92 protein-coding genes (2 of these 92 only partly in view) are annotated in these 115,343 nt (G+C 66.2%); 49 read left to right on the forward strand and 43 right to left on the reverse strand.

Annotated features, from left to right (window positions below; all coding sequences use genetic code 11):
* Positions 1–260: the 3' portion of a TetR/AcrR family transcriptional regulator gene (locus ACIBCN_RS26950; protein WP_396994458.1), read on the forward strand. The gene continues 301 nt to the left of window position 1, outside the view; the window shows 260 of its 561 coding nt (coding positions 302–561); its start codon lies beyond the left edge, outside the window; it ends in the stop codon at positions 258–260.
* Between the two features lie 7 nt (positions 261–267).
* Here ACIBCN_RS26950 and ACIBCN_RS26955 read toward each other — a convergent pair whose 3' ends face one another.
* Positions 268–891, reverse strand: coding sequence for a TetR/AcrR family transcriptional regulator (locus tag ACIBCN_RS26955; RefSeq protein WP_396994459.1), 624 nt, complete (start codon positions 889–891; stop codon positions 268–270).
* Between the two features lie 103 nt (positions 892–994).
* Here ACIBCN_RS26955 and ACIBCN_RS26960 point away from each other — a divergent pair, with 103 nt between their 5' ends.
* Both ACIBCN_RS26960 and ACIBCN_RS26965 read left to right on the forward strand, forming a co-directional pair.
* Positions 995–3,112 (forward strand): HelD family protein, encoded by a 2,118-nt coding sequence (locus ACIBCN_RS26960; RefSeq protein WP_396994460.1) that lies wholly within the window; start codon positions 995–997, stop codon positions 3,110–3,112.
* Positions 3,113–3,346: 234 nt separating this feature from the next.
* Positions 3,347–5,017: a bifunctional 3'-5' exonuclease/DNA polymerase gene (locus ACIBCN_RS26965; protein WP_396994461.1), complete on the forward strand. Its 1,671-nt coding sequence runs from the start codon at positions 3,347–3,349 to the stop codon at positions 5,015–5,017.
* A gap of 66 nt (positions 5,018–5,083) precedes the next feature.
* On the opposite strand, the gene ACIBCN_RS26970 is transcribed toward ACIBCN_RS26965, so the two are convergent.
* From ACIBCN_RS26970 to ACIBCN_RS26985, 4 genes are all read right to left on the reverse strand, one after another.
* Positions 5,084–6,607, reverse strand: coding sequence for an FAD-dependent monooxygenase (locus ACIBCN_RS26970; protein ID WP_396994462.1), 1,524 nt, complete (start codon positions 6,605–6,607; stop codon positions 5,084–5,086).
* A gap of 156 nt (positions 6,608–6,763) precedes the next feature.
* Positions 6,764–7,429 carry a hypothetical protein gene (locus ACIBCN_RS26975; RefSeq protein ID WP_396994463.1) on the reverse strand — a complete coding sequence of 222 codons (666 nt, stop codon included), beginning with the start codon at positions 7,427–7,429 and terminating at the stop codon, positions 6,764–6,766.
* An 87-nt stretch (positions 7,430–7,516) separates the two neighbouring features.
* Positions 7,517–8,476, reverse strand: a complete 960-nt coding sequence (locus ACIBCN_RS26980) for an alpha/beta hydrolase family protein (RefSeq protein WP_396994464.1) — start codon at positions 8,474–8,476, stop codon at positions 7,517–7,519.
* Between the two features lie 114 nt (positions 8,477–8,590).
* Positions 8,591–9,835, reverse strand: a complete 1,245-nt coding sequence (locus ACIBCN_RS26985; protein ID WP_396994465.1) for an FAD-dependent oxidoreductase — start codon at positions 9,833–9,835, stop codon at positions 8,591–8,593.
* Between the two features lie 230 nt (positions 9,836–10,065).
* Here ACIBCN_RS26985 and ACIBCN_RS26990 point away from each other — a divergent pair, with 230 nt between their 5' ends.
* Entirely contained in the window at positions 10,066–10,554 is a 489-nt protein-coding gene (locus ACIBCN_RS26990; protein WP_396994795.1) for a hypothetical protein, read from the forward strand.
* Between the two features lie 75 nt (positions 10,555–10,629).
* On the opposite strand, the gene ACIBCN_RS26995 is transcribed toward ACIBCN_RS26990, so the two are convergent.
* The 3 genes from ACIBCN_RS26995 to ACIBCN_RS27005 all read right to left on the reverse strand — a co-directional run bounded on the left by ACIBCN_RS26995 (position 10,630) and on the right by ACIBCN_RS27005 (position 18,107).
* The gene (locus ACIBCN_RS26995) at positions 10,630–11,412 is read right to left on the reverse strand and encodes an SMP-30/gluconolactonase/LRE family protein (RefSeq protein WP_396994466.1); all 783 of its coding nucleotides are present in this window, start codon (positions 11,410–11,412) and stop codon (positions 10,630–10,632) included.
* A 327-nt stretch (positions 11,413–11,739) separates the two neighbouring features.
* Positions 11,740–12,471 (reverse strand): DUF2071 domain-containing protein, encoded by a 732-nt coding sequence (locus ACIBCN_RS27000; RefSeq protein WP_396994467.1) that lies wholly within the window; start codon positions 12,469–12,471, stop codon positions 11,740–11,742.
* A gap of 185 nt (positions 12,472–12,656) precedes the next feature.
* Positions 12,657–18,107 carry a carboxyl transferase domain-containing protein gene (locus tag ACIBCN_RS27005; RefSeq protein WP_396994468.1) on the reverse strand — a complete coding sequence of 1,817 codons (5,451 nt, stop codon included), beginning with the start codon at positions 18,105–18,107 and terminating at the stop codon, positions 12,657–12,659.
* A gap of 321 nt (positions 18,108–18,428) precedes the next feature.
* Between ACIBCN_RS27005 and ACIBCN_RS27010 the strand changes: the two genes are divergently transcribed.
* Positions 18,429–18,872: a protealysin inhibitor emfourin gene (locus ACIBCN_RS27010; protein WP_396994469.1), complete on the forward strand. Its 444-nt coding sequence runs from the start codon at positions 18,429–18,431 to the stop codon at positions 18,870–18,872.
* A 25-nt stretch (positions 18,873–18,897) separates the two neighbouring features.
* On the opposite strand, the gene ACIBCN_RS27015 is transcribed toward ACIBCN_RS27010, so the two are convergent.
* Positions 18,898–19,710, reverse strand: a complete 813-nt coding sequence (locus ACIBCN_RS27015; protein WP_396994796.1) for a hydrolase — start codon at positions 19,708–19,710, stop codon at positions 18,898–18,900.
* A gap of 226 nt (positions 19,711–19,936) precedes the next feature.
* Between ACIBCN_RS27015 and ACIBCN_RS27020 the strand changes: the two genes are divergently transcribed.
* The 3 genes from ACIBCN_RS27020 (at position 19,937) to ACIBCN_RS27030 (ending at position 22,323) form a co-directional block, all read left to right on the forward strand.
* Positions 19,937–20,341 (forward strand): DUF6299 family protein, encoded by a 405-nt coding sequence (locus tag ACIBCN_RS27020; RefSeq protein ID WP_396994470.1) that lies wholly within the window; start codon positions 19,937–19,939, stop codon positions 20,339–20,341.
* A gap of 220 nt (positions 20,342–20,561) precedes the next feature.
* A complete protein-coding gene (locus ACIBCN_RS27025) occupies positions 20,562–21,707 on the forward strand; it encodes a serine hydrolase domain-containing protein (protein ID WP_396994471.1) in 1,146 nt (381 codons plus the stop codon).
* Between the two features lie 286 nt (positions 21,708–21,993).
* Complete coding sequence (locus ACIBCN_RS27030) at positions 21,994–22,323, forward strand: SDR family NAD(P)-dependent oxidoreductase (protein ID WP_396994472.1); 330 nt, start codon at positions 21,994–21,996, stop codon at positions 22,321–22,323.
* A gap of 74 nt (positions 22,324–22,397) precedes the next feature.
* Here ACIBCN_RS27030 and ACIBCN_RS27035 read toward each other — a convergent pair whose 3' ends face one another.
* A complete protein-coding gene (locus ACIBCN_RS27035; RefSeq protein ID WP_396994473.1) occupies positions 22,398–22,565 on the reverse strand; it encodes a hypothetical protein in 168 nt (55 codons plus the stop codon).
* Between the two features lie 67 nt (positions 22,566–22,632).
* Here ACIBCN_RS27035 and ACIBCN_RS27040 point away from each other — a divergent pair, with 67 nt between their 5' ends.
* Positions 22,633–23,286 (forward strand): maleylpyruvate isomerase N-terminal domain-containing protein, encoded by a 654-nt coding sequence (locus ACIBCN_RS27040; RefSeq protein WP_396994474.1) that lies wholly within the window; start codon positions 22,633–22,635, stop codon positions 23,284–23,286.
* A gap of 23 nt (positions 23,287–23,309) precedes the next feature.
* On the opposite strand, the gene ACIBCN_RS27045 is transcribed toward ACIBCN_RS27040, so the two are convergent.
* A complete protein-coding gene (locus tag ACIBCN_RS27045) occupies positions 23,310–26,051 on the reverse strand; it encodes a M56 family metallopeptidase (RefSeq protein WP_396994475.1) in 2,742 nt (913 codons plus the stop codon).
* Positions 26,052–26,191: 140 nt separating this feature from the next.
* Entirely contained in the window at positions 26,192–26,692 is a 501-nt protein-coding gene (locus tag ACIBCN_RS27050) for a hypothetical protein (RefSeq protein ID WP_396994476.1), read from the reverse strand.
* Positions 26,693–27,114: 422 nt separating this feature from the next.
* Here ACIBCN_RS27050 and ACIBCN_RS27055 point away from each other — a divergent pair, with 422 nt between their 5' ends.
* The 3 genes from ACIBCN_RS27055 (at position 27,115) to ACIBCN_RS27065 (ending at position 30,492) form a co-directional block, all read left to right on the forward strand.
* Positions 27,115–29,079, forward strand: a complete 1,965-nt coding sequence (locus tag ACIBCN_RS27055; protein WP_396994477.1) for a cutinase family protein — start codon at positions 27,115–27,117, stop codon at positions 29,077–29,079.
* Between the two features lie 57 nt (positions 29,080–29,136).
* Positions 29,137–29,781: a class I SAM-dependent methyltransferase gene (locus tag ACIBCN_RS27060; RefSeq protein ID WP_396994478.1), complete on the forward strand. Its 645-nt coding sequence runs from the start codon at positions 29,137–29,139 to the stop codon at positions 29,779–29,781.
* Positions 29,782–29,874: 93 nt separating this feature from the next.
* A complete protein-coding gene (locus ACIBCN_RS27065; RefSeq protein WP_396994479.1) occupies positions 29,875–30,492 on the forward strand; it encodes a DJ-1/PfpI family protein in 618 nt (205 codons plus the stop codon).
* 53 nt (positions 30,493–30,545) lie between these two features.
* Here the strand turns inward: ACIBCN_RS27065 and ACIBCN_RS27070 are convergent, their stop codons facing one another.
* On the reverse strand, positions 30,546–31,550 hold the full coding sequence (locus ACIBCN_RS27070; protein ID WP_396994480.1) for an alpha/beta hydrolase: 1,005 nt from the start codon (positions 31,548–31,550) through the stop codon (positions 30,546–30,548).
* A 341-nt stretch (positions 31,551–31,891) separates the two neighbouring features.
* Here ACIBCN_RS27070 and ACIBCN_RS27075 point away from each other — a divergent pair, with 341 nt between their 5' ends.
* Positions 31,892–32,878: an ABC transporter ATP-binding protein gene (locus ACIBCN_RS27075; protein ID WP_396994481.1), complete on the forward strand. Its 987-nt coding sequence runs from the start codon at positions 31,892–31,894 to the stop codon at positions 32,876–32,878.
* Positions 32,879–32,986: 108 nt separating this feature from the next.
* On the opposite strand, the gene ACIBCN_RS27080 is transcribed toward ACIBCN_RS27075, so the two are convergent.
* Complete coding sequence (locus tag ACIBCN_RS27080; RefSeq protein ID WP_396994482.1) at positions 32,987–33,859, reverse strand: NAD(P)-dependent oxidoreductase; 873 nt, start codon at positions 33,857–33,859, stop codon at positions 32,987–32,989.
* A gap of 50 nt (positions 33,860–33,909) precedes the next feature.
* Between ACIBCN_RS27080 and ACIBCN_RS27085 the strand changes: the two genes are divergently transcribed.
* Positions 33,910–34,317 (forward strand): MerR family transcriptional regulator, encoded by a 408-nt coding sequence (locus ACIBCN_RS27085; RefSeq protein WP_396994483.1) that lies wholly within the window; start codon positions 33,910–33,912, stop codon positions 34,315–34,317.
* A gap of 143 nt (positions 34,318–34,460) precedes the next feature.
* The gene (locus ACIBCN_RS27090; protein ID WP_396994484.1) at positions 34,461–36,197 is read left to right on the forward strand and encodes an alpha/beta fold hydrolase; all 1,737 of its coding nucleotides are present in this window, start codon (positions 34,461–34,463) and stop codon (positions 36,195–36,197) included.
* Between the two features lie 17 nt (positions 36,198–36,214).
* On the opposite strand, the gene ACIBCN_RS27095 is transcribed toward ACIBCN_RS27090, so the two are convergent.
* The 8 genes from ACIBCN_RS27095 to ACIBCN_RS27130 are packed head-to-tail and all read right to left on the reverse strand — an operon-like array spanning position 36,215 to position 45,547.
* Positions 36,215–37,792: a carboxylesterase/lipase family protein gene (locus tag ACIBCN_RS27095; RefSeq protein ID WP_396994485.1), complete on the reverse strand. Its 1,578-nt coding sequence runs from the start codon at positions 37,790–37,792 to the stop codon at positions 36,215–36,217.
* A gap of 10 nt (positions 37,793–37,802) precedes the next feature.
* Positions 37,803–38,207: a RidA family protein gene (locus ACIBCN_RS27100; protein WP_396994486.1), complete on the reverse strand. Its 405-nt coding sequence runs from the start codon at positions 38,205–38,207 to the stop codon at positions 37,803–37,805.
* The gene (locus tag ACIBCN_RS27105; RefSeq protein WP_396994487.1) at positions 38,204–39,841 is read right to left on the reverse strand and encodes an AMP-binding protein; all 1,638 of its coding nucleotides are present in this window, start codon (positions 39,839–39,841) and stop codon (positions 38,204–38,206) included. Before ACIBCN_RS27105 ends, ACIBCN_RS27100 begins: the two co-directional genes overlap by 4 nt.
* A gap of 29 nt (positions 39,842–39,870) precedes the next feature.
* Complete coding sequence (locus ACIBCN_RS27110) at positions 39,871–41,034, reverse strand: acyl-CoA dehydrogenase family protein (RefSeq protein ID WP_396994488.1); 1,164 nt, start codon at positions 41,032–41,034, stop codon at positions 39,871–39,873.
* Between the two features lie 2 nt (positions 41,035–41,036).
* Positions 41,037–41,888 (reverse strand): enoyl-CoA hydratase family protein, encoded by an 852-nt coding sequence (locus ACIBCN_RS27115; protein WP_396994489.1) that lies wholly within the window; start codon positions 41,886–41,888, stop codon positions 41,037–41,039.
* Positions 41,888–42,418, reverse strand: coding sequence for a MarR family winged helix-turn-helix transcriptional regulator (locus tag ACIBCN_RS27120; RefSeq protein WP_396994490.1), 531 nt, complete (start codon positions 42,416–42,418; stop codon positions 41,888–41,890). The genes ACIBCN_RS27115 and ACIBCN_RS27120 overlap by 1 nt, the downstream gene beginning before the upstream one ends.
* Before the next feature lies 1 nt (position 42,419).
* Positions 42,420–43,205 (reverse strand): SDR family NAD(P)-dependent oxidoreductase, encoded by a 786-nt coding sequence (locus ACIBCN_RS27125; RefSeq protein ID WP_396994491.1) that lies wholly within the window; start codon positions 43,203–43,205, stop codon positions 42,420–42,422.
* A gap of 2 nt (positions 43,206–43,207) precedes the next feature.
* The gene (locus ACIBCN_RS27130) at positions 43,208–45,547 is read right to left on the reverse strand and encodes a bifunctional salicylyl-CoA 5-hydroxylase/oxidoreductase (RefSeq protein WP_396994492.1); all 2,340 of its coding nucleotides are present in this window, start codon (positions 45,545–45,547) and stop codon (positions 43,208–43,210) included.
* A 409-nt stretch (positions 45,548–45,956) separates the two neighbouring features.
* Here ACIBCN_RS27130 and ACIBCN_RS27135 point away from each other — a divergent pair, with 409 nt between their 5' ends.
* Entirely contained in the window at positions 45,957–46,673 is a 717-nt protein-coding gene (locus ACIBCN_RS27135; protein ID WP_396994493.1) for a DUF4360 domain-containing protein, read from the forward strand.
* Positions 46,674–46,872: 199 nt separating this feature from the next.
* Here the strand turns inward: ACIBCN_RS27135 and ACIBCN_RS27140 are convergent, their stop codons facing one another.
* From ACIBCN_RS27140 to ACIBCN_RS27150, 3 genes are all read right to left on the reverse strand, one after another.
* On the reverse strand, positions 46,873–47,886 hold the full coding sequence (locus ACIBCN_RS27140; protein ID WP_396994494.1) for an ABC transporter substrate-binding protein: 1,014 nt from the start codon (positions 47,884–47,886) through the stop codon (positions 46,873–46,875).
* A 129-nt stretch (positions 47,887–48,015) separates the two neighbouring features.
* A complete protein-coding gene (locus ACIBCN_RS27145; RefSeq protein ID WP_396994495.1) occupies positions 48,016–49,521 on the reverse strand; it encodes a dolichyl-phosphate-mannose--protein mannosyltransferase in 1,506 nt (501 codons plus the stop codon).
* Between the two features lie 187 nt (positions 49,522–49,708).
* Positions 49,709–50,194, reverse strand: coding sequence for a carboxymuconolactone decarboxylase family protein (locus ACIBCN_RS27150; protein ID WP_396994496.1), 486 nt, complete (start codon positions 50,192–50,194; stop codon positions 49,709–49,711).
* A 168-nt stretch (positions 50,195–50,362) separates the two neighbouring features.
* Between ACIBCN_RS27150 and ACIBCN_RS27155 the strand changes: the two genes are divergently transcribed.
* Positions 50,363–51,277 carry an RNA polymerase sigma-70 factor gene (locus ACIBCN_RS27155; RefSeq protein ID WP_396994497.1) on the forward strand — a complete coding sequence of 305 codons (915 nt, stop codon included), beginning with the start codon at positions 50,363–50,365 and terminating at the stop codon, positions 51,275–51,277.
* Position 51,278: 1 nt separating this feature from the next.
* On the opposite strand, the gene ACIBCN_RS27160 is transcribed toward ACIBCN_RS27155, so the two are convergent.
* The gene (locus tag ACIBCN_RS27160; RefSeq protein WP_396994498.1) at positions 51,279–51,740 is read right to left on the reverse strand and encodes a nitroreductase family deazaflavin-dependent oxidoreductase; all 462 of its coding nucleotides are present in this window, start codon (positions 51,738–51,740) and stop codon (positions 51,279–51,281) included.
* A 150-nt stretch (positions 51,741–51,890) separates the two neighbouring features.
* Positions 51,891–54,131: a hypothetical protein gene (locus tag ACIBCN_RS27165; protein ID WP_396994499.1), complete on the reverse strand. Its 2,241-nt coding sequence runs from the start codon at positions 54,129–54,131 to the stop codon at positions 51,891–51,893.
* A 150-nt stretch (positions 54,132–54,281) separates the two neighbouring features.
* Between ACIBCN_RS27165 and ACIBCN_RS27170 the strand changes: the two genes are divergently transcribed.
* The 3 genes from ACIBCN_RS27170 (at position 54,282) to ACIBCN_RS27180 (ending at position 57,664) form a co-directional block, all read left to right on the forward strand.
* On the forward strand, positions 54,282–54,761 hold the full coding sequence (locus ACIBCN_RS27170) for a MarR family winged helix-turn-helix transcriptional regulator (protein ID WP_396994500.1): 480 nt from the start codon (positions 54,282–54,284) through the stop codon (positions 54,759–54,761).
* Between the two features lie 52 nt (positions 54,762–54,813).
* Positions 54,814–56,532, forward strand: coding sequence for an amino acid adenylation domain-containing protein (locus ACIBCN_RS27175; protein ID WP_396994501.1), 1,719 nt, complete (start codon positions 54,814–54,816; stop codon positions 56,530–56,532).
* Positions 56,533–56,695: 163 nt separating this feature from the next.
* Positions 56,696–57,664, forward strand: coding sequence for an Acg family FMN-binding oxidoreductase (locus ACIBCN_RS27180; protein WP_396994502.1), 969 nt, complete (start codon positions 56,696–56,698; stop codon positions 57,662–57,664).
* Positions 57,665–57,704: 40 nt separating this feature from the next.
* Here the strand turns inward: ACIBCN_RS27180 and ACIBCN_RS27185 are convergent, their stop codons facing one another.
* The gene (locus ACIBCN_RS27185) at positions 57,705–58,937 is read right to left on the reverse strand and encodes an ROK family protein (RefSeq protein ID WP_396994503.1); all 1,233 of its coding nucleotides are present in this window, start codon (positions 58,935–58,937) and stop codon (positions 57,705–57,707) included.
* Between the two features lie 142 nt (positions 58,938–59,079).
* On the opposite strand from ACIBCN_RS27185, the gene ACIBCN_RS27190 reads away from it, so the two are divergent.
* From ACIBCN_RS27190 to crcB (ACIBCN_RS27255), 14 genes are all read left to right on the forward strand, one after another.
* Positions 59,080–60,129 (forward strand): substrate-binding domain-containing protein, encoded by a 1,050-nt coding sequence (locus ACIBCN_RS27190; protein ID WP_396994504.1) that lies wholly within the window; start codon positions 59,080–59,082, stop codon positions 60,127–60,129.
* Entirely contained in the window at positions 60,120–61,640 is a 1,521-nt protein-coding gene (locus tag ACIBCN_RS27195) for a sugar ABC transporter ATP-binding protein (protein WP_396994505.1), read from the forward strand. Before ACIBCN_RS27190 ends, ACIBCN_RS27195 begins: the two co-directional genes overlap by 10 nt.
* Positions 61,637–62,695 carry an ABC transporter permease gene (locus tag ACIBCN_RS27200; RefSeq protein ID WP_396994506.1) on the forward strand — a complete coding sequence of 353 codons (1,059 nt, stop codon included), beginning with the start codon at positions 61,637–61,639 and terminating at the stop codon, positions 62,693–62,695. The genes ACIBCN_RS27195 and ACIBCN_RS27200 overlap by 4 nt, the downstream gene beginning before the upstream one ends.
* Before the next feature lie 53 nt (positions 62,696–62,748).
* Complete coding sequence (locus tag ACIBCN_RS27205; RefSeq protein WP_396994507.1) at positions 62,749–63,654, forward strand: SMP-30/gluconolactonase/LRE family protein; 906 nt, start codon at positions 62,749–62,751, stop codon at positions 63,652–63,654.
* Positions 63,644–64,255: a bifunctional 4-hydroxy-2-oxoglutarate aldolase/2-dehydro-3-deoxy-phosphogluconate aldolase gene (locus tag ACIBCN_RS27210; protein ID WP_396994508.1), complete on the forward strand. Its 612-nt coding sequence runs from the start codon at positions 63,644–63,646 to the stop codon at positions 64,253–64,255. Before ACIBCN_RS27205 ends, ACIBCN_RS27210 begins: the two co-directional genes overlap by 11 nt.
* A 22-nt stretch (positions 64,256–64,277) precedes the next feature.
* Positions 64,278–65,222: a sugar kinase gene (locus tag ACIBCN_RS27215; RefSeq protein WP_396994509.1), complete on the forward strand. Its 945-nt coding sequence runs from the start codon at positions 64,278–64,280 to the stop codon at positions 65,220–65,222.
* 17 nt (positions 65,223–65,239) lie between these two features.
* Complete coding sequence (locus ACIBCN_RS27220; protein ID WP_396994510.1) at positions 65,240–65,995, forward strand: SDR family NAD(P)-dependent oxidoreductase; 756 nt, start codon at positions 65,240–65,242, stop codon at positions 65,993–65,995.
* Positions 65,992–67,137, forward strand: coding sequence for a galactonate dehydratase (dgoD, locus tag ACIBCN_RS27225; RefSeq protein ID WP_396994511.1), 1,146 nt, complete (start codon positions 65,992–65,994; stop codon positions 67,135–67,137). The genes ACIBCN_RS27220 and dgoD overlap by 4 nt, the downstream gene beginning before the upstream one ends.
* 71 nt (positions 67,138–67,208) lie before the next feature.
* Entirely contained in the window at positions 67,209–68,024 is an 816-nt protein-coding gene (locus ACIBCN_RS27230) for a MerR family transcriptional regulator (protein WP_396994512.1), read from the forward strand.
* A gap of 319 nt (positions 68,025–68,343) precedes the next feature.
* Positions 68,344–69,807 (forward strand): MDR family MFS transporter, encoded by a 1,464-nt coding sequence (locus tag ACIBCN_RS27235; protein WP_396994513.1) that lies wholly within the window; start codon positions 68,344–68,346, stop codon positions 69,805–69,807.
* 260 nt (positions 69,808–70,067) lie between these two features.
* On the forward strand, positions 70,068–71,609 hold the full coding sequence (locus tag ACIBCN_RS27240) for a M28 family metallopeptidase (protein WP_396994514.1): 1,542 nt from the start codon (positions 70,068–70,070) through the stop codon (positions 71,607–71,609).
* A 975-nt stretch (positions 71,610–72,584) separates the two neighbouring features.
* Entirely contained in the window at positions 72,585–72,914 is a 330-nt protein-coding gene (locus ACIBCN_RS27245) for a hypothetical protein (RefSeq protein ID WP_396994515.1), read from the forward strand.
* Between the two features lie 187 nt (positions 72,915–73,101).
* Positions 73,102–73,596, forward strand: a complete 495-nt coding sequence (gene crcB / locus ACIBCN_RS27250) for a fluoride efflux transporter CrcB (RefSeq protein WP_396994516.1) — start codon at positions 73,102–73,104, stop codon at positions 73,594–73,596.
* Positions 73,593–73,955 carry a fluoride efflux transporter CrcB gene (crcB, locus tag ACIBCN_RS27255; RefSeq protein ID WP_396994517.1) on the forward strand — a complete coding sequence of 121 codons (363 nt, stop codon included), beginning with the start codon at positions 73,593–73,595 and terminating at the stop codon, positions 73,953–73,955. Before crcB (ACIBCN_RS27250) ends, crcB (ACIBCN_RS27255) begins: the two co-directional genes overlap by 4 nt.
* Positions 73,956–74,162: 207 nt before the next feature.
* On the opposite strand, the gene ACIBCN_RS27260 is transcribed toward crcB (ACIBCN_RS27255), so the two are convergent.
* Entirely contained in the window at positions 74,163–74,477 is a 315-nt protein-coding gene (locus ACIBCN_RS27260) for a hypothetical protein (protein WP_396994518.1), read from the reverse strand.
* 221 nt (positions 74,478–74,698) lie between these two features.
* Here ACIBCN_RS27260 and ACIBCN_RS27265 point away from each other — a divergent pair, with 221 nt between their 5' ends.
* On the forward strand, positions 74,699–76,879 hold the full coding sequence (locus tag ACIBCN_RS27265; RefSeq protein ID WP_396994519.1) for an acyltransferase family protein: 2,181 nt from the start codon (positions 74,699–74,701) through the stop codon (positions 76,877–76,879).
* A 56-nt stretch (positions 76,880–76,935) separates the two neighbouring features.
* Here ACIBCN_RS27265 and ACIBCN_RS27270 read toward each other — a convergent pair whose 3' ends face one another.
* Positions 76,936–77,868 (reverse strand): TetR/AcrR family transcriptional regulator, encoded by a 933-nt coding sequence (locus ACIBCN_RS27270; protein ID WP_396994520.1) that lies wholly within the window; start codon positions 77,866–77,868, stop codon positions 76,936–76,938.
* 346 nt (positions 77,869–78,214) lie between these two features.
* Here ACIBCN_RS27270 and ACIBCN_RS27275 point away from each other — a divergent pair, with 346 nt between their 5' ends.
* The gene (locus ACIBCN_RS27275; RefSeq protein WP_396994521.1) at positions 78,215–78,790 is read left to right on the forward strand and encodes a hypothetical protein; all 576 of its coding nucleotides are present in this window, start codon (positions 78,215–78,217) and stop codon (positions 78,788–78,790) included.
* Between the two features lie 7 nt (positions 78,791–78,797).
* On the opposite strand, the gene ACIBCN_RS27280 is transcribed toward ACIBCN_RS27275, so the two are convergent.
* The 10 genes from ACIBCN_RS27280 to ACIBCN_RS27325 form a co-directional block, all read right to left on the reverse strand.
* Positions 78,798–80,624, reverse strand: coding sequence for a hypothetical protein (locus tag ACIBCN_RS27280; protein ID WP_396994522.1), 1,827 nt, complete (start codon positions 80,622–80,624; stop codon positions 78,798–78,800).
* Positions 80,625–81,599: 975 nt separating this feature from the next.
* Positions 81,600–83,891, reverse strand: coding sequence for an ATP-binding cassette domain-containing protein (locus ACIBCN_RS27285; protein WP_396994523.1), 2,292 nt, complete (start codon positions 83,889–83,891; stop codon positions 81,600–81,602).
* Positions 83,892–83,935: 44 nt separating this feature from the next.
* Positions 83,936–85,798, reverse strand: coding sequence for an asparagine synthase (glutamine-hydrolyzing) (gene asnB / locus ACIBCN_RS27290; RefSeq protein ID WP_396994524.1), 1,863 nt, complete (start codon positions 85,796–85,798; stop codon positions 83,936–83,938).
* Between the two features lie 21 nt (positions 85,799–85,819).
* Positions 85,820–87,307, reverse strand: coding sequence for an aldehyde dehydrogenase family protein (locus ACIBCN_RS27295; RefSeq protein WP_396994525.1), 1,488 nt, complete (start codon positions 87,305–87,307; stop codon positions 85,820–85,822).
* Between the two features lie 18 nt (positions 87,308–87,325).
* Positions 87,326–88,381 (reverse strand): zinc-dependent alcohol dehydrogenase family protein, encoded by a 1,056-nt coding sequence (locus ACIBCN_RS27300; RefSeq protein WP_396994526.1) that lies wholly within the window; start codon positions 88,379–88,381, stop codon positions 87,326–87,328.
* An 11-nt stretch (positions 88,382–88,392) separates the two neighbouring features.
* The gene (locus ACIBCN_RS27305) at positions 88,393–89,583 is read right to left on the reverse strand and encodes a cytochrome P450 (RefSeq protein WP_396994527.1); all 1,191 of its coding nucleotides are present in this window, start codon (positions 89,581–89,583) and stop codon (positions 88,393–88,395) included.
* A complete protein-coding gene (locus ACIBCN_RS27310) occupies positions 89,580–90,641 on the reverse strand; it encodes a methyltransferase domain-containing protein (RefSeq protein ID WP_396994528.1) in 1,062 nt (353 codons plus the stop codon). Before ACIBCN_RS27310 ends, ACIBCN_RS27305 begins: the two co-directional genes overlap by 4 nt.
* 33 nt (positions 90,642–90,674) lie before the next feature.
* Complete coding sequence (locus tag ACIBCN_RS27315) at positions 90,675–92,474, reverse strand: gamma-glutamyltransferase family protein (RefSeq protein ID WP_396994529.1); 1,800 nt, start codon at positions 92,472–92,474, stop codon at positions 90,675–90,677.
* Positions 92,475–92,488: 14 nt separating this feature from the next.
* Positions 92,489–93,952 carry an FAD-binding protein gene (locus ACIBCN_RS27320; protein ID WP_396994530.1) on the reverse strand — a complete coding sequence of 488 codons (1,464 nt, stop codon included), beginning with the start codon at positions 93,950–93,952 and terminating at the stop codon, positions 92,489–92,491.
* A 158-nt stretch (positions 93,953–94,110) separates the two neighbouring features.
* Positions 94,111–94,590 carry a MarR family winged helix-turn-helix transcriptional regulator gene (locus ACIBCN_RS27325; protein ID WP_396994531.1) on the reverse strand — a complete coding sequence of 160 codons (480 nt, stop codon included), beginning with the start codon at positions 94,588–94,590 and terminating at the stop codon, positions 94,111–94,113.
* Between the two features lie 102 nt (positions 94,591–94,692).
* On the opposite strand from ACIBCN_RS27325, the gene ACIBCN_RS27330 reads away from it, so the two are divergent.
* From ACIBCN_RS27330 to ACIBCN_RS27390, 13 genes are all read left to right on the forward strand, one after another.
* Entirely contained in the window at positions 94,693–95,442 is a 750-nt protein-coding gene (locus tag ACIBCN_RS27330) for a VOC family protein (RefSeq protein WP_396994532.1), read from the forward strand.
* Between the two features lie 8 nt (positions 95,443–95,450).
* Positions 95,451–96,644, forward strand: a complete 1,194-nt coding sequence (locus ACIBCN_RS27335) for an MFS transporter (protein WP_396994533.1) — start codon at positions 95,451–95,453, stop codon at positions 96,642–96,644.
* 294 nt (positions 96,645–96,938) lie between these two features.
* Entirely contained in the window at positions 96,939–97,439 is a 501-nt protein-coding gene (locus tag ACIBCN_RS27340; RefSeq protein ID WP_396994534.1) for a VOC family protein, read from the forward strand.
* Positions 97,436–98,344 carry an L-tyrosine 3-hydroxylase gene (locus ACIBCN_RS27345; RefSeq protein WP_396994535.1) on the forward strand — a complete coding sequence of 303 codons (909 nt, stop codon included), beginning with the start codon at positions 97,436–97,438 and terminating at the stop codon, positions 98,342–98,344. Before ACIBCN_RS27340 ends, ACIBCN_RS27345 begins: the two co-directional genes overlap by 4 nt.
* Positions 98,341–99,225: an LLM class flavin-dependent oxidoreductase gene (locus ACIBCN_RS27350; RefSeq protein ID WP_396994536.1), complete on the forward strand. Its 885-nt coding sequence runs from the start codon at positions 98,341–98,343 to the stop codon at positions 99,223–99,225. The genes ACIBCN_RS27345 and ACIBCN_RS27350 overlap by 4 nt, the downstream gene beginning before the upstream one ends.
* The gene (locus ACIBCN_RS27355; RefSeq protein ID WP_396994537.1) at positions 99,222–100,058 is read left to right on the forward strand and encodes a phenazine biosynthesis protein PhzF; all 837 of its coding nucleotides are present in this window, start codon (positions 99,222–99,224) and stop codon (positions 100,056–100,058) included. Before ACIBCN_RS27350 ends, ACIBCN_RS27355 begins: the two co-directional genes overlap by 4 nt.
* Complete coding sequence (locus ACIBCN_RS27360; RefSeq protein WP_396994538.1) at positions 100,055–101,296, forward strand: aminotransferase class V-fold PLP-dependent enzyme; 1,242 nt, start codon at positions 100,055–100,057, stop codon at positions 101,294–101,296. The genes ACIBCN_RS27355 and ACIBCN_RS27360 overlap by 4 nt, the downstream gene beginning before the upstream one ends.
* Positions 101,293–102,093: a tryptophan 2,3-dioxygenase gene (locus tag ACIBCN_RS27365; RefSeq protein ID WP_396994539.1), complete on the forward strand. Its 801-nt coding sequence runs from the start codon at positions 101,293–101,295 to the stop codon at positions 102,091–102,093. The genes ACIBCN_RS27360 and ACIBCN_RS27365 overlap by 4 nt, the downstream gene beginning before the upstream one ends.
* A gap of 46 nt (positions 102,094–102,139) precedes the next feature.
* Entirely contained in the window at positions 102,140–103,204 is a 1,065-nt protein-coding gene (locus ACIBCN_RS27370; protein ID WP_396994540.1) for a methyltransferase, read from the forward strand.
* Positions 103,197–104,081 carry an alpha/beta hydrolase gene (locus tag ACIBCN_RS27375; protein ID WP_396994541.1) on the forward strand — a complete coding sequence of 295 codons (885 nt, stop codon included), beginning with the start codon at positions 103,197–103,199 and terminating at the stop codon, positions 104,079–104,081. The genes ACIBCN_RS27370 and ACIBCN_RS27375 overlap by 8 nt, the downstream gene beginning before the upstream one ends.
* On the forward strand, positions 104,078–105,919 hold the full coding sequence (locus ACIBCN_RS27380; RefSeq protein ID WP_396994542.1) for a non-ribosomal peptide synthetase: 1,842 nt from the start codon (positions 104,078–104,080) through the stop codon (positions 105,917–105,919). The genes ACIBCN_RS27375 and ACIBCN_RS27380 overlap by 4 nt, the downstream gene beginning before the upstream one ends.
* 1 nt (position 105,920) lies before the next feature.
* Positions 105,921–110,264 (forward strand): amino acid adenylation domain-containing protein, encoded by a 4,344-nt coding sequence (locus tag ACIBCN_RS27385; protein ID WP_396994543.1) that lies wholly within the window; start codon positions 105,921–105,923, stop codon positions 110,262–110,264.
* On the forward strand, positions 110,257–111,666 hold the full coding sequence (locus ACIBCN_RS27390) for an FAD-dependent oxidoreductase (RefSeq protein WP_396994544.1): 1,410 nt from the start codon (positions 110,257–110,259) through the stop codon (positions 111,664–111,666). The genes ACIBCN_RS27385 and ACIBCN_RS27390 overlap by 8 nt, the downstream gene beginning before the upstream one ends.
* 10 nt (positions 111,667–111,676) lie before the next feature.
* Here the strand turns inward: ACIBCN_RS27390 and ACIBCN_RS27395 are convergent, their stop codons facing one another.
* The 3 genes from ACIBCN_RS27395 to ACIBCN_RS27405 form a co-directional block, all read right to left on the reverse strand.
* Positions 111,677–112,351, reverse strand: coding sequence for a response regulator transcription factor (locus ACIBCN_RS27395; protein WP_396994545.1), 675 nt, complete (start codon positions 112,349–112,351; stop codon positions 111,677–111,679).
* Between the two features lie 61 nt (positions 112,352–112,412).
* On the reverse strand, positions 112,413–113,855 hold the full coding sequence (locus tag ACIBCN_RS27400) for a flavin monoamine oxidase family protein (RefSeq protein WP_396994546.1): 1,443 nt from the start codon (positions 113,853–113,855) through the stop codon (positions 112,413–112,415).
* A gap of 636 nt (positions 113,856–114,491) precedes the next feature.
* Positions 114,492–115,343 carry the 3' portion of an ADP-ribosylglycohydrolase family protein gene (locus ACIBCN_RS27405; RefSeq protein WP_396994547.1) on the reverse strand. It continues 27 nt past the right edge of the window, so only the last 852 of its 879 coding nucleotides appear in the window; the start codon falls outside the window, past its right edge; its stop codon occupies positions 114,492–114,494.

A 115,343-nucleotide genomic window follows, 5' to 3' on the forward strand; every position in this document is an offset into this window, starting at 1 on the left:
CACCGGGTCGCGCCTACATCCGCGACGCCTTGCTCGGCGACCCCGAGGGCGCGAACGCCGGACAGTGCTCGGACTATGCCGCCGAGCAGATCGCCGTCATCGTGAACCGCGCCGACCGTCGCGGCGAATCCCCACCCGGCGCCGAAGCCATCCTCGACCGCGTGGTCGCGCCGATGATGTACCGCATACTCTTTCGCCCCAGCGCGCTGAGCGCCGAGTACGCCCACCGGCTCGTCGACGACCTGTTCACGAACGACTGACGGTTGGTCACGCCAACCCACGCTCCAGCAGGTCGAAGGCATTCTCGGCGCGGGTGACCGCCGCGGCATAGGTCTCGTCCGCGCCGTGGCCGGAACGTATCGCCAGGGCGTTGTAGTACGTGAGGATGCGCTGCGTACTGAAAACCTGCCCTGCCACCAGGTGTGCGGTGAACGCGTCACCCGGCTGGCCGGACGCGAGCAGTTCGTCGGCGAGGTCCTGTTCTTGGTCGAGCATGTAACCGGCCAGGTGGGCCATCAGCGCGGGCGTCGAATACAGCAGGTGGTGGAACGTGATGGCCGCCGGGGTGTCGTTGAGTCCGGTGAGGGGATCGCGTTCGGCCAGCCGGTCGAGAAAGTACTGGCGTAGCGCGTTCAGCGCGGAGGTGCCGGACGGGCGGTCCCGGACGACGAGCGCGGAACCTCTGCCCCCGTTGACGAATCGGCGCAGGACCAGATCTTCCTTTGTCGGGAAGTAGGCGAACAGGGTCGGCTTGGACACCTCGGCGGCAGCGGCGATGTCGGCGACCGAGACGCCGTCGAACCCGGATTTCTGGAACAGGGCAAACGCCGCCTCCGCGATCGCCTCGCGAGTGCGGGTCTTCTTGCGCTCGCGCAAGCCGGGTTCCTCCACGGAGCCAGAGTAGTCAAATTTGATTTGGTCTACAAATTGTCTCGGTTATATAATTGACCGAGTTAAGTGATTTGCACTTCGAGGTGGGGGAGTTGCCGAGACCATGCACGATGCTGAGAACGACCAGGTCGAGCCCGAGATCCGCATCGAACGTGACTATCTGAGCGCCTGCCGCGCGGCGCTTGCCCGCATGCGCGAAGAGGCCGTGACCGCGCTCGCCACGGGCAGGGGTGCGGGCGATGTCTTCGACAAGATGCAGAACTTCGCGGCGCGGCAGTTCCACAAGAAGCAGATCGAGGAGCTGTCCGGGCTCGATGATGTGCCGTTGTTCTTCGGGCGTCTGGACTTCCCGCTGGGCGATGTCTATGACGAAATCCGCGATCTCGGTTCACCTTCGGCCGCACCGGACAGCGATCGCGTCTATATCGGTCGTCGCGGTGTCAGCGACGAGGACGGCGAGCTCATGGTCATCGACTGGCGCGCCCCGCTCTCGCGCGCGTTCTATGAAGCCAGCCACCAGGATCCGCTGAAAGTGCGGGTGCGCCGCCGCTTCGGTTTCGACCATCACGGCGAATTGACCGCCTTCGAGGATGAATCGCTGGATTCTCGGTTCGCGCGGGCCGAGGGCAGCGATCTGCTGGCCGCGGAGATCGAACGGCCGCGCAAGGGTCCGATGCGCGACATCGTGGCCACGATTCAACCCGAGCAGATGAGCCTGGTGCGTTCTCCGATGGATCGCACGCTGTGTATCCAGGGGGCGCCGGGCACCGGAAAGACGGCGGTCGGTTTGCATCGGCTGGCGTATCTGCTGTTCACCGAGCGAGAACGGTTGCGGCGGGAGGGCGGGGTCGCCGTCATCGGACCCAACCGGTCCTTTCTCGCCTATGTCCGCAACGTGCTGCCCGCTCTTGGCGAAGTCGAGGTCTTGCAGACCACCATCGATGAGCTCACCAACCCGGGCATCACCGTCACACGGGTCGAGGAGCCGCGGGTGGAGCGGATCAAGGGCGATGCGCGGATGGCCGAAGTCATTCGGCGGCACCTGTTTTCGCGAATCCGGCCCATCGACGAGACAGTGCAGGTCAAGTACCTGCAACGCACCTGGCACCTGTATTCCGACGAGATCGCCGACGAACTCGACGAGGTCCGCGACCGCAACAGCGACTACAGCAGCGGTATCGAGTTGCTCGCCCAGCGTCTGAGCCTGCTCGTGCTGCGCCAGATGGAGCGGCGCGGGGAATCGGCCGGCCCGAGCGCGCTGAGCCAGCTCCGCCGGAACCGGGCGATCGTTCGCGCCGTCCAGCAGATGTGGCCCGAGACCGATTCTGGGCGGGTGGTTTTCGAGCTCCTCACCGATCCTGACCTGCTCGCCCTTGCGGCCGACGGCATCCTCTCCGCCGAGGAGCAGCACGCCATCCTGTGCACACCGCGCCCACGTAACGTGCCGGGAATGCGTTGGAGCAGTGCTGATCTGGCGCTGATCGATGAGGCCTCGGCCCTGATCGAGCGTCCGGCGAAACTCGGCCATATCGTGGTCGACGAAGCCCAAGACCTCAGCCCCATGCAGATCCGGGCAATCGGCCGCCGCGTCGCGGGCGCCTGCACCGTGCTCGGCGACCTGGCCCAAGCCACCAGCCCCTCGGCCGCCGAAGACTGGACCGCCGTCCTCGCCCACCTCGGCAGACCGGACGGCCAGATCGAAGAACTGACCCGCGGCTACCGCGTCCCCGCGCAGGTAATCGACTATGCCGCACGCTTACTGCCACACATCGCTCCCGAACTACGTGGCCCCGCCTCTTACCGCCAGTCCGCCGACGCCCTGCGTATCAGCAGAACCACCACACAGGCCATGACCGAGGCGATCCTCAGCGCATGCGCCACCGCCCTGGCCGACGAAGGATCCGTCGGAGTGATCGCCGCCGACCACGACATCGCAGACCTGCACAAAGCATTCTCCGACAACGGTTTACCGCACACCATCCTCGGTACCGACGAACCGGCCACCGGCTCCACCCGGTTGAGCCTGATCCCGGTCACCCTCGCCAAAGGTCTGGAATTCGACACCGTCCTCGTCATCGAACCGTCTCGCATCGCCAACGCCGAACAGCGCGGCCTGCAACGCCTTTACGTCGCTCTCACCCGAGCCGTCAGCAACCTCCGCGTCATCCACGCCGACGTGCTACCGGAACCCCTTGCCCAAGAACCTGCGATGAGCATCTGACGTTCGTAAGGACTGTGCTGTAGCGATCCGCTACAACCTCCCGAAAGGTCTGCCGCTGCTGCCCATGCTGGTCGACAGCCAGCTCAAACCGCAGCACCTGCAGCTCGACCCGAACGAACCGAGCTTCGCCAATGTGCCGGTCGGTGGCCGACCGACCTGGTGATTCGGCCAGCGACTCTCGCGAAGTGGTCGACCATCGAGAAGGATGTCGGTGCCCGGTGCAAGACTCCGGGCATGAGATGGGCGGTGGCCGAAACCGGCGAGGGAGGTGCGCGTCTGTGTCCGCTCGACCAGGACGGTCGACCAGCGGGTCCGGTGGTCGACGAGCCGTCGCTAGCGGAGGCGGTGCGTTCGCGTCCCGAGGTCGAGCGGTGGGTGTGGCGATCCACGGCGGAGATCTACCGATCATTGCTTGCGGCCGGGGTGCGGGTCGAGCGCTGTTACGACGTGCAGGCGGCCGAGGCGCTGCTGATCGGCCACGAGGAGGGGCAGTCGGGCCAGGCCCGTTCATTGGCCGCGGCGTGGGCGCGATTGCACAACCTGCCCGTTCCACCGGACGCGCCCGCACGCACCGCGGAGACGCAACCCTCGCTGTTCGAGTCCGGCCCGGTGCCGCTACCGCCGGGCACGGACGAGTTCACCGCCCTGTTGGAGGTGTACGCCGGACAGCTGGCCCGCACCGCGAAGGCCGAACATCCGGAGCGCATGCGGCTGCTCGTCGCGGCCGAATCGGCGGGCATGCTGGTGGCCGCGGAGATGTCCCGAGCCGGCATCCCCTGGCGCGCGGACGTACACCGCGACTTGCTGGACAAGCTGCTCGGCGAGCGTTTCCCAAGCGGCCTGGAACCGCGCCGGATGGCGGAGCTGGCCGACGAGGTGTCGCGCGCGTTCGGTGGCGTGCGCGTTCGACCGGACCTGCCCAACGACATCATCAGAGCCTTCGGCCGCGCCGGAATCTCGTTGTCCTCCACCCGGAAATGGGAGCTCCAGCGGATCGATCACCCCGCGGTCGCGCCGCTGCTGGAATACAAATCGCTCTACCGCCTGCACACCGCCAACGGCTGGGCCTGGCTAGAGCAGTGGGTGCACGACGGCCGCTTCCGTCCCGAATACCTGCCCGGCGGCACGGTTTCCGGCCGCTGGACCACCAATGGTGGTGGTGCCCTGCAGATACCGAAGGTGATTCGGCAGGCGATCCGCGCGGATCCCGGGTGGTCGCTGGTGGTCGCCGACGCCGACCAGATGGAGCCGCGCATACTGGCCGCGGTCTCCCGCGACCCAGGACTGATGGAGGTGGCGGGCCGCGGCGACGACCTGTACGCGGATCTGGCGGCCCGCGCCTTCGGCGGCGACCGCGCCCAGGCCAAAATCGCTCTGCTCGGCGCTATTTACGGCCAGACCTCCGGCGACGCGCTCGCGCACATGGCCGAACTTCGCCGCCGCTATCCGATCGCGATGGCCTATGTCGATGACGCGGCTCGGGCCGGCGAACAGGGCAGGCTGGTGCGCACCTGGTTGGGCCGCACCTGCCCGCCGGCCTCGGTCACCTCGCCCGAGCAAGCGGAGCTGGCCCAGGAGACGGTCAACGGATACGGCAGCAGCGCGGCGGCACGCGCACGTGGCCGTTTCACCCGCAACTTCGTGGTGCAGGGCAGCGCCGCCGACTGGGTCCTGCTGATGCTGGCGGGAGTGCGGCATGCGATGAGCCAGGCCGGACTTCGCGGCGAATTGGTCTTCTTCCAGCACGATGAGGTCATCGTGCACTGCCCGGCCGAGGAGGCGGCGACGGTCGCGGACATGATCACCACAGCGGCAGAGAAGGCAGGCCACCTCACCTTCGGTCCGACACCGGTGCGGTTCCCGTTCACGACAGCCGTGGTCGAGTGCTACTTCGATGCCAAATAGGGGCATCTCGTCCGGGACCTTCGCGGCCGCCCGCGAGATGCGTTCGGGGCGGCCGTGATCGGTGCGCTAAGCGCCGAACCAGCGGGAGAGCGCCTCGCGCAACGTGCGCGCGGCGGTCTCGGCGGAGTCGTCGATGGTCGCGGCCCAAGCGATGTGCGCGTCCGGCCGGATCAGCATCGCATCGGCCGGTCGGTCACCGGTCTTTCCCTGGCGAATGTCGATCCGATGCGCCCACTCTCGGGCGATCTCGCGTAGGTCCGGGCGATCGGCGAGATCGAGGAAGACGGGCCGCGCGGTGTGCAACAGTTCCGCGACCGAGGTGGTGCCCTCGTCGGTGTGCAGCGTGAGGTCGGGTGCGAAGGCGCCGGTCAAGGCGTGCTGGTCGGGATCGGTGCGCGGGTAACGGATGTCGCTGCCCGCGACCAGCGCGCCCATGCGGCGTAACGGCTGCTCATCGACGAGCAGTTCCTGGAAAACCGCCCGCAGTGCTTCGGCGGCCGGGTCCTGCCCGCGCCGCAGCGCCACCTGCGCTTGGGTCTGCAGCAGCGCGCGGGCACCGGCGAAGTGGCGTTCGTCGTGATAGGTGTCAAGCAGGCCCTCCGGTGCCCAGCCGTCGATCTCGGCGGCCAGCTTCCAGGCCAGGTTGACCGTGTCGAGCATGCCCGCGTTCAGCGCCACCCCGGTAGCGGGCAACAGGTGCGCGGCATCGCCAGCCACCAGGATCCGTCCGGCCCGGTATCGATCAACATGTCGGGCCTTGAAAGTGAAGCGCGACAACCGGATCGGGTCGCCCAACGGGATATCCGCGCCGAGTACCCGGCGGACGCTGGCCTGGAACTCGTCCATGGTCATCGGCACGTCGTCGTCGTACTCGGTGGGCTCGTCTTCCACGGTCGACAGGAACAGCACTCCCGGTGTCAGCGACCCGACCCCGAGCACACCGCGGTCGGTACGCGTGAAACCCGCACTGACCGGGCCGAACCCGGCAACGTCGAGGTCGCCGTTGTCGAGCATCCGCACCGAATCGGGCACCGTGGCCATGGCGACCCGGTTGACCTCCGGATAGGTGATGCCGGGGAACTCGATGCCCGCCAGCTCACGAACCCGGCTGCGCGGGCCGTCGCAGCCGACCAGGTATCGGGCCGTCACCTCATACACCCCGTCCGGGCCACGGACCTGCGCGGTCACCGTCGCCTCGTCCTGACGCACCCCGAGCACCTCGTGGCCGCGACGGATTTCGGCGCCGAGTTCGCCCGCGCGTTCCTCGAGCACGCGCTCGAGTCCCTGCTGGGGCAGCGGCAGCGCCTGCAGCGGCGAATCCGTCAGCTGGGTGAAGTCCAGATGCACACCGCCGAACGGGAATCGGGGCGCGGGCATGGGATCGGTGGTAGCCGACTCGAATCGGGCCAGCGCACCTCGATAACGCAGCAGTTGCAGGATCTGCCCGGCCAGACCGTGGGCTTTCGGAGTGTCCCGCGCCTGCGGATGCCGCTCCAGCACCAGCGGTCGCACCCCGGCCAAGCCGAGCTCGCCTGCCAGCATCAAGCCGGTCGGGCCCGCGCCCACAATGATCACGTCGGTGTCCGTCACTCACCACTCCTAGTTACGCAGTTCTCGCTCAGGTCAGCGATTCTGCGGCATCACCCGGGCCTTGCGGCAAGCCCCCGGTTGCGCTATATATTGAGAGCGGGAAGGGGGCTACCGCGGCCGAACGCGAAGTTCTGGCAATCTCCTTGACGCATCCACTCAGACCAGCGCCGCGCGACCTTGCGCGTAGCCGATGAGGTTCTCCGCGTCGATCGGTGCGTCCTGATCCGCGAGGCACGCCCGAAATCGGCTGACCGCGTCGTCCAGTTCCGGTCCCGGCCCACGGTCGGCGAGCAGAACGATGATCGCCTCGCAGGTCGCGTAGCGCGGCTCCGGGTCGGCCAGTAGCTCTTCGAGGTACAGATCCGGTTCCAGCAGTCGCAGCGCACGCCGCGCGTAAGCGTGCACCCGCTTGGGTAGCTCGGCGCGGATGGTGTCGATATCTGCCTGCAGTGCGTGCCGACCCGGTTGAGTCGGATCGACCCCCAGCGACCACAACTCGGTGAGGTGATCCGGGATACCGTGGTCGTTGATCAAGCCGGGACCGCTCGCCTGCTCGATCGGCACGGGTGGACGACCGAGCTGCGCATTACGCCAGTTGTGGAACTCCCACCAGGCGGTCGGCGTAGCGCTCAGGCACAGGCCGAATCTGAGCACCTGTTGCCCGTCGGTCCAGGTGCGCAGCGTGCGGGTGCGCCCCACGGACGCCAAGCCACCCGGCGTGACACGCACCCACGTATCCTCCGAGCCTTCGAAGCCGTACGGCTGTAGCAGCTTGCCTGTCTCGCGCATTAGTCGGCGCAGTGCCGAGTCTGTTCCGACCATGTCAGCAGGCTAGCGCCACCTGCCGACATAATCGGATCAGCATGCATCGCACCGTGTTTCGCCCGGTACGGAGGATGTTTCTTCGGCTTACTTCGATTCGACCCGGCCGAGCGGGGCCGGGCCGCCCGTCAGCGCGTCGCACGCCGCCTGCCAAGCGGTATCGCCCGGGAAGAACTGGGCGCGCAGATAGGCAGCGGTGAGCTGCTGGACGGCGGCGACCCGCTCGGGACTCTCGTCGGTGGTCTCGGCGACGTCGTATCCGGAGATGCCGCCGAGCCCGTGTTCCGCGTCGAACAGGGTGAGCAGGGACTTGGGGCCGGGGGCGAGGAAGTACGGATCGGCGTGCCAGTCCGAGCCCGCGATCGTCAGGTGGGCGGAGGCGTCCTTCTCCCCGGCGACCACCAGCGTGGGCGTCGTCATGTCGGCGAAGTCCGGGGTCGACATGAACGGGTAGTTCTGCGCCACGAACTCGGTGAGTGCGTCGCCGCCGCGTCCGGGCGCGGCGAGCAGCACACCCGCCGTGATCCGCGGCTCGGCCAGGTTCACGTCCGTGCCGTCCGCCGGATCGGTGAGCCGCGCGCCGAGAAGCAGGCTCGCGGTGTGCCCGCCCATCGAGTGCCCGGCCACGGCGATCTTGCCGCGGTCCAGGCGCCCACTGAGTTGCGGGACGGCGGCCTCGAGCGCGTCGAGTTGGTCGAGGATGTGCCGCATGTCCTCGGCGCGCGAACGCCAATACATCGGAGCCCCAGGGGTATTGGGATTCAAGGTCAGCGTCGTGGAGCTCAGATGGGTTGGCTGGATCACGACGAAGCCGTGCGCCGCCCAGAAGTTGACCAGCGGGGCGTAGCCGTTCAGTGAGGAGAGGTTGTGTGAGTGGCCTTGGCCGTGCGAGAGCAGGATGATCGGCAGGTCGCTGCCGGTCACCGGTGCGGAAACACGTACCTGCAGGTCCACGGGTCGACCGGGGCTCGGCAGTACTACCGGGCTGACCGAGAGGACCGGGGTGGGGGAGCCGAAAACGTCGGCGGGGTAGGTGGATTCACTCATGATGAGGTGCCTTCCGGGGCTTGAAATTCAGCAGCGTCCACGGAGCTCGACTGAAGCGGAGCGCTGTTCCACTAATATATGGAACATCGCTCCGCTTTGTCAACGGGCTGCTGATCACCCGGGCAGCGGGTCAGCGCCGAGCGTTCTGGTGTCATTCGCGGCGGAGAGTCGAACCATGCGGAAGCCTTCGTCGATCATGGCCCGCTCGTAGTCGCCTATCGCGGCCAAAAGTGTTCGGCCGGTAAGTATTTCGGCTAAGGCGCGAGTGAGGGCGGCGGCATCCCGTAATGCGATGTTCGCGCCCGCGCCCGCGGCCGGGCTCATGGCGTGGATCGCGTCGCCGAGCAATGTCACATTCGAGGTCGGCCACGGCGGGATGGGAACGCTGCTGCGAATCCTGATCGGGAAGAGGGTCGAGAGAGTCCATCTCTCCACGATCTCGGTCACCAACGGATGCCAACCGGCGAGCTGCTCGAGAACCAAGTCGCGCAGTTCCCGGCCGGAAGCCGCGCGCAGTTCCTGATCGGAGCACCCGAGCCGATCGAGGCGACGACCGAACATCACGGCGAGAGTGTCCAGCGCTGGTTCGAGAGCGACCTCGGGTGCCAGCCGGACCGCGGCTGCCGCCGGTTGTTCGCGGTACTCCACCGGCGCGATACCGACGAACCGATCGCCCGGCCCGGCAACCGAATTGAAGACGCTGAACATCGTCGGTGGCAGTGCGTCGCGCAGTTCGGGTGTCAGCGGTACCCGCCCGTAGATCAGTCGCGTCCGGGAATCCACGACACGCGCGTTCGGCAGCCGCTGGGCGCGAATCACCGATCCGATGCCGTCGGCGGCCACCAAAACCGAGCCCTGTGCGGTGCTGCCATCCGCGAATCGAGCCGTGACAACCTCTCCGTCACGGTCGTAGCCGACGCAACAACGTCCGAAATGAACGACGTCGTCGAGCCCGGTGAGCAGGATTCGACGCAGCACCCGCCGATCGATCACTGTGTGTGCGGGCATCACGTCGCTCGACGCCGGATCATCGAGTGTGAACACGCCGGTCGGGCGCAGCTGATGATCGAAACCCGTCACCTGGGACGCAGGTCGTCCAGCAATGGCCCGGACGAGTGAGAAAAGCTGCGGCGGAAGGACTTCCGACAGTGCCCACCGACCGCGCTCAGCGATATGCAGGCGATGGCCTTGGGCCCGCGCCGCCTCGGCGGTATCCCGTTCGTTGACCGCGACACTGATCCCCGCCCGACGCAGACCTTGGGCCAGGCAAAGCCCGCCGAGGCCCGCGCCGATCACGACGACGTGCGGAAACAAAGATGCTTCAGGGTTGATCAAGACATACCTCACCGGAGTCGACAACGACTCCCACCTTCTCGATGCCACCTGGCACCGAGAAACCATTCGGTGAGGCCGAAGCCTGCGAGAGCCCGTCGGGCCCTCCGGTGAGAAGACACCACCAACCTACAAGAAGCCGCGCGCCGCTGTCACCCGGTCACGAGTGGTGCGCACCTACTTCCACACCCGGCCGAGCGATGATTTCGAGTCGCTTGCGGCGTCCGTATAGGTAAGGACTACAAGGAGGAATCGTGATGGCCAATGCACAACCCTCGGACATCCCTGACGATAGGGATGCCACGCTCGACCGCCTCGAACCGCTCGTGGGTCGATGGGAGGTGGAGGCCAGTTTCGAGGCGGGCTTCTTCGGGCCGGACACCCCGGCCGTCACCGACCGAAGTGCCAGGACAACCTTCGAATGGATGAAGACCAAACGTTTCCTGGTCGAGCGGTCGACCGTCGACAACCGCATGGCACCGGACGCCATCGTCATCATCGGGGTAGATGGCGACGGAGAATTCATCCGCCACTACTACGATTCCCGCGGCGTAAGCCGCACCTACCAGATGAGCCTGAACCAGGACACCTTGCGCATGTGGCGCACGGAATCAGGCTTCTCCCAACGCTTTACCGGCACCTTCAGCGCAGACGGCAATAAAATCACCGGCGCGTGGGAGAAATCCGCAGACGGCACCACCTGGGAACACGACTTCAACCTCACGTACTTCCGAATCGCGTCCTAGCGGACAGCTGCTGGTTCGTTGCCGAACCGCCCGCGTTTGCCGATTACACCGGAAACCGGCGTTGGGTCGGCGAAGTCAAGGGAGGGGGATGGATGTTGCGGGGATGGGGGTGCCGGTGATGCCGACCGGGTGGCTCAGGAGGCGGCCCGCGGTGGTGATGAGCAAGGTGGTCCCGTGGAAAGCGACGGAGGACACGAAGCCGTCGGGGAGATTGATTGTTGTGTCGAGTTGTCCGTCCGGGGTGAACCGGGCGACAGTGCTTCCTGTGCCGAGTGCGACCCATACGCCACCTTCGGCATCGACGGCGAGGCCGTCGCATTCACCGGACGGTGCGGTCGCGAACGCGTGACGGTCGCCATTGTCTATCAACAAGATTCGGCTCTCGGCGTATTCGCAGACATACAGCGCCTGTCCGTCCGGGGCGAAGCCGAGCCCGTTGGGCCAGCGGATGTTCTCGGCGGCGATCGAAACATCCCCTGCTGGACCGATTCTGATGACTTCGCTCGGCCCGGCGGGCTCGCCTCGCTGTGGTTGATGCCGCAGAACTCCGGCATACAGCGCGCCGTCGGCGGCGACGGTCAGATCGTTGAAACCGGTTGCGCCATCCAAGGTTAGAAGCTGCCGCGTTACCGAGTCGGTACCGATGTAGGACAGGTCGCGCCCGGTCATCACTACGCCGCCGCCGGCATGCCACGCCAGCCCACCGATTCCCCGTCGCGCCGCGAGGACGGTTTCCGTACCCTGCTCGCGGTAGCGGTAGACCCCACCACCGGTGACATCGGCGAACAACACGCTGCCGTCGGCCCCCACCAGCGGTGCCTCGAGCAGTCCAGTCGTCGTATACAGCGATGTCGGCATGTCGTCTCCGATCGGTCCATGGCGCCACGGCAAGCCCCGCGTGAAGATAGGCCAGCCCGCACCCCTGCTCCGCCAGTAGCACACTCTCCCACACTATAGCCAGACCTCGAGAACCGACACCCTCTGCATAATCCGCACCCCCAGTACACGTGGTGTGCGGCTCACACGACCGGTGTGCAGCCCCAACTCGCCGTGCCGAGAGCAGAATCCGCACCTTTACTCGGGATCCGCACTCGGAATAGGGACCCTAGAGGGGGAGTGCGGATCCCGAGAGGGGGTGCGGATTTGTGGTGGTACGGGGCGGGGTGCGCCTCGGCGGCGGGAAGGTCAGGCGATGGCGGCTAGTGGCATCGGGGTGGTGACGTGCCAGGTGGCCGGTACGTTGCGCATCAGTAGGGTGCAGTCGAGGGTTGCGCTGCCGGTGGGGAATCGGGTTTGGTCCTCGAAGAAGGTGGAATGGACGGTGTGGGTGTGGGCCGGGCGTACTTCCCACTTGGAGGTGTTCAGTTCGAGGCCGTCGAGGCGGTGGCCGTCGCGGCTTGCGGAGAAGCCGACGGATCCCTGGCGGAAGAACTCCGAGGCCGCGCTCAGGTCGGGGAACAGCTCGCTACCGCCGAACTCGTCGACGGTGCGCACGTCCACGCTGACCTGGGTGGCGCCGTCCTGGCTCGTGAAGGCGACGTGCAGGTCCTGCTGGCTTTCCTTGACGTCGAAGCGGGCCAAGCCGTGCACACCGGGGAACAAGCGCCCGCCCAGCAGCACATTCAGCGATGACCCACTGTCCCGCTGCGGAATGTAGACGCCCTTCTCGACCCCATCCGGTCCGTCCCATTCGACCGCGATCCGATGCGCGGCGTTCTCACTGCGCACACCGATCGCGCCGGGCAGCCCGACCGGACGCACCTGACCGAGCCGAACGAGGCAGATCCCCGCGACCGCCCAGTCGCCGACCACCTGTGGGCGCAGCGGCGCCGGTAACAGGCTTGCCGCAACGTCGGGCTCGACCCGGTAGTTGATCAGAAGTCGTCTCTCGATGACGCTCGAAATGTGCGGCATCATGTCGCCAATCCTCCTTCGGGAGTTGGCTTCACCACTGTGGCGGCGAATGCCGAACCCTATGGATTCGACCGTACTCAGCATCGGCCGGCAGCGCGCCGAGACGTTCGTCGCATTCACAACCGACAACGGCGGGCCCGACCCGGTCAAGGGCCGAACCCGCCGCTGCCGACGAGCTCGAACGATCATCAGGGCAGTCGCGCCTCGATCGCCTCGATGATCCGCGGCCGGAGCTCGGCGGCGCTGATCACCGCGTCGACCGAACCGACCTCGACAGCGCGGTGAATGTTGTGCACCTTGTCGAATTCCGCGGCGACCTCACTGAGCTTCTCCGTACGGACCGACGACCGCGTCTCGTCGAGCTCGGCGGTCAGCGTGGCCCGATCGGTGCCGGACGCGTTCGCGGCACGCGCCGCCAGGTCCCGCACCCGCGAGTCGGCCGCGGTACGCCGGTTGACGTCACCGGCGAACACCACCGCGGCGGCCGGAGCGCCACCGAGCACCGAGGCGAACGAGCCTTCCAGCGCCAGCACGGTCATGTTCGGGTTCAGCTGCTTCGAGAACACCACGAACGCGCCGCCGTGGTACCGCGAGATCACGCAGAACACAATGGGCCCTTGAAAGTTCACGATCGCACGGCCGATCTCGGCGCCGTACTCCAGCTGCAGCTTCTTCATCGATTCCGGCGACCCGTCGAAGCCGGACAGGTTGGCGAGCACGACCAGCGGCCGGTTGCCGCTCGCCCCGTTGATCGCCCGCGCGGCCTTCTTCGACGACTGCGGGAACAGGGTGCCCGCGGTGTAGGTGTCGGGGCCGTCGGTGGACGGGAACCCGCGCCGCGGCACGCCCCGCGACTCGATGCCCAACAGGCACACCGGGATACCGCCGAGATGCGCGTCCTGCACCACCGCGGTCTCGGCGTCGGCCATCCCGGCCCAGCGCTCCAGCACCGGGTGGTCCTGGTCGGAGACCGCCCGCATGACGGACCGAATGTCGAAGGGCTTCTTACGATCCGGGTTGGCGGCCGCCGAGAAGATCTCGCCGACGGTGCGGAAGTCGCTGTCCGCCAACACATGCGGGAAGTCGGAGACGTCGCGATCGATGGGATCGCTGGTCTGCGACCGCCGCGGCCCCTGCTCGCCGGGTGCGATGTAGGTGTGGTCGTAGTGCGACATCAGCACGTCGCGTGCCGCGGCCAGATCCGGCGCCCAGTACTGCGCCTGCCCGTTCGGACCCATCACCCGGTCGTAGCCGCCGATGCCGAAGTTGTCCTCGGCCGACACGCCACCGGAGAAGTCGAGCGCCTGCTTGCCGGTGAGCACCATCGCCGAGTCCGGCGTCATCACCAGGATGCCCTTGGTGTGCATGAGCATCGTCGCTTCGGCATTCCAGTACGGCTGCGCGCCGACGTTGATGCCGGCGACCACGATGTTGATTTCGCTGCCGTCCTGGGTGAATTCGACGATCCGCTTGAGCGCGGCCGCCACCCAGTCCATGTTCTCGGTGCCGGACTCCATCGAGATCCGGGCGCCGGAGGACAGTGCGTACCACTCCAGCGGTACCCGCATCTGTTCGGCGAGATCCAGTGCGGCGATGATCCGGCGGCATTCCGGTTCCGACAGTGCGCCAAGCGATTTGGTCGGATCACCGAGCAGGATCACCCGCTTGACACCCTCGGGATGCTGCGTCGTCGGTGTGCTGACCACGCCCGTCACGATCGCCGCGGAGTTGCGTCCCTTCGGCCGATCGACCGGCACCAGCGTGTGGTTCGCGTCGAGGTCGTACTCGGCGAACTCGCCGAGCAGGCCGGTCAGCTCGTAGGGGTACACCGTGCCGCGACTGCTGGCCCGCAGCACCTTCTGCCGGTACTCGTCGAGCGGCTCGACCACCTCGTCGGTGCGTTCGCCGACGGTCACCTCGGTGGAGTCGAAGCCGATCCGCAGGGCGACCTTGGTGAGCTCGCCGGTCTTCGGATCGCGCTGGCGCGCGATGAGCAGGATCTCCTCGAGCCCGGCGCCCGCGGTGGTCGGACGCACATGCCGGACAACGGTTTCCAGCTCGGCCGGGGTGACGTCGATCGGCGGCCAGATGTACATCACGATGCGGTTGGTGTTGAACCGATTCGCCGACGGCCGCAACGACTGCGCACGGCGGATCGAGTCCAGGCAGGTCGCGATGGCGATCTCGGCGGTCGGCAGCGCGAGCAGCCTGCCATCCTGCTCACGCAGCGCGGCCAGGTCACGCACCTGCGCGAACGCGATGAGGCGCTCGTCCGCCGGGTTTTCCTTGGCGACGCAGCGGAACAGGTACACCTCCTCGTCGTCGGAGGACGGCAACCGGGTGAGGTCGAACTTGCGCAGCCGCTGCATCTGCATCCGCTGTGCGATGTACGGGTGCAGGCCGCGGATCAGTCGCTCCTCGGCCATACCGGTGGCCGACGGACGGAAGGTGAAGTGGTGGTGCATCACCGCGCCGCCGCTACCGGCGACCGCGACGGTGATCCGGTGCACCTGGCTCGGCAGCGGATAGCCGCCGAGGACCTCGTGCAGCTCCGCCGCCATCGCGTCGTAGTCGGCGGGCTGCTTCTCCCAGCTGAGGTAGATGTCGGCGTCGATGGACGCGGCACCGCTGGCCAGCTCCTCGAGCCCGCGCAACGCGGTGTCGAGCGCGTCGAAGCGCACCGCCGTGGACACCAGGCTCAGGCCGCGACGTTCGGCGATCACGAAGGTGCAGCCGCCGACCTCGTGGGTGCGTACGCCGGCGAGGCCCTTGTTGCCGTAGTACCGGCGGGTCAGCACCTCGAGCATGACGGTGTTGTCCTGGTTGCCGCGCACCAGTCGCTGGCCGAGCAGCCGCACCAGCGGCTCGGTGCTGCGCACCATGTCGGAGATGCGCTCGGACCGATCGGCCGAATCCGGCTGAGCGTCCAAGTGGCGCAGGTGCTTACGGATGTTGGTGTATACCCGGGCACGGTTGCGCCGCAGCAACGGCTGGCCATACCAGGCGTACACCAGACCGCGCGCGAGGTCGGCGATCACCGGGACGCGAATCTGGGTCGCGGCCACCAGCCGCTCCAGCGCCAGGCCGATCGGCTCGCGCAGCGCGCGATCCGGCATCGGCTCCCGCAGCCACTCGCGCAGCAGCGTGGTGATGACGGTGACGGTGTCGGACGGGCGCTGCTGGGCGAGGAAGATGCGGAAGACCGCGGCCTCGAGTTCGGAGGAACGTTCCAGCTCGGTGACGCCGTAGTGCCGGAGCGCGTTGGCCAGCTTGGCCTGGAACGACGCCGACAGTCCGGCCCGCTCGACATCGAGACTCTGCAGGTAGGTGTGGAAGTACTCGCGTGCGCTGTGCACGTGGCTCTGGCTGCCGTCCTCATCCGACGAGCGGTTTTGGCTCAGCTCGGCGAGGTCGGCGAACACCTCCATGAGTTCGAGTTCCTCGGCGAGCGGCCTGCGACCGTCCGCGAGGGCGGCCCGGCGCGCGGTGAGGTAGTCGCTGAGCACGCGACTGTCGTCGTGCGGGTCGACGTCGTAACCCAGCAGCAGGCTGCGCAGATCTTCCTGGCCACGAGTGGTTCGTTCGTGCGGTTGCACCTGCGCGGGACCGACGGGCAGGTCCAGCTCGACGGTCCCGACGGCCTCGGCCTCGGCCTCGTCCGCATCGCCGAGCGGCTCGAGCCACAGCAGCGGCGCACCGGTCTCCACCTGGGTACCGACGGATACGGCGCATTCCTTGACCCGGGCTTTGAACGGCGCGCGCAGCACCGTTTCCATCTTCATGCTCTCCAGCACGAGGACCGGCGCGCCGGCCTCGACCTCGGCACCGACCTCGAGTGGCGTGGCGACGACCAGCGCGGGCGCGGGGGAGCGGACGACGCCGCCCTCGTCGCGGCTGATCCGATGGGTCACTCCGTCGACATCGACGAGGTGGACCGGTCCGTGGGTGCCGGTGGTCAGGCGGTAGCGGGTGCCGTTGACCATGATCTGCCCGGTGTGCCGGTCGAAACGCTCCAGATCGACATCGGCGGTGCGGATGTCGCCGTTGGCTTCGACACCGATCCGGAACCGGTGCGCACCGATCCGCGCGACGCGCACGCGGTAGCCCGCGCCGCGCAGCTTGAGGTCGAGCGGTCGACCACTCTCGTGCTGTATCTGCGGTCGCCCGCCGGACGCGGTGGACAGCAGCCGATGCTGCTCGGCCCGCTCGTCCTCCTCGTAGGCGTCGATGGCGGCGACGGCCAGCGCGATGGCGGAGTGCCGATGCGAGACGAGCCTGCCTTCACCGCGGACGCGGTCGATCCAGCCGGTGTCGGCGCTGCCGTCGATCACCTCGGGCTGGTTGAGCAGGTCGAGCACGAAGCTCTTGTTCGTCGCGCCGCCCTCGATGATCACCCTGGTCTGCGCGACGGCCCGGCGCAGCCTGCCGAGCGCCTGTTCGCGGTCGCTGCCGTAGGCGATGATCTTCGCGATCATCGAGTCGAAGTCGGCGGGGATGGTGTCGCCCTCGCTGACACCGGTGTCGACGCGGATGCCAGGACCCGCGGGCAGATCCAGTCGCGCGATGCGGCCGGGGGCGGGCGCGAAATCGCGGTCGGGGTCCTCGGCGTTGAGCCGGGCCTCGATGGCGTGCCCGCGCTCCGCGGGCATCTCGCCCTCGAGCCGGCCGCCGGATGCCACGTGCAGCTGCGCGCGGACCAGGTCGAAACCGGTGGTGTATTCGGTGATCGGGTGCTCGACCTGCAGGCGGGTGTTGACCTCGAGGAACGCGAACAGCTGGTCGCCGGGGTGGTAGAGGAACTCGACGGTCGCCGCGCCGCGGTAGTCGACCGCGATGGCCAGCCGCTCGGCCGAGGCCTTGAGCTCGGCGGCCTGATCGGCGCTGAGCACCGGCGAAGCCGACTCCTCGATGACCTTCTGGTTGCGTCGCTGCACCGAGCAGTCGCGGACGCCGAGCGCCCACGCGGTGCCCTGGCCGTCCGCGATCACCTGGACCTCGACGTGCCGAGCGCCGGTGACCAGTCGTTCCAGGAACACCACGCCGCTGCCGAACGCTCGCGCGGCCTCTTGCCGGGTGCGCTCATAGGCATCGACGAGGTCTTCGTCGTTGGTGACCACGCGGATACCGCGCCCGCCACCACCGGCGGTCGCCTTGAGCATCAGCGGGTAGCCGATCTCGGCCGCGGCGGTCATGGCGGCTTCCACGGTCTCCACCGCGCCGCGGCTCCACGGCGCGACCGGCACGCCGACCTCCTCGGCGATCAGCTTGGCGCCGATCTTGTCGCCGAGCTTGCGCATGGCCTCCGGGCTTGGGCCGATGAAGGTGACGCCGATCTGTTCGCACAGCTCGGCGAAGGCTGGATCTTCGGCGACGAAACCCCAGCCGACCCACGCCGCGTCGGCGCGGGTCGCGACCAGCGCCTGCTCCAGCGCCTTCAGGTCCAGGTACGGCCGCGCGGACGCGGGCCCGAGGTCGTAAGCGATATCGGCCTCGCGCACGAACGTCGCGGTCCGGTCGACGTCGGTGTACAGAGCGACGGTTTCGATCGGACGCGCGGTTGCCGCGGCCAAATCTCGGACGGCGTGGATGAGCCGCATTGCGGCCTCTCCCCGGTTCACGATGGCGATGCGGCTGAACACTCGCCGACTCCTTTCTCTCCAGAGCTGGCCCGATCGACGGGCGGGGTGACAACTCACGGTCCCGCGTAGTGTGCACCTCTAATCCAAATATGTGCACAGCGAACGGGTGTTACCGGCCCGTAGCGTGCAAGAAGCCGGGGTCGGCAAGTCCAGGATGGGCTCATCCGACGCGCCGGTGTCCGGAATCGGGCCGGTCGCGTGGATGAATCACATTGGGTACAAACAGTATCCCCGCGCGATCTCGACACCCTTGCCGAACCGCGGATTCAACTGGGGAGTGGTGGCATTGTCTCGTCGTCCGCACAGCGATACTGTGCGGCCATGAGCGAATCCCGGTTCCGCCGCGGTCTCGTGCAACCGCTGTTTCTTTCCGCCGTAGTCGCGTTACTTCTCGCCTCGGCCGCCTGCGGTGGCACCGGCGAAACCCAGGCCAAGCCGAGCGATCCGCAGGCCGCCAGCGTCGAGGTGAACCAGACCGGCGGCTTCGCCGGAGTCGACCAGCACTACGTCGTCGACGACAAGGTCGAGAACCAGCGCCGCGGTTCGTTGTTCGACATGGTCGACAGCGCGCAGTTCCAGACACTGACCGACGCCTACACCGGTCCGAACGACTGTCGCGACTCCTACTCCTACGCGGTGACCGTCACCTATCGCGACGGCACCAGCAAGCGCGTCACCACCGACGAATGCAATGAATCCCCGAAATTGCTCACCGACATCATCGCGCTCACGAAAGAAATCGGCCAGCGCCGCGACGGAAACTAGCCACGCGGTTGACGGAGTTCAGATCTCAGGTCAGGTGGTCGAAATCGCCACGTACCCAGCCGATGTGGCGGTCGGCGGAGCGCCGGATGGCGGCGCGGGCGTCACCGTCGATGGTTTTGCCGAAATTGTCATAGAGCCGGTCGAATTCGAACTCTTCGGCGGCCGCTGCGACTCGTTCCACCACGGCGGGTGAGAGCGGAATGCGGTTGGGGTAGCTGCGCATGAAGGCAACCGTTTTGCGGTCCGGGTTGGCCTGGATGGTGTCCGCGCTGAACAGCACACCCCTGCCCTCGGCTCCCGCCGCCCAGTGCAGCACCGAGCTGCCCTGGAAGTGTCCGCCCAACTGGCGCACGGTAATCCCCGGCAACAGTTCGAGCCGACCGGACCACGGGCGAATCACCGGATCCGGGCGGGCGATCCACCGCAGATCGGATTCCGGGACAAGCACCGGCACGCCGCCCAGTGCCCGGCTCCACTCCACCTGCACGCCGTAATGGTGCGGATGACTCGGCACGATCGCGACGACCTCGCCGAGCTCCCGTACCCGACGCGCGCCGTCCTCATCGACATAACCGGTCACGTCCCACAGCACATTCCCCGCCGGTGTCCGCACCACATGGGACTCCTGCCCGATCCCCACCGCCGGTTCGACCGTCACGCCGAACATGTCCGGCTCCAACTCCCGCACCACCACTTTGTGCCCCGCCGCAACGAGCTTCTCCAGCGTCGTCCACTGCTGCCCCTCAGCAGGCACCCACTGCCGCTCATCAGCGCAGATACGGCAAACTTCCGCCCCAGCCCCGTGCTCGACCGCACACGTCTGACAGATCTTCCACATATTCACCTCATCCGCTGAGTACACCCACCCCGTTTCTACACGCCCCCAAACCCCCCGTCGAGCCGTCTGGGGATTCGATCGGAGGTTGGCTGAATATCATTGGCGGACAGCGTAATCAATCACGCCAGGCAGGTATTTGCTTGCCGCAGAACATAAAGGAAGCCGTGATATGGCCGAGTATCTCCGGACCGCCGAACGGCGGGCCAGTATCCCCAGGAATTGGATCATGAAACTGGCGGTAGCCACGGCGGCGGCGTTCGCCGGCGCCGTCATGCTGGCCGGCCCGGCCATGGCGGACCCGTCCCTCAAACTCACGGTCGACAACAAACAGCACCTCAACGCCGACGGCAGCGCGCAGATCACCGGCACCTACACCTGCACCGCCGTCGGTCGGGCCAACACCGCCAGATTCGCCTTCCTGAGACAAGATAACGTCCAGGGGGACGCGCCTGGCGGCAGGGGAATGGTGACCTGCGACGGTGCCCCCCACCCCTACACCAGCGACGTCGCGGCACCGGTGACTTACCCCTACCAGCCCGGCCCCGCCACAGTCGACGTCACCTGGGATCTGTACAGCGCCGACGGGAGCACCGAGGTCAAACTCACCGATGTCCCCGTCACGCTGCAGTAGTGAGGTTCCTTGACATACGTGACCGGCTGTGGCGATCGACGATCGGTAGCTGAAAAGACTTGCTGTCGGAGGGTGTCGATACATTGACCGACGAAGTTGATCATCACCACCGAGCATGGCTCGGCAGCGGACACTTCGTGACGTGAGTGGTGCCAGCACGACTTGTCATTGGGGCGGTAGCAGGCTGCCGGCCGCAGGAGGTTTTCCATAGCTTGATGCTGTGAAGATCAAACTTGCGTTGGTAGGTATCGCGGCTGTGGCGGCGACATCGTGTGGCGCGGCCGATTCGGTCGATGCCAGCGAGGCAGGTCGGGATCAGATCGCGGCTGCATTGAGCGATGCTGTGCGACTGGGGTTTCCAGGAGCGCAAGCGGTAATCGACGACAAGCATCACGCGTGGACGGTCACCGCGGGTGCGGCAGACCTGGCGACTGGGCAGCCATTCACCGATAACGCCCGGGTCCGGATCGGCAGCATCACCAAGACATTCGTTGCGACGGTAATGCTGCAGTTGGTGGCTGAGGGCAAGGTCGAGTTGGACGCGCCGGTGCAGCGATACCTGCCGGACGTGGTGCAAGGTCCTGGCATCGACGGGAATCGGGTCACGATCCGAAATCTGTTGCAGCACAAGAGCGGACTGCCTGAATACGTGGCGGAGTTCGGGGCGGAGCCCAAGCCTGGACAGCTCGAGATCGCGACCGAGCGCACGCGGTGGATGACCGCGAATACGGCCGATATGGTGCGCAACGCGTTGACCGCGCCCGCCGTTTTCGAACCCGGGGCCCAATGGGAGTATTCCAACACCAACTATGCCGTCGCGGGGATGGTCATCGAGAAGGTCGCCGGGGACCCGGTCGGCGTGGAGATCGCCCGGCGCATTCTCGAGCCGCTCGGTGTGCGCGACACCTACTACCCGGCCCCGGACGAAACCGATATCTGCGGTCCGCATCCGGTCGGTTACAGCGAGGCCGACGGCAAACGAGTCGACTACACCGGCCAGAATGTGTCGTGGGCCGGCGCGGCCGGCGCGATGGTCGGCACCGGCGCCGACCTCAACCGGTTCTTCACTGCGTTACTCGACGGAAAACTGTTGCCGCCAGCGCAATTGGCGCAGATGAAGACTGTCGAGGTCATCGATGAGCAGGCCGGCATGGCATACGGTCTCGGCTTGGCGCGGATGACGATGCACTGTGGAAAAGAGCTCTGGGGGCATACGGGAGGCGTTCCCGGATTCCTGACCTTCGATGGCGTAGTACCGGCTACCGGGCGAGCGGTGGCCATAACGCTCAACCAGGACTATGTCGACGAGGAGCGCTACCCCGCCGGAACTCGAGCTCTCGATATTGCAGTCTGCAGCGGGCCGTGAATTCTTGGCTCCGGGCGAGCCTGTCCGTTGGTCAATCGAGCCGGCTGATGGAGCCGGTCGACAGTTGGTTGAGGAGGTTGAGCCAGAGGATGAATTGTACGAAGGGAGGCATGGTGGTTCTCCTTTGTGGGCGGGGTCCGCCACGGCGTGGTAGTTGGAATCGTGCGGGTCTGATGTCAAAGGGATGGTGGGGATATGGCAGAGGTGCGTAAGAATTCGCGGCGTCGGCCGACGGGTGCTGGTGGCGCGGATTCTTACGGGGTTTTGCGGTTGGCTTGGCATCGCTTTGAAGAAGGTCGCCGAACCTGAACGAGACGCCCGCAGCAGCGGTATCGGGCTGGTGGTGACCGAACTGGCGCTGTCGGCGGGTGCCCGGGTCAGCGTGCCAGCGCTCGAAGACACCGCGCTGGAATATCTTTCGGCCTTTGCGGAGTCCGAGCCGCACCTGTCGGTGTTCGCCGCCGACGTGACGGACAAGACTCAGATCGTTGCCGTCGTGACGAAAGCCCGTGCCCGCCAAGGCGAGATCGGCGCGGTGATCGCGTGCGCCGGTATAGCCAAGCCCGACTACTTCGCCGTCTGGATGACACCGATTTCATCAGGCACATGTCGGTGAATTACTTTGGGGCGCTGCACGTTATCCAGGCGGCACTACCGGATCTGCGAGCAGGCGGCAGCATCACGGTCATCTCATCGCTGGCGGCCGTGCTGCTCGTCGGCACCGATCACCGCGAGCGCCGCCGCCCACGCCCTGCTCGTCGGCGCGGCCTGCGGCAAAGCCTCGGTGGTGCCCAGTGTTCCCGGTCGCCTGATGCAGTGGCTCGCCGCCGTCGCGCCGGGCTTGCTGGCGTGGTTCATGGATCGCACGGTCGCCCGTGCGCGAAAAGCGGTCGCCTCGGCGGCTCGCCGCTGCTAGCTTGCGGCCGTGGAACTCTTCTCACGCTCGTGGACGGCGTTACGCGCCGCCGTGGCCGAACTCCCGGACCAGGATTTCGCGCAGCCTTCGGGCTGCACCGGCTGGCTGGTCCGGGACCTGGTGTGTCACTTGATCATTGACGCGCAAGATGTGCTGATCACCCTGGTGACACCCACCGAGAAGGAACCGACTCGCGACGCGCTGACCTACTGGAACGTCGTCGAAACGCCGACGGGCGACGACCCACTCGACGCACTCATCGTCCGGCTGGCCACGGCCTACGAGCAGCCGGAACTGCTGAAGATCCACCTCGATGACGTCGGCTCCGCCGCCGGTCGCGCCGCTGAACTCGCCGACCCCGACATCCGCGTCAGCACCCAAGACCAGGCGCTCACCGTGGCCGATTACCTCGCCGCGTACGTCATGGAATGGACACTGCATCACCTCGACTTGATCGCCTACCTGCCCGACGCCCCTGAACCGCCCACCGAATCCCTGTCGCGCGCCCGCGAGATGCTCGAAAAGATCGCCGGGTCACCCTTTCCCGCCTCATGGTCCGACAAGAACACCCTGCTGATCGGCACCGGCCGCCGGCCCCCGACAGCCGCTGAACAAGCCGAATTGGGCGAGCTGACAACGAAACTCCCCTTCGCCCTCGGATAATCCTTCGCGATCCCCGACAGCGCTCACTTACCGCTGTCCAACGCCCCGATCGAGACAAGACGGCGCATCAGCGAGTCGTGGGCCTCGAGGGCGTCGATGCCCTCGGTCATCGACTTGGCGAACAACGCGTCGTCGATGTTCGCGAAGCTGTGCTGGCAGTCGTTGCCCGCCAGCGCGGCGGCGGTGTGGGCCTTCACCCATGCGGTCTGTGTTTCGTCATCCGGAATCGGTATGAAGGCCGCCGCATCGTCGGCGTCGCGGACGATGGCCGCGCAGACCGGTACGAACACCGCGGAATCGAGCGGGACCGTGGGCTGCTCAGCCGCGCTAGCCGCGTCGGCGATGACCTTGCCCCAATCCCGGATGTCTTGCCGGATCTTGGTGATCTTGTCATAACCACCGACCATCAACCAGGCCCAGACCTGCTGCGAGACGGCGTCGGGTGTGCGTTGCGGCGCGCGGCCGATGGTTCCGACGGCGTCGATCTCGGGGGTGCTCCGAACGTAATAGCGCAGCGCGGTGTTGGTGCCGAGAACGGCCACCGCCACGCATACGGCCGCGACGACAAACCTGCGGACGACCACTGATTCCTGCGGCCCGGTCGACGCTGTGTCGTGCGCGGGACGCCGATTGATCAGGCGGCGGCCACCCTCGGCGATGACAGCACCGAGCAGCGCACCCACCGCGGCAAAAGTGAGGCCGAGTCCGAGGACGAACGGAACCTGTAACGTGACAACGTCCCATGCCGCGCTCGGCCGCCACCGGCAGCTGTACGCCATGACACGCATCGGCTCGATACATCCGTCGACGGCGGCGAGGGGGAACAGGCCTGCCAGGCCGATCAGTCCGGCACCACCGGAGGCAGCCAGCGCGAGCGCCAGCCGGGATCGGTGGGTGATCGCGGAAACCACGATCGCGGTCGACACCATCGCGACACCGAGACCGGCCGACAACCTCATCGGATAGCCGAGCCACCACTGCATGCCCGCTTGGTCCAGTGGCGGCTGGTCGAGATGTCGAATCAGCATGACGAGCACGACGGCCAGCCAGCACAGGCCACCGCCGAGAGCGGCGGCGACGGTCGCGGGCCGTAGCGACACCGGGCGGTGCACTGTGGTGCCGTCGGCCGGAGATTCCGTGCGCGCCCGTTCCACCCACTCCGGCGTTCCGGTCCCCGGTCTGCGGAGCAACGCGACCAAGGGGAACAACCACAGGACGGCCGCTCCGACGAACACCGAAGGTCTGTTGCCCAGATCCGCGATGATCCAGAACCAGGGTGGCATGCCCGGCGTCGACAGCTGCGGCAGGCCCACCGGGCCCATCAGGAACAGGAACGGCCCACTCATCCAGTAGCCGTACCAGGTGCCGAACACGACGAGGCCGGCCGCCAGCCCGAGCATCTGCACGGGCCGGATCGAGCGGCCTCGGGTGCCGCGGATCCACAATTCCGCGCATTGCGTGACCCACCAGGTGAATACCGGACAACCGATCACGAATACGAGCAGAATCTCGACGTCCGGGGGCAACAGTGCGTAGCCCGCGGTGCGGAAAGACACCAGTTCGCCCGCTGCCATGCCGACGCCGAGCCAGACCCCGGCGCGCCAGCCCGAGGGCACCGGGCGTTCGGTCAGGATGGCGTAACCGACGGCGCGCCATAGCGCGTAGCCTGCTATACCGACCACGAGCGCGGCAGTCAGCCAGGTCGACACGTCGCCGATGACCGTCCCGCCCGAAGGTAACCCGAAGCTGTCGGCCACCGCCGGGAGTGTCACGTTGGCGACCTGAGCGATGACGCCGGTAAGGAACATCGGTAATGCGGTGGCACCGAACAGAATTCCGGGATCACGCAATGATCGATGGCGTTGTGGCCCATCAGGGTGGGTTCGCCAGATGCTGATAAACCGTTGCCAACCAGTAAATTTCGGCTCGGGCTCTGAATGCTGAGTCCGCCAGGAAAACGCGGTCTGCCCGGCGAGATTCGCCGCGTCGAGGTCGGCATCGAACTCGCGAGTCCGCAGAATGTCGGCACGAACCAAATAGGTCAATGCGACAAGAGCCGCCACCCGGAGAACGCCACGCACCGCCAATTGCCATGCGGCACGCCAGCTCTCGGCATCGGTGGCCAAGGATACCGCTTGTTCGACCAGATAGGGGAGCAGCGCGCAGAGCAGAAAAGCTCGCCACACGGCGACCGTGGCGTAGGTGATGTCGACATCACGGTTGCGGATGTGCGCGAGTTCGTGCAGGACGACGTCGCGAAGCACCTCCGGGTGGGCAGCGCTGCGCGCGACCAAGCCCGCGTCCAGGCACACCGTGTAATTGGCGAGCCGTCCGAACACGACAGCGCCGACGGTGTCGGACCTCGGGTCGATCGCGAAACCGGGAGTCTTGCGCAGACCGGCAACAGCGACGAGGTCCCGCAGCTGCCCCGCCAACTCGTCGGTCGAGCTCAGATCGATGGGCAATAACCGGCTGTGCCTGCGTCGCCACATCGGCCACAACAGATAGATCGCGGTCGCTACCACGACCACTGCCACGGCGCCGATGAGCATCCAGTGGTTATCCGGCTGCCGCAAGCCATGGGAAACCTGGCACGACTGGATGAAGGCGGCATCGGTCATCGCCTCGACGGGCCGATACGGTTCTTTCGGGTCGAAGCCCACCGCGAGACGACAGAGCCGGAACCAATCGTCGCCGTTTCCGGGAGACCGGGGTGCGATGCTCGACAGCAGGAAGAGGCTGTCTACGGTGATGAAAGCCAGCAACAGCGCGAACCGAAGCGCGGTACCAGCGGCGAAGGCGCTGGCCCTGACCGGAACTGCGGTGGGGCCCGATTCGATGGCGATGTCAATGCCTTTCCCGCGCGGCCGATCAGCTCGGTACCCGCTGAGTGTGCTGTCGTGCGTCAGGTTTCCGCTCGGCGGACCTCGGCGTCGGTGGCTCCGCCGAGCGCCAGGCGGCCGGCCACCGAGTCGGCGACAACCCGCGCACGGTCGTTGTCCATGCCACTGCGCACCGCGGAATCCATGATCTGCGTGTGGATCTCGGCAATCTGGTCGCGGGTCAGCGCAGGGACGACCGAAACGGCTCTCGGCCGTCGAACAAGACGGCGCAGCCCCTTGCCGCCACCGCTGATCGCGCTGTTGGTGAACCGCGTCGCTGCCTCGTTCACCACCACCCACACCACCGGGCTCGCCAGGATCATCACGTCGTCGATACCGAAACCGAGCAGGTCGCGGCCACGCTTGCGGCGGCTGAGCAACCGCACGGCGTGCTCGTCGCCGAGTGGGCGGAGCCGATCCACCAACGGCAGCTCGTCGGGCGCGACCTCGGCGATCACATCGCGGACCACTTCGCTGACCAACAGTACGGATCCGTCGGACAGATCGCGGCTCGCCGCATTCATCGACAGTTCCCCTCCGACGCCTCATGCACGTGCGTGAACCAAATGCGTTTACTTCCCGCACCTGTAGTAGCTGACCTATGAGTTTGCCGCAGGTGGGCGGCTCCGTCAACATGCCGCACACGGTCGATTCCGGGCAGGCATGGCATCAAAAGTGAACTAAACCAAAGGGTTTGGGCCGTGCCGGCGGATACTCTGACGCGGGCCGGCGTCCGCGCCACCTTTCTTGAAAGTGCTTCTTAAAGAATGTAAGTACGGCACTGCTGAGAGTTCATGATTCGGGAAATTGATTTACCGTTGTCCCGGATCGACCAGTCGGAGTGAGCGCAATTCGCTTGCTTCGTGGCGGCGGACGGCTCGGTGATGCGCGTGTCCGCGCGGCGATCGGACAATCGAGTTCGGCAGTGAGGGTGCAGGTGTCAGTCATGCGTTCGTCCATGCGGTATGTGGTCACCACCGTGGTGACCGTCGGTGTTGCCGTCGGTTCGTCTGCTGTCACCGTCGTCGCGAACGCGGAGCCGAGTGGCTGCGCGACGACGTTCAACTTGTTCATTCCCGGGACCTGGGAGACGGATGAGGACGCCGACCCCGCGCGACCCGTCGGCATGCTCGCGCCGATCGCGGACGCCATTCAACGCCAGCAGGGTCCGCGATCCGAAATCTATTTCACGCCCTATATGGCTCGCGCATTCGACAACGGCTACACCTATGCCGACAGCAAGAATACCGCGCTGGCCAACGCGACCGCCGCGCTGCGTGACTACGGAAGTCGCTGCCCCACCACCAGGTTCACGATCAACGGTTACAGCCAGGGTGCTGATGCCGCCGGTGATCTAGCCGCCGACATCGGCAACGATCGCGGCCCGGTCGCCGCCGACAAAGTCCTGGCCGTCGGTTTGCTCTCGGACCCGGGTGCGGGCACCAAGGGCGAGGTCGTCGTCGGTCCCGGCACCGCGGGCACCGGGATCGCCGATCCCCGGCCGCAGGGCATGGGCAAACTGTCGGGACGGGTCACCTCGATCTGCGACCCCAAGGACCTGTACTGCTCGATTCAGAAGGGCATCAACCCGTTGCTCGGGGCGTTGGGCTCGATCCTGAGCAAGACACTGAGTATCGGTGCGCCACAGACAGACCCCAACCTCCCCGTGGCGGCGGCCCTGACCTCGGATTTCTCGAAAACCGATCTGCCGGGCCTGGCGGCCGATGTCGCCGGTCTGACCGCCGGTCTCGCCGCCCCCGCCGGCATCGACCTGGCGCGGGTCCGCACCAGCGCGAACAAGCTGCTGGACACCCTCAACCCCCTCGTCGACCTGGTCGACTCGGGTGCGGCCAACCCGGCCGCCACGGCTCGGCTGGTCGCTGCCTCCGACGGCACCGCGGAACACAACGCGGGCGAGGTCCTCACCATGGCAGGGGAATCCGACCTATCGGGTGCCGTATCAGCGGTGAGCACGATCGCCGACACCGCGACCAAACTGCAGAACCGAGGCGTCGGCACACTGCGCGCGGGCTCTCCCAGGGCGCGCTCGCTGCGCGCCGAAGCCCACGCCGTTCGCGACGGGGTCGCACCGCTGGCAGACACTCCGGCCGAGACCCTTGGCTCGGCGACGAGGATTCTGTCGCTGCTCAAACCGAGCGTGATGGTCGACCAGGCACTCGACGTCGCCGCCGATGTCACCTCGTTCGACTTCCCCGGCATCCTCGACAACCTCACGCTGCTGCCGCAGAAGATCGTCGCGATGGACGCCGGTGGCGCCAACGAGATCGCCGGTGAGCTGAACAACCAGCTGCGACCACTGGCCGAACTCGGCGGAAGCGTTGACCTGAAATGGATTTCGCAGGTCCTGTCGATCATCCCGGACTCGCAGGGCTACACGGAGGTCGCGGCGAAGGTGACCTCGATCCTGGCCAACGTCGACATCCCTCGACTGGTGAACATCGTCAGCCGGATCCAGGACGTCGCCTGGTCGGTGCTGCAGAAGGTGGTCCCGCCGCCCGGGCAGGCACCCGACCTGATCGGCGCGGGCGTCGCGTTGTCCGGCCTGCTGCCGATCGGCGCCGACCTTGCTTCGGCGGCCGCCGACATGTTCGCGGGCAAGGCGCAGCAGGCCCCGCCGCAGGTGCTCGGTAAGAAGGCGCCCACCCCGGCGCGCGCCATCGCCGCGCAGGAGGACCTCGACCTCGGCGCCCTGACGGCCCCGCTCGGCCGTATGGTGCCGTTCCACGACATCAACCTGGTCAACCTCGTCGTCGACGGCCTCAGCGCCGCGAACTTCGTCGCCTCCGGCGTACACACGAATTACGGTTCTCTCGTCGTCGACGGTTCCGGCCGCAATGCGGTCCAGTGGCTCGGCGACTGGATGAACCAGCGCATCGGATACGTCAAATAGACCCGTCGGACAGTGCCATGATGAGGTGATCATGGCGGTTTCCGGAAGGGGATGACGATGTCGGAACGGTCTGACGATCCGTTCGGTGGTCGGCAGCCGACCAGCCACGAGCGGATGACGGGACTGCCCTGGGACGCGTCGTATCAGGACGGTCCCGCGCCCTGGGACATCGATGGTCCACAACCAGCGATCGTGCGGGTAGCCGCCGACTTCGCCGGCCCGGTGCTCGATGTCGGGTGTGGCTCGGGGGAGAACGCGCTTTATGTTGCCTCGCTAGGGTTTTCGGTGCTGGGCGTGGACGTGTCGGAGACCGCGTTGGCGATCGCTCGGGACAGTGCCGCCGCGCGGGGGATCGAGGCCGAGTTCCTGGTGGCCGACGCGTTTCGACTGAACCGGTTGGGCCGCAAGTTCGAGACGGTCTTGGACTGCGGAATGTTCCACACCTGCGATGCGGCCGAGCGTCCGCGATATGCGGCAAGCCTCGGATCGGCCATCGAGCCCGGCGGCACCCTGTATGTGTTGTGCTTCAGCGACATTGGCCCCGATGTCGGTCCGCACCCCGTCAGCCACGACGATCTCGGCGCGGCGTTCGAATCCAGCGCTGGTTGGCATGTCGTTGCCATCGAACAGGATCGAGTGCTGACGAGATTTCACGGCGACGACGGCGCCCCGGCCTGGTTCGCGACGATCGAACGGAGCTAGCCCACAGGTAGGCCCGACGACGCGGGAAAATCTGTTGGTCGTCCTGGACCGGGTCAATACAGTGCCTGGAAACCACTGTGAAAGGCCATCGCCATGCATATCGCCATCCTCACTTTCGAGGGTTACAACGAACTCGACTCCCTCATCGCGCTCGGCGTCCTCAACCGCATCAAGAAGCCGGGCTGGCGTGTGTCGATCGCCAGTCCGACGGAGCGCGTCCGCTCGATGAACGGCGTAGTCATCGAGTCGATGGCCACCCTCGACGAAGCCAGCGCCGCCGACGCGGTGCTCGTCGGCAGCGGCAGCCAGACCCGCGAGGTCGTCGCCGACCAAGCGCTCATGGCGCGATTGCGGCTCGACCCATCCCGGCAGCTCCTTGCCGGACAGTGTTCCGGCACACTGATATTGGCCAAGCTCGGACTGCTGAACGGCGTCCCCGCCTGCACCGATCTCACCACCAAACCCTGGGTCCAAGCGGCAGGCGTCGACGTGCTCAACCAACCCCTCTTCGCCAAGGGCAACATCGCCACCGCGGGCGGTTGCCTCGCTTCGCCCTATCTCGCGGCCTGGATGATCGCTCGCTTGGAGAGCGTTGAGGCAGCCGAAGAAGCGTTGTATTACGTTGCGCCGGTGGGGGAGAGGGAAGATTACGTCGCCCGCGCGATGGGAAACATCAGCCCGTACCTGCACGACGCCACTGTGCCAGCGTGACGCAACCGCCGGCGGGTCGCGAACACCGTTGATCCGTGGTCTGGGGATTGCGGCTAAGCCGGAAGGTTGTCGGCGCGGAGGTTGCGGAGAGCGTAGTCGACGGCGGGGTCGGTACGGAGTTTCCAGTCCGGCCCGGTGAAATAGCTTGCGGCGGTTTTGTCGCCGTCGACGAGGTAGCGGAGCCAGGCGAGGGTGATGGTTGCCGTGGGGTTGTGGGCGGCGTCGTCGAAGGGGGTCCAGTGGGTTACGCCCTTGAGGCACACCAGGATCGCGGGGGCGTTGAACGCGAGTTCGTATTCGACCAGGCGCGGGAGGAAGTGCGGGACGAGGAAGTCGGCGGAGCCGGTGAGGTAGAGGGTGGGGACGTTGACGAGGAAGGCGGCGGCGACCGGTCCCGGTTGCGTGGGGACGGCGCCGATGATGCGGAAGTCCGGATCGATCAGCTGGTAGATGTTCGGTGGGATACCGGCGCCATTGATCGCGGCGCCACCGCCGCCGGAGTGGCCGCCGATCACGGTGCGGCTGAGATCAAGCTTGCCGTGCAACACATTTCGGGGATCGCGATTGGCCGCCGACAGGGCCGCGGCGGCGGCGAGGGGCAGTTCGTCCAGCGAGTTGATCAGGTCGTGCGGCATCGCGACGACGAAGCCGTTGCTCGCCCACAGCCGGGCGCTGGCGTCGTAATTGCCTGGCTCGGAGGTGAATCCGGGAATCCAGACGACCGTCGGCACCCGGGTCATCGTGGCGATGTCCTTCGGATAGTAGAAGTCCACGCCGACGGGCGAGTCCAGGCCGCCGGGGAATTCGCGAGTGCAGGTCATCGCCGAATGGTTGCCGAGCGCGTGACCGACGGCGTCGTACACCGCGTACAGCGCCTGGCACGGATACACCGCCGCCGTGCTCACCGCCTCGTGCTCGCCGGCAGGCGCGTATCGGCTCAGCGGGACGGGGCCGGGATCGTATGCATCGGCGGACGCGGGCGCGGCGAGCGACACACCGGCGAGTGCTCCAGCGGCGAGCACGGCCGCGACACCACGCCGAAATCCGAACCAGGACATACGCCACCTCCGTAAGATCCGCGGGCCGCTCCGATCTGCTGGCGGCTGTAGGTGATCGACGATCGATCAGCACGCAGTGAACGAAACTAGGTCGACCGTCCAGTTTCCGTGATGCGTCGACACGGTAAATGCGGTGAGAACTCGACCGCGGTAAGTGACCAATCGGGCATCACAACTGGCCGGCTCGCCGATTGTGCGGAATGCCAACTTCGGCTCGGTCCACGGAATCGAGACCTTCGCCGGTACGTCTCGGTTTACAGTGGATCGACGGTCCAGCACGAGATGTCGGGGGCGTTAGGCCTCGCCGGTGGGTTCTCGTCGGGAATCTATGGAGGTCGATCATGGGCGTCGCGGTCAGGGCTGAGGGCTGTACCAAATCGTTTGGCTCGCAGCGGATTTGGCAGGATGTGTCGCTGTCGCTGCCCTACGGTGAGGTGAGCGCGCTGCTGGGCCCGTCGGGTACCGGCAAGTCCGTCTTCCTGAAGTCGCTGATCGGGCTGCTGCGTCCAGAGCGCGGCTCGATCTATATCGGCGACACCGATATCACCACCTGCTCCAACAAGCAGCTCTACGAGATCCGCAAACTCTTCGGCGTACTTTTCCAGGACGGCGCGCTGTTCGGTTCCATGACCCTGTACGACAACGTCGCGTTCCCGCTGCGGGAGCATACGAAAAAGTCGGAGTCGGAGATCAAGAATATCGTCATGGAGAAGCTGGAGCTGACCGGTCTGCTCGGCGACGAGGGCAAGCTACCCGGTGAGATCTCCGGCGGTATGCGCAAGCGCGCGGGCCTGGCGCGCGCACTGGTGCTCGACCCGCAGATCATCCTGGTCGACGAGCCGGACTCCGGCCTGGACCCGGTGCGCACCTCCTATCTGAGTCAGCTGCTGATCGACATCAACGCGCAGATCGACGCCACCATCCTGATCGTCACGCACAACATCAACCTGGCCCGCACCGTGCCCGACAACATCGGCATGCTGTTCCGTCGTCAGTTGGTCATGTTCGGCCCGCGCGAGGTCCTGCTGACCTCAGACGAGCCCGTGGTCAAGCAGTTCCTCAACGGCCGCATGCAGGGCCCGATCGGCATGTCCGAGGAGAAGGACGAGGCCCAAATGGCCCGCGAGCAAGCGATGTTCGACGCGGGCCACCATCATGGCGGTGCCGAAGAGGTCGAAGGCATCGCCCCACAGATGCAGGCAACCCCCGGCATGCCGGTGCGTCAGGCGGTGCTGCGCCGCAAGGACCGCGTGCGCGAGATCATGCACACCCTCCCGCACCCGGCCCAGGTGGCGATCCGCGAATCACTCGACCGCAACGACGACTGATCAGTCCTGTTTGCCAGACGACGCCGATCCGACCACTGGTGAACTATGCGGAGCGGCGAGCGGCCGTACGGGGCCGCTCGCCAATCACCTTGCTGCCCAGCTACGTTACTAGGCGGGCTTGCCGAACTCCTCGATCAATACCGGATACTGCTCGCCTCCATGCCCGGCGGCGATCGACCGGTCGGCCATGGCTTTGAACAACTTCGGCAGTTCGGCGTTGACGCCCAGCGCCTCGCTCTCCTCGATCAGGTGCGTCATCGCCCGTGCGTCGGTCTCCAGCGCCGACACCTCGGCGGGAAAGGAACCGCTGTCGATCTGCTCGGCGTAACCCGGCAGCCATTCGGCCACCCCGACCGCCATCTGCTTGGCAAACAGCGCGTATGTCGCGGCGTCGACCCCGGCCGTCGCGAGCATCGCGGTGCCTTGGAGCCAGGCGTTCAGAACGCTCCACATCATGGCCAGACCCGCCACGTCGTACAGCGACGCCAGCCCATGATCCGTGCCGAGGTAGGTGAGGGTGCCGAGTGCGCCGAGTGTCGCCTTGTGCGCCTCGAAATCCGACTCCGGGCCGCTGTGCAGAATCACCGCCTCCTCGGTTCCGATCCCCGCCGGGATGGCCATGATCGCGCCATCGAGATAACGCGCGCCGCGCTGCCCGGCCCAGCGTGCGGTCTCCCTCGCCTGGTCCGAGCTGCCGGAGGTCAGGTTGAGCAGGGTCGTACCGTCGAGTTCGCGCGCGTCGAGCAACTCGTGCACGGTCGAGTAGTCGGTGACGCAGATGATCGTCAACGCACTGGCCGCGAGCGCGTCGCCGACCGTCGGCGCCAGTCGTGCGCCTTGGGCCACCAGCTGATCAGCCTTGGCGGGCGTGCGGTTCCATACAGTGGTGCGATGCCCGGCCTTCAGGAACGCGCCGGCGAGTGCCTGGCCCATCAGCCCGAGTCCGAGGACGGTCACGGAGGTTTCGGTTGTCTTGGTCATGGCAGCATCATCAACGTTGATACCGGTGTGAAGGTCAAGTGAGGTTTGCGATGCTGATCGGGGAACTGAGTAGTCGGACGGGCGTCAACGCCCATCAGCTGCGCTACTACGAGGCTCAGAAGTTGCTGGAGGCCGACCGCGGCGCGAACGGTTACCGCGAGTACGACGAGACAGCGGTGTTGCGGGTGAAGCAGATCCGGCATCTGCTCGGTGCCGGCCTGTCTTCTGAGGACATCGCGTACCTGCTGCCCTGTGCGGTGGGCGAGGCCCCGGAGTTACCCGGGTGCCCGGAGTTGCTGGCCGCGATGCGGACTCGGCTGGGCAGGCTGAACGATCAGCTGGATCGGCTCGCGCAATCCCGCGACGCGCTCGCCGATTACATCGATGCGGCCGAGCGAACGAGCGGCGAGAGCTATCCACCGTTCGAGGATGCTGACCCGTTGCCCGTTTCGGCCTGAGTTGCTGGTGCGCTCGGCCGACAGCGTGCACAAATGTCTGCGGCACGTTTCTCGTGTTCGTCAATGGAAATGCGACAGGCCTGTGTAGTTTGCTAATTGATAGCTCGGGTGGCCTTAATTCATGGAGACCAGGAGAGTCGATCATGGCAATCAGGAACTTCGCCGCTATCTCTCGGCGTGCGCGCCGGAAACCGGTGGCGCGACAGGTGGCGGAATGTCCGCATCCGCCCGCTGATTCATGGCCATTGGCGGTATTGGTCGCCGCGCTCACCCTGGTCGCGATCTTCGCGCCCGCCTGTAGTAAGTCGGAGTCGCATACTCGGCCGGGTGACAAAGCGACCGTGCAAGAGCGTCCGGCATCGAATGTGCAGTGGGCGGCGTGTGACGGTGCGGAACTCGCGGGCCTGGAATGCGCGACAGTGCAGGTTCCGATGGATTACCGCGATCAGGGTCTCGGGCAGATCGATATCGCGATCAGCCGGGCCCCCGCCAGAGATCCGGAACGGCGTCTCGGCGTGCTGTTCACCAATCCTGGCGGCCCCGGCGGCGCGGGGCTGGCGATGCCGACCGACTATGCCGAACAGCCGATCGGGCAGGTCTACGACATCATCGGGATCGACGTGCGCGGTGTCGGGAAGTCGACGCCCCTGGCTGCCTGCGCACCGATCGACGAAACCCGGTTTCCCGTCTCCTCGCGGACTCGCCCCACCGACAACGACCTCAGCCAACTCGTCGAGCAGGCCAAAGCAAAAGAAGCGGCGTGCGCGCAAACCGGTGGCGAGTTCCGTCGTTACGTGACAACGATGAATACCGCCCGCGATATGGACACCATTCGCGCCCGACTCGGCGAATCCGTCATCAATTATCTCGGCGTCTCCTATGGCACTTGGCTCGGCGCGGTGTATGGGGAGATGTTTCCCGATCGCCTGAACCGGAATGTCCTTGACTCATCGATGGATCCGCGCGTGAGCTGGCGCGACGGTGATAAGAACAACGCGGCGGCGACCAAAAAAAACTTCGACGACTGGGCCGCCTGGACGGCCGAACGCGACGCGATATTCCACCTCGGCGCGAAGCCGGACGCGGTGCGCGCCGCCATCGACACCATCGCCGCGGCGATCATTCAGCACCCCGTCGGCGGATTCGACAATCGAGACGACTTCGACGGAGCTGTCGGCGAATTCACCCGTTATCGCAAGTCCTGGGCGTCATTTGCCAAGAGCATGCATTACGTGCTCGATGAGGTACACGGTGCGCCGCCACGACCAGAAGTGGACAACAGCAACCACCACGCCGTGCAAACCGCGGATGTCCTCGACGAGGACGCGGTCACCGAGCGCGACGACGACAAGGACATGTCCGACGCGGTAAACGCTGCCGTGCTGTGTGATTGGGACTGGCCGACCGACATGGAGGTCTACTTCCGCGACATGCGCTCGGCGCGTGACACTTTCCCCTACGGCAACACCGTCGGACAACTCAGCCCCAACGCTTGCTCCTTCCATACCGGCAAGGCCGAACCGCTTGTCAAGATCGGTGCGCCGAAATACCCACGGGGACTGGTGGTTCAGTCCGACGGCGACACCCAGACCTCCTTCGTCGACGGCCGAGCCATGGCCGAAACCCTGGACAGCGTCCTGATCGTGGTGCACAACGACGGCGCCCACGGCCTCTACGCCGCCACCCCCGCGAACGCCTGCGTCAACGACGCCGTCAACGCCTACCTCCTCGACGCGAAACTCCCTGCCGCAACGGTGGAATGCGCCACCGCGGACCCGCCGATGCCGGTGCCAGCCCGCCCTGATCCGCAAAATCCCGATCCCGAAGCAGCCATCCCGCTCCTGGGCGACACGGCCGACCAACTCGCGCCCAATCGGTAGTCACCGAACGCTGGTGATCAGTGGCCGGAGAGCTCCTGCCAGATCTGGCGCGAGGCGGCCAATGGGTTGACGGCGACGGTGGGTTCGGAGTTCCAGATTCGGGTGAGTGACTGCGCGGGGGTGAATTCCGGCCAGCCGGGATCGCCGGTGGTGGCGAAGGAGATCCAGGAGGCGCGGAGTTGTTCGGACAGTCGCAGCAGGCTTTCCGGCGGTCGCGGGCCGCCGAGGACGAAGGAGGCCAGGGGGCTGTCGGTATTGCCGAGGGTTGCCGGGATGTCCGCGACGTGGCAGGCGCCGAGGATACCGCCGAGAGCTGGGCTGGCCCAGGTGAAGTCGTAGACGTGGCTGCGTCCGCCCGCGGCGGTGTGCGCCTCGGCGAGCCAGATGGCGGGCATCCGGAACATCGCGTCGGAATACATCACGGTGTAGAGCTGGGCGTCGGTGACGCCCGGGTAGGCGGCGCGATAGGCGGCGGGTGCCGAGGGCGGGAGGCCGAGATGGGCTGCGGTGCTGGCCACATCGACCGTGCGCAGCCGACTGCGACGGGGCGTCGGCGGCAAGCCGTTGCGGCGCAGACCGCGTGCTGCCATCCGCGCGAAGGTCGGCAGCCCTTTGAGCATTGTCGACGCGCTGGGTTGAATCAGGCCGCGGCCCAACGCGAACAGGGTGAACTCGTCGTGGGTCGAACCGGAGATCAGGTCGATATCGCGGGCGACTCCCGAACCGAGTGCGAGCCAGGGCTTGTCCACCACCGTGATGCCGTCGATGACCGGAGTGAAGGCGGTGATCGCCTCGGGTGTCGTCCATGCGCCGGGGTCGGCCTCCATCGCGGCGAGCGGCTCATCCTGTACGGAGAGCAAGGCGAGAGGTGTCTGCGTCGCGAGTTCGGCAACCTTGACACCTAGTGCGGCAGCGATGATTTCGGCGATCCGCCCGGATTCGTCCTGGTGGAGCAGGCGCGCGGCGGGGCTCTGCACGATGGCACGCCGGAACAGCCCACGTGCGCCGGGCGCGGTGAGCAGGGCGGCGATGGAGAGACCGCCGCCGGATTCGCCGAAGAGGGTCACGTTGTCCGGGTCGCCGCCGAAGGCGGCGATATTGTCGTGCACCCAGCACAGCGCCGCGGTCTGGTCGAGGAAGCCACGATTGGCGGGGGCGCCGGGGACAAAACCGAAGCCCTCGAAGCCGACTCGATAATTGAACGTCACCAGGACGACCCCGCCGCGAGCGAGGATCGCGCCGTCGTGCGCCGGGTCGCCGGACGATCCCGACTTCCAGCCGCCACCGTGGATCCAGACCATGACGGGCAACCGGTCACCGGCGCCGCCTGGCGTCCAGACGTTCACACTCAGGCAGTCGAGTCCGTCGGCGGGCCGCCACAGCGGCGGTGTTCCTGGTGTCAGCGGCAGCTGCGGCGGCGCGGCACTGTATTCCAGAGCCGGTCGGACGCCGTCCCAGCCGGCGACCGGGACGGGTGCCTGCATGCGGAGCGCGCCGGACGGCGCGGCAGCGTAGGGGATGCCTTTGAAGACGACAAGCGCACCGTCCCTGCGGCCTTCGACGGTTCCCGCCGTCGTCGTGGCAACAACTCCCATGACTCCACTCCTACTCTGCCCGCGGGTCCGGGATCACGGCGGTGACTTCGATCTCGACCTTGGCGTCCGGCTCGACCAGGCGGGTCACCTCGACGGCGGTCATCGCCGCGCTGAAGTCGCCGATGACCTCGCGGAAGGCCACGCCGATCTCCCGATACGCGCCGACGTAGGCATCGACATCGGTGACGTACCAGGTCATTCGGACGATGTGCGCGGGTCGCGCACCCGCCTCGGCGAGCACGGCCACGATGTTGCGCAATGCTTGGCGCACCTGGTCCGCGATGTCGTGCGAGCGAATCACGCCCTCGGTGTCCCAGCCGATCATGCCTGCCACGAACACCATTTCCCCGCGCGCGGCAATACCGTTCGCGTACCCGCGCGGCCGCGGCCACCCCGGAGGCTGCAGCACCCTCATGCCGTCGCCGCCGAATCACCGTGCACCACACCGATTTCGCGCAGCCGGAAGCGTTGCAGCTTGCCGGTCGGCGTGCGCGGCAGTGCGTCGACGAAGGCGATGGCCCTCGGGTACTTGTACGGTGCCACTGTCTGTTTCACGAAATCCTGCAATTCCTCGACCATCCCGTCGCGAGTCTCGATCTCCGCACGCAGCACCACATACGCCTTGACGATCTGACCGCGATCCTCATCGGGCACCCCGACCACGGCGCAGTCGGCCACCGCGAAGTGTCCTGCCAACGCGTCCTCGACCTCGGGTGCGGCGATGTTGTAGCCGGACGACACGATCATGTCGTCGGAGCGGGCCTGATAGTGGAAATAGCCGTCGGCGTCGATCGAGTAGGCGTCGCCGGTGTAGTTCCAGCCGTCGCGCACGTAGGCGGTCTGCCGCTCATCGGCGAGGTAACGACAGCCGGTCGGGCCGCGCACCGCGAGTAGCCCGATCTCGCCGGGGCCCAGCGTATTTCCGTCCTCGTCCACCACGCGCGCCTCATATCCGGGTACCGCGAGCCCCGTCGCGCCGGGCCTGGCGTGTGCTTCGTCGGCGGAGATGAAGATGTGCAGCATCTCGGTGGCGCCGATGCCGTCGATCAGTTCGATGCCGGTCGCCTCGCGCCATCGGGTGCGGGTGCTCGGCGGCAACGATTCACCCGCCGAGACGCATTTGCGCAGCGAGGTACCGCTCAGGTCGTGCCGGGCCAGGATTCGATACGAGGTGGGCGCGGTGAAAAGCACTGTCGCGCCGAACTTCTCGATCGCTTCGAGCAGCTGCGGTGGGCCCGCCTGCTCGAGTAGCACGGTGGAGGCGCCGACCGTCATCGGAAACAGCAGCAGCCCACCGAGTCCGAACGTGAAGGCCAGCGGCGGGCTGCCGATGAACACGTCGTCGGGTTCCGGCCGCAGGATGTGCCGCGGGAAGCAGTGGCAGATCGCCATGACGTCGCGATGGAAGTGCACGGTCGCCTTCGGCACGCCGGTGGTGCCGGAGGTGAACGCGATCAGACAGACGTCGTCGGCGGCGGTGTCGACCGTGTCGAACCGGCCGTCGTGGCGGGCCATCAGCGCTTCGAGGCTGTCGTCGGATTCGCGGTGGAAGTAGCGGACCTGGTTCAGCGTGAGGCAGGCCGCCGCCACGGCGTCGAGTCGCGCGGACAGCGCGGCATCGCAGAGCGCGTGCGTGATTCGTGCCTTGTCGACGATCTGGGTGAGTTCCTTGACCCGCAGCAGCGGCATGGCCGTCACCGCGATGCCGCCCGCCTTCATCACGGCGAACCAGCACGCCGCGAGCATCGGGTTGTTCGGAGCGTCCAGCAGCACCCGATTGCCCGGAACGAGGCCCATATCGTGCACCAGCACGGCCGCGATGCGATTGGCCTGCTGGTGCAGGTCGGCGTAGGTCCAGCGCGGTCCGCCGGGGGCCTGTATGCACAGTCGGCCGCCGTCGCCGTCGGCCAGCCGCCGGTCGAGTAGTTCTGCGGCGCAATTGAGTTGGGCCGGAAACCGCAGTTCGGGTGCGTCGAACACGAGGTCGGGCCACTGGTCGAGCGGGGGCAGGTTGTCGCGGGCGAAGGTGTCGAGGTGCGCGCTTGTCATGGTCGAACCTTGTGGGAGAGAAGGAGAAATCAAGAGGTGGTGCCGCGCAGGACTTCGCGGGCGATGATCAGTTGCTGCACCTCGGTGGCGCCCTCGTAGATGCGCAGGGCGCGGATGTCACGGTAGAGCCGCTCGACCGGCCGGTCGCTGACCACGCCGAGTGCGCCCCACATCTGAACGGCCGCGTCGATAACCCGTTGAGCGCCTTCGGTCGCGGCCATCTTGGCCATGGCCGCCTCGCGGGTGACGGGTCGTCCTTGATCGCGCTGCCAAGCGGCACGATAGGTGAGCAGCGCCGTCGAGTCGATCGTGGTCGCCATCTGCGCGAGTTCGGCTCGGGTCAGCTGGAAATCGGACAGTACGCCACCGAACATGCGTCGCGAGGTCGCCCGGGTGAGTGCCTCGGCCATGGCCTTCCTGGCGAAACCGACGGCGGCGGCCGCCACCGAGGTCCGGAAGACATCGAGGGTGCGCATCGCGATCGAGAAGCCCGCGCCCGCCGCACCGAGCCGCTGTGTCGCGGGGACTCGGCAGCCGTCGAAGCGCAGCCGTGCCAGCGGATGCGGGGCGATCACGTCGATGCGTTCGGCGATATGCAGGCCGGGAGTGTCCGCGTCGACGATGAAGGCCGAGATGCCCTGTGCGCCTTCGGCTTCCCCGGTGCGCGCGAACACCACGTAGAAGTCCGCGATGCCGCCGTTGGAGATCCAGGTCTTCTCCCCGTCGATGACGAACCCGTCCCTGTCGGCGCGGGCGGCGCACGACAGTGCGGCGGCGTCGGACCCCGCGTCGGACTCCGAGAGCGCGAACGCCGCGATCGCGGCACCGGCCGCCACCCGTGGCAGATAGTGCCGCTTCTGCTCGTCGGTACCTGCGAGGCTGATCGCGCCGGAGCCGAGTCCCTGCATGGCGAAGGCGAAGTCGGCGAGCGCGTTGTGTTCGGCGAGGATCTCGCGGGCCAGACAGATGGCGCGCGTGTCGATCTGGTCGCGGCTGCCGCCGAACTCCGTGCCTGCGACGGTGTGTCGAAGCCAGCCCGCGTCGCCGAGCGCGCGAACCAGCCGACGACATCGGGCGTCGACGTCGGTACTGGTGCCGTTGTTCAGGTGACCCGCGGCCCAGTCCTGCAGTGCGGCGGCCAGCTTCCGGTGCTCGTCCTCGAAAAACGGCCAGTCCCAGTGATCTTCGGACATGGCTAGTTCCCTTCGAACTTCGGGCGTTGCTTGTCGCGGAACGCGTGATAGGCGCGTTTGAAGTCTTCGGTGAGCATGCACAGCGCTTGGGCCTGCGCCTCGGCCTCGATGGCTTGGTCCACCGACATCGACCACTCTTGATGCAGCATGGTTTTGGTGATGCCCTGGGCGAAGGTCGGGCCCTCGGCCAGCCGGTGCGCGAGCTGCCCGGCGGTGTCCAGCAGTTGCTCCGGTTCGGTCAGCTGGTTGAAGAACCCCCACGCGTAAGCCTCGTCGCCGGTCATCGCCCGCCCGGTGTAGAGCAATTCGGACGCGCGCCCCTGCCCGATGATGCGCGGCAGGATCGCGCAGGCACCCATATCGCACCCGGCGAGCCCGACCCGGGTGAACAGGAAAGCCGTTGCGCTGCGGGCAGTTCCGACCCGCAGATCGGATGCCATCGCGAGAATCGCGCCCGCCCCGGCGCAGACCCCGTCGACGGCGGCCACGATCGGCTGCGGGCAGGCCCGCATCGCCTTGACCAGATCGCCGGTCATCCGGGTGAACATCAAGAGCTCGGGCGCGGGCAGCGCGATCAACGGGCCGATGATGTCGTGCACGTCGCCGCCGGAGCAGAAGTTCTCGCCAGCGCCGTGCAGCACGATCACCGCGACGTCCTCGGCATAGGCCAAGCGGCGGAACAGATCTCGCAACTCGGCATAGGAGTCGAAGGTCAACGGGTTCTTACGGTCCGGACGATCGAGCGTGATCGTGCCGACGCCCTCGTGGACTTCCCACCGGAAATGAATGCTCGGGTAGTCGGCGAGGGTGCTGCGGTTGGCCTCGCGCAGTGCGGGGTCGAGATGTTGGGTCATCAGCGGTCCTGGTGGTTCGATACGGGGGAGTGGTCGGCCGTCGCGGCGAGATGGACCCGGAGTTGCCCGAGTAGATCGAAAAGCGCCTGTTCGTCGTCGCGGCCGAAACCGGCGAACATCTCGGTGAGCCAGCGTTCGTGTTCGGCGGCCATCTCTTCGAAGCATTCGCGCCCGAGGTCGGTCAGCCGCACCAGCGTCGCGCGTTTGTCCACCGGGTCCGGAATCCGGTCGACCCAGCCCTCGGCCACCAGCTGATCGGTGAGGCCGGTGACATTGCCGCCGGTCACCATCAGGTAGCGGGACAGCGCGCTCATCCGCAGGCCGTCGTGATGCCGGTCGAGCTGGGCCAGATAGTCGAAGCGGGGCAGGGTGGTGGCGAACCGCACTCGCAGCCGGGTGCGGATCTCCTGCTCGATCTCGTTGGTAGTGGCCAGCAATCGCAACCACAGCCGCACGTCGAGGTGGTCGCCGGAGACAGTGCGGGCCTCCATGCCGATGCGTTCGTCGCCGAGTTGGTGGCGGGTGGTCACCTCACATCACCTCCCCGCCGCTGACCGAAATCGACTGGCCGGTAATCGAAGCCGCCGCGTCCGAGCAGAGCCAGGCCGCGGTGGCGGCGACCTCGTCCGGCTCGATCAGCCGGCCCTGCGGGTTGTGCCGGGTGAAGGCCGCCTGCGCTTCGTCGGCGCTGCGGCCGGTCGTCTCGGTCACGTTGGTCACGCTCTCCTGCAACAGGTCGGTGTCGGTGAAGCCGGGGCAGATCGCGTTCACGGTGATCGGCGTGTTCGCGAGTTCCAGGGCCAGCGCGCGGGTCAGGCCGATCACGCCGTGCTTGGCCGCCGCGTAGGCGGTGACGTAGGGGTAGCCGCGCAGGCCCGCCGTGCTGGCGATGTTGACGACTCGGCCGCGTCCAGCGGCGAGCATGTCGGTGACCGCGCTCCTGGTGCACAGGAATGTGCCGGTGAGGTTGACCGCGAGCATGCGCTGCCACAGTTCGTCGGTGGTACGCCGCAGCGGCGCGCTCGCCGCCTGCCCGGCGTTGTTCACCAGGATGTCGATCGCGCCGTGCAGGAGCCGGGCGTCGGTGAAGGCGGCGGCGACGGCCTCCGGGTCGGTGATGTCGCACGCGATGGCGTGCGCCTGCGCCGACTTCGGCAGCCGGGCAACGGTTTCGGTGGCGCGGACGAAATCACGAGACAACAGGGTGAGGCGCGCGCCGTCCTGCGCGAGTCTGTTCGCGATGGCGGCACCGATGCCGCGGGACCCGCCGGTGACGAGCGCGTGCCGGTCGGCCAGGCCGGGGGTGGAATCGGGCATGGTCAGCCTTTCCCCGCCGCCGCGGCCTGCTGGCGCTGGATGTTCGCTTCGAATTGCCGCTTGGCGGCCCGATATTGCTTGGGCCAGCCGAGCTCGGTGTAGCCGATCTTGGCCGCCTCGGTGAGCGTCCAGGACGGGTTGGCCAGGTGCGGTCGGGCGATGGCGCACAGGTCGGCCCGTCCGGCGGCGACGATGCTGTTCACGTGGTCGGCCTCGGAGATCGCCCCGACGGCGATGGTGGCGATCCCCGCCTCCTGACGCACCCGGTCGGCGAACGGCGTCTGCCACATCCGCCCGAAGGTCGGTTGCTCCTGCTTGGTCACCTGGCCCGAGGAACAGTCGATCAGGTCGGCGCCCGCCTCCTTGAACCGCTTCGCGATCGTGACGGCGTCGGCCGGGGTGATGCCGCCCTCGGCCCAGTCGTGCGCCGAAATCCGCACCGACATCGGGAGTTCGGCGGGCCACACGTCGCGCACCGCGGCGAAGACCTCCAACGGATAACGCAGCCGGTTCGCCAGCGACCCACCGTAGTCGTCGGTGCGCTGGTTGGTCAGCGGCGAGATGAAGCTGGACAGTAGATAGCCGTGCGCGCAATGCAATTCGAGCCAGTCGAAGCCTGCGGCGGCCGTGCGGTGGGCGGCTGCGACGAACTGTTCGGTCACCTCGTCCATGTCGGCCCGGGTCATCGCCCGCGACCACTGGCTCACCCCGTCGAGGTACTGCTGCGGCGACGCCGAGATCAACGGCCAGTTCGGTTCGTCATCGTCGGGTGTGAGCGGTTGATCGGTGCCGTCCCACATGCGGCGGGTGGAACCCTTCGCGCCTGAATGTCCTAGCTGCATACCAAATTTCGCGTCGGTGTTGCCGTGCACCCACGCGGCGATACGCTGCCACGCTTGCCGCTGCTCGTCGGTGTACAGGCCTGGGCAGCCGGGCGTGATCCGGCCCGTCGCGCTGACACAGGTCATTTCGGCGAACACCAGCCCGGCGCCACCTTGCGCGCGGGCGCCGAGATGGACGAGGTGGAAATCGCCGGGGATCCCGTCGACGGCCGAGTACTGGGCCATCGGAGACACGATCACCCGATTCTTCAGCGTCACCGAGCGGGCGGTGTACGGCGTGAACATCGGTGGGACGGAAGGCTCTTCGGCGGTTCGGGCAACCCCGGCGCGCGCGTCGAACCAGCGTTCGTAATTTTCCAGCCAGCCCTTGTCGCGCAGGCGCAGATTCTCGTGACTGATCCGCTGGCTGCGGGTGAGCATCGAGTACATGAACTGTTCGGGTTCCAGTTGGTCGCAATAGCGTTCGCCGCACACCTCGAACCACTCCATCGCGTTCCATGCCGCGTTCTGTAGTCGTAGTGCGTCGATCGACCGGATCTCCTGGTAGTGCGTGAGCACGTCGGGCAGGTCGGCGGGGGTGTCGCCGCGCTCGCCGAGTTGGCGGACCAGCTCGATGGCGTCCTCCAGTGCCAGCTTGGTGCCGGAGCCGATGGCGAAGTGTGCGGTGTGCACGGCGTCACCCATCAGCACGACGTGGCTGTTCCCGTTGTGCAGCCACCACTGCTCGCATGTGACCCGCTGGAAGTTCTGCCACCCCGAGCCCGGCAGGTGGCGAGAGTTCGTCATCAGCTTCTCGCCCTGCAGATTGTCGGCGAACACCTTCTCGCAGAACGCCACCGACTCATCCGGGGTGGCCTGGTCGAGCCCGTGGGCCCGCCACACGTGTTCCGGTGCTTCGACGATGAAGGTGCTGGTGTTCTCGTCGAACTTGTAGATATGTGCCTGCAACCAGCCGTGTTCGGTCTCGACGAAGTCGAAAGTGAAAGCATCGTAAAGCTTCTCGGTGCCGAGCCAGATGTAGCGGTTGGGGCGTGTCACGAGGTCGGGCGCGAAGACATCTTGGTGGCGGCCGCGGATCTTGGAGGAGATCCCGTCGGCCGCGACGATCAGGTCCGCATCGGGAAACGCGCTGTCGGAGTTCACCTCTCGATCGAACTCCAGTTTCACCCCGACCTCTTCACATCGCGCCTGCAGGATGTTCAGCAGCTTCTTCCGCCCGATCCCGACGAAACCATGTCCGCCCGAACGCAAGACCCGCCCTTTGAACCGCAGCTCGATGTCATCCCAATGGTTGAACGCCGACTCGATCCGATCCGCGGTCACCCGATCCCAGACCCGCATCGTCTCCATCGTGGCATCGGAAAACACCACCCCCCACCCGAACGTGTCATAGGGCCGATTGCGTTCGACCACGATCACCTCATGATCGGCATTGAGCTGCTTCATCAACAGCCCGAAGTACAGTCCAGCGGGCCCGCCGCCGATGCACACGACCTTCATACGCTCTCCTAGAGTCGCGGTAGCAAGTACTTTACATCTAAAGCTTTAGACATCAAGCACTTTCACCGAATCGGTTGCCGAGGAGCAGCGGTCACCAGAATCTGCGGGCGCGCCTTGTGCTCGCGAACCAATCGCGGCAATAGTGCGGATGATCGGCGTACGGCTGGGCGAGGGCGCGCGGGATTTCGCCGCACGATCCATCAGCTTGTCGAACAACGCAATCCGCCGTCTACGTCTATGCGGTGACCTGCGGCCACCGCCAATGCAGTTGTATCCCACACAAATACGGCATGATCACGTGGTGGCCGCCCAACTTCCAACTTGCTGACCAGCACCATGATCGCGAAGTCCGGCTAAAGTATTAGCCGAGATGTTTCCGAATGCTCCCCACTTCTGCTGGGGAGTTCGGGTGGGCAGCACAGCTTACAGTGAGGTTAAACCCATGCTCTGCCATTGTGAGGAATTCATGTATAAGAAAATTGCCGTCCTCAGTGCTGCCATATTCGCATTCGCGACGCCGATATCGGGTTCACTGGCTTCTGGTGCGCCGACACCGGATTGGGCCGTGCCCGTGCCGCCGGACAAGGTTGTCATCGACGTCGTGACGGTCAATGGATCCGGTTGTCCACAGGGCACCGCGGCGGTCGAGGTCCTGCCCGACAACACGGCTTTTACGGTCACCACCAGGCGGTACATCGCACGGGTTGGGGTGGGTGCCAGGCCGCACGACTTCCGCAAGAACTGCCAGCTCAACCTGAAAGTTAATGTCCCGCAGGGGTTCACCTATGGGATCGCGCAGGCGGACTACCGTGGCTTCGCGCATCTGGAACAGGGCGCGACCGCGCTGGAAGCGGCAAGGTACTACTTCCAGGGCGACTCGTCGACCGACTTCGTCGACCACAATTTCAACGGTCCGCTCAATGACGTTTGGCAGACGACGGACAAAGCCGAGGTCGGGGCGATCGTTTACCTGCCCTGCGGAGAAGATCGAAATTTCAACATAAATACGGAGTTGCGAGTCTATGCGGGTACCTCGGATCCGAAGGAGACCACCAGCTTCATCACGATGGATTCCCCGGACGGCAGTGTCAACGCCACTTATCACTTTGCCTGGAAGAAGTGCTGAGTACGCACTCGTCTTTTTAGATCATTTCGCTACTCACACACCTGGGCCCGGCCCGGATCGGATAAACCTGGGCCGGGCCACAATTCGTGGTTCGATAAGTTCACCAGGCTGTCGAATATGCCGGGCTGAGCAGCTCGGTCCGCAGGACTGGCACGTTCTCGAAGAAGCGAAAAGGATGGGCGCGCATGGTGATTCCTTGTCAGGTGACTTTGCCGGAGCGTCGGATGGCGGCGGCCAGATCCTCGAGCAGCGGTGCGGTACCCGCGTGCGAGAACCGGTAGATCGGCTGCCAACTGCCGATCTGGTTGGCGCGCACGGCGGGCAGGCCCCGCCACACCGGGTTGGCGGCGAGCGCGTCCGGCGACAAGCCGGTGGACCTGCGGTCGAGCAGGATCAGGTCGGCCGGGTATTTGTCAGTGTGCTCCCAGCTCAGTTCCTCGAAGAAGCCGTCGCCGGTGACATGGTCCGGCCCGACCATCTCCACCCCCAACTCCGCGAAATAGCTGAGGTCGGCCGCGGCTTTCGGATCGGACACGTAGAAGATGCCTGGCGCGGCGGAGGCGGCCAGCACGCGCAGCCCGGGGCGTTGCGCGACCGCGTCACGGACCGCCTGCGACGCCGCGTCGAAGCGAGCCTTGGCCTGGATTGCCCTGGGGGCGTTCAGGTCCGCGCCCAGCGCATGAGCGAGCTCGGTGTAGCGGGCGATGGTCTCCGGCAGTGGCCGGTGCGCGACCCGCACCGCCGCCACATTCGGGTTGATCGTCAGAATCTTCGTCTTGCTCTCGTCCGGGATGTACCAGAGCCGTTCGGGCACATACATATCGGTGACGAGCAGGTCGGGTTCGATTGCCGCGTACTTCTCGACATTGAACTCGCCCCAGTTGTTGCCGAGCACGGTCACCTTGCCGAGGTCGAGATCGCCCCGCAGCGGTGCCAGCTCGTCCGTCGTGCGTGTTTCGCCGAAGACGCCGACGAGGCGATCCTGCAGCCCGAAGTCGGCCAGCATCGCGGCGGCGCCGACGAAGGCGACGATCCGGGACGGTATCTCCTTGGTGTGGACGGTACTGGTCCGGTCGTCGGTGAACGACCAGCCGCCCGGGCCCGTGAACGATTCGTCCTCGGGGGACCGGCTGCACGCGGCGGCGACGGCGCCGAGCCCGACCGCGCAGGCGGTGGTGAGCAGGCGGCGGCGGGTGACATGGATTTTGTCCATGGCCGCCATTAGAACGACTTGTTGCTAGTTAGGCAAGCCTCGCCTACATGAGGTTGATCACCCGTGTGCCTGCAGTATTCGACGTGATTTCCCCAATGCTGTTGCGGCGGATGATGAGCGAGCCACCCGTCAGCGCCAGCTAGGCAACCATAAATGCTGCTGCCAGGTCGACCCCGTGATCGGCATCGCGGTCAGGATCGGATAGTTCCAGACAAAGTTCGCCACGACCAATCCCAGGTACAGGCAGACCACCAGCAATCCGGTGTCACGGCGTTCGCGGGATTCAGTGACGCGTCCGAGGATCTGCCCGAGTGCGAGGGCGACAAGCATGACCAGGAACGGGGCCATCGTGGTGGCGTAGAAGTAGTACATCTGCCGGTCCAGCACCGCGAACCACGGCAACCATCCCGCCGCGTAACCGGCCAGCACGGCCAGATACCGCCAGTCGCGCCGGGTGACCGTCTGCCACAGCGCCCACCCCAGCGCGGGAAACGCCAGCCACCAGATCGCGGGCGTGCCCACGAGCATGATCGCTCGCACACACGACGATTGCCCGCATCCGGTGGTCTGCGCGGGATCGGAAAAGTGATAGAGCATCGGCCGCAATCCCATCGGCCACGTCCAAGGCTTGGACTCCCACGGATGGTGGAAACCCGCGGAATTGGTCAGATGGGTGTGCACGCCGAGCACCTCGGCATGCTGGAACCACAGGGCTCGCAACGCATCCGGCACGAACGAGAAGAACCCGCCGGTGCCGACCTGGATCCCGGCGGCGTGCCGGTTGATCGCGCTTTCGCTGGCGAACCATCCCGCGTAGGACCCCAGATACACCCCGACCGCGACGACGATCAGCGCGAACACCGCCGGTGCGGCGTCTCGCACGAGCGTGCCGGCAAACGGTCGACGCACGCCATAGCGCCGTCGAGCGGCGGCATCGAACCCTAGGCACAAGACCACGAAGAAGACCATGAGGTAGGCGCCGGACCACTTTGTCGCACAAGCCAATCCGAGCAGGACGCCAGCGGCGAACCGCCACCACCGCACCCCTAGCCGAGGCCCGAACGACGTCACCGCGACCCGTCCCGCGGCATCGGCCGTCGCCATCCGCGCCCTGACCTCATCACGGTCGACGATCAAACACCCGAACGCCCCGGTGACCAGCACCGTCAGAAAGATATCGAGCATCCCGATCCGCGACGAAACCAGCGTCACGCCCTCGGCGATCATCAGAATCCCCGCGATGGCCCCGATCATCGTCGATCGAGCAAGCCGCCGGACGATCCGAATCACCAGCAATACCAACAGGGTTCCGGCCACCGCCGCCGAAATCCGCCACCCCAACGGGCTATAACCGAACAGCACTTCGCCGAGCGCGATCAGCAGCTTCCCGGCCGGTGGATGCACCACGACCACGTATCCGGGATTGTCCTCGATTCCCGTCCCGTTGCTCAGCATCTCCCACGCCTGCAACGCGTAGTACTTCTCGTCGAAGACCGGCATCCCGCCATCGGTCGTCGAGCCGAGCCGCTCGAATCGGGTGAGGGCCGCGATCAGCGTCAGCGCGATCGTCACCCACCAGCCCCGTGCGGTGTCACCCAGCCCAGTCTCGGGCCGCACCACTGCGGTACGTGCCACCGGCCGAGCTACCCATCGTTGGACCCCAACCACGCCCCGACCCTACGCAGAGGTCTGTTTCAATGTCTCAACCAGGGGTGAAAGCCTAAGCACGATATAGACACCCGTCAGTTTTCGATCATTTCGCTGTTCGCGGGCGTGGGCCCGGCCCGGAGGGCCCTGGGCCGGGCCACAATTCGCCGGTCGATCAGTTCACCAAGCTGTCGAACATGCCGGGCTGGTAAGAACCTCCCTTCTGGTGCACGATCACGGCGAGCCGGTTGGCGGCGTTGATCAGCGCTACCAGGGCGACCAGCGCCGCGATCTGGTCGTCGTCGTAGTGCTTGCGTACCTGTGCCCAGGTCTCGTCGGACACGCCCTGGTAGGCGTCGGCGAGCCGGGTGCCCTCCTCGGCGAGCGCCAGCGCGGCCTGCTCGGCCTCGGTGAACACGGTGGCCTCACGCCATGCGGCGACCAGCGCGAGCCGGACCGCGCTTTCACCGGCAGCCGCGGCGTCCTTGGTGTGCAAGTCGATGCACCAGCCGCAGCCGTTGATCTGGCTGGCGCGCAGCGCCACCAACTCCTGGGTGGCCTTCGGCAGCGACGACTGCACGATCAGCATGCCCGCGTTGGCGAACCGCTTGCCGAACTTGGCGCCGAACTGGTTGGTGAACAGGTCGATACGGGGTTCCATGACTTCGTCCTCACTCGTGGTGTTGCACTGAACGACCATGAGATGCCGACGACCCGGTCCCTGTGACAGCCGCGGTGGCGTGACGAGCGCCACATCCGGGTGGTGTCACAAAATCGCCGCGTGCGGCATCTGGTGGGGTGACAGCTGAGAGCGAGACAGGAGCCACCCATGGCAGGTACGTCGAACACCGCGCCCGGAGACCAGGCGGACCCGGCCACCGCCACCTTCGTGGCGCACCGCAACCTGCTGTTCACGGTCGCCTACGAGATGCTCGGCTCGGCCGCCGACGCCGAAGATGTTCTGCAGGAAACCTGGTTGCGGTGGGCGGGCGTCGATCTCGACACGGTCCGTGATCAGCGGGCCTACCTGGTCCGGATCACCACCCGCCAGGCGCTCGGCCGGTTACGCACGCTCGGCCGGCGCAAGGAGTCCTATGTCGGCTCCTGGCTGCCCGAGCCGCTACTCACCGCGCCCGACGTTGCCGAGGATGTCGAGTTGGCCGACAGCGTGTCGATGGCGATGATGCTGGTGCTGGAGACGCTCGCACCGACCGAGCGGGCGGTGTTCGTGCTGCGCGAAGTCTTCGACCTGTCCTATGAGGAGATCGCCGAGGCCGTCGACAAGACCCCGGCCGCGGTCCGCCAGATCATCCACCGCGCCCGGGCGCACGTGACCGCCCGTCGGCCACGTGGCGTCGTTTCGCAGACCGAGACCCGAGACGCGCTCGCCGCTTTCCAATTGGCGATCGAGACGGGCGAGATGCAAAACCTGCTCGACATTCTCGCGCCGGAAGTCGTCTTCCTCGGCGACGGCGGCGGCATCAAGCAGGCCGCGCTGCGCCCGATCGTCGGCTCCACCACGGTGGCCCGCCTGCTCACCGTCGGCTTCGACCGGATCCGCGCCGAAATGACGGTCGAGCCGGTGCAGGTCAACGGTTCTCCCGCGCTGCTGCTCCGACTCGACGGCGAGATCGACACGGTCATCGCGCTGCGCATCGACGACGGCCTCGTCTCCGGGCTCTACTCCGTGCGCAATCCGGAGAAGCTGTCGCACATGGACCGCGAGACCGCCCTGCGCCGCTGAGTCAGTCGCCGGTGATACGCAAACGGACCATCGGCAGGTTGTGCACGGGTGTGCCGGTGGCTTGTTCGATGGTGGCGCGCAACGTGTCCCAGGCTTTCGGGTGGTTGCGGATGTAGTGCTCCAATGCGGTGGCGGCTTCCTGATCCGTCATCACTGTGGCGATGGCGGGTGCCGCACGTTTGGTGCCCGTGGAGATCCGCACCTTGGCATTGGCGCGGATATTGCGGTACCACTGGGCTTTGGTGCCGAACCCGGAGACGACGACGTATTCGTTCGCCGCGGGCCGGTCGACGACCTCGAGGACCACGAATCTGCGTGCGCCGCTGCGGCGTCCGGTGTGCTGCAACATCAGGAGCCGGGAGCCGAACAGGAATCCGAGGCCGGCCCGATAGATCCAGATCGGCGCCCGAACAAACCATCTGGTCTGCAATGCCCGGGCGCCGAGGTTGGCGGTAGTGGTCATGTCGGTCCTTCGCTAGGCCGGTGACTCTGGTGTCCCGGTCCTTGGTGCGGAGCGCACGGTCGAGTGCGGCACCGGCGATCGGGGGTATATCCGATCGTATCGAAAACGTGCACTCTGCAATAGTTGCTATGCGCATCAATTTGGGTCGGTCTACAGTCGTGCGTCGACCAGCTCAGGCTCGTCGGGTGTCCGGTCATCAGCCGGCGGCGGCGGTAATAGGCCGCGCCGTTTCGGCCGGCGGTACGCCCATTGCAGCGCGGCGGTGCCGAGTAGTCCGGCCAGCGCTGTCGCGATGCCGATCCGCCAACCCGGCGGACGCCAGGTCAGGATCACTTCCGCGTTCTCGGTACCGGCCGGAATGTCCACCGCGACAAAGGTCTTGGCTACCGCACCGGCCGGAAGTTCACGACCGTGCATGGTGACGCGGTAGCCGGGCCAGGCCAGGCGTGCGAAGACGACCCGCCCGCCGTGGACGGAGGTCACCCGGATCCGGCTCGTGACGCTGGTTCGTTCGGTGGAGGTGGCGGAGACCCCTTCGGTGTCGGCGATGAGGCCGTTGCGGGTGGAGATCGGGCCGTCCTCGCGTTCGAGGACCCAGATGTAGCGGTCGTGTCCGGGGTAGTCGACCCATTTCCAGCCCGGGGGCGCGGGATGATCGGGCGCGTCGGGATATTGGGCCCGCTGCAGCACAACTCGGTCGACCTTCATCAGATCGACGATGGCCCGGCCGGTGGTCGGTTCGGTGGCGAAGGCGCGACGGTAGGCGTCAGGGCAGGTGCTGCCGTCCCAGCCCATGCACAGGATCGCGCTGAACGCGGCGTGGCCGATCGGAGTGTAGGCGGTGACGTAGTCGAGGTTCATGTTCTTCGCGTAGTTGCCGAAGGCGAGTGAGCCGTACGCACCGGCCAGGCTCTTGTCCTCGGGGCGAAGCAGGGCTCGGTCCGCGAGTTGCAGAGTGACACCGTCGAAGTGCGGGAAGGTGGCCTTCATGTCCGAGCGTCGTTCCGGGAAGCCGTAGGACATCGGCGTCGGCGGCGCGTTGTGCACCTGGGTGTAGGCGATCGGGAACATCGCGGCGATGCTCAGCCCGCATGCCGCCGCGGCACCTCGGGTACGAGCCAGCCATACCGCCAGCGCACCGAGCGCTACGACCGCCGCGGCCGCGACCAGATGGCGGATCACCTGATGCGGGGCCGCGCTGAAGGATCGGACGAAAAGCAGGGCGACGAGAAGGACGGCCGCGATGCCGCGTCGGCGCCAGTGGACGAATGTGCCGTGGCGGCTGAGCAAGACGCACACCAGGACCAGCAGTGCGACCGCGACCATCGGCAGCACCCTTGCGGGCCAGCGCAACGGGCCGATGTTGCCGGGACCGGCGCACCACATCAAGACCGCTGTCGCGAAAAGGGTTACGCCGCAAAGGTTCTTGGCCGACGTCAACGCCGCACGCCAGTCGATGAAAGCCAGCGCGGGAATCAGGAACCAGGCGATGTAGACCATCGGCAGTGGCTGCACGTATCCCCACCAACCGTTAAACGCGGGCACGGTGGTGGGCAGGCTCGCGTTGAGCGACTCCGACCACGGCACCGTCAGGAACGGATCGTTGAGGATCCGCTCGTCGCCCCGCCAGGTCACCGGCGAGGACAACATGCCGGGCAGATACGTCTCCAGGCCCGCCAGGCCCGCGCACCCGGCGGCGAGCAGCAATCGCAGCGACGGCGCCCAGGTGCGCTGATAGATCCGTTCGCCGACGGCCACCGCCACGATCATCAGCGCGGATTCGACTGCGGGAAAAACATATTGGACCGAGATCGCCAGATATAGAAAGATGACCGTCGGTATCGGCCCGCTGCGGCCGCGGGTGTAGCGGACCGCCGAGGCCCAGGCGTGCACCATCCACGCAGTACCGGTCAGCGAGGTCGCCCAGCTGGCCTCGTCGAAGAACAGGAACCATCCGCTCAGCGGGAACGCGACGCCCGCCAGTGCCGCCCATGGCGCCCGCGCGCCGTAGGCGAGGCAGATCCGGAACACGCCGAGCGCGGCGATGATCGAGAAGATCAACTTCACCACCGTGACGTAGGCGGCGAGATCGTCGATCGACGGGGCGATCAGATCGACCAGCAGTTGCGGCGGGTTGTAGAGCCCGGCCTCTTCCAGCGAATAGTTGCCCGACATCCACTCCCACGGCACGAGCGCCGGAAACCGGCCCTCTCGCAGATACCGGCCGAGCATCACCCACATCGGTCCGTACTGGGCTTCGGTGTCGTCGGTATAGAAGTGCCGCGCGTTGGCCAGCAGCACCGCCGCGTACCCCACGACCACACCCGACACGGTGAACGCGGCCCACCCGCGTACTTCCCGCTGTGTTCCGATCTCCGCGGCTGATGTCACGGTTTCGAGACCATACAGGATAGGAGCAGTGTGCAACAGTTGCCATATGCACTAATAATTGAGCGGGCCGATTCGGGGTGTGCGCACTCCGTTGGCAAGCCGAGGCGGCACGATGGAGAGTGACCATAGCCGCTGAGATAGAGGGAATTCATGAGCCGCCGAACCGAGGAGTCGGTCGACGACATCGCCGAAGCGCTGGTGATGGCGTCGCGGTTGCTGGTCGCGCTATCGGCCCGATCGATCGCCGACGTCGATGAGACGATTACCATCCCGCAATTCCGCATGCTGGTGATCCTGTCCACGCGGGGGCCAGCCAAGGTCGCGACACTCGCGGGCATCCTCAGCGTGCAACCCTCGACCGCCACCCGCATGGTCGACCGGCTCGTCTCCGCCGGACTGATCGATCGCAACCCCAATCCGAACTCGCGCCGCGAACTGATCGTCGAACTCACCGCGCGTGGGCGCGACATCGTCGAGGCAGTGACGGCCCGGCGACGAGAAGAGATCGCCACGGTTGTCGAGCGGATTCCGGTAGCGGACCGGCACGGACTGGTGCGTGCGTTGACGGCGTTCACCGAAGCGGGCGGTGAGTCCGGGGCGGCGATCGGGCTCGACAGCTACCAGCTGTGAATTTCCTGCCTGTGTTGTTGGCATCGCGATAAAGCGGCCCCCCACCTCGTAAATGTTGCGTCAAGGGCCGTTCCTCGACGGCCTTATCGCGCTCTACGGTGACATTCAGGACATCAGTCGGAGCGTGGAGGTCTGGTTGCATCAGCAATTCTCGATGGCGGCTTTGGAACTGCACGGCCGAACCGTCGACCGGCGGTTCCGGCACGGCGTACCGGGACTCGTCCGGGCGGTCTCGATGGAAATCCCCGGGGCGATCGCGGTGTGCGACGACTCAGGCGAGCTGACATATCGAGAGCTGGAGTTGCGCTCGGATCGCGTCGCACGGCTGCTTCGCGCGGCGGCGCCGCGTGGCCGCACGGTCGCGATCGCCGTTCCGCGCGGCCCGGCGCTGCTCGTCGCCTTGCTCGGGGTGCTGAAAGCGGGCCTGCCCTACCTGCTGGTCGACCCGGGTGAGTCCTCGGCGCGGATGCGGCAGGTGACCGAGATCGCCGATTGCGCGGTGGCGTTGGTGACCGGGGCCGGTAGGGAGTTGGTCGTCGAGTGTGGCTTGCGCGCGCTGGACATGCCTCGTGAGTCCGACGCGGACGAGCTGGACCCGCTATCGGAGATGCCGTCGGATCAACCGGCGTACGTCCTGTTCACGTCGGGATCCACCGGTGAACCCAAGGGTGTTGTGGTGTGCGGTCTTTCGCTGTGCAACCGCTTGGCATGGATGCGGGACACCTTTCAAGTCGACGCCGGTGACCGGATCCTGCAGAAGACTCCCGTCACCGTCGACGTGTCCGGGTGGGAACTGCTGCTGCCGCTGATCGCCGGGGCACGATGTGTCTTCCTCGCCTCGGATGAGCACCGGGATCCGGTGTCGATCGCGCAAGCCATCGTCGCGCATCAGATCACCATCTGTCATTTCGTTCCGTCCATGCTGCGAGAGTTCCTGCGGTGGCCGGACGCCGCGCGGTGCACCTCGTTGCGGCACGTGTTCTGCGGCGGTGAGCCGCTGCCGGTTCCGGTGGCGCGGGAATTCGCGGCGACCCTGCCCGCGGCGCTGCACAATTTGTACGGCCCGGCCGAAGCCGCGATCGATGTGACGGCGTGGACCTGTCCGGACCGGCCGGAGGACATCGACGCGGTGTATATCGGCAGGCCGATCGACAACTGCGTGCTGAGCGTGCTCGACGAAGGCGGCCTGCCGGTGCGCCCCGGCGACGAGGGTGAGCTGCACATCGGCGGCATCCCGCTGGCACTGGGATATCTGAACCGGCCCGACCTGACCGCGCGAGCGTTCATCACCGCACCCGAAGGGTCCTCGGTGCGCACGCTCTATCGCACCGGAGATCGGGTGCGCCTGGTCGACGGCGAGTTGGAGTATCTGGGCCGCGTCAACGATCGAGTGACGATCCACGGGCAGCGAATCGAACCGGGGGAGATCGAACAGCGTCTGCTCGCCGATCCCGCGGTCGCCGCCGCGGTGGTGGTAGCGGTCGACGTCGATGACGACACCACCATGGTCGCCTGGATCCAGCCGAACGACCCCGATTGCGAACCGGAGGGTTTGTTTCGGCGGCTGCGTGCCGGTCTTTGCGGGCAGCTACCCCCGGCGTCGGTACCGACCCGATTCGTGCGGACTCGCCGGATCCCGTTGACCCGCAATGGAAAACAGGACCGGGCGCAGCTGCGTCGCAGGGCGGTCGAGCAGGTGCACGCGCGCCCGGCCGTGTCGGTGGAAATTCCGGTGTCGGGGGGTCCGGTGCGGCAATTGGCGCGGCACTAGCGGCGCCCAGCCGGAGGGCGCGACCCGACCTACGTGACATATGACTCGATGACAGGACGCCATTCCATGGTGACACTGGATACCGGCGTCGATCACGAACGGCCAGCTCAACCACGGTGATGCGCCATCGAACTATACCGATCGGAAGGATGGATCCGAGCTCATGGCACCGCCGTCGCCGACAATGGACACGGTCAGGATCGCGTTGGAGATGGCGGTTCGCGCCCCCTCGATCCACAACACCCAGCCATGGCGTTGGCGGATCAGCGACCGCGCGATCGAGCTCTGGGCCGACCCGCGCCGCCACCTCGTTTCGAGCGATCCGCAGCAGGGCAAACTGATCGTCAGCTGCGGCGCCGCGCTGCATCACCTGCGCGTCGCGCTGGCCGTTCTCGGGTGGTCCGCCGCCGTGACGCAGCTGCCCGACCCCGATGAACCGGACCACCTCGCGACCGTCGAGTTCGCACCGCACCAGCCGACCCAGACCGATATCGAACTCGGCGCCGCGCTACTGCAACGGCACAGCGATCGCCGTGCTTACCGCTCGTTGGAAATTCCGGCCGGGTACCTCAAGACGATCTCGCGCAACGCGGCGACCTTCGGCGCCGTGGTGCGCCACGTCCCGGAGAGCCTTCGCCTCCGATTGGTGCGGCCGTTTCAGGATGCCGTGACCCGCCATGCCGAGGACCTCGACTATCAACTCGAACTTGCCGCGTGGAGCGGCCAGCGCCGGACCGCGGACGGCGTGCCGGGATCGAATGTGCCGCAGCCACATCTGTCCGACCCGATTCCCGCTCGAGTGTTCGCCGACGCCGCGCTGATCGACAGCCACGCCGACGCCGACGCCGCGGAATGGGTGGTGGTCTGCACCCCGCACGACGACCGCCGGTCTCAGCTCCGCGCGGGCGAGACCACCAGTGCGCTGCTACTGGAGGCCACCCGCCTCGGCCTGTCCAGCTGCCTGCAAACCGAGCCGCTCGGCCTTCCCGAACTCCGCGACGACATCCGATCCGCAGTGCTCTACGACTGCGCCTTCCCGCAATCCATGATTCGCCTCGGCTGGGTGCCGACCGATTCCGCGCCGCTCGAGCGCACCCCGCGTCGAGCGATCGACGACGTGATCGACCGGTAAGTCGTTGTCGGCCAACCCTGTTCGGCGGGCCCGAGCGATATCAGGGGGTGGTGGTGCGCAGGGCGCGGCGGGCCGCGATCGATCCGAAGGTTTCGCGGTCGGCGAGGAAACCCTCTAGGGCGAAGGTGGCGGCGCCGAGGCTGGCGGGGTTGTGCGGCAGGGTCGAAAGTTGCAGTGTCACCGCGTCGAAGGGGTCGGTCATCGCGTGATGGGCGGCGACCCGGCGGGTCACGTCCAGCAGCGGCGCGCCGAGATGATCCGCGACTAGATCGCCGAAGACGATGGTTCTCGGATTGAATAGGTTCACCAGGTTGGCCACCGCGACACCGAGGTAGTGGCCGGTCTTGTCGATGACCTCCAGCGCGACCGCGTCACCGTTGTCGGCGGCCGCGGCGATAGCCGCGATGGTGGCGGCGTCGTCGGTATCGATCAGCTGGCTCGCCGGCGCGAGTTCGCGCAGGGTGCGCACGATGCCGGGCGCGCTGACGTATGACTCGACGCAACCCATTCGCCCGCAACGGCATTCGCGTCCATCGAGGACCAGGTTGGTGTGCCCCCATTCGCCCGCGCTGTTGGTGACGCCGCGATAGAGCGCACCGTCGACCACCACGCCGATGCCGACACCGGCGCGCAGCGTGACCACGATCAGATCGTCCACGTCCCGGCCCGCGCCGAACCAAAGATGCGCCGCGGTACTGGCTTTCAGCGGATTGTCCAGATACAGCGGGTAGCGCAGCTGCTCTTCGAGGAGTTGCGCGAGCGGCACGTCGTGCCAGTGCCAGTACGGCGAGAACACCGAGGTGCCGCCGATGGGGTCGACGAGCCCCGGCACGCTCAGCCCGACGCCGAGCACCTTGTCGGCGTCGGCGGCGGTCAGCTCGCCGATGCCGCGGGTGATGAGCGCGACGACATCGTCGGGTGTGGTGGCTGCGGGGTCGACCGGGATCTCGACCGAGCGCAGCACCGTCATGGCCAGGTCGAAAAGGTCGAAGTGCAGCACGGTTTCGGCGATATCGACGCCGACCAGCATGCCGCGCTCGGGATTGATCGCGAGCTGCGCGCGCGGCCTGCCGACGCCGGGCGCGTCGTAGCCCAGTTCGGCGAGCACGCCGACGTCGAGCAGCTCGGAGATCATGTTGCCGACCGTAGCGAAGGACAGGCCGGTCGCCCGCGCGATCTCTTGCCTGCTGATATGGCCGACGGCGGCATAGACCGCCTGTAGTACGCCGAACCTGTTGCGGCGTCGGATGTCGCGCGCGGTCAGCTGATACACGGGTCGGGCCTCCTCGTCCGCTGGTGGTCGCAAACATACCCAACGACTTCGACCAACAGTATTTACAACAGTTATCGGAAGTCTTACTGTAACCGGCATCACTACACGACGCGAGTGTGCGTCAGATCACCGAGGAGTGCCCATGTCCTGGACCCATCGACGACGTTGGACCAGTGCCGTGCTGTGCGGGGTGTCGCTGGCGCTGGCCGCGACCGCCTGCTCATCGGGCAAGGAGTCCGATCCGGCCGCCAATGGCCCACAGCACCAGACGGGCGCGGTCAGCCTGGTGTACGCCCAGAAACAGGGCGACCAGGAGTACTTCATCGGCGAGGCCGAGGGTGCCAAGGCGAAGGCCAAGGAACTGGGCATCGACCTCAAGGTCGTGAACCTGGGCAACGACGCGAACAAGGCGGTCACCGAGGTCAACAACGCGATCAACCAGAAGGCCAGCGGCGTGATCGTCGTGGTGCCGGATCCGTCGGTCGGTCCGCAGGTCGCTCAGCTCACCAAGACCGGTGGCGTCGCGCTGCTCACCTCCGACGACCAGGTCTGTGTCTCGGGCCCGGATCCGTCGAAATGCGCGAAGGACCAACTGGTTCCGCGCGTCGGCTTCAGCGGCACCCAGATGGGTACCGAGGTCGGCCGCCGGGCGGGCGAGGACTTCAAGAAGGCGGGCTGGAAGCCGGAGGAGACCGCCATCGTCGACGCCTGGAAGCAGGACGTGACGGTCTGCACCGATCGGGTCGAGGCCAACAAGAAGGCGTTCCGCGAGGCGGCCGGGGTCGACGTCAAGGTGATCGATGTCGGTACCGACAACACCCCGTCGGACGCGCAGAACAAGATCTCCGCGACGGTCGCGGGCAACCGGTCGGTCAAGAACTGGATCGTCATGGGCTGCAACGACGAGAACGTCAGCGGTGGCGTCGCGGCCATTCAGAACTCCGGCTACGCCGCCGACAATGTGCTCGGTGTCGGCCTCGGCGCCTACCTGGCCTGCAAGGAGTGGCGCGGCGGCAAGCCGACCGGCTTCAAGGCGGCGCTGTTCATCAACGGCAAGGACGTCGGCGCGCTGGCGGTGCAGACGATGTACGACTACCTGAAGAACGGCAAGGCCATGCCCGCCGAGGCCTTCGCGCCGACCACCATGGTCGACTCCAGCAGCTGGCAGCAGGCGGGCGTCACATGCAGCTGACCGGTCTGCGCGCCACCGGCCTCAGCAAGAGCTTCGCGGGGGTGCCCGCCCTGCGCGACGTGAGCCTGGACTTCCCCGCCGGCGCGGTGACCGCGCTGATGGGGGAGAACGGCGCGGGCAAATCCACCCTGATCCGCATCCTCGGTGGCGATCACCGCCCCGACAGCGGCCGGCTCGAGCTCGACGGGGTGGTGCTCGAGCCGGCCACCCCGGCCGACGCGCGGGCGGCCGGGATCCGGGTGATCGGCCAGGAGCCGGAGATCGTGCCGCACGTGTCGGTCGCCGAGAACGTCTACCTCGGGGCACTCCCGCGACGGGCGGGCCGCTTGCTCGACCGCGCGGCCTTGCACGAGCGGATGCGCGCCGACCTGGCCAGGCTCGGCTTCGATCGTGACCTCGACCCGGCCACCATCGGGTCGAAACTGACTGCCGCGCAACGACAATTGGTCGAGATCATGCGGGCGCTGACCACCGACGCCAAGGTGATCGCCTTCGACGAGCCGACCTCCTCGCTGTCCGACCACGAGACCGAATCGCTGTTCGCGCTGATCGGCCGGTTGCGTGCGCGCGGGTTGGCGGTGATCTACGTGTCGCATCGGATGCGGGAGATCTTCCAGCTCGCCGACCGGGTCGCGGTATTGCGGGACGGCGCGCTGGTCGGTGTGCGCGCGACCGAGGAAACCGACGATCAGGAGATCGTCCGGATGATGGTCGGGCGAGACCTGTCCACGCTGTTCACCCGCGGGCCGAGCACGCCGGGCCGAGTTGTACTCGACGTCGACGCGGTCACCACCGACGACGTGCGGGAGGTGAGCCTGCAGGTCCGCGCGGGTGAAGTGGTCGCGCTGGCCGGTTTGGTCGGGGCGGGCCGGTCCGAATTGGCGGGCGCGCTGGCCGGTGACCACCCGATCCGCTCCGGCGCGGTGCGGGTGGACGGCAAGGCGCTGCGGTTGCGGCAACCGCGTGACGCGGTGCGCGCAGGCATCGGTTACGCACCGGAGGAGCGCAAAGCGCAAGCCCTGCTGCTGCATCGCGGTGTGCGGGACAACATTTCGCTGGCCATGCTCGACCAGCTGCGGCGGCTGCGATTCGTCAAGGCTGGGGAGGAGCGCCGGCTCGCCCAGCAGTATGTCGAATCGCTGCGGGTACGCACGCCCTCGATCGAGCAGGAGGTGCGCAAACTCTCCGGCGGCAACCAGCAGAAGGTGGTGCTGGCGCGCTGGCTGGCCCGCAAGCCCAAGGTGCTGATCCTGGACGAGCCGACCCGCGGCGTCGACGTCGGCGCGAAGGCCGAAATCTACCGAGTCATCGAGGAATTGGCCGAAGCCGGGGTTGCGGTGCTGGTGATCTCCTCCGAACTGCCCGAAGTACTCGGCCTGGCCGACCGGATCGTCGTCATGCAGCACGGGCGCGTCACCGGCGAATTGGACCGCGGCGCGGCCAGCGAGGAGGCCATCCTCGCGCTGGCCATGGCCGATGACTTGACGCACACATCTCGAGGGAACCAATGACAGAGCAACAACTGGAAGCGCCGCCGGTGGCGGCTACCGCCACACCGGCACCCACGCTGAGCCGGTATACCGCCGCACTCACTCCGCGACGGCTGTTACACGCGATCGGGCCGGGGAATCTCAGCCTGATCGGAGCGCTTGCGGTCATCGTCGCGATCTTCGGCTCGCTCAACGACGGCTATCTCGACCCGGCCAACCTGGCCGGAATCGGTGACGCGGTAACGGTATTCGGGTTGCTGGCCGTCGTGCAGACGGTGGTGATCATCTGCGGCGCGCTCGACATCTCGGTCGGCTCGCAGGCGGGTGTCGCCTCGGTGATCAGTGCGATGGCGTTCACCGCGACCTCCGGCAACGCGTTTCTCGGCATCCTCGCCGCGGTCGGTGTCGGCGTCGTGCTCGGCCTGGTGAACGGCCTGATCATCGTCTACGGACGGGTCAACCCGGTAATCGCCACGCTGGCCACCTTGGCGGCGTATAAGGGTCTGGCCCAACTGATTTCGGGCGGCAAGGCGCAGGGATTCGTGCTGGACAACGACCTGTTCATCTTCCTGGCGCGCGGCAAGATCATCGGGCTGCCGGTTCCGGTGGTCATCCTCGCGATCGTCGCGCTGGCCGTGCACGTGCTGCTGAAATACACCGATATCGGCCGCAACATCTACGCCATCGGCGGAAACGACACCGCCGCACGGCTTTCCGGTATCAACATCAACAAATACCTGATCGCGGTGTTCGTGCTCGCCGGCATGGTGGCCGCGCTCGCGGGCATCATTCTGACCGCGCGCACCGGGTCGGGCCAGCCGGTGTCGGGCAGTGAAGGTCTGGAGCTGAAGGCGATCACGGCCGCGGCGCTGGGCGGGTGCGCGCTCAAGGGCGGTAAGGGCACGGTCGGCGGCACGCTGCTCGCGGTCGTGCTGCTCGGGGCGCTGGACAACGGGCTGAACGTTGTTGGCGTCAATACGTTTTGGCAGAACGTCGCACAGGGCTCGCTGCTCGTCGCCGCCGTGGTGATTCAGCAGCGGCGCAGCGGTGAACGTGCGGTGGGATTGCCGACCTAGCTATGGCCTGCAAGCAGACGGCCGCGGGCCGACCGAGACTTCAGGAGCGAACCATGATCAGACTGCGCGCGCATTCGTGCGCCCCGGCGCCGGGACAACTGTGCGAAAGCCCGGTGTGGGACAACCGAACCGGCGAGCTGCTGTGGGTGGACATCCGAGGTGGGCATATTCATCGAGCGGCACTCGACCGAGCGGCACTCGACCTCACCCACCTGTCCACGGTGAGCCTCACGCCACCGATCAGCGCGGTGGTGCCCTGCATCTCCGGCAGTGTGCTGGCCGCCGCCGGCGACACCTTCTATCGGGTCGACGACGACGGCACGGCCATGCCGATCGCCGTAATACCGTTGCCGGACGACGGGATTCGGCGGCGGCTCAACGATGCGAAGGTCGACCCGCACGGACGTCTGCTCGCGGGCACCATGTCCGAAGAGGGCGTCCAGGGCAGTGCCGCGCTCTACCGGCTCGACCCCGACGGTGCGCTGAGTACGCTGCGCGACGGGGTCACCATCTCCAATGGACTCGACTGGAGCCCGGACGGCACCGTCCTCTACTACGTGGACAGCCCGACCAAGCGGGTCGACGCCTTCGACTACGACATCGCCACCGGCACTTTCAGCAATGGCAGGCCGTTCGCGCGATTCGACCACGGCGAGCCCGACGGGCTGACCGTCGATGGCGAGGGCTGGGTGTGGGTAGCGGTCTGGGGCGCGGGCCAGGTGCAGGCTTTCGACCCCGACGGGCAGCGGCGCGCGATCATCGACGTCGGGCCCTCGCAAGTGTCCAGCTGTGTGTTCGCCGGGCCGGACCTGGACGTTTTGGTGATCACCACCGCGGCGGAGGGAAAGGCGGCCGGTGAGCCGCATGCCGGGCGCCTGTTCGTGTGTGTCCCGGGCGTCGTCGGCCTGCAGGCAACCCCGTACGCCGACGTCGGATTGGTGCGCAGCGATGGCCGATGACCTATTACAGCTGGACACACCGGTCATCGCGATCCTGCGCGCGCCGACCGCAACCCGCTTCGCCGAAGTCACCGCCGTACTGCACGAATCCGGCATCACCGCAGTGGAATTCACGCTCACCACCGACGGTGCCCTGGACGCACTGCGTGACTGCGCGGGATTCGCGCACCCGATCGGCGTCGGCACCGTCCGCACCGGAGACGACGCGCGCCGTGCGGTCGACGCCGGCGCCGCCTACCTGATCACCCCGATCGTCAGCGACGAGGTCATTCAGGAGGGGAACCGACTGAGCATCCCGGTGATCTCAGGTGCGTTCACCCCCACCGAGATTCACCACGCCTGGGCAGCGGGCAGCACCATGATCAAGGTCTTCCCGGCCTCGGTCGGTGGGCCCGAGTATCTCCGCGCCATCCGCGCCCCGCTACCCGAAATCCCGTTGGTGCCAACCGGTGGCGTCGCCCTCACCGATGCCAGGGCTTACTTGGATGCGGGCGCCACCGCCCTCGGCATAGGGTCGCCGCTCATCGGCGACGCCTGCACCGGCGGTGACCTCAACGCGCTACGTGACCGCATAGGCGCCCTGCGTGCGGAGTTGTCATGAGTGACCGGCGGAGCGGATTGTCATGAGGGGCAAGCTGATAACGCTCGGTGAAGCCATCGGCGTGGTGGCGGCGACGGAACCGGGACCGCTCGCCCCCGGTGCGGCGATGCGAATGGATTTCGCGGGTGCCGAGGCGACCGTTGCCATCGGCGTCAGCCGTTTGGGGCACGACAGCGCGTGGGTGGGCAGTGTCGGTGCGGACGCGGTCGGCACGATGGTGCTGGATCGCCTGCGCGCCGAACGCGTCGACGTCTCCCGATGCCGGATCGATCCGGAGCTGCCGAGCGGTTTGATGCTGCGGGAACGGCGTACCGCGGACCGGATTCGGGTGAGTTACTACCGGCGCGGACTGGCCGGTTCGCGGCTGTCGGCGGCCGAGGTCGACAAGGAACAGATCGCGGCCGCGGGTGTCCTGCACCTGACCGGTATCACCCCGGCGTTGAGCCCGAGCGCATGCGACGCGGTGCACGCCGCGCTGGACGCGGCGGTCGATGCCGGTGTGCCGGTGTCGCTGGATATCAATTACCGCAGTGCCCTGTGGTCCCGCTCGGCGGCCGCCGCGGAGCTGGCGAAACTGGTGGCGCGAGCCGACATCGTCTTCGCCGGACCGGAGGAAGCGGCACTGTTGGTACCCACCGCGAGCGCGGCGGCAATGGCGGAATCCCTTGCCGCGCTTGGCCCGTCACAGGTGGTGCTGAAGCTGGGTGCCGAGGGCGCGCTCGCGCTGCACGAAGCCAGAGTGATCAGGCAACCGGCGGTTCCGGTGACCATGGTCGATCCGGTGGGGGCGGGTGATGCGTTCGTCGCCGGATACCTCGCGGGTGTTCTCGACGGCGGGTCGGTCCGGTACAACATGCGGCTGGCCGCGACCTGCGGTGCGTTCGCGGTATCCGTTCCCGGCGACTGGGCCGGACTGCCGTTCCGGCACGAACTCGACTTGCTCACCGGCACAGACATTCAACGTTGACCACGAAAGGATTTCCATTGAGTCGTCTGGCAGACCGAGTCGCGGTAGTCACCGGCGCGGCATCGGGGATCGGTGCCGCCACGGCGCAACGCCTTGCCGCCGAGGGAGCCTCGGTGGTCATCGCCGATATCGCCGAGGCCGGCGGCGCGGAGGTCGCCGCGAAGATCCGCGCGGCGGGCCACCGTGCCGAATTCGTCCGATGTGATGTCTCGCAAGAGGATTCGTGGGCCGAGCTGCGGGACCGGGTCAACGACCTGTTCGGTCCGCTGGACGCGTTGTGCAGCAACGCATCCAAGCAAGCCACCATTCCCGCGCACGAACTGACCCGGCCGCAGTGGGACGAAGGGCTGGCGATCAACTTGACACCGCTGTTCCTCGGTGTCCGCACCTTCATCGACGATCTGCGCGCCCGCGCAGGCAATGTGGTCGCCGTCTCCAGCGTGCACGCGCAGTTCGGGCTGCCCGGATATCCGGTCTATGCCGCGGCCAAAGGTGGCTTGACCGCCTTGGTCCGGCAGCTCGCCGTCGAATACGGTTCGGCCCGAGTGCGATTCAACGCCATCCTGCCCGGCCCCGTCCTCACCCCGGTCTGGGACGACGTCGACGAGGAGGGCAGACGACTGTCCGCACGGGCCACCGCCCTCGACCGATTGGGCGCGCCGGAGGAGGTCGCCGCCGCGGTCGCCTTCCTCGCCTCCGACGACGCCTCGTTCATCACCGGCGCCAACCTCGTCGTCGACGGCGGCTGGAGCGTACGAAAGGAATCACGGTGAAGATCACCGCACTGACCACCTACCTGGTCGCGCCCCGCTGGTGCTTCCTGCGCATCGATACCGACGAGGGCGTCACCGGTTGGGGCGAGCCGGTGATCGAGGGCCGCGCGCACACCGTCGCCGCCGCCGTCGACGAATTGGCCGACTACCTCATCGGCAAGGATCCGATGAGCATCGAAGCGCACTGGCAGGTGCTCACCAAAGGCGGCTTCTATCGGGGCGGCCCGATCCTGTCCAGCGCGGTCGCCGGCATCGACCAGGCCCTCTGGGATATCACCGGCAAGGCCCTCGGCGTCCCCGTCTGGCAGCTGCTCGGCGGCGCGGTCCGCGATCGGGTCCGGGTGTACAGCTGGATCGGCGGCGATCGCCCCGACGACGTCGCGCAGGCCGCGGTCGAACGAAAGCAGCAGGGCTTCACCGCGATCAAGATGAACGGATCGGCCGAACTGGAGGCGATCGACACCCCACGCGCGACCACCGGCATCGTCGACCGCGTCGCCGCCGTGCGCGCGGCCACCGGCGACGACTTCGATATCGCCATCGACTTCCACGGCCGCCTGTCCGTCGCGATGGCGCGGCGGGTGCTGCCGTTGCTCGAGCCGTACCTGCCGTTCTTCGTCGAAGAGCCGCTGGTGCCCGAGGTCAGCGACCGGATCGGCGAGATCACCCGCGCGACGAGCATTCCCATCGCCACCGGCGAACGGCTGTACTCCCGCTGGGACTTCCACACCGTGCTCGATCAGGGCGTCGCCGTGGTCCAACCGGACCTCTCGCACGCGGGCGGCATCTCCGAGGTCCGCCGCATCGCCGCCCTCGCCGAGAGTCGCGACGTGGCCATCGCGCCGCACTGCCCGCTCGGCCCCATCGCGCTGGCGGCCAGTCTCCAGGTCGGCTTCGCCACCCCCAACCTGCTCATCCAGGAACAAAGCCTCGGCATCCACTACAACACCGGCTCCGACCTACTCGACTACCTCGTCGACCCCACCGTTTTCGCCTACCGTGACGGCTACGTCGATCTGCCGCACGCGCCGGGTCTCGGCATCGACATCGACGAGAAAGCGGTGGCCCGCGCCGCCGAACTGGGACATCGCTGGCGCAACCCCATCTGGCACCGCAAGGACGGCGCCTTCGCCGAGTGGTGACTTGACCTTCCCCTCGGGGCCGACCGCACCCTGGACGGCAAGGGAAGTTCCCTTGCCATGAGGAGGCGACAGTGGAGTTGCTCGCGATCGGCGCGTTCGCCCGGCTGGCCCGGCTTTCCCCGAAAGCCCTTCGGCTGTACGCGGAATCGGGCCTGCTGCCGCCCGCACGGACCGATGCCGACACCGGCTACCGCTGGTACTCGCCCGCGCAACTACCGCGGGCTCGACAGATCGCCCAGCTGCGCCAACTGGACATGCCGCTGTCTCGGATAGCCAGCGTCCTGGCGCTGCCGCCCGCTCAGCGGGCGGGTGAGTTGGCCGCTTACGGGGACGAGCAGCAACGGGCGTTCACCGCTAAAGCAGCGCTGGTCGGCTTCCTCATCGCGCAACTGACTGGAAAGCAGGTTGCCATGTACGACGTCGCCCTCCGGACCCTGCCGGCGCGAACGATCCTGAGCCAGACCGACCACCTCACCGCCGATCGGATCGGCGCCTTCGCCACCCCGCTCTTCGCCCGCTTCGGCGGTCCGTCCGTGCCGCGGCCCGAGGGCATCGCCGGTCTGCCCTTCCTCCGCTATCACGGCGAACTCGGCGTCGACGACGACGCCCCGGTCGAATTCTGCTGTCCGATCAGCGAATCCGACGTCGACGTGGTCGCCGAGCGCTTCCCGGACATGACTGTCGGTAAGGAGCGCGCGGGCCGGGAGATCTACCTCGGCGTCCCCAAATCCGACATGATGACCGCCCTCGGCTTCGAGTCGCTGCATCAGTGGCTGCTCGACCACAATGAGGAATCCGATTGGCGGCCACGGCAGATATTCCTCCTCGATCCCTCCAGCGCCGACGAATCCGACATCGTCTACGAACTGGCGATCACCCTGACGTGACTCGTCGGCCCGCCGCTCCGCGGTGCACTCACGCAGGGCGATGTCCCGAGTGCTGGCCATCACGCCACCTCGCATGGAGTGATCAGGCTCACGATTTGATCTTGCTGCCGGACCGATAAAAGACACCTGATCAGTGTTTCAGCCGAAATCGCGGGTGTATCGGCAGGAAAATCCGGAGAAATTTGTCGGTACCGAAAGGTTTACTGATGCATGCCGATGAGTTCGAGCACCCGAGCCCGTCTCATTCATTGTGGCGCCGGGACCGCAACCCAGTAGGCCACACGTACTCGCACTCAACATCTATACCCGGAGGTACCCGATGTCCGCCCACATATCCGCTCCCGCGACGGGAGGACGGACACCGCTGGTAATCCGGGTGCTGGTACTCGCGACCTTCGTGGTGATCCTGAACGAAACCATCATGATCAACGCGATCCCCCGGTTGATGGGCGACCTGCACGTCACCGAGCGTGCGGCGCAGTGGGTCTCCACCGCGTTCATGCTCACGATGGCGGCCATCATTCCCACCACCGGCTGGTTCCTGCAACGGGTTTCGACCAGGAAGGCCTACGCCACGGCGATGAGCGTCTTCCTGGCCGGTACCGCGCTGTCGGCCGTCGCGCCGACGTTCGCGGTGCTGTTGCTCGGCCGGGTCATCCAGGCCGGCGGCACCGCGGTGATGATGCCGCTGCTGATGACCACGCTGATGACCGTCGTGCACGAACGCGACCGCGGCCGGGTGATGGGCAATGTCACCCTTGCCATTTCGGTGGCCCCCGCGATGGGCCCGGTGATTTCCGGATTGGTGCTGCAGGTCGGTTCGTGGCGTTGGCTTTTCGTGCTGGTGCTGCCGATCACCGCGGTGGTCGCCTGGCTCGGCCTGCGTCAGCTGGAGAATGTCGGTGAGCCGCAGGCCGGTGCGATCGACTCGATCAGCGTGGTACTCGCCGCACTCGGCTTCGGTGGATTGGTGTTCGGGCTCAGCCGGTTCGAGGCGAGCAACCTCGCCGGCCCGGCCCTGATCGTCGCCGCCGGTGTCGCCCTGATCGCCGGGTTCGTGTTCCGTCAGCTGAGCCTGCAGCGCACCGGTACGCCGCTGCTCGACCTGCGGGTGCTGCTGGCGGGCACCTACGCCAAGGCGCTGGTGCTGATGTCGGTCGCGTTCATGGCGATGCTCGGGTCGATGATCCTGCTGCCGCTGTACCTGCAGAACCTGCGTGGTCTGAGCCCGCTGGCCACCGGCCTGCTGGTGATGCCGGGCGGGTTGGCGATGGGCCTGCTCGGACCGAGCATCGGGCGGCTGTTCGACCGGTTCGGCGGACGGTTGCTGGTGATTCCCGGGTCGATCGGTATCGCCGCGTCGCTGGCCGGGTTCACCCAGATCTCGATGAGCATGCCGTACTGGCAGCTGCTCGGCCTGCACATCCTGCTGATGGTCTCGCTGGCCGCGACGTTCACGCCGGTCTTCACCCTCGGCCTCGGCGCGCTCCCGCACCACCTGTACTCGCACGGCAGCTCGATGCTCGGCACCCTGCAGCAGGTTGCCGCGGCCTTCGGTACCGCACTGGTGGTGACCGTGATGTCGGCCCGCAGCACCTCGCTCGTCGAAGACGGCGTCGACGCGATCACCGCCCACTTGGACGGTATGCGTCTCGCCTTCCTCGTGTCCGCGGTCTTGGCGCTGATCGTGATCGTCGCGGCGGTGCTGCTGCCGAACCGGGCGGCCGATCCGGAGGGGGCCGATGAATCCGACACCGCGGCACCCGAATTGATCAAGCACTGACCAGAATTCGGTACAACGAAATCCCCGGCTGCGTACGCACGCCGGGGATTTCGTTGTTTCGGCTCTCGCGAAACCTGTTCGCCGGAGCCGACTAATGCATCGGCTTTGCCGATGTCGAGGCGTCGATTTCGCACCACTCTTCTGCCCGGATGGCGCACCTGCGCAACCACTTTCCCCACTTCGACTGGGGTTTCACCAATGCGTCATCCCGGCTTAACCTCCGACCATCGGGATTATTCCGTCCCTTTGGAGGAGCCCACATGCCCCACATCTTCCGCTGTGCCAGTGCCGGTCGCTTCATCGCCGCTGCCGCCGCTTTACCCCTCGCTCTCTCGCTCACCCTGGTCGGCACCGCGCACGCCGACCCGGCGCCCCCCGAGCGGCAACTGGCCGACTCGGTCCAGGCGCCCAACATCAAACGGCACCTGCAGGAGTTCCAGAAAATCGCCGACGCCAACGGCGGCACCCGCGCTTCCGGCACACCCGGTTTCGACAAATCCCGCGACTATGTGGCAGGCAAGCTGCGCGGCGCGGGCTACCAGGTGACGGTGCAGCAGTTCGACTTCCCGTTCTTCCAGGAGAAGTCGACGGCGGCCATGGCGCAGATCTCACCCGACGCCAAGACCTACAAGCCGACCGCGCCGGGCAGCAGCGAATTCGGCGACTTCGCGACCCTGACCTACTCGGGTTCGGGGAACGCACAGGGGACAATCCAGGCCGTGGATCTGACCCTGCCGCCCACTCCGCAACCGAGCTCGACCTCCGGCTGTGAGGCGCAGGACTTCGCCGGCTTCACCGCGGGCAACATCGCCCTGGTCCAACGTGGCACCTGTCCCTTCGCCGACAAGGCACGCAACGCCCAGACCGCGGGGGCGTCGGCCGTGATCATCTTCAACGAGGGGCAACCGGGTCGCACCGACACCTTCACCGGAACCCTTGGCGGGCCAGGCTTCACCGTGCCGGTGGTCGGCACCAGCTTCGCCATCGGCCAGGAGCTCATCGCCAAGCCCAACACGGTCGTCCGGCTGAAGACCGACACCGAGAGCTCGACCCGCACCACCAACAACATCATCGCGGAGACCAAGCGGGGCAACGCGGACAAGGTCGTGATGGCGGGAGCTCACCTCGACTCCGTGCTGGCCGGTCCCGGCATCAACGACAACGGTTCCGGCAGCGCCGGACTGCTCGAAGTCGCTCTGCAACTGGCCAAGGTGCCGACCAAGAACAAGGTCCGATTCGCCTGGTGGGGCGCCGAAGAACTCGGCCTGCTCGGCTCCGATCACTACGTGACGAACTTGCCTGAGGCCGATCGCGGCAAGATCGGGCTCTACGCCAACTACGACATGATCGCGTCGCCGAACTACTCGTACATGATCTACGACGGCAGCGGGGGACCGGCCGGTTCCGCCGAGATCGAGAAGAACCTGGCCCGCTACTTCGACTTCCTCCGCCTCCCGCACGTCCCCACAGCACTCGACGGGCGCTCGGACTACGGCCCGTTCATGGCGATCGGGATCCCGGTCGGTGGCTTGTTCACCGGCGCGGAGGGCATCAAGACCCCCGAGGAACAGAAGATGTTCGGTGGCGAGGCAGGCAAGCCCTACGACGCCTGCTACCACTCGGCCTGCGACAAGATCAGCAACATCAACGACAAGGCATTGGCCGTAAACACCGGCGCCATCGCCTACTCCGTAGCGACCTTCGCATTCAGCGACAACCCACCCACCCGCACCCCCGCTGCGAAATCCGCCCCGGCCCAGCGCGGAAAAACCCAGACGCATCACGGTGGACTCACCCTGTAGGTCTGGAAGGATTCCGGCAGAACGCAACCCGGCGGCACCCCCGCCGGGTTGCGTTCTGTGCCCGGCAAGATCCGCACCCCAACTCGGGATCCGCACTCGAAATAGGGCCGAATTCTCAGTGCGAATCCCGAGTCTGAGTGCGGATCTATGGTGGTATGGGCCGGGGAGCGTTCTCGCAGGCCTGGCTGACCGCCTGACTGCCGCTGGCTGGCTGCCCGACTGCCGCTGACTGACCCTTCTCTCATCCAAAGTGCTTGGGAGGCAATCACAGCCAGATGACCACCTCTAGGACTGGACGTCCCGCGCCTGACCGTTAACTAAAGCCGGGTACGGCAGGCGACGTGCCCAGCACTACTTCACGGGAAACGTGGACAGGTCTCCAGCTCACTGGGCTGTTCACCTTTAAAGTCCTGAGCAGCACTTGCCCGGGACGGTGCACCTTGACGGGGATCTTTCGGTGTACTTGCCCGGTAGGTGCACCTTTGCGGGGATCTCTGCGTGTACTGATCCGGATTCGTGTACTGAGAGACCTCCGAGGGTCTACTGGCCCCGAGGTTTTCGACTGGTCCGTGGGATGACCGGAGTAGTGCTGGGCACGTCGGGTGGGGTCCCCGGCTTTAGTTATCGGTCAGGTGCGCGATGTCAGGTTCCAGCGTGGTCATCTGGCTGTGGTGCTGTTCTCGAGCGCTTTTGAAGAAGTGCGGATGTCGGGTTGGAGGTTTCGGCGGCCGCTGGTGTCCGATGCGCACTGTTTGTTCTGGCCGCTCACCGTTTCTGTGACCCGCACACCGGCTATAGCGGGTGTGCGGGTCACACAAACGGTGAGCAGCTGGCAGATGGTGTGGGGGGGCGAGTTTCCGCGATCCTTTGTCCAGCTAGCCTCGAGCTCGGGCGTTTCGATGGCGATGGAGGTATACGACTATGCGGGCATCACCGGATCCTGTTTCTCTGGCCGTGGGGGCCGATGCTGGCTCCGTGGCGATGACGCGGACGCGGGAGCAGATGGTGGATTTGGTCGGTGGGCGAGCCGGGGCGGCCATGGTATTCGGTGATCCGATCACCGCCGACGGCATCACCATCGTCCCCGTCGCGCGTGCCGGCATCGGATTCGCCGGTGCGGAGGGTGGCGTAGGTGGCGGCATCGACGCACGGCCGCTGGGGTACATCGAGATCAGTCACGGGGGCGCGCGGTATCGCCCGATTCGGGATCTGTGGGGCCGTGTCTTCGCGCCGCTGACCGCGTTGGCGGCCGGACTTGCCGCGCCGTGGGCGGTCCGCACCGTGATCAATCTTCGTCGTCGATGAGACCGCTGATCAGAACGGTCTGGAAATACCCCGCCCGCTAACCCGTGTTGACACGGCATATAATGGTTGCTGCGGCGGTGGGGCTCGCCGCTCCGGACACTGATTCGGAACAACCGCGGGCATTCGCCGGCCAACAGTCCCTACCCCATCACCCCGCTTTCGGGCGGCCTTGGAGTAGGAGACAGCTGTGCCCATCGACCCGCAAGCGTGCCTTTCCGTCGATCCTGATATCGACCTGCACAACCCGGACCAGCGGTGCGAGCTCTCGAACACGCATGGGGTTGTGCTGGCCGTCATCGCGGTCGGTGGCGCGCTCGGGGCGTTGGCTCGCTACGGCCTGACCCTCGCCTGGCCCGCACCGGCGGGCGGGTTTCCGTGGGCGGTGTTCACCATCAACGTTGCGGGAAGTTTCCTGCTCGGTGTGCTGATGGTGATGATCACCGAGATCCGACCGGCGCATCCGCTGGTTCGCCCGTTCCTCGGTGTCGGGGTGCTCGGTGGTTTCACCACCTTCTCCACCTACGCCGAAGACATTCGCGCGCTGCTCGACCCGGACACCGTCGTGGTGGCGGCCGTCTACCTGGTCGCGACCCTCGTCGTCGCGTTGCTTGCCACCACTGCCGGTGTGCTGCTCGCGCGTGCCGCCGCGGCACGGTTCGCCCGGGTCGAGGTGGCGTCATGAACGCGTTGCTGGTTGTCGCCGGGGCCGCCGTCGGTGCCCCGTCGCGCTATCTGCTCGATCGGGCCGTCCAGTCGCGGCACGACAGCCGTTTCCCTTGGGGCACATGGGCCGTCAACGTCTGTGGTTGCCTTCTCCTGGGCGGACTGACCGCCGCGGGACTGTCGGCGCCGTGGATGTTATTGGCGGCCACCGGCTTCTGTGGCGCGTTCACCACCTACAGCACCTTCAGTTACGAGACCTTCCGGCTCGCCGAGCAAGGCGCTTACCGGCACGCGATCCTCAACGCCGTGGTGGGCGTCGCCGCAGGCGTCGTCGCGGCCACCCTCGGCTACTCCCTCGTCCACGTCCTGCACGGATAGGGCTACACGCGCCCACCGCGGAGAGTTAGGGCTCACCCGGCAGCCACCCACAACGATCTCGCCACGGTCGGCCGCCTCCCACATGCTGTACGGGGGATAGCCGTACACAATGGGAATCATCGTCCCGCCACATTCCGGGCACACCGGCCGCTGCTCTGTCATATTGACACCCAGCCAGCTGTTTCGGACGTCGGGTAGCTCAATTCGCTAGCTGGTGACGGCGTCCGGATCTGTCAAAGTTATTGGTGTGCGCGCGATCTCCAGCACCGTTTCAGGGAACGTCGGACCCGCGACGTAAAACCGCGCGCGGGTGCGGCCGACCGGAGCCAGGATTTGCCTGCGCACGAGTTCGCGTAGATCGCGTTGTGCCTGTTGCAGATTCAGGCCCTCGTTCTGTTCGTAGCGGGTGCGACGTACTCGACCCGACATCGCTACGTCGTGCAACGCGGTGATCAGCCGCTCATCCAAGCTGTTGCCGGTCGCGAAATCGGCCAGCGCCTCCCACACGCGCCCAGAACGCACGAACCTCGCGCTGACGTTCCACGTCGGACAACACACGTTCGTCGGCGTCGCTCAACGGGGGCGTCGGAAACAGCACGTGACGAGAATAGTGACGCAGGCTTTACGCCAGGCGTCCAGGGGTCGTGAGCTTATATAAGAGCGGCTTACAGGTTTATTCAGGTCACCTTTATCTGCAAATGTTGTGAGGACATTATTGGCAAGAGTTGGTAAGAATGCGTCCCATGATAGGGACTGCCTCCAGTGAGTTGATCGTTCGGTCGGGGGCTGCGGGTGACCGGGCGGGGGGCGTAGAACGGCAGAGGGTGCGGTTTCGGGCGGATGTCGAGGGGTTGCGGGCGGTTGCCGTGTTGGCGGTGGTGGTGTTTCACGCGGGGGTTCGGGGGGTGGGAGGTGGGTTTGTCGGGGTTGATGTTTTCTTTGTGATTTCTGGGTTTCTTATTACCGGGATGTTGTGGCGGGAGGTGGCGGCCACCGGGACGGTCCGGCTTGCGCGGTTTTATGGTGGGCGGGCGCGGCGGTTGTTGCCTGCGGCGGGGGTCGTGTTGGTTGCTACCGCGGTGGGGGCGGCGATGTTGTTGCCGCCGTTGCAGGCTCGGGCTGTGCTCGGGGACGGGATCGCCAGTGCGTTGTATGCGGGGAATTATCGGCTGGCGCTGAACGGGACAGATTATCTTGCGGCTGATGCGCCGCCCTCGCCGTTTCAGCATTACTGGTCGCTGGGGGTGGAGGAGCAGTTCTATCTGTTATGGCCCGCGTTGATGATAGGGGTGGCATGGTTCGCGCATCGTCGGCGGCGGGTGGGGGTTGCTGCCTCGCCGGTTCCGTATCTGATTGTTCTCGCGGTGGTTGCCGCAGTGTCGTTCTCGGTGTCGCTGAATTGGACGCGCACGTTGCCGCCGTGGGCATTCTTCGCGCTGCCTGCGCGGGCGTGGGAGCTGGCGCTCGGGGGAGTTGTGGCGCTTTCGATCCCGGTGTGGCGGCGAATGCCGGAAGCGCTGGCCACTGTCGCAGGATGGTTGGGGTTGGGGTTGATCGTGTATGCCTGTACTCAGTTGGACGGGCGGACACCGTATCCCGGAACGGCGGCGCTGCTCCCCGTCCTCGGCGCCGTGCTGGTTATTGTCGCGGGCTGCGGGGCGACTCGGTGGGGAGTCGGCCGGGCACTGTCGGTGGGTCCGCTGCGGTCGCTCGGTCGTCTTTCGTACTCCTGGTATCTCTGGCATTGGCCGGTGTTGCTGCTCGCACCGCGATTGCTTGGTCATGGCCTCGATGAGGTCGGCGCGGTGGGCGCGGTGGTCTCGGCCGGTGGTCTCGCGATGCTCACGCTGTGGTTCATCGAGGATCCGATCCGATTCGCCGCACCGCTGCGGCGTTCGGCGGCGCTGAGTCTTACCAGCGGTGGTGTCATCACCGGGGTGGCGGTCGGGGCCGCGGTCGCGTTGCTCGTGTACGTGCCCGCCCCGGTCGGTCATGGGGCGGCCGCTGAGGCGCTCAGCGTAAAAGCGGCACCCGTGGCGCCGTCGGCGGAAGCCGTCGATCCGCGCGATGCGGCGGTTCAACAGCTGACCGCGCAGGTGCAGGCTGCCGTAGCGGCATCGGCCGAACAGCAGGCTGTCCCCTCGAATCTCTCTCCGGCACTGGCCGACGCACCGGCCGACAAGGCGGCGGTATTCGGGAACGGTTGTGTGCGTTCGTGGCTCGACGTCGGTCAGCCCGAATGCGTTTCGGGCGATCCGGATTCGGCAACCGGGGTCGCCCTGGTCGGCGATTCGCATGCCGCGATGTGGAGCCCCGCGTTCGAACAGGTTGCCGAGCAACGGCATTGGCGACTGGAGACGATGAGCAAGGTCACCTGCCCGCTGATGGAACTGCCGATCACCAGCCCTTATCTCGGCCGGGAGTACACCGAATGCGTGCAGTGGCGCCACCAGATCCTGTCCCGCCTGCAAGCCGAGCACCCGCGGTTGATCGTGCTGAGCATGTCCCGCCGCTACGGCGGCGACTTCGGCTTCACCACCTACGACCAGGCCTGGATCGATAGCCTGTCCCGCCTGACGACCCAGCTACGCGCGACCGGCGCGAATGTCCTTGTCCTCGGCCCGATCCCGGACCCCCACACCACCGTGCCGACCTGCCTGTCCGACCACCTCGACGATGCACTGGCCTGCTCGCCAACACGTCAGATCGCCGTGCACAACGAAGGCATCGCCGCCGAACGAGCCGCGGCAACGGCAGGCGGCGCACAGTACGCCGACCTCACCGAACTGTTCTGCACCACCGCCCGCTGCCCACTGATCGCCCGCAACACCCTCATCTACCGCGACGACAACCACCTGACCGTCACCTACGCAAAAGCCCTCACCCCGATCGTCGCCGCACTGGCCGACTGCGCTCTCAGCTGAGCCGGCATCGCGGATGACGACCGCCCTTGTTCGCTCGTATCCGTGATGGCTAGCGGTCAGACCCTTCTGCGGTCGCGCTCTATCTCTGCTTTGAGTTCTCGGACAACATCGGTGGCAGCGTTGATGCGGACTTCTATAGGGATCTCTGCATATTCTTCGTTCGGGACGCCTTGCGTCATTGCCAACAGCATTGATGTAAAGCTGAGTGCTGGTGGCGACCATTTGGCGGGGAAGCCGGTTGCGAAGGGATCGAATGGAATTGGACCGGCTTCGAAGGCTGGTGCTTGCAGTCCAGCCATAGTGCCTGTGCTGCGAAGCACCATACCCTCCATGACGGCGGATCCACTCGCTGCGAGGGTGGACCATGGTTTAGCCGGCGGCGGCGGAACGAATTCGGGTCGCAACTTGCGCCCGAGTGCTGGACCCATGGCATTGTAGAAGCGCGACATTTGGTCGATAAACCGTTGCTGTGTTTTCTGAATTTCCCGCTCGAGCTTACCCCGCATCGGCTCCGAGTAAGATAAAACCGCAGCAGAAAGCGACATATAGGTCCGCCAGGTACGACGGCGTTCGATACTGTCGTAGTTCGTTTGCGCTCCTTGGCGGCAGACCTCGACAATCGCCTGCTCTCGCCCCTGTTCGGTTGTTAGAAGTTCTGGGAAGTGATCAGTAATGTCAGCCAGCGCGGTAAGTGCGGCGTCGAGTGTCGGTCCGTCGAGCACGGACGGGGATGACTCGGGGTGGGCGGCGAGTTCCAACAGGAGATCTTCGAAGAACTGATCCCGCCGCGGCCAGATGCGGTACACCGCGCTCCGGGCGACACCGGACATCGCCACGATCGCGTCCAGTGGGATGTGTTGGAGGCTGACAGTTAACCCGCGCTCGTTCACGAGGTGGGCGGCGGTTGTCAGCATTGTCTCCCGCACATCATCCGCCGTCATCCTCGCGCGGCGCGGATCGAGCGGATCACGGGCGAACGCGGCGGACATACTTATACACCCTACCTCACATCTTGGGACACACTGTCCCAAAGTACCAGGACGCTGGCTTGTCGGGTACCATACGGAGCAATCGGGCAAGGTTAGGCGTGAATCGCGGTTTACCTGGTCTCGAGACGCTCATGTTCCGCATCAGGACCAGCTTGAGGAGTACGCATGGCGCCCGATCGCGACCCCAGTCGCAAGCTCACAATCAGTCTCAAGGTCGAGCGCGGTGATAGGCTACCCAGCCAGAAGCCCACGCAGACCGAGGGCGTCCCGCCGGCGGAGGAGACGATGTTTACGCCTCGCCGCAAGCGCAGTAAGAATACAAAGTACTTCTGGTCAGGTCGCGGCAGTGGAAGATAAGGCATCGGCCGACGACGGCCTCCCCGTTCAACCGCCGCCTCCCCGTAGTGACGGTCTGGAGTGGGTTCGTGTCGTAAACGAGGGCGAGCTCGATATTGTATCGGACTATCTGGACAAGGAGCTTGCGGTAGCTTGGCTCAGGAAATCGTCCTTCGAGACGCGGGCATTTCCAATCGTGACGATGGATGTCGGATTGGTGACCCTATACCTAACCCTGATCAAGACGCTCGATCTTAAGCTTGCAACGCAGGAGGGCTGGCCCCATCTACTTGCAATCATGATTGTTGTAGCTGCGTCTCTTTCAATCCTGTTTGCCGCATTGACAGCGCTTCCCTTGCCATACGCGGGTTACAGCCCCGACGGCTTCGATGAACTGCTCGAAGAGGTCTTGCGAGAGCAGAATGCAGCGCATGCTCAGTATATTGTTGAACGAAAGATTGAGACATATCGGAGCGCGTGTGCCTCTAATAAGATCAAGTCGTTCTGCGTACTCATATCGTTCTTCTGTATGACTATTCTTGCTGGCTTGCTTATCGCCTCGATAATTTTCTCTTTTAGTCGCTAATCATTGCTCAATGCCACTTCCATGGCTGGTAGGTGTTCGGCCTGTTATGGCTTTCGCGGTTCCAGCGACCGGTTCTATACAACTCTGTCCAGGTCGGGATCCAGTCTTGACCGATGCTCGAGCGATAATCCGTATATCTGGACGCGCACTTCGCCTGGCCCGGAAGGTGAACAATGAGCGGAAAAAGATCGGCTCCGGTCATTCGGCCTTCGATAGCGACCGCTGTGGAATCGAATACGATTGTAGCCAGAACGCTATTTCCGCCACGTACGCTGCGCAGTGAACGGTCGATCGCTTCGCAAACCCAAACATATTTTGGTAGCTGCATATTACCTACGGCACGCGCCAACTCGACCCCGTTACCCAGCCGTTCGGTGATGCTTTCTTTGAACTCGACTCCCGTGCTCACATAACTGCGAAGCGCAAGTTGTCCGACTCGGCTTGTCTCGTGAGTAACGATATCGGACACCTGCGCTACAAAGCTTTGCAAAGGTTTGAAGTAAATCTTTGATCTTTCAGGCTCTGTGATGGCCTGCCAGGTGGACAAGTTTGCGAGGCGATCCTCAGCAAGCGTTTTCAGCCAGTACGTTGCAGCTTCTTCTGCCGCAGTCCCTGAAAGCCATAGAGATCTCGGAAGCGGCACAATTATGGCAGTGTCGGCGTCCTCTGAGTCGATCGAGTTCATCATCGCGTCGACCAGATCGTCTAAAAGGACGATCTCGTAGGGCCCCATTTGATCGTCGCACACGATGAACGCCGTGACGTCGGAGTCTGATTCTTGTTGGGCTGGTAGCGGATTCGGCAGAGCAGTACTGTCTATCTCTGACCGTCGGAGGTAGCCGATAACAACCTGCGCATGAGCGACGTGGAATTTTTCCGCAGGACTGCGCAGCAAAATGACAGGGAGCTTGGAGTTCAGATAGCGGCAAACAGTTGATCCCAAATTTTCCCTGATCCAGAATCTAGCGAGTGGCCGGGTGTTTCTCCCCGCACCTTCGGCCGGTTTCAAATCGTTCAGACGTTTGGAAAATCCGGGTCGTCGAGACCAGTTCGTATCTCCCTCCCTCATCAGAGATGCCGCATCCAGTACTTCTGGCGGGAGATCAACCGAGCGAAGAGTTGTTGCCACTACATTCAGATTCAATCCCTGCGATGGATAGGGCCGAGTCACGGCAGCACTCTTGTCTCCGACATCGTGGAATTCAGCTGATGCTCGTCGCCGAACGACACCGCGCAGAACGGCAGTGTAGTGGCAGATCCAGGCAGCAATGTGGGCACATGTCAGCAGGTGCCCGTCTTGTTCCATGAACGGTACACCGATTACTCTTTTCGGCACGCCGAAAATCTGAACAGTTTCAGCGACACTGGTGCGAACCTTATCGGCAAAGTCTTTTTCTCCAATTACCCCCGGCACATCGATGTCGACAGGAACCATGGACCGGCCGATTCTTCCGGGGAACTGAGGGCGGACCACTGTATAGCCACAGTATGTCGAATCAGTCTGGGCGACAAAATCGTAGATATGTGTATTTTCTTCCGTGACAGCACCGTGGAAGAAGTGAACTCGTGTCGTATCGGGAGATCGGATTGCGAACCGCGAATCATGAACTTTACTGAACTCGCTGCGGTAGTCTATGTCGAAATATCCGGCCTCCGTGACGACGGCATTCGCGCGCGAGCAAAAGGCCGTGAGGAGTGCCCGGGCCGGCTGATCGTCGTTGGACTGTAGCGATTTGAGTTTCAGTTGGCTGAGTAGGCACTCTACCGGGTTTTCGCACAATCGATAGATATCACCATACGGTCGCTCTTCTTCAAGCGTAAGACGGGTACACAAGAAAATTCAACCTCAAAAATATGGACGGAGAGTTGATCAGGTATCGAATCGCTTACGCTTTGACCGAGCTTTGCGCTGAAGTTCGTTCAATGGAGAATTGCGCTGCAATTCCATGAGACGACGACTGGTCTCGCTCATTTGATCGATAACATGCTGCCCGAAATCGCGTAGCGTGCGCTCGTCGCGGGCGGCCGTAAATTCCATAGCGTTCATCGGTAGGTACTTCGAAAGAATGGCCGTCGAGTCCGATTGGCTACACATCACGTTCGGACTGTCGGAAACAAGTCGACGGGCATCTTCCTCGACCGAGGTGGACGAACCTTCGTGTCGAGCTCCAGGGCCTCCGTCGGGGAGAGGTGGAAATCCATCATGTGTCACGCGAATCTCCCCCAGAAGCCTGCAGCCTAAATGTGCCTGAATGCTGATACTCTAGGTCAACAGGCACGGACAGCGTTATAAAACCGCCAAAAGTGCTGCAACCGATGTCGATCATGTACATCCCCTTTACCCCGGCCAGTGTAGGCGTAGCGCTGTACGAATGCAACAGGAAAATTCACTTGGAGTGGTGACGATACGCTCCTGTGTTGCGGCATAGGGTCGACGCGCGGATTGATTGCCAAACAGTTACGTGGTGGCCGGTGTCCGCAGGTTTGCTCCCTAACAAATGGTCGTCTGACCGGGCATCGGCGCTCTCTGCGGAGACTTGAGCGTGTTGGGAGCAATGCGTGGCGTTCGATCGGGGGTGGCGAAACCGGACCAATTGGTGTGAAATGATTTCGGTTCGGGGAAGCGCTGCGCTCATTGTTCTGCCGAAATGATCCGTCTAGTCGCGGCTTGAAAGTGAACTCGCCGAGTCGGTCGAGCATGCAAGACATGTTGGCACGCTCGACCGACTAGGTACCTTCTTAGTCAAGGTAATGGCGTTGGTCTCTGGGCGGAGCGTTCGAGTGGTGTGGTAGCCAGCGATAAGCTATGTCAGCGATCCGCACGCTCGAGGTCGGTGCGCAAATACTGTGCCGTAACGGACTTTTTGTCGGAGGTGAGTTGTTCGGGGGTGCCCTCGAAGAGGACTCGGCCGCCGTGGCGGCCCGCGTCGGGGCCGAGGTCGATTACCCAGTCGGCGTGTTTGACGACCTCGAGATCGTGTTCGACGACGATGACGGTGTTTCCGTCGTCGACGAGGCGATCGAACAGGGTGAGTAGGCGGTCGACGTCGGCCATGTGCAGGCCGGTGGTCGGCTCGTCGAAGACGAAAACGGTGCCCGTGTCCTGGAGCCGAAGCGCGAGCTTGAGTCGCTGACGTTCGCCACCGGACAGGGTGGAAAGCGGCTGGCCCAGTGTCAGATACGACAACCCGACCTCACTTAGCAGCGCGAGCTTTCCGGTCACCTTCTCCTCGGTGAAGTAGGAGAGACTCTCTTCGACGGTGAGTCCGAGTACCTCGGCAATGTTCTTGCCGCGCAACGTCTTCTGTAGCGCCTCGTCGTTGTACCGGCTACCTTCACACACCTCGCAGGTCACCGTGACGGGATCCATGTAGGCAAGGTCGGTCTCGATCACACCGCGCCCCTTGCACGCCGGGCAGGCACCGGTGGAGTTGAAGCTGAACAGACCTGGCTCGGCGTCATTGGCTTTCGCGAACAACGTGCGGACAGTATCCATGATGTCGACGTAGGTGGCCGGTGTCGATCGCGAGGAAATGCCGATGCCCGATTGGTCCACCATCACCGCGTCGGGATGCTGGGCGGCGAAAGCCCCTGAGATGAGCGAACTCTTGCCGGAGCCTGCCACACCGGTCACCGCGGTCAGCACGCCGGTGGGAATGCTGACAGACACATCGTGCAGGTTGTTCAGCGTCGCTTTGGTGATGTCCAGCGTGCCAGTGGATTTGCGTACCTCGTCCTTCAAACCGGTGTGCGCACGCAACCTTTGGGCGGTGAGCGTGTCGGCTTTCAGCAGCTTGCGGTACGTCCCTTCGAACACGATCTCGCCGCCGTGCGAGCCCGCTCCGGGACCCATGTCGACGATGCGGTCGGCGACGGCCATCACGTCGGGGTTGTGTTCGACGACGAGCACGGTGTTGCCGTTGTCGCGCAGCTGGGCGAGAAGTTCGTTGAGCCGGTGCACATCTCGCGGATGCAGGCCGACGCTCGGCTCGTCGAAGATGAAGGTCAGATCGCTCAGGCTGCTGCCGAGATGGCGCACCGTCTTCAGCCGCTGGCCTTCACCGCCGGACAGAGTGGACGTCTCGCGGCCGAGACTGAGGTAGCCGAGGCCGATCGACTCCAGGCGGGTCAGCGCCGTGACGGCGGCCTCGACGACGGGCCTGGCGACCCGATCATCGATGTGCCCCAACTCGGCGATCAGTTCGCTCACTTCCAGTTCCGCGTAGTCGGCGATGTTCTTGCCGTTGATCTTCGAGGCGAGCGCGGCCTTGTTGAGCCGTCCACCGCCGCACACCTCACAGGTGCCGGTCGTCACGACCTGCTCAACGTCCTTGCGCTCCTTGTCCTTCAGCGCATCGAGACCGTTCTTGAGATACCGGCGATTGAACCGGACGACAATGCCTTCGTATTCATTGGAATGCGTCACGTCTTTGCCGGGCCGCCGAACTTTGAAACCGCCACCGTGGAGCAGCTTTTCCCATTCCTCGGCGGTGAACTTCTGCAACGGCTTGTCCGGATCGAACACCCCGGACTCCGCGTAGGTGATCCACGGATAGCCGCCGACAGCGAACAGCGGTGAGGTGATCGCGCCCTCGTTCAGCGACTTCTTCCGGTCGAGCAGCAGGTCGAGGTCGAGTCGCGCGGTACGCCCCAGACCTTCGCACTCGGGGCACATGCCCTGCGGAACGTTGAACGAGTACATGGTCGACTCACCCGCGCTGGGCTTGCCGTGGCGCGAAAACAACACGCGCAGAATGGGATTGATCTCGGTCATGGTGCCGACGGTCGATCGGGAACTGCCGCCGATCTGTCGCTGGTCCACCACGATCGCGGTGGACAGGTGCGACATGCCCTCGGCGTGCGGCCGCTCGTACTTCGGCAGCCGGTTGCGGATGAACCAGGGAAAGGTCTCGTTGAGCTGGCGCTGGGATTCGATCGCGATGGTGCCGAACACCAACGACGACTTACCGGAACCCGACACTCCCGTGAAGACGGTCAGCCGTCCCTTCGGGATGTCCAGGGACACGTTCTTCAGGTTGTGCTCTCGGACGCCTTGCAGCGTAATGCTGTCGTTCGCTTGCCGTCCGACTCGATCCGACATTTCCACTCCCCTCGGCGTGACCAGAACTAGTTTCCAATTGGAAATTATATCATTACGTGCACGTCATAGGCGGCCAGCCACTCGGCCAGCCGAATCGGAGTCTCGTTGTATAGGCCCCTTTCCTGCATCGACGATGCGCTATCGACCGGCGCATGGAGATGCTTATCGATCGCGTCGAGATCGAACAAAGGCAGTGCCGGAGAACTGGGTTCCGCGACGATCTTCTCCAGTATCTGCTTGATCGCCCGGTCATACCCGGAATCCTGCGTGGATGGATAGGGCGCCTTGCGGCGTTTCACAATGGACGCGGGCAGTAGATCGGCGGTGGCGGCGCGCAACAGGCTCTTCTCCCGCCCGTCGAAGGTCTTGATCGACCACGGCGCGTTGAAAACATACTCGACCAAACGATGATCGCAGAACGGCACCCGAACCTCGATTCCGCTTGCCATGCTCAACCGGTCCTTGCGATCCAGCATCACCAGAAGCCACCTGGTGAGATTCAGATAGCTCGCGATCCGCATCCGCCGGTCGTGCCCGGTTTCGCCGGCCAGGTGCGGAACCTCTTGCAGCGCCGTGTGGTACTGGTCGGCGATGTATTCCGGCAGGTTCAGTTTCGCCGTCAGATCGGGATCCAGGAATGCCGTCGATTGCTCGGTGATCGAGCGTTCGCCGAGCGCGTGCCACGGAAAAGTATCGGCCTGCACGGCCTTCTCGTCGTGGAACCACAGGTATCCGCCGAACACCTCGTCCGCGGATTCGCCGGACAGCGCGACGGTGGACTGCGCGCGGACAGCTCGGAACAACAGATAGAGCGACGGACCGAGATCGCCGTCGCCGAAGGGCAGGTCCCAGGCCCGCGACACCGCCGACCGGATTTTCGGCGCGACCAGATCCGTGTTGTTCAACAAGATGGTCTGATGGTCGGTACCGACGTGCCGCACCAATTCCGCCGCGAACGGTTGATCGGGGGCCTCCCGCAGCGGCTCCGGCGCGAAGTTCTCCACCTGCCCCTCGAAATCCACCGAGAAACTCCGGATACGTTCGCCCCCATCGGCGTCGAGCCTGCGCTGCGCGAGCGCGGTCAACGCGCTGGAATCCAAACCACCGGACAGCAAGGTGCACAGCGGAACATCGGCGACCAGCTGCCGGGCGACAATGTCTTCCAGCAACTCCCGGACCTTACCGACACTCGCGGGAATGTCGTCGGTGTGCGGCCGGGACTTCAGTTCCCAATACTTCTCCTCGGTCCGCCGGCCATCGCGCACCCGGACTACATGCCCGGGACGCACCTCGTGCATGCCCTGCAGCGGCGTCTGCCCCGGCACCCGAACAAACGACAGTACGTCGCGCAGTCCGTCGAGGGTGAGCACCGCCCGGCTCTCCGGATGGGCGAGAATCGCCTTCGGTTCGGACCCGAAGAGCACCCCATTCGGCGTCGGATAGTAGAACAAAGGCTTGACGCCCAACCGATCCCGATACAGCAGCAATTCCTCGACGCGGCTGTCCCAGATCGCGAACGCGAACATTCCGTTCAGCCGCCGCACGAATTCCGCGCCCCACTCCAGATACGCCCGCAGGACGACCTCGGTGTCGCTCCTGGTCATGAAGCGGTGACCGTGCGCCTCGAGTTCGTCGCGAAGCTCGGTGAAGTTGTACACCTCACCGCTGTAACTGATCGCGGCCAGCGACGTTCCGTCCGGCAGCGTCTCCGGCGTGACCATCGGCTGCTTGCCGCCTTCGAGGTCGATCACCGAAAGCCGCCGATGTCCTAAAGCGCAGTGCGGATGCGACCAGAGCCCTTCGGCGTCCGGACCGCGTAAAGCCATGGTGTCCACCATCTTCTGGACAACTCGGTGCTCGGCAGTGAGATCACGATCGAAATCCAGCCAACCGACGATTCCACACATCGTCTTCTCCTTCCGCTGTTTTCACGCGAGGGTCGCCCACACGGTCTTCGGCTCGAGATACGCGTCGAGCCCGGCGCGCCCCATCTCCCGGCCGACGCCGGACGCCTTGACCCCACCGAACGGTGCGGCCGGATCGCCAGGCGCCCACGTATTGAGATAGACCGAGCCCGCTTGCAGGCGAGCGGCGAGAGTGTGTGCGTTGCTGAGGTTTTGGGTCCAGGCCCCGGCCGCGAGACCGTAGTCGGTGTCATTGGCCATGCGCACCGCATCGTCGATGCTGTCGAACGGAGCCACCACCAGCACCGGTCCGAAGATCTCCTCCCGGCAGATCCGCATGTCCGGCGAGACATCGGTGAAAAGCGTTGGGCGAATGAAGTATCCGCCATGCGGCACGGGTTCGGGGAGATCGCCCGAGGTCAAGGTCGCCCCGGCCGCCACCCCGTCCTGGATGTAACCACGCACCCGGCGGTACTGCTCGGCCGATATCACCGGCCCACACTCGGTCGCCGGATCCAGCGCCGGACCGACCTGCGCGCTCTTCGCCCGCGCCGCCAGCCCCTCGATGACCTCGTCATACACGCTCTGGTGCACGAACAGCCTGGATGCGGCGTTGCACGCCTGGCCGGTATTGAAAAATATCCCGTTGTAGCTTCCGGCGATCGCGGCGTCGAGGTCGGCGTCCGGAAGAATGATGTTCGCGCTCTTCCCGCCGAGCTCCAACGTGACCCGCTTGAGCTGCGCGCCCGCCTTCGCGCCGATCTCACGCCCCACCGAGGTCGACCCGGTGAAGACGATCTTGTCGACGCCCGGGTGATCGACCAGCGCGGCACCGGTCTCGCCATCGCCGGTCAGCACATTGACGGTGCCCGCGGGGAAACCGGCCTCGTCGATCAGCTCGGCGAGGCGCAACGCGGTAAGTGGTGTCTGCTCCGCGGGTTTGAGCACCACGGTGCACCCGGCGGCCAGCGCCGCCCCGACCTTCCACGCCGACATCAACAGCGAGAAGTTCCACGGGATGATCTGGGCGCAGACGCCGACGGGCTCTTTCCTGGTGTAGCACAACGTATTCGGCACCGCGACCGGGATCGTCTCGCCCTCGATCCGTGCGGGCCAGCCGCTGAAGTAGCGGAACTGTGCCGCCGCCGCCGGCACATCGAGCGCGCGGGTCATGGTGATCGGCTTGCCGCCGTCGAGGGCCTCGAGCTCGGCAAGCTCGTCGCCGTTGCGGTCGATCAGGTCTGCGAGGCGAGCGATGATCAGGCCGCGATCGGCCGCGGACAGTCGACTCCACGGTCCGTCGAGCGCGGCGCGCGCCGCGGTGACGGCTGCTGCGACGTCATCAGGGCCCGCATAGGCGATCTCGGTGAGATGGCCGCCGGTCGACGGGTCGTCGGTGGTGAACGTCCGCCCCATCGCCGAGGCGACGAACCTACCGCCGATGTACAGCAGGTGCTTGCGGGACAGGAAGTTTCGGGCCGCAACGCCCACGGTGCCGCACAAGGTATCCACGAGTCCTCCCGGTCCGCGTCAGAAGCGGTCGATGACGGTGATGCCGTTGGTGGTGAAATCGCTCATCGCGGAGAGGACTTCCCCGGCTCGGTCCAGCGAAACGGTGCGCTGCACCAGCGTTTGCGGCGTGAGCCGGCCGGAGGAGACCAGCGAGAGCAGCCGCGGATAGCTGGAATGCGGATTGCCGTGCGAGCCGACGATGGTCAGCTCGCCGATGGTGATGGTGTCCATCGGCAGTGCGATCTCACCGGCATCCGCCGCACTGGTCAGCCCGACCTGGACGTGACGGCCGCGTTTGCGCAGCGAGCGTACGGAATTCAGCACGGTCGCCCGGGTGCCGAGCGCATCGATGGAGACGTGCGCACCGCCGCCGGTGAACTCCTGCACCGCCGCGGGCACGTCCTGCTCGACGCTCGCGTCGACGGTGTGCGCCGCGCCCTGCTCCTTGGCGAGCGCGAGCTTGGCCGGGTCGATATCCACCGCGATCACGCAAGCCCCTGCGGCGCTGGCGATCTGCACGGCCGCCAACCCGACACCGCCGACACCGTGCACCGCCAGCCATTCGCCGGGGCGAACCTCCCCCTGCTCGGTGACCGCATGGAAGGCCGTCATGAACCGGCACCCGATCGCACTGGCCGCGACCGGGGTGAGCTCCTCCGGTACCGGCACGCAGTTGAAGTCGGCGTTCGCGATCTGCACGTACTCGGCATAGCCACCGTCGCACCAGAACCCGAGCACCTGCATGTTGTCGCAGACGTTGGCCTGTCCCGCACGGCAGTATGCGCACGTCCCGCAGGCCAGGTGGAACGGAGTGGTGACCCGGTCGCCGACACGCACGCCGCGCACCTCGGCGCCGACGGCGGTAACCGTGCCGACGATCTCGTGTCCCAGCGTGCGCGGCAACGCGACCTGCCCACCCATCCAGCCCCAGTCGCCCATCCACGCGTGCCAGTCGCTGCGGCAGATGCCGGTGGCGAGGACTTCGAGCACCACGCCGTCCGGTTCCGGTGCGGGATCGGGGATTTCGCGCATTTCGAGTGGCGCGCCGTACTCGACAACCTGTGCCGCTCGCATGGTCGCCCCTTTCAGGAGATGCGGATGGGGAGTGTGGCCAGTCCCCGGGTGATGTTGTTCGGTTCTCGGACGGGGTCGCCGGTGAGCTCGATCGTGGTGGCTCGTTTGGCGAGCGCGCCGAACAGGGCATTCGCCTCCATCGAGGCGAGCGTACGTCCGGGACAGTTGTGGATGCCGAAGCCGAAACCGACTGTGTCCGCCGGGTTTCGGTCCGCCCGGAAACGGTCCGCGTCGGGATAGTGGCGTTCATCCCGGTTGGCCGCGGCATAGGAGACCAGGACCCGGGCACCTTCGGGAATCGTCACACCGTCGACGTCGCGGTCTTCGGTGGTCACCCGGGAAAAATGCTGGATCGGTGTCTCCAGCCGAACCCCTTCCAGGAACGCACCGGGGACGAGCTTCGGGTCCTGCCGCACGGCCGCCCACTGATCCGGGTTCTGCGCCAGCAACCAGAGGGTGCTGGCCACTCCGGCGATGGTGGTGTCCAGCCCGGCGCAGGCGTAGGCGCTCATCGTCATCAATGCTTCGTTCTCGCTGATCTCGCCGCGATCGGCTGCCTCCCAGACGATTTGGCCGAAACTGTCGGGCAGCAGTTTGTCCGGCGTCGCGTCGGTGACGAGGTACTGCATGAGCGCCTCGACGTCGGGGAAGGTCGACAGCTGCCGCTCACCGGGCGGCCCGAAATAATTGAACGCGCCCAGCGCCCAGACCAGAATCTTGTCCCGCTGTTCGTCGCGGGGAAAGCCGATCAGGTCCATTACGATGTCGACCGGCAGCTTGGCCGCGAAATCGGTGACACCGTCGAAGGTTTCGCGCCGCATCAGATCGTCCACGAGATCGTCGGCGAGCTGCTCGATGTTGCCGGCCACCTGGCGCACATATTTGGGGCGCAGGGCATCGTCCATGACCTTGCGCACCGCGCGGTGCCGCGGCGGGTCCATCGAGAGCAGCGAGCCGTCGGAGAGTTCGTTGGCCGTGGGGTTCATCGCGATTCCCTGGGCGGAGCTGAACCCCGCCCAGTCGGTGAGCGCCGCGCGCACCTGGTCGTACCGGAACAGGCCGTAGAGATCGTGTTCGGTCATGTGCACGACGGGGCCGAGGTCGCGCAACGTCTGATAGCAGGGGACCGGGTCCAGGAGCGCTTCGGTCGAGAACAGGTCGAGCCCGGTCTCGACCGCGGCGGTCCTGGTCGAGCTGGTCACGACCGGTCCTTTCCGGCCAGATCGTAGAAGCACAACCGGGGCCCGGCCTCCGGTCGCGTATACATCCGGCGACAGGTCAGTTCGGACTTCTCGAACACGTCGAACCAGGCGGCACGGTCGCGGGGCAGACCCTGCCCGGTCAGCACGTGGATCAGGAAGAAGTCGTCGTCGTTTTCCCTGCTGTCGTAACGGATTTCGGGTTCGCCGACGAGCAGGATCTTCAGCTCGGGGAAGGTCGCGGAAATCTCGTTCAACAGGTCGATGACCGCCTGCTCGCCGTGCCGGAAGTGCTCGTGCAGCGCGCTCATCATGCAGAGCCCGTCGGCCTCGAAGCATTCCTTCGGCCAGGTCTTGGGGGCGAAGGCGTCACCGACCACGAACTTGACCCGGTCCGCGACACCGGAGGTGCGGGCGTGCTCGTTGGCCACCGCGACGGCGTCGGCATCGATATCCAGGCCGATACCGGTCAGCGAGGGGTCGCGCAGACAGGCATCCACCACCAATTGCCCGCCACCACAACCGATGTCGAGGATGCGCTGGACATTCCGGCCGCGCATGGCGGTCAGCAGCGTTGGTGTGTGGAACGCGGAGAACAAGGTGTCGCAGTGCGCGCCGAGCTTGCCGCCGTCGCGGATCACGTCCTTGCCGTAGACCGCCTTGCCGGTGAGCAGATCGCCGGTCCGGCTGGTCACCATGCCGTACGCGTCGACGTAAACGCCGAGCCGGGCCAATGACACGTCGGTGGTGAGGAATTCGCCGAGCCGGGTCAGGTAGTACTCCTCGCCCCGGGTTTCGAGGATGCCGCGATTGACCAGGTAGCGCAGGAAGCCGGGCCCCATGTCGGGATCGATCCCGGCCAGCAGGCCGTCGGCGGCGCTGCGCGGGCCGTTGCGGAGCCGCTCCAGCAACGGGGTGTCGGCAATGGCCCGCACCGCGTGGCAGGCGTGCATCGCGCTGATCATCTCGGGCAGGTCGGACAGCGTGAACGCCTGCCATTCCCTGCGCTGCTGCTCATCGGTGAGTTCGATGATCTCCGGACGATGTTCGGTGATCGTCATCGTTGTTCCTTTCGAAAATGGTGTCGCCCAGCACTATTCGGCTACGGCGTAGGCGTGCCGCTTGCGTGGGCTCGCGGCCGCCCGGACGAACTCGTTGTCCTCGGTGAACCCGGCGGCGCAGACCCGGCCGAGCGAGTACGCGGGGACCAGTTCCACCTCGTGGCCGCGTTGTTCCAGCTGCTGGACCACCGCCGGATCGCAGGTCTCCTCGGCCACCAGCACGCCGGGTCGATGCGCGTGCGGGGTGAACGACGCGGGCACCTGATCGGTGTGGAAGGCCGTGGTTTCGGTCGCGGTCTGGAAGTCGAGCCCGAAGTCGACGACGTTGAGGAAGAACTGCAACGTCCACTGGTCCTGCCGATCGCCACCCGGCGTGCCGAAGGCGACGTACGGGCGGCCGTCGCGCAGCACCACGGTCGGGCTGAGTGTGGTGCGCGGCCGCTTGCCCGCCGCGAGCGAGTTCGGGTGGTCGGGGGTGAGATAACCACACTGTCCGCGGGTGCCGAGCGGGAAGCCGAGGCTCGCGATGGCGGGCGAACTCTTCAGCCAGCCGCCGCTGGGCGTCGCGGCGACCATGTTGCCGTGCCGGTCGACGGCGGTGACGGTGACGGTGTCACCCTTGGTGGTGGTCTCCAGCAGGATCGTCGGTAAGCCGTTGCGTAGCTGGGACATCCACTCCGTCTCGGCCTCGGGATAGTCCGGCGTGGACCGTTCGGGGATGAACGAGGTGCGGCCACCGGGCGCGCCGGGACGCAGGTCCAGTGCGGCACGCGGACCGACCAGTGCCCGCCGCTCGCGGTTGTAGTCCGCGGCGAGCAGCGCGTCCAACGGCACATCGCTGAAGGCGGGATCGCCGTACCAGGCCTCGCGGTCGGCCATCGCCAGCTTCGTGCACTCCGTCACGGTGTGCAGGTAGTCGGCGCTGCCGTGGCCCATCTTCGCCAGATCGAATCCGTCGAGCAGCGCGATCTGCTGCAGGAACACCGGACCCTGCGACCACGGCCCCGGTTTGAACACCTGGTACGGACCATAGCCGTAGCTCGGCGCGGTCTCCACGGTCGCCTGCCACCCCGCGAGATCGTCCGCGGTCAGCAGTCCGCTGTGTCGCCTGCCGGTCGAATCGAGCATCGGACCGGACGCGAGGAACTCCGAGATCTCCTCCGCGACAAAGCCTTTGTAGTAGGCGTCGTGCGCGGCCTGGATCTGGGCCTCGCGGTCGGCCGAGGCGGATTCCGCCGCTTTGATCAGCCGCTGGTACGTATTGGCGAGCGCGGGATTACGGAAGCGGCTGCCCGCGGCCGGGGCGACGCCGCCCGGCAGATAGGTCTGCGCCGACCCGGTCCATTCGTCGCGGAACAGCGGCGCGAGCACGTCGATGGCCTGCGCGGTCTCGGGCAGCAACGGAAAACCGTTGTCCGCGTATCCGATCGCGGGCTGCAGGACATCGGCAAGGCGCATGGTCCCGAACTCGGCGAGCAACCGCATCCAGCCGCCGAACGCGCCGGGCACGCAGGCGGGCAGCAGGCCGGAGCCGGGGATGCCGCTCAGCCCGAGGTCGGCGAAGGTATCGATGCTGATCGCCTGCGGCATCGGTCCCTGGCCGCAGATCTGCTGTACCTCATTGCTTTTCGCGCGATGCGCCACCACGGAGAGGTCACCGCCGAGGCCGTTGAAGTGCGGTTCCACCACCTGCAGCACGAATCCGGCGGCGACGGCGGCGTCGAAGGCGTTGCCGCCGTTGGCCAGGATGCGCATGCCTGCCGCGGAGGCAAGCCAATGGGTGCTGGCTACGGCACCGGTGGTTCCGGTCAGTTCGGGTTTGGCTGGAGGCATGGGGGTTCTCCCGGTCACTCGTCCTGGAATATCTGCAGACCGGGCGCGAGAATGGCGCTCGGGTCGTACCGTGTTTTCGCGGCGCGCAACGCCGTCCATTTGTCGCCGTAATGAGCCCGCCAGTCCCGCGCGGTGAAGCGCAGCGAGCCGATCGGGTAGAGCACGGCGTCGTACTGCTCGCGCGCGTGGGCGAACATCCGATCGTTGCGATCGAGCATTTCCTCGATGAATTCCGGATCGACTCCGGGAGTTTCGGCCACGGTGTTGATGTCGAGAACGAAGACCCAATCGGAGCCATTCGCGGCAGGCACCGGCGGATACGGCCTGGTCATGTGTGAACGCCGTTGCGGGTAGATCAGGCTGATGCCGAACGGTCCGATGTCGCGCGCGGTGAGCTGTGCCTGCACCTCGCCGACGTACTCCTCGACGACGGAACCGGACAGCCACACGTCGTACCAGGGCTTGACCAGCTGATCCCAGCCCACTTCGGCCCGCATACCGTCGACAAGCGTGTCGATCTTGTACACATAATCCAAGTAGCTGGTGTCGTCGATGAGCGGCTCGGTGGTCAGGCCCGCCGCCGCGACCTGATCGTCCGGCGGCGCGGCCGGATCGTAAAGGACTGTGGCATACAGCCGGTGGGTCGGCGCGGACTCCGGCGAGTACATCTCGGCATAGACGTGGTCGATGGCGGGTCGCTCGATGAGGGTGCGCATGTCGCGGAAGAACTCGCCGTTGTCGGTGTACTCCAGCACGTAGCTGCGGGCGCGTTCGGTCGCGGGAACGAGGTCCAGCACGGCCTTGGTGATAACGCCGCACTGGCCGAGCCCGCCGAGTACCGCCTCGAACAGATCGGGCTTGTGCTCGGGCGAGCAGCGCTCGATCGCACCGGTACCCGTGACGACCTCGAGCTCGCGCACGTGATCGACCTGCAGGCCGGTGTTCAGCGCGCCGACGAGACCGCCGAGACCGCCCACCGAGAGGGTCCCGCCGACGGTCAGCGAGGTATATCCCGTGATGGCAGGAGGTGTCAGCTTGGGTGACTGCGCATAGGTGGCGTTGATCAGGTCCTTCCACAGGATTCCGGCGTCGACTTCGGCGACGTCCGTGCCGATGGAATGGATACGGTTTAGGTACTTGTTCTCGATCACCAGGCCGTCGGTGAGGCCCTGGCCGAGGGTGGTGTGCGCGGCGCCTCTGGTCGACACGGTGACGTCGTGCGCGCGGCAGAAGCGGATCATCGCGGCGATGTCGTTCGCCGAGCGCGGCCGCAGTACCGCAGCGGGCAGGTGATTGGTGATGTTGCCGAGGTCGGTGGCGACGGCTTGGCGCGACTGCTCGTCGACGAGCAGCTCACCCTCCAGTGCGGGCGCGGTAGCGAACGACAGGCCCGCGTTCTCGCCGGTGACCCAACTGCGTTCGAGCGGATCGAAACCCACGATCGCGGACTGTATAGTGCCGGCGCTGAATTCAGGCACGGCAAACTCCTTTCGACGCAATGGTTTTGACCGATGACAAGCACGATGGCCGCGGCCGATTTCCACTACATCGAACATATCCGGACTGCTACGCCCGGCACATCCAGAGAATCCTCAAATTACTGTCAAAAGCTCTTGAAACCGTAAAACGGTGCAGGTTATGACGATATCGGCGCGGGTTGTGCGGCCGAATTGATGGCCTCGGCCACCTTGCCGCACAGTTCGGCGAAGACGGCCTGCTCGGCCGGGGTGAGCACGGACTCGGCGATGGTGGCGTTGTCTCGTCGGCATTCCGCGGCGCGGTCCAGGAATTCGCGTCCAGCAGGGGTAAGCGACGTCGTCTGTTCCCGCCGGTCGGTCCCCAGCGTCGCCTGCCTCACGAGGTCCTGGTCCTTGAGCACGCGAAGGGCTTTCGACATCGTCGGGCGGGACACGCTCAACGAATCGCTGAGCGATGAGGGCGTCATCGGGCCACGTAGACGCAACATTTCGAGCACGTCGTACTGCTGCCAGCTCACCCGTTCGGGTGTGGTCCGAGTCCGTTGCGCCACCAGCACACAGGTCAGGTGGGCCAGCGCGTTCTCTATCCCGTCCTGCCAGTCGAGTACCTGGCTGTTTTCGTTTTCGTCAACAGGCACTGGCTCTCCTTACCCGGTCGTGGACTTGATTTCCCGCTGGAAACTAGTTTACGGTATTAATTGCTACACCAACTCGTACTCTGTCATACAGGAGGAGTGGTTATGAGCACCTCGGGTACTCACCCGACAACCGTGGGGTGGTTCGAAATCGCCGCCACCGAACCGGAGCTCGATAAGCAGTTCTACCAGCGGATATTCGACTGGGAATTCACCTCGTTCGGCCCCGGATATGACACGATTACCGCCCCGGGCGCTTCGGCTAGCATGGGCGCGCTGCGTCGAGGTGGCAGTGACGCGCTGTGGATCAGCGTGATCTGCGACGATATCGCGGCGACCATTCCGCGACTGGAAACGTTGGGCGCCAAGGTTTTCGAGAACCCCGCGCGTACCGCGGCGGGTGATATGCACGCGGTGATCACCGACGTGCAGGGAAACAAGCTAGGGCTCTTCGAACCGGCTGTGCGCGAGGCACGTTCGGCCCCGGTGCCGAACGGCACGGCGTGGTTCGAAATCGGGACAACGGATTTCGCGGCCACCCGGAAGTTCTACGAACAGGCCTTCGGCTGGACATACCAGCGGGACGAGGCCGCCGAAGGCGCGGTCTATTACAGCATTCGCCCCGACGGGGCCGAGGAGCCGATCGGCGGCACGATGGACGTGTCGGCCATGCCAAGCCCGGCCGATTACGCGATACCGGGACTGCTCGTCACCGACGTCCCCGACCTGCTGGCGCGCTGCGAACAGGCAGGTGGACAACGCCTGATGGATCCGTTCTCCGACGCGGCCGGCCTGATCATCGGACAGTTCACCGACCCGTTCGGCAACCGGTGGACCGCGTTCGCCAAGCCGTGAGGGGAGTCATGCCTTTTGCCGTATACGTGTTGGGCCTGGGCGTTTTCTGCCTCAACACCACCGAAATCATGGTCGCCGGGCTCATTCCCGGCATGTCGAGCGACCTGGGCGTTTCCATCGCCGCCATCGGTTACCTCGTCTCGATCTTCGCCTTCGGCATGGTCATCGGCGGCCCGGTCCTGATCGTCGGCTTATCGAAAGTGCCGCAGAAGAAGTCGTTGATCTGGCTGCTCGTGGTGTTCGTTGTCGGGCAGACGATCGGTGCGCTGGCCCAGGACTACTGGGTGCTGGTAGTGGCGAGAGTCGTTACCGCGCTGGCCGCCTCGGCGTTCTTCGGGGTCGCCGCCGCCGTCTGTGTGCGACTCGTCGGCGCCGAGCGACGAGGGCGCGCGATGTCGGTGTTGTACGGCGGCATGATGGTCGCCCAGGTGGTCGGCCTGCCGGCGGCCACCTTCATCGAGCAGCATTTCGGCTGGCGGGCCAGCTTCTGGCTGGTCGACGCGCTGGCGGTGGTGTGTATCGCGTCGGTCGTGCTGCTGGTTCCCTCCGGCGGCAACACCCAGACCATGGACTTCCGGTCGGAGATCCAGGCGTTCCGGAACCTGCGGCTGTGGGGCGCATACGCGACCAACGCCCTCGTCATCGGCTCGGTCGTGGCCGGATTCACCTACCTCTCACCGATTTTCACCGACGCGACACACTTCGCGCCGGCGACGGTGCCGCTGCTGTTCGCCGTGTACGGGATCGCGACGGTGGTGGGCAACGCCGTCGTCGGCCGGTTCGCGGACCGCTATACGCGGCCGATCCTGTTCGGCGGGCTGATCGCGTTGATGCTGGTACTCACCGCTTTCGCGCTGTGCGTCGAATACAAGGCGCCGACGATCCTCGCCACCGTGCTGCTCGGCCTGGTCGGCCTGCCGCTCAACCCGGCGATGGCGGCCAGGGTGATGTCGGTGTCGAACGAGGGTGCGCTGGTCAACACCGTGAACGGATCCGCCATCAATATCGGTGTCGTCATCGGACCGTGGCTGGGCGGCATCGGGATCAGCGCCGGGCTCGGTCTCGCGGCTCCGCTGTGGATCGGCGCGGCAATGGCGCTGTGCGGGCTGCTCACGCTGCTACCCGACCTGCTGCAACGCGCGCACACGTCCACCCAGGACACTGGCGCGATGGCGCCCGCGGCCGCCGAGAAGCGTGTGTGAGGAACGCCGATAGCGCTGCGGCGTAACATATTTTGTGGACGAAACCGTCCATTTCGAACGTCCACCGTGGCCACGCCTCGGTGGACGTTCTATCGAATCCCATTGTGCGCTGGAGTATCCCGTCCAGTACGCACTAAACCGCTGGCAGGCACAGGTTTCAGGCAAGTGCCGACAATTGTTGTCTGACAGTGATTTAAGAGTTTCTTGAACCCCATTTGATTGCCCCGGGCGTCGCTGTCCGTCGACTATGGAAGGTGCTGGGACAACCCCTCCCGCTGCGGTGAGGGACCCACCATGAGCACATTCGCGACGGAAAGGCATCCGATGCACGGGCTTGACATCGCGCCGAGATTTCACCACCTCGCCATTCAGACCGACGACGTGGACTCCACGATCAGGTGGTACCAGGAATTCCTCGGCGCCACGGTGGAATGGAAGCTCAACAGCTTCTCGCCACTTACTCTCGAGCGACTGCCGGGAATCGAGAAACTGGTTGAGCTGAAAACGGGGGACGTGCGATTCCACGTCTTCGACCGGGCCGAGCACACCCAAGACGGCCCGGACCCGCTCGGCTACCAATATCAACACGTCGGTATCACCGTGAACCGACCGGAAGACCTTGTCGCGCTTCGGGAGCAGTGGCTGAAGGCGCGCGAGTCGACCGATATCGCATGGGCAAGGGACGAGGCACCGTCCGACATCGTGACCGATCCCGACGGCATGCAGAGCCTGTACGTCGTCGACCCGAACGGTCTCGAGATGGAGTTCATCTACTTTCCTGGAGCAGGGTCGTGAGTAGCCGCAACGGACATGAGTCGGACGGGCGTCGCCCGCCCCCATTGCATCCGCATGTGTTGTTCATGCCGCCGCTCGGCGACGATTTCGAGAGATCCGCGGCGGCCGCCGACGACAGCGCGGCCGCCGAACGGGAAATGTCGGAGTACAACGTCTTCGGTGCCCGGCCGGTCGAGGAGGAGCGGCTGTTCTGGTACCGCTGGATCGCGGGCCACCAGGTCTCGTTCCTGCTGTGGCGGGCCATGTGCGACGTCGTGTGGCAGCACTCCGACGACGAGGGCGACGGACCCGGCGAGCGCGAGCTCGACCTGCTGTCGGCCTGTATCGACGGGTACAGCGCGATGCTGCTCTATTCGTCCACCGTGCCGAGGGAGCACTATCACGCCGACATCAGGGCGCGAATGGCGTTGCAGCACCCCGCGTTCAGCGGCACCTGGGCGCCGGACTATCGACCGGTCCGCCGGCTCTTCCGCGGCAAGATGCCCTGGCAGGACCACCCGTCCTGCGCCGCGCTCGGCGAAGCGGTCGCGCGCAACGAGGTGACACACAGCCACATCGCCGATCATCTTGTGCCGGACGGTCATTCGCTGCTGCAGAAGTCGGCGGGCGCGCCAGGCGTGAGCGTCTCCCGGGAGAAGGAAGACCTGTACGACAACTTCTTCCTGACCGTCCGGCGCCCGGTGAGCCACGCCGAATTCGTGGCACAGCTCGACTCCCGCATCGCCGACCTCGCCGCCGACCTGACGCACAACGGGCTGTATCCGAACGTCGACGGCCGGCATCATCCGGTCGTCACCGCTCAGTCCGACGAGGCGATGCGACCGCTGGTCGGTGACATCCTGCACGTGCTCGACCGGGCGGCTCGGCTGGTATCGGACCTGCGACTCGAGGAGGCGCGCCGATGAAACACGGCATAGTCCTACTGCCCGAGCATGAATGGAAGGTCGCCGCCGATCGGTGGCGGGCCGCCGAACAACTCGGCTACCAGCACGCCTGGACCTACGACCACCTGATGTGGCGCTGGCTGGCGGATCGCACGTGGTACGGCGCGATTCCGACCCTCACGGCCGCCGCCACCGTCACCAGCTCCATCGGCCTCGGCATGCTCGTGGCCACCCCGAACTTCCGCCATCCGGTCGCGCTCGCCAAGGAACTCGTCACCGTCGACGACATCGCGAGCGGCCGTTTGATCTGCGGACTCGGCTCCGGCGCACCGGGATTCGACGCCAGCGTCCTCGGTGGGCCGGACCTCGGCCCGCGCGAGCGGGCCGACCGATTCGAGGCGTTCGTCGAACTCCTCGATACCGTGCTCGTCCGCGGCTCCGTGACAAAGGTGTCACGCTGGTACACCGCGGCGGGCGTGGATTTCCATCCGCGCGCCGACGACGCGCCGCGCCTACCCTTCGCCGTGGCCGCAACCGGCACGCGAGGGATGGCGTTGGCCGCCGGATTCGCGCGGTACTGGGTAACTTCCGGCCCGCCCAACGACTTCCGCATGCGGCCGCTGCGCGAGGTCGTCCCGCTGTTGCGAGATCAGGTGCGCGGCATCGACGCCGCGTGCGAGCGGGCGGGCCGGGACCCAGCCACCCTCGGCAAGTTGTTCGTCGCCGATGCGGCGGTGGGCGGGATCACCAGCTCGCTGGCCGCCTACGAGGACGCCGCCGGCGAGCTCGAACAGGTCGGCATCACCGATCTCGTGGTGCACTGGCCGCGCCTCGACCAGCCCTATCAGGGCGACGAACAGGTCGTTGTCGACTTCGCCGAGAAGCACCTCGGAGGCGAATGATGCGAGTACTGCGAGTAGACATGTTCGGCGCGGCGCCCGGCCGCGGCAGCACCCTGGACGTGCTGATCCCAGCGGGCCGGTGTGACGACGGGGTTGTCGCCGAAGCCGCCGAGTATGCGCGCCAAGGCAATTCGGACGAGACCGTGTTGGTCAGCGAATGTTCCCGCGCACAGCGGACTTTCGCTTCGCGCGTCTTCAACACCGACGGCGAGACACCGTTCGGCACGCACTCGCTGGCCGGCGTCGCCGCCTGTCTGGTCGGCACCGGTCAGCTCGATCCCGGTGAGCTCGGCCGGACCGCCGAGGTCGGCTGCCAATGGTTGTGGACCGACGGCAACGAGGTGCGGGTGCCCTTCGACGGACCCGTTGTGCACGAACAGATTCCCTACCATCCGGCGCTGTTCGGGTGGCACGCGGGAACCTCGCACGCCGGTGGCGTTGGCCGGGCCTTCAACTTCGTGCGCGTCACCGAGGACCCACGATCACTACCCGTTCCGGATCTCGATCGCATGCGGGAAGTAGGGCTCACGGATCTCACCGCCTTTCGCTGGGACCCGGACCGCCAGGAGGTGCTTGCCCGAGTGTTCGCGCCCGGGTTCGGGATTCGGGAGGACGCCGGTTGCCTGCCCGCGGCGGCCGCGCTCGGACTCACCGGGCTCGGCTTGACCGCCGACGGCCGGTCGCCCGTGACGGTCCGCCAGGTGACGGGAGACGGCAACGAATCCGTCTTCGGCTGCACCGGTTCCGTCCGCGACGGCACCGCGAGCGTGCGGATCACCGGGCAGGTCTGGGTTCCCGCAATCGACGACGAGCAGAAAGCGAGCCAGGCATGACCGTACGACCGGAAGCCGGAGTGACCATGCCGAGCGCGGGCAGCATGCTCGAGGAGGCGCGGCGACGCGACGACGTCGATCCGCTCGCCGAGTACGCGCGGGAGTTCGCCACCGAAGGTGCCATTCACCTCAACGGCAATTCGCTGGGCCCGCCGCGCGGCAGCCTCGCGGCCGAGCTCGATCGCGTCGTGTCCGGCCAATGGGCGCCTCGGCAGGTGCAGGCCTGGTTCCAAGACGGGTGGCTGGATCTGCCCCGTACGGTGGGCGACAAGCTGGGCATCCTGCTCGGCGCGGGTCCCGGGCAGGTGCTGGTCGCCGGGGAGACGACCTCGACGACCCTGTTCAACGCGTTGACCGCCGCCTGCCGCCTCCGCCCGGACCGCCCGGTGCTGCTGATCGAAGCGGAGTCGTTCCCGACCGACTCGTACATCGCGGATTCGGTGGCCAAGTTGCTGGACCGTGAGCTCGTCGTCGAGACGCGCACCGGCTTCGATGAATACCTGCGGGACAACGGCACTCGGGTGGCGGTCGCGCTCGCCGCGCCCGTGGATTTTCGCACGGGGGAGCGGCGCGAGATCCGCCCGGTCACCGCGCTGTGCCACGCTGTCGGCGCCCTGTCGGTGTGGGACCTCAGCCACGCGACGGGTGTCCTCCCGGTCGATCTCGACGCGAACGCGGTCGATCTCGCCGTCGGGTGCGGGTACAAGTACCTCGGCGGTGGCCCCGGGGCGCCGGCGTTCACCTACGTCCCCATCCGGCTTCAGTCGACCGTGGACTTCCCGCTCGCGGGTTGGCACGGGCACGCCAAGCCATTCGCGATGGCGCCGACGTTCATACCCGCCGACGACATCGATCGGGCGCGGACGGGCACACCGCCGCTGCTCAGCCTCGTCGGACTGAATCACGCTCTCGCCCCGTTGGTCGAGGTCGGCATCCACGAGTTGCACCGGCGCTCAAAGGAACTCAGTGGGTTCTTCCTGGAATGCCTCGCGAACCGCAGTCCGGAGTTGCTGGCTCAGCTCGCGTCCCCCGAGGACGCGGACCGCCGTGGCGGACACCTCGCACTGCGAGTTCCCCAGGCGGACAAGGTCGAAAGCACGCTCGCCGACGGCGGCGTGCTCGTCGACGCACGGCCACCCGACCTGATCCGCTTCGCCTTCGCGCCGCTGTACGTGACGCACGAGCAGGTGTCGCGCGCGGTCGAGGTGCTGTGCCGCGCCGTGGAAGGAGTGTCATGACAAGCGCCCCGGAGTATCTCGCTCCCGAGTACGTCACCTACGCCCATATGGACGAGCTGCACGAGCTGCAACGCCCGCGCAGCGATGCCCGCGGCGAGCTGAACTTCATCCTGATCAGTCACGTGAAGGAGTTGTTGTTCCGCGCGGTGATCGACGATCTCGACACCGCCCGCCGCGCGCTGGAACGCGACGACGTGGCCGACACCTGCCTGGCGCTGGCCAGGGCGACCCGCACCCAGCGGGTGCTGGTGGCCTGCTGGGAGTCGATGAACGGCATGTCGGTCGACGAGTTCATCGCGTTCCGGCATGTGCTCAACGACGCGTCCGGCACCCAGTCCTTCGCCTATCGCGCTTTGGAATTCGTGATGGGCAACCGGCCCGAGCGTCAGGTGGACACGGCGGTCCGGGACGGGCACCCGCTGTTGCGCGCCGAGCTGGCGCAGCCGTCGCTGTACGACGCGGTATTGCAACACCTTGCCAGGCAAGGATTTTCGGTCCCGGCCGAGTGTCTGGCGAAACCGCCTGCACAGCAACATGAGTCGCACCCGCTCGTCGAAGACGTGTGGCTGGAGATCTACCGGCACCCGGAGCGTCATCACGACGCGCACCGGCTCGCAGAGAGCCTGCTGGAGGTCGCCTATCAGTTCTCGCACTGGCGGGCCACCCACCTGCTGGTGGTCGAACGGATGCTCGGCGGCAAGAGCGGTACCGCGGGCACCGACGGAGCACCGTGGCTCCGCGCCATCAACGACCACCGCTTCTTCCCGGAACTGTGGACATTCCGCACCCGGATGTAGCCGCGCCGATACCGATCAGAACACCTGCTGGAGGAAAACGATCACGATGACGGAACTGAAGACCGAGCTGACGAAACCGGTCGACCTCACCTCGCTTGTCCCGGTGTTGTTCGGGTTTGCTGCCTTTCAGCAGCTGCGCGCGGCCTCGGAATTGCAACTGTTCGAATACCTCGACCTGAACGGCCCATCCACCAGCGACCAGGCCGCCGCCGGCCTGGGGCTACCCGCCAAATCCGCGCGCCAGCTGCTGCTCGGCACCACCTCGCTCGGCCTGACCGACCGCGAGGGGGAGCGGTACACGCTGAGCGCGATGCTGCACGACGCGATGGCCGACGGCACCTGGCCGCTCATCCGCAACATCATCGACTTCCAGCAGCGGCTGTCCTACCTGCCCGCGAAGGAGTACGCCGAGTCGCTGCGGACCGGGAAGAACCTCGGCCTGAAACACCTGCCGGGCAAGGGCAACGACCTGTACACCCGGCTCGAGCAGACACCGGAGCTGGAGGCGCTGTTCTTCCGTGGCATGCACTCCTGGTCGGAGCTGTCCAATCCGGTGCTGCTGCACCAGGTGGACTACAGCGGCGTGACCAAGCTCCTCGATGTCGGCGGTGGCGACGCGGTCAACGCGATCGCGCTGGCGCAGGCGCACCCGCACTTGAAGATCACGGTGTTCGACCTCGCGGGCGCGGTCGAGGTGGCCGGTGACAATATCGCGGCCGCCGGACTCGGCGACCGGATCGATGTGGTGGCCGGTGACATGTTCGGCGATCCGCTGCCCGGTGGATACGACATGGCGCTGTTCGCCCATCAGTTCGTGATCTGGTCGCCGGAGCAGAACCAGGCGTTGCTCGAGCGGGCGCACGCGGCGCTGCCGCCGGGCGGCCGGGTGATCGTCTTCAACGCGTTCGCCGACGACGACGGGCGTGGGCCGCTCTATACCGCTCTGGATAATGTGTACTTCGCGACATTGCCTGCAGAGGAATCCACGATTTACCCATGGCGCGAGCACGAAGAGTGGCTCGTCGCCGCGGGGTTCGTCGATATCGCGCGGATCCGCAACGAGGGCTGGACGCCGCACGGCGTCATCGAAGGGCGTAAGGCCGATGAGTAAGCTACTCGACCGCGAATACTCGCCGAGCTCGGTCGCGCGCGATACCGCCCGGTCGCTGCGCCGGTACCGGACACACAGCGACGCCGCTCGCTCCCGGCTCGACGTGCACATCGCGGTGCCGTACGGCGAGGGACACGGCGAGCGGTGCCATGTGTTTCCCGCGGTTCCGCCGGGCACCCGAGGGCCGCGGACGCCCGCGCTGGTCTTCGTGCACGGCGGGCACTGGCAGGAGTCCGGCATCGATGACGCCTGCTTCGCCGCCGAGCACGCGGTGGCGCACGGATGTGCTTATGTCGCAGTGGGTTACGGGCTCGCGCCGGATCGCACGGTGCCGGGCATGATCGCCTCGGTGGCCAGGGCGCTCGAATGGCTCGTCACCACCGGGCCGATGCTGGGGATCGACCCGGAGCAGTTGCACGTGGCAGGCAGCAGCGCGGGCGCGCATCTGCTCGCCGCGGCGCTCACCGGCGACGGCGCACCCCAGGTGCGCAGTGCGTGCCTGCTGAGTGGGTTGTACGACCTCACCGAGATTCCGGAGACCTACGTCAACGACGCCGTCCGGCTCACGCCCGAGCTCGCTCTCGCGTGCAGCCCGCTGGGGATGCCGCCGCCCCGGTGCGATTCGGTCCTGCTCGCCGTCGGCAGGCACGAGACGCGCACCTATCTACGTCAACACGAGACGTACGCGGAATGCCTTTCCGCACAGTCGATCCCGGTGACCGCGCAGATCGTGCCCGAGCGCGACCACTTCGACCTGCCGCTGGACCTGGTCGACCCGTCGACCCCGTTCGGCCGGACCAGCCTGCGGCACCTCGGCCTGGCGCCGCGCCGCCGAGGCCCATCCACACCGGAAGGAACGGTGACATCAGCGCGATGAAACAGACACTGACCGCCCCGGTCGAGTCCGCCACGGCGGGACCGGCCGAGGGCGCGACCACCGAAACCATCGTCGACGCCTTCGTGCGGACGGCGCGTGAACACGCCGACCGCGAGGCGATCTCCGACGGCACCACCACGCTGACCTACGCGGAATTGGACAACCTCAGCAGCCAGATCGCGCGGGCACTGAGCGCGCGCGGTCTGACGACGGGGGCGCGGGTCGGGGTGCATCTCGACCGCGGCCTCGCTACCTATCAGGTCTTCCTCGGCATTCTCAAGGCCGGTCTGGTGGTGGTTCCGTTCAATCCTGTCCACCCCGCGGACCACAAGTCTCGGATGTTCCGGGTCGCCGAGCCCGTCCTGACCGTTACGGATACTGGTGCGGCAGCGGGCATTCCGGCGGAGACGTGCCTGCCGGTCGGTGAATTGTTGTCGGCCGCGGCATCGTTGTCCACGGAATCGGGGCCGTCCGCGGTGACCGCGGCCGCGCCGGCGTTCATCCTGTTCACGTCGGGCTCGACCGGCGTGCCCAAGGGTGTGGTGATCGCCCATCGCGGGATCTCCCGGGTTTCCCAGCATCTGATCGGTTTCACGCCCGGACCGGACGACCGGTTCCTGCAGCTCGCGCAGCCGGCGTTCGCCGCGTCGACCACGGATATCTGGACCTGTCTGCTGCGCGGTGGCCGCCTCACGGTCGCACCGCAGGAGATGCCGCCGCTCGGCGAGCTCGCGAGACTGATTGCCCGCGAGCGGATTACCGTGCTCAACCTCTCGGTCGGCCTGTTCAACCTGCTCGTCGAGCATCACTCGGAGCAGCTGTCGCACGTCCGGACCGTGATCGTCAGCGGCGACTTCCCGTCCGCGTCGCATCTGGAGCGCGCACTGGCCGTTGTCGACGGCGATGTGTTCAACGCCTTCGGCTGCACCGAGAACTCCGCGTTGACCGCGGTGCACAAGATCACCTCGGCGGACCTGGCCGATGCCGAGATCCCGGTGGGCCGACCCATGCCCACCGTCGAAATGACCGTGCGTGACGAGGGATTGGAAGTATGCCCGCCCGACCGGATCGGCGAGCTGTGCATCGCGGGCGACGGTGTGGCCGCCGGATATCTCGGCGACCCGGAACACACCGAGCGTAAGTTCGTCCGGCACGACGGTCAGCGACTGCTGCGGACCGGCGATCTGGCCAAGCAGACCACCGACGGCGAGATCGTGCTCGCCGGACGCACCGACCAGATGGTGAAGGTGCGCGGATTCCGGGTGGAGCCAAGGCATGTCGAGCTGACGGCCGAGGCGTTCCCCGGCGTCCAGCAGGCGGTCGCGCAGGCCGTCCCGAGCGGTGGCGCCGCCGATCAGCTCGCGCTGTGGTGTGTGCCGGCCACCGGCAAGGAAATCGCCGAAGCCGACCTGCTGGAACATCTGCGAAATCAGCTGCCCGACTACATGGTTCCGTCGATGGTGTTGGTGGTCGACGCGTTTCCGCGCAACGCCAACGGGAAGATCGATCGCAAGGAACTCGGCTCGCGTCTCGCGGCGCACAGTGCCGACGAGGCCGCGGACGACGAAAGGGCCACTGGCGACAGTGCCGCACCCGGTGCGACCCCGGACCGGCTTGCCGCGGTCGTTCGTTCGTCGCTGGCCGACATCACCAAAACCGAAGAGCTCGACCTGGACGCCGGTCTCATCGAAAGCGGGGTCACCTCACTGCAATTGATCGACCTCGGCGCCCGGCTCGAGGACGTGTTGGGCGTCGCGCTGGCACCCGACGACATTGTCGGCGCAGGCACCGTGCGCGGTGTCGCCGACCTGATCCGCACCAAGCGTGCGCGAGGCTGACATGACGGCTACCGATCAACACACCGCGAACGGCGCGCAGCGCCTGCCCGCGTCGCCGGCTCAACCTGGACTGTGGTTCGACAGCATCTACGGGGCCGATCCCACGGCGTACAACCAGCCATTGGTGTTGCGTCTGGGCACTCGGCTGGACCACGACTGTCTCGTCGAGGCATTGGCGATCGTCCATCGGGACCATGCCGCGTTGCGCACCACGTTCGAGATGGCTACCGACGGCGATCTGCAGCAGGTGGTACACCGCGAGCTCGCACCGACAGTCGATGTGCGCGACCGGCCCGACGGCGGCACCGAGGCGTGGGTGGCCGAGCAGGTGCACGAGATCGCCAGCGCCGCTTTCGATCTGCGCGCCGGTCCGCTCGCGCGGGTACGACACCTCCGGTTCGGCGACGCGGGCAACAGCGTGCTGGTGTTCAACATCCACCACACCGTCTTCGACGGCATGTCGTGGAAGCCGTACCTCAGTCAGGTGGAAGCGGCCTACACCGCGGTGCTGCGCGGCGACGCGCCCACGCGGGAAGATCGGCGTCAGGCCACCGAGGCCTACGAGCGGTGGACCGAGTTGTCCACCGACTCCCAGACATTGCGCTACTGGCGAGACAAGCTGGCCGACGCTCCGGCGGCGGCCCCGCTCGGCCTGCCTGCCGAGGGCCCCGCGCGGCATGTCACCCGGCAGCTGATGCTCGACGAGCGGGTGTCGGCGCGGGTGCGCGAGTTCTGCGCCGCAGAAGGTGTCACCACCAGCATGTTCTTCGTCGCGCTCAGCTTCGTGCTGCTGCACCGGCAGACCGGTCAGGACGACGTGCTGCTCGGCCTCCCGGTTTCCGTGCGCGGTGCCGGTGACGCCGAGGTGCTCGCACATCTCACCAATACCGTGGTGCTGCACCATCGGTTCGACCGCGAGTCGACCGCCCGCGACGTGCTGCGCGCGGTGAAACGGGAAGTGCTGGATGCACTTCGGCACCGGCACGCGCCGCTCGAAGCCGTCCTCGGCGAGCTGCGCGCGGCCGGGGGCAGCCAGGACGGCGCCCTGTTCAACGCGATGGTCACCGTAATGCCCGCCGCCGCCCGGCGTTTGGACCTGCCCGACTGGGGAGTCGAGACGTGGGAGCACGAAACGGGCGGGGCCAAGTACGACTTGGCGATCACGGTGGACGAGACCCCCAGCCATTACACCTTGGTCGTCGAGCACGCGACCGCCGCGGCCGACGGCGAGAAATTCACCGAATACCTGGCGCAGCGCCTGCGGGTCCTGCTGGACAGCGTGCTCATCGACCCCGACGCGCAGGTCGACGACCTGCACTGGACGAGCGACGAGGAGCAGCGCGCGATCGCCGAACTGTGCGCGCGCCGGGCCGACGCGCCCGAGCTCGGCACCGAGTTGACCGCCGCCTTGTTCGCGGCGACTACGGCGTCGGTGAGTGCGGATCCCGCGATCACAGTGGACGGCACCGTCGTCACCTACGCCGAATTGGCCACGCGCGCAGACGCGGTGGCGGCGAGCCTGGCGGACCGAGGAGTCCGCGACGGGCAGCCGGTCGCGGTATTGATGCGGCCGGGGCTCGACTTGATCGCCTCCGTCCTCGGCATCTTGCGCGCGGGCGGCGGTTACGTCACCCTCGACGCCGACCAGCCGTGGGATCGACTGAACTTCACCTTGAACGACTGTGGCGCAACGATTCTGGTGCGGGCGCCCGGGATCGACATCACGGATGCTTCGCTGCCCGACGGGCTGGAGGTCATCGATTCGACCGAAATAGCCAGTGCGGAAACCTCCTTCGAGCAGCCGAGGAAGACGCCGGAGGACACGGCTTACATCGTGTACACCTCGGGCTCCACCGGCCGCCCCAAGGGCGTTCGGATGCCGGAGATCACGCTGGCCAACCTCGTGCACAACCAGGCCCTCTTCACCTCGGACCGGCGGATGCGCACGCTGCAGTACATGCCACCGGCCTTCGACGTGTTCGCCATCGAGGTGTTCGGAACACTGTGCAACGGCGGCACTTTGGTCATTCCGCCCGCGCGGGCCCGCACCGATTTCGAGGCCTTGGCCACGCTGCTGGCCGAAGAGCGGGTCGAGCGGGCGTATCTCCCGTACGTCACGCTCCGCGAGCTCGCCGCCGTGCTGCGGTCGTCCGCGGTGGCACTGCCGGACCTGCGCGAGGTGTATGTCACCGGCGAGCGGCTGGTGATCACCGGCGACGTGCGGGCGATGTTCCGGCGGAATCCGGACGCCCGGCTGATCAACGCGTACGGGCCGTCGGAGGCCCACCTGTGCAGCTGGGATGAGCTCCCCGCCGATCCTGAGACGTGGCCGACCATTCCGTCCATCGGCCGGGTGGTCGCGGGTGTCGACGCGTACGTGCTCGCCGCCGATTCGACCGGCGCGGCCCGGCTGGCACCGTTCGGCGTCGAAGGGGAACTGTGCGTTGCGGGACCGGTCGTTTCGCCCGGATACCTTGGGCTGCCGGACAAGACGCGCGAAGCCATGGTCCCCGATCCATTCGTCGCCGGGCAGCTGATGTACCGCACCGGTGACGTGGTCGTGCTGGCACCGGACGGGCGCCTGCACTACCGCGGTCGCAAGGACGACCAGGTCAAGATCCGCGGGTATCGCGTCGAACCCGGCGAGGTCGAGGCCGCGCTGGAGCGCGAGCTGGACGTGGACGCGGCCGCCGTGATCGTGGTGTCCGACGGTGGTGACCGCGCGCTGCACGCCTTCGTGCAGAGCGACGCGGAGCCGCCGCGCGATTGGCGCACTCGGCTCGGTGCCGTGCTGCCCGGATACATGATCCCGCGACAGGTCACCCGCATCGACACCATCCCGGTCACACCGAACGGGAAGACCGACCGCCAGGCCTTGGAGTCGTTGCCCACCGAGTCCGTGCCGCCGGAGTCCGCCGCGAATTCCGATGTGGCTTGGACGGATTCGGAGCGGACGATGGCCGAGCTGTGGAAGGAGGTGCTCGGGCAACGCCCGGGCACGCCGGCGGACGACTTCTTCGTACTCGGCGGTCACTCGCTGCTCGCCGCCCGCCTGCACCGGCTGGTCAAGCATCGCTTCCACACCGACGTCGCGCTGTCCACGCTGCTGAGCACGCCGACACCGCACGGCATGACCAAGAGCCTCGCCGACCGCAATGCCGCCGCGGCACCGGACCTCAGCGCGGACACCCGCCTGCCCGACCTGGTCGTGGGGGAGCGGGAGGAACCGGTCGGCGGCGCGGTATTCCTCACCGGCGCAACCGGATTCCTCGGCAGCCACCTGCTCGACGAGCTGCTGCGCACCGGGCACCGCGTGCACTGCCTGGTCCGTGCCGACAGCGTCGCGGACGGGCGGGACCGCCTGCGCCGGACGTTCCGCAAGTTCGCGCTCGACCCCTCCGGCCTCGACGAGGTCGGCGTCTGCCTCGGCAATCTCGACCAACCGCGATTCGGTCTCGGCAACGACTACGACGCCTTGGCGCGTGCGGTGACCGATGTCTATCACGCGGCCGCGCATATCAACTTCGTCGTGCCCTATCACACGGTCAAGCGCACAAACGTCGACGGACTGCGAAACCTGCTGGACTTCTGCGGGATCAACCGCACACCCTTGCGGCTGATCTCCACGCTCGGCGTCTTCCCGCCGGATTCCACCTCCGGTCAGGTCGGCGAGGACACCGTGCCTGGTGACCCCGCGTCGCTCGGCATCGGGTACTCGCAGAGCAAGTGGGTCGCCGAGCAGCTCGCGTTCCGGGCGCGGGACGCCGGGCTGCCGGTCACCGTGCACCGCGTCGGCCGCATCGCCGGTCACCGCCGGACCGGAGCCTGCAGGCACGACGACTTCTTCTGGTTGCAGATGAAGGGATTCGCGCTGCTCGGCTGCTACCCGGACGACATCGTGGCGACCCCGGCCATCGATCTGCTGCCGGTGGACTACGTCGCGCGAGCGATCATCCGCCTGTCGGAAGACAAGCCGGACAACGAGAATTGGCATCTGTACCACCCGGACGGACTCGACTGGCCCACCATCATCGAGGCCATTCGCGCGGAGGGTTACGCGACCGACTCGACCAGCGGATCCGAGTGGATGGCCGCGCTGGAACGGGAGGCCGCCGAGAACGACGATCAGCGACGCGGACTCGGACCGCTGGTGCCGCTCATGCGCGAGGGCGTGATGCGCCTCGGCGCGCATTCGTTCGACAACGAGAAATCCGGGCGCGCCCTCGCCGACGTCGGATGTCCTTATCCGCAGGCGGATCCGGGATGGATCCATCGGATGTTCGAGTACTTCCGCGCCGTCGGCGCCATCGCGCAGCCCGCCCATGGAGGAGACCAGAATGACTGAATTAGCGATGCGCTCGGTAGTGATCATCGGCGCCGGGCCGGTCGGCTGCGCCTTGGCCACGCTGCTGCGGCGGCAAGGGCTGCAGGTCGACCTGTTCGAGCGGCAAACGGAGTCGGCGGGTACCGGGTCGGGTCACTCGTTCAACCTGACGCTCACCTCACGCGGGCTCGACTGCCTGCCGCTCTCGGTCCGGCGTCGCCTGTATCTGCAGGGTTCGGTGCTGGCCAAGCGGATCATCCACCATCGAGATGGCGCGATCTCCACCCAGGCGTACGGGACGATGTACAACCATCACCTGCTGTCCATCCCACGTGGGATCCTGCAGGACCTGCTGCGTGATCAAGCGCTGCGTGCGGGCGCTCGAATCCACTACGGGCAGGAGTGCGTCGACGTGGACACCGCGCGTGCCGCGGCGCTGCTGCGGGATCGGGACGGTTCCTCGACCTGGGTCGCCGGCGATCTGCTCGTCGGCTGCGACGGCGCGAACAGTGCGGTGCGCGACGCCATCGTCGCCGCGCATCCGGACGACATGCGGATGACGCGCGACACCATCGCGCACGGCTACGCCGAGATCACCATGGACTACCGGGACGCCGACCCGACGGGAATGCACCTGTGGCCGCGCGGCGACCACTTCCTGCAGGCCCAGCCGAACCGGGATCAGACCTTCACCACCAGCCTGTTCAAGCCGACGGCAGGTACTGGTGTGGGACGGCACTTTTCGGATCTGCCGTCGGCGGCGGCGATCAGCGACTACTGCGCGACGGAGTTCCCCGATGTCTTCGGGCGGATGGCCGAGGTCGGCAAGGAGCTGGCCGGCCGGAGTCCAGGACAGCTCCGGATCATCAACACCGCGCCCTATCATCATCGGCGCGCGGTGCTGGTCGGCGATGCCGCGCACGCCGTTGTCCCGTTCTATGGGCAGGGCATCAACTGCAGTTTCGAGGACGCCGCCACGCTGGCGAGTCTGCTGGAGAAGTTCCAGGCCGCGGTCCGGTCCGAGGGTGGCACCGTCCGGACCGTCGCGGAAGTCGTTGTCGACGAATACAGCGACGTGCGGGTCAAGGCCGGGCACGCGCTCGCCGAGTTGTCGATGCGGAACCTCGAAGAACTCTCCGACCACGTGAACAGCCCGCTGTTCCTGGCACGCAAGGCGCTGGAACGACGGCTGCACGAGCTGCGTCCCGATTTGTACACGCCGCTTTACCAATTGGTGGCGTTCACGCACATGCCCTACGACGCCGTCCAGCGGGTGCAACAGGAGTCGAGTGCAGTGCTGGACTCGCTGTGCCAGGGGCGTGACGTTCGAGCCGAGCAGGACGCCATCATCGAGGAGTTCGCCGAGTCGTACGGCGGCACATTCACGCCGCAGTTCACTCCGTCCACGGCACGGATGGGGTGAAGGCGGCGGGTTATCCGGCCGCCCCACCGGCCCGGACCGGCTCGGCGGTCTGGGCCGACTTGCCGCGGGTCGCTTCGTCATTGAAGCGGAACCCGACGCCGTGCACGGTGACGATCCAGTCCGGGGAGCCGAGCTTCTTGCGGACACTGCTGAGGTGGGTGTCGATGGTCCGGCTGGCCAGCGACGTCACCTCGGCGTCCACATCGTCATATCCCCACACCCGCTGCAGCAGCTCGGCCCGGCAGAAAACCTTCTGCGGTTCGGTGGCGAGCAGGCGAAGCAGCTCGAACTCCTTGCGGGTCAGCTCGATCAGCCGATTACCGACCCTGACCTCGCGCAGCGCCGAGTCGATCTCCAGTTGGCCGACGATGAGCGCCGGTTGGGACATCATGTGCACGCGGCGCAGCAGGCCTCTGAGCCGCGCCATCAGCTCACGGCTGTGATAGGGCTTCACGACGCAGTCGTCGCAACCGGCTTCCAGCGCGAGCACCTGGTCCAGCTCGAAGGAAGAAAAACCGATGATCGGGATATCGCTGGCCCGGCGGATCTCCCGGCACAGGGTGAGTCCGTCGAAATCGGTGAAGTCGAGATCGATGAGGATCACGTCGAAATCGGGGTAGGCGGCCAGGACTTCGGCACCAGTGGCGATGGGTTCGGGTTCGAAACCGTGCCGCTTGAGGTCCATGACCGTATCCTCGATCCCCTCACAGTCCGCCACGATCAACAAGCGCGGATGCAGCACAGCCCTACTCCGTTCCGGACGAGAGTTCGAGGAGAACTCGAATAGACGACTCCAATGCGTAGTTCATCGAGCCGCCGTTCGGTTCGAACGCGGTGTGCTCGCCTGCGAAATGTATTCGGCCTTCCGGTGTTCGGGTGTGCTCCATGAGTTCGCTGTGGCCAACCTCCGGCAGCACGTAGGCACCTCCGGCGAATGGCTCGTTGTCCCAGGCGACGGAGGCGCCGACCTCGAAGTTGTCGCGCGCCCCCGGCAGCATCGACTCCACTTCGCGCAGTGCGAAATTCACCCGCTCATCCTCGCTCATGCTCGCCGCCGCCTGGGCGGGCCAGCCGGTGAGCCAGCATTCGAGGATCTTGCGGGGGCCCGGTTGCCGTGGGGTGGCGTCGCGGACCGTGCAGATCGGGGTATCCGTCGACAGCATCAGCCGGTTTTCCGGCCAGAATTTCTTGCGCATCTGCAGATATATGCGCAGGACCGATACGTATCTGAGTTGGCGAATAGCCGAATGCTTAGCCGCCGATAGTCGAGCCATCGACAGGTTGAGTCGCCGGACACTGCTGAACGGTGCGGTGACGATGACCCGGTCCGCGCTCAACGTCTGTAGCCGGTCGCGATCCAGGAAAGTGACCTGCGCTTCGTGGTCGGTTTGGCTGATGCGGACGACCGGCTTCCGGTAGAGGACACGGTCTTTGACCTTGTCCGCGAGTGCCCGGGCGAGCAGGTCGGTGCCGCCCTTCACCTTGTACCACTTGGCGTCCGCGGTGGAGAAGGAGCGGGGGCTCGACTCGTAGCGGGCCCACGCCATCGCCGAGGCGGATTCCAGTTCGCCGCCGCGCATTTCGAGGAACAGTGGCTCGATCAGGCTGATCGCGGCGGGGGACGCGCCTTGGTCCTCGAGTACTCGGCGCACCGAGATCTGGTCGAGTTCCAGCAGATTGGGCGTCGGGGTCCAGTCGAGTGCGGCGACCTCGGGGCCGATGTTGTCGTTGAACTTGGTGACGTATCTGGCGAACAGGTCGGTGACGGTGAGATTCCGCTCGTCCGGGTGTAGACCCAAGGTGTCGGCATGATCGGCGACCTGGTCCGGCCGGATCCGAATGCCGTTGCGGTAGTAGCTGAAATCGGTGTCGACGAGATCGCTCGGTTCGGTCTCCAGACCCATGGCACCGAGATAGTGCATCGTGTAGTGGCACTGCTCGGTCACCGTCATCGCGCCGGCTTCCGCGTGCAGGTCGTCGGCGAAGGGATGGCGGTAGGTCCATGTGCGCCCGCCCGGGCGATCATTCGCTTCGAGAACGGTGACCTGCGTTCCCTGCTTTGCTAATTCGAATGCGGCCGCGAGTCCGGCGAGACCGGCGCCGACAATGATCGCGGAATCGATGTTGTTCCGGGACGGGAGACCCCCGTCGAACGTATGTCGGACATCTTCTTGCGTAAGCCCCTGCACTGCATTCCCTCCGGTGAACTGCGCTTGATTTTCACCGGCTCATCCGTGTTATCCTGAACCGAAATCATTGACAAATCATCACGCTCACGGAAAATATGTTCATCATTGATCTTCAACCAATGGTTGAATGAAATTATCGTATCAAGATGTGCTGAGTGCAGCAAACAAGTTTCAGTAGCTGGAATTTAACTCGACCGGGGTGGTTGAGACCTCTCTGGACGGATGGCGTTTGCTTGCGCCGGTGTGACCGTTATCACACTCTGGCTTCTGTTTGATGCGTAACTAATCGCAGGCGACTGCCGCCGGAGTGATCTCGCTCTGCGCATAGGCGCCTCGTCAAATGCGGTAGTGGACATGACATCTTGGGATCTTGATGACTGTTCGATAGGCCTGAGGCAAACCCGCTGCAACCGCTGGGCCGTTATAACCGGACCGGGCAGTCTGCCTTTCCTGCCGGTAGATGCTAAGCGGCTGCGCGGACGGGCTGTAGCGAACTCCTGTCGCCGATCCCGACGAGCTGCGAAATGGCGTAATCCCCTTAGCGACAGTCCGATAGCTGTTGCGGCAAGCGGAATCCGCACCCTAACTCGGGACCTGCACCGACTTTAGGGCCCTATTTCGGGTGCGGGTCCCGAGTTAGGGTGCGGATTCGAGGTTCTCCGTGGGTGTCGACCACGGAGGTAGGGGTTCGCGGGCGGCCAGCCACTGCTCAGGGATGCCGCGGATATTGGGCTGGTGGCCGATTCCGGTGTGGGCGGCGACTATTCCGCCGACGATCGCGGCCGTCGTGTCCGCGTCGCCACCGGCTTCGACGCACGCGGTGATGGCGGCAGGGTAGTCGGTGAGGAACGTCGCGGCTGCCCACAGGGTGAACGGCACCGTGTCCTGGGCGCTGACCGCCGCGCCGTTGCCGAGCTCGTATGCGGCTTCGGCCGCCGGTCGGCCGAGTAGCTTTCGGGCTCGACGAATACCGTCGGCGGTACGGCCGTCGACCAGGTACGGCTCGACCGACCGTAGTAATTCTATTGGTGTGCAACCGGTTTCGCGTGTCGCGGCGGCATGGGCGGCCGCGACGGCGATCACCATGGCGCCGACGATCGCTTCCGGATGCCGGTGGGTGACCTCGGCGGACAGCGCCGCCTCGGTTGCCGCTCGGTCCGGGTCGTCGGCGAAATACGCCCCGAGCGGGGCGACCCGCATCGCTGCGCCGTTGCCCCACGATCCACCGCCGAAAGCGGCGCCTGCCGCTTCGGCCCACGGGCGGCCATCGCGAATCTCGTGCAGCACAACGACTGTGCCTGCGCCGTAGCCGCGATAGGGTTCGCAGCGGTCGGCGAAGACGGCCGCGAGGGCGTCCTGGTCGATGCGGCCGCGGCCGCGGATTTCCGAGTACACCGAACAGGCCATCTCGGTGTCGTCGGTCCACGGCCAGGGGGCGGCCGGCGGTCGCCCGGCGAGCAGATCGGGGACGGACCGGCCGGGCACGAA

It is taken from the genome of Nocardia sp. NPDC051052, from assembly GCF_044456045.1.
GTDB lineage: Bacteria > Actinomycetota > Actinomycetes > Mycobacteriales > Mycobacteriaceae > Nocardia.

Excerpts from the sequence above, each read along its gene's own strand:
- ACIBCN_RS26960 (WP_396994460.1), top strand. The coding sequence starts at position 995 with ATGCACGATGCTGAGAACGACCAGGTCGAGCCCGAGATCCGCATCGAA.
- ACIBCN_RS26965 (WP_396994461.1), top strand. The coding sequence starts at position 3,347 with ATGAGATGGGCGGTGGCCGAAACCGGCGAGGGAGGTGCGCGTCTGTGT.
- ACIBCN_RS26975 (WP_396994463.1), bottom strand. The coding sequence starts at position 7,429 with ATGGTCGGAACAGACTCGGCACTGCGCCGACTAATGCGCGAGACAGGC.
- ACIBCN_RS26980 (WP_396994464.1), bottom strand. The coding sequence starts at position 8,476 with ATGAGTGAATCCACCTACCCCGCCGACGTTTTCGGCTCCCCCACCCCG.
- ACIBCN_RS26990 (WP_396994795.1), top strand. The coding sequence starts at position 10,066 with ATGGCCAATGCACAACCCTCGGACATCCCTGACGATAGGGATGCCACG.
- ACIBCN_RS26995 (WP_396994466.1), bottom strand. The coding sequence starts at position 11,412 with ATGCCGACATCGCTGTATACGACGACTGGACTGCTCGAGGCACCGCTG.
- ACIBCN_RS27000 (WP_396994467.1), bottom strand. The coding sequence starts at position 12,471 with ATGATGCCGCACATTTCGAGCGTCATCGAGAGACGACTTCTGATCAAC.
- ACIBCN_RS27010 (WP_396994469.1), top strand. The coding sequence starts at position 18,429 with ATGAGCGAATCCCGGTTCCGCCGCGGTCTCGTGCAACCGCTGTTTCTT.
- ACIBCN_RS27015 (WP_396994796.1), bottom strand. The coding sequence starts at position 19,710 with ATGTGGAAGATCTGTCAGACGTGTGCGGTCGAGCACGGGGCTGGGGCG.
- ACIBCN_RS27020 (WP_396994470.1), top strand. The coding sequence starts at position 19,937 with ATGAAACTGGCGGTAGCCACGGCGGCGGCGTTCGCCGGCGCCGTCATG.
- ACIBCN_RS27035 (WP_396994473.1), bottom strand. The coding sequence starts at position 22,565 with ATGAACCACGCCAGCAAGCCCGGCGCGACGGCGGCGAGCCACTGCATC.
- ACIBCN_RS27050 (WP_396994476.1), bottom strand. The coding sequence starts at position 26,692 with ATGAATGCGGCGAGCCGCGATCTGTCCGACGGATCCGTACTGTTGGTC.
- ACIBCN_RS27055 (WP_396994477.1), top strand. The coding sequence starts at position 27,115 with ATGCGTTCGTCCATGCGGTATGTGGTCACCACCGTGGTGACCGTCGGT.
- ACIBCN_RS27060 (WP_396994478.1), top strand. The coding sequence starts at position 29,137 with ATGTCGGAACGGTCTGACGATCCGTTCGGTGGTCGGCAGCCGACCAGC.
- ACIBCN_RS27065 (WP_396994479.1), top strand. The coding sequence starts at position 29,875 with ATGCATATCGCCATCCTCACTTTCGAGGGTTACAACGAACTCGACTCC.
- ACIBCN_RS27070 (WP_396994480.1), bottom strand. The coding sequence starts at position 31,550 with ATGTCCTGGTTCGGATTTCGGCGTGGTGTCGCGGCCGTGCTCGCCGCT.
- ACIBCN_RS27075 (WP_396994481.1), top strand. The coding sequence starts at position 31,892 with ATGGGCGTCGCGGTCAGGGCTGAGGGCTGTACCAAATCGTTTGGCTCG.
- ACIBCN_RS27080 (WP_396994482.1), bottom strand. The coding sequence starts at position 33,859 with ATGACCAAGACAACCGAAACCTCCGTGACCGTCCTCGGACTCGGGCTG.
- ACIBCN_RS27085 (WP_396994483.1), top strand. The coding sequence starts at position 33,910 with ATGCTGATCGGGGAACTGAGTAGTCGGACGGGCGTCAACGCCCATCAG.
- ACIBCN_RS27090 (WP_396994484.1), top strand. The coding sequence starts at position 34,461 with ATGGCAATCAGGAACTTCGCCGCTATCTCTCGGCGTGCGCGCCGGAAA.
- ACIBCN_RS27095 (WP_396994485.1), bottom strand. The coding sequence starts at position 37,792 with ATGGGAGTTGTTGCCACGACGACGGCGGGAACCGTCGAAGGCCGCAGG.
- ACIBCN_RS27100 (WP_396994486.1), bottom strand. The coding sequence starts at position 38,207 with ATGAGGGTGCTGCAGCCTCCGGGGTGGCCGCGGCCGCGCGGGTACGCG.
- ACIBCN_RS27105 (WP_396994487.1), bottom strand. The coding sequence starts at position 39,841 with ATGACAAGCGCGCACCTCGACACCTTCGCCCGCGACAACCTGCCCCCG.
- ACIBCN_RS27110 (WP_396994488.1), bottom strand. The coding sequence starts at position 41,034 with ATGTCCGAAGATCACTGGGACTGGCCGTTTTTCGAGGACGAGCACCGG.
- ACIBCN_RS27115 (WP_396994489.1), bottom strand. The coding sequence starts at position 41,888 with ATGACCCAACATCTCGACCCCGCACTGCGCGAGGCCAACCGCAGCACC.
- ACIBCN_RS27125 (WP_396994491.1), bottom strand. The coding sequence starts at position 43,205 with ATGCCCGATTCCACCCCCGGCCTGGCCGACCGGCACGCGCTCGTCACC.
- ACIBCN_RS27130 (WP_396994492.1), bottom strand. The coding sequence starts at position 45,547 with ATGAAGGTCGTGTGCATCGGCGGCGGGCCCGCTGGACTGTACTTCGGG.
- ACIBCN_RS27140 (WP_396994494.1), bottom strand. The coding sequence starts at position 47,886 with ATGGACAAAATCCATGTCACCCGCCGCCGCCTGCTCACCACCGCCTGC.
- ACIBCN_RS27150 (WP_396994496.1), bottom strand. The coding sequence starts at position 50,194 with ATGGAACCCCGTATCGACCTGTTCACCAACCAGTTCGGCGCCAAGTTC.
- ACIBCN_RS27155 (WP_396994497.1), top strand. The coding sequence starts at position 50,363 with ATGGCAGGTACGTCGAACACCGCGCCCGGAGACCAGGCGGACCCGGCC.
- ACIBCN_RS27160 (WP_396994498.1), bottom strand. The coding sequence starts at position 51,740 with ATGACCACTACCGCCAACCTCGGCGCCCGGGCATTGCAGACCAGATGG.
- ACIBCN_RS27170 (WP_396994500.1), top strand. The coding sequence starts at position 54,282 with ATGAGCCGCCGAACCGAGGAGTCGGTCGACGACATCGCCGAAGCGCTG.
- ACIBCN_RS27175 (WP_396994501.1), top strand. The coding sequence starts at position 54,814 with ATGTTGCGTCAAGGGCCGTTCCTCGACGGCCTTATCGCGCTCTACGGT.
- ACIBCN_RS27180 (WP_396994502.1), top strand. The coding sequence starts at position 56,696 with ATGGCACCGCCGTCGCCGACAATGGACACGGTCAGGATCGCGTTGGAG.
- ACIBCN_RS27190 (WP_396994504.1), top strand. The coding sequence starts at position 59,080 with ATGTCCTGGACCCATCGACGACGTTGGACCAGTGCCGTGCTGTGCGGG.
- ACIBCN_RS27195 (WP_396994505.1), top strand. The coding sequence starts at position 60,120 with ATGCAGCTGACCGGTCTGCGCGCCACCGGCCTCAGCAAGAGCTTCGCG.
- ACIBCN_RS27200 (WP_396994506.1), top strand. The coding sequence starts at position 61,637 with ATGACAGAGCAACAACTGGAAGCGCCGCCGGTGGCGGCTACCGCCACA.
- ACIBCN_RS27205 (WP_396994507.1), top strand. The coding sequence starts at position 62,749 with ATGATCAGACTGCGCGCGCATTCGTGCGCCCCGGCGCCGGGACAACTG.
- ACIBCN_RS27210 (WP_396994508.1), top strand. The coding sequence starts at position 63,644 with ATGGCCGATGACCTATTACAGCTGGACACACCGGTCATCGCGATCCTG.
- ACIBCN_RS27215 (WP_396994509.1), top strand. The coding sequence starts at position 64,278 with ATGAGGGGCAAGCTGATAACGCTCGGTGAAGCCATCGGCGTGGTGGCG.
- ACIBCN_RS27235 (WP_396994513.1), top strand. The coding sequence starts at position 68,344 with ATGTCCGCCCACATATCCGCTCCCGCGACGGGAGGACGGACACCGCTG.
- ACIBCN_RS27240 (WP_396994514.1), top strand. The coding sequence starts at position 70,068 with ATGCCCCACATCTTCCGCTGTGCCAGTGCCGGTCGCTTCATCGCCGCT.
- crcB (WP_396994517.1), top strand. The coding sequence starts at position 73,593 with ATGAACGCGTTGCTGGTTGTCGCCGGGGCCGCCGTCGGTGCCCCGTCG.
- ACIBCN_RS27265 (WP_396994519.1), top strand. The coding sequence starts at position 74,699 with ATGATAGGGACTGCCTCCAGTGAGTTGATCGTTCGGTCGGGGGCTGCG.
- ACIBCN_RS27270 (WP_396994520.1), bottom strand. The coding sequence starts at position 77,868 with ATGTCCGCCGCGTTCGCCCGTGATCCGCTCGATCCGCGCCGCGCGAGG.
- ACIBCN_RS27285 (WP_396994523.1), bottom strand. The coding sequence starts at position 83,891 with ATGTCGGATCGAGTCGGACGGCAAGCGAACGACAGCATTACGCTGCAA.
- asnB (WP_396994524.1), bottom strand. The coding sequence starts at position 85,798 with ATGTGTGGAATCGTCGGTTGGCTGGATTTCGATCGTGATCTCACTGCC.
- ACIBCN_RS27300 (WP_396994526.1), bottom strand. The coding sequence starts at position 88,381 with ATGCGAGCGGCACAGGTTGTCGAGTACGGCGCGCCACTCGAAATGCGC.
- ACIBCN_RS27310 (WP_396994528.1), bottom strand. The coding sequence starts at position 90,641 with ATGACGATCACCGAACATCGTCCGGAGATCATCGAACTCACCGATGAG.
- ACIBCN_RS27315 (WP_396994529.1), bottom strand. The coding sequence starts at position 92,474 with ATGCCTCCAGCCAAACCCGAACTGACCGGAACCACCGGTGCCGTAGCC.
- ACIBCN_RS27330 (WP_396994532.1), top strand. The coding sequence starts at position 94,693 with ATGAGCACCTCGGGTACTCACCCGACAACCGTGGGGTGGTTCGAAATC.
- ACIBCN_RS27335 (WP_396994533.1), top strand. The coding sequence starts at position 95,451 with ATGCCTTTTGCCGTATACGTGTTGGGCCTGGGCGTTTTCTGCCTCAAC.
- ACIBCN_RS27340 (WP_396994534.1), top strand. The coding sequence starts at position 96,939 with ATGAGCACATTCGCGACGGAAAGGCATCCGATGCACGGGCTTGACATC.
- ACIBCN_RS27350 (WP_396994536.1), top strand. The coding sequence starts at position 98,341 with ATGAAACACGGCATAGTCCTACTGCCCGAGCATGAATGGAAGGTCGCC.
- ACIBCN_RS27355 (WP_396994537.1), top strand. The coding sequence starts at position 99,222 with ATGATGCGAGTACTGCGAGTAGACATGTTCGGCGCGGCGCCCGGCCGC.
- ACIBCN_RS27360 (WP_396994538.1), top strand. The coding sequence starts at position 100,055 with ATGACCGTACGACCGGAAGCCGGAGTGACCATGCCGAGCGCGGGCAGC.
- ACIBCN_RS27365 (WP_396994539.1), top strand. The coding sequence starts at position 101,293 with ATGACAAGCGCCCCGGAGTATCTCGCTCCCGAGTACGTCACCTACGCC.
- ACIBCN_RS27370 (WP_396994540.1), top strand. The coding sequence starts at position 102,140 with ATGACGGAACTGAAGACCGAGCTGACGAAACCGGTCGACCTCACCTCG.
- ACIBCN_RS27375 (WP_396994541.1), top strand. The coding sequence starts at position 103,197 with ATGAGTAAGCTACTCGACCGCGAATACTCGCCGAGCTCGGTCGCGCGC.
- ACIBCN_RS27380 (WP_396994542.1), top strand. The coding sequence starts at position 104,078 with ATGAAACAGACACTGACCGCCCCGGTCGAGTCCGCCACGGCGGGACCG.
- ACIBCN_RS27385 (WP_396994543.1), top strand. The coding sequence starts at position 105,921 with ATGACGGCTACCGATCAACACACCGCGAACGGCGCGCAGCGCCTGCCC.
- ACIBCN_RS27390 (WP_396994544.1), top strand. The coding sequence starts at position 110,257 with ATGACTGAATTAGCGATGCGCTCGGTAGTGATCATCGGCGCCGGGCCG.
- ACIBCN_RS27395 (WP_396994545.1), bottom strand. The coding sequence starts at position 112,351 with ATGGACCTCAAGCGGCACGGTTTCGAACCCGAACCCATCGCCACTGGT.